Below are 115,343 nucleotides of genomic sequence, written 5' to 3'. Positions count from 1 at the left end.
CCGCCCGGCAGCTTCCAGAGCTTCGGCGTGCTGCCCCAGGCGCAGCCTGGTTTGTACCTCCCCGGAGGGGCAGCCTGCGGTGCCGATGAGGCCCTCGTGCAGCTCCTCGAGGAGTTCGAGATCCATGCGGGGCCATTTGCCCATCTGGCCCTCCAGCGAGGCACGCGAATCAAGCCGGAAAAGGTTATGCATCCCGGTGTTATTGGTGGCAAGCAAAGTCATATGGGTATAGGCCCCGCGCGCGGACACGTCATCGCTGCGCTGCGATTCATCCCCCCATAGCACCCGGTTGCTGGAGTACCGCGAGGTACCCGGGGTCATATAGGCTTCCACCCCGATAATCGGCTTAATACCCGCGTCTTTACAGGCTCGGTAAAACTCGTAGGCGCCGAAGCAGTAGCCGTGGTCAGTAATGGCCAACGCACTTTGATTTTGGGCAACGGCCTGCGCCACCAAGGGCTTGATTTTAGCGGCCCCGTCCAGCAGGGAGTATTCGGTATGGGTGTGGAGGTGAACGAAATCTGAGGGAGCGGCCATGGGGCCTAGTCTATCCAGCGCTCACTATCCGCGCCATTTCCCGGTGCCAGATGCGCGCGTCTAGGAAGGGTCCACGAGTGGTGAGTTCGTAGCCGAGGGCCCGGTAGAAGCCGATTTTGTCCTCTTGGGCGTCGAGGACAATTCGCACCTGCCCGGCGTGTCCGAATTCGCGCAGCGCAATCTGGGCCGCGGCCTCGCACAGGAAGCGCCCTATGCCCAGGCCGCGGGCGGAAGGGCGCACGCAGACCCGCCCCAGGTGTACGATGCCCTCCGTGGTTGCGTAAACCCGTGCCGCACCTAATGCTTCACCCGCATTATTTTCGACGACGACGTGGTGGGCACGTTCGTCTATGTCGTCAAGTTCTTCTTCCAGCAGCACGCCCTGCTCCCCGCAGAAGACCTCGATGCGGATAGCGCGGGCCCGTTCCAGGTCTCCCTCGAGCCAGCGCAGCTGAGTGGCTCCGCGTTGCGGCACGGCGGTATGTGGCGCGGCGGACGGCGGGACGGTGGGCTGCGGCGCACCGTCCCGCGGCGCGCCGTCGTGCGCCGTCGTCATGAAAAAACTCCCGCGCGCATGCGCTCGAGAGCGGTGGCGAGGTCTTCCGGGTAGGGTGCCTCGAATTCGCGCCAGGTGCCGTCCGGATGTTCGAAGCCGAGGTGAGTGGCGTGCAGCCACTGGCGGGTCAGGCCGAGCGTTTCACTCAGCCCCGGATCGGCCCCGTAGGTAGCATCGCCTACGCAGGGGTGGCCGAGGGCGGACATATGCACCCGAATCTGGTGGGTACGCCCGGTTTCCAGGTGAACCTGGAGGAGGCTGCCTCCGGCCATCGCTTCCAGGGTGTCGTAGTGCGTAATGGAGTGGCGCCCATCTGAGCGCACTCCCATTTTCCACTGGTGGCGCGGATCACGCCCGATGGGTGCGTCCACGGTGCCGGAAAGCGGGTCGGGATGCCCCTGAACGAGGGCATGATAGATCTTTTCAGGAACACGATTGCGGAACTCGTCCTTGAGCAGCACGTAGGCACGTTCCGATTTAGCCACCACCATGCACCCGGAGGTTCCCACATCTAGGCGATGCACAATCCCCTTGCGTTCGGCCGGGCCGTAGGCGGAGAGCTGCACCCCGGCGTTCATGAGGGCGCCCAGCACGTCCGGGCCGGTGAAGTTGAGCGAAGGGTGGGCCGCCAGGCCGGCCGGTTTATCCACCACCACCAGATCGGCATCTTCGTAGAGGATGGGGATGGGGATATCTCCCCCGCGCGGGGCAACGGTGCGCGGGGTAGGAATATTGATTTCCAGGATGCTCTGCGCGCGTAGCCGCACTGATTTCGGCACTGGGTTGCCGTCCAAGAGCACATCTCCGGCATCGATCAGGCGCTGCACTTCGGCTCGGGACAGGCCGGTCAGGCGCGCTATGGCTGCATCGATACGTACGTCGGTGAATTCTTCCGTGACCGGATAGGTCCGCCACATGCTAGTCGCCTCGCTCGGGGCCGCCCGGCGCGGGCACAGAATCTGATGGATGCACCGTATCTGCCAACTGGGAGAGCGGAAGCGCGGCGGTATCCGGAGTCGCGCCTGAGTCCGCGGATCCCGCAGCTGCGCCGTCGTTCATAAAGAACGCGACGACGATCATGATCACAGCCCCGGCCACCAGCGCAATATCGGCCACGTTTCCCACGAACCAGTCGAAGTAGGCGATGAAATCGACCACGTGCCCGGCGAAACCGCCCGGCTCGAAGAAGATCCGATCGATGAGGTTGCCGGCCGCGCCACCCCACATGAGGGCCAGGCCCACGCCGATCCACCGGTGGCGTACCCGCGCCGCGAGAGCTGGGAAGACCGCAAGCACCACAACAAGCGCGATGACGGTAATAACGCGAGTGGAATTTGCCCCCAGTGAGAATGCTGCACCCGGGTTAAAGACCAGGTGCAGCCCGAGGGCATCCCCCACAATGGCGATGCGCTCCGTTTGGCTGAGGTTAGCGATGGCCCACTGCTTCGTGAGTTGGTCGATGGCCACCACGGCCAGCGCCCCCACGAGGATGAGGAACCATGAGGTGCTTCGCCTCACCATACGCACTAGTTACGAGCTTCGGGTTCCTGCGCGCCAGAATCGACGTTGGCGAGCAGCGTCTCCAGGTAGCTGTGCAGGCGCGTGCGGTAATCACGCTCGAAGTCACGCAGCTCGGAGATCTTGCGTTCCACCAGGCCACGTTCCTGCTCCAGCTGGGCAAGGGTACGGTTGGACTGGGCTTCGGCATCCTCGATGATCTTGGCACTGCGGGTTTCCGCATCCTGGATCTTCTGAGCCTTCTCGGTTTCACCGCGGGCCACGAGTTCTTCGTAGGTTTGCTGTGCCATCTGAAGCACGGCGGCGGCCTGTTCCCCAACGGTGCCGGTGGGCTGAGCGAAGGACGCGGTGGTTGTGGCCTGGTCCGGCGCTGCGGGTTCTTCACCCGAACCGTTCTGGAGTTCGGTCACGCGCGCTTCGGCGACGGTGGCGCGATTCTCCGCTTCCTGGAGCTGCTTCGACAAATCGACGATGGTTTCGTAGATCGCGTCAAGGAATTCGTCGACCTGTACCTCGTCGTAACCGGTCTCCGCGGTTTCCGGGCGCTTAAAGCGGACATCCATGACATCCTGTGCCGTGAGCATTGCCATTTCTCACCTCAAGTAGTGTAACGAAACTGTGTTAAGAGCACGTAGCTGTGTTATGAGCACACGGCTCTCGGATAAAGCCTACCTCATCTGGGCGAACTACGAGACAAAGATACGTAAAATTATCCCATTGAGGATTTGAAGCACGATAAAAACAACGATGAAACCGATGTCAATCGCAATGCCTCCCAGCCGCAAGGGCGGGATGATTTTGCGCACCAGATTGAGAATCGGGTCCGTGAGTGCGTAGACGATATTAACGATAACGAGAAGGGCGCCACTGGGGCGCCAATCACGCGCCGCAATAGTCACCAGATCAATAATCACCCGCGCGAGCAGCACCAAAAGATAGATGCTGATGAGGGTGGAAAGAATAATTCCAAGTACTGCCATTAGAACGAATCGCGCGACTCCGGGCGCTGGTTTTCCATGCGAACGGTACGCGGGGTCATGAGCAGGACGTCCGCGGAAATCTTATTGAGATCCCCGTGTAGCCCGAAACAGATTCCGGTGGCGAAATCGACAATGCGATTGCGTGCAACGTCGTCGGCTTCCGCCAGGTTGATAATGACGGGCAGGCCGTCGCGGAATTGTTCGGCGAAGCCCCGCACCTCGGTGAAGGAACGCGGCTTAGCGGTGATGATGCGGGCGATATCCACGGGCTGCTCCACAGCGTGAATTTCGCTGACGGGGCTTTCCGCTTCGGCCTCGTAATCATCTTCGTAGTAATCGGCGTCGTCCTGGTAATCCAGGTACTCGTCGTCGTTAAGCGTTGCCTTGGAGACAAAACGCTGGAACATTCCCATAGCAGCCAACCCTTCTCGCTGTTCTCGTTTTACGTTAGGCGACGCGCCCGGCCTTGTCAGCACGGCGCGCCGCTGGGGCGTTGCAGTCCACCGCGAGCACGCCGGCGAAGCGGCCGGTGCGCGATGCACGTCGGTAAGAATAAAAATCTGGATCTTCGCGGGTGCACCGAGGACTGACATGGATCTCAGACACACCGACGGCGCGCAGCTGGGCAGTGAGCCCGGCCGCAATATCAAGGGAAGGTGTGCCCCAGGCGGTGCGCCCGGCAGCTTCCGGAACGCGTGCGGCAACGCTGGCCCGGAGTTCCTCAGGTACCTCGTAGCAGCGTCCGCAAATGGACGGGCCCAGGTAGGCGATAAGGCGCTCCGGCCCGAGAGAGCGCGCGGCGGCCGGCCCGATACCAGCCTCCAGCCCGCGTCGACCCACGTGCACCGCAGCTCCGGCGGGGCGATCACGTGCCACCAGGAGCAATGGGAGGCAATCGGCCACCATGACCACCGCTGCAGCACCCATCGGTACCGGTGCGGTACCCGGGCTAAGCGGGATGTCAATGAGGAGGCCATCGGTGCCGGGGGCCACGAAGGTGCCGGCGGAAGTCAGAACGCCAGCATCTTCAAGGTGGTCCCCGTGCACCTGGTCCATATAGACGGGGCGCTGCCCGATCTGCTCGGCGAGCAGAGCTCGGTTACGCTCCACGGCGGCGGGGTCATCCCCGACGTGGTGGGCCACATTGAGGCCCGCAAAAGGAGCACGGGATACCCCACCGGCACGGGATGTGAATCCCGCCCGGATGCGGCCACCGGGCACGGAGATATCCGCTACCCACTCCACCAGAGCGCTACGAGTCATTGCTGCTTGAGTTTCCTATGCCCTATGTTTCCCTAGTTCTCGAGCTTTTTCACGGTTTTTCCTAGTTTCCCGCGGTTTCCCTTAGTTTTCCTCGAAGAGGAAGGAGGGAATATCCAGATCGGAACGTTGAGGTTCCTCCACCCGCGGCGGAATGGCGCGGTGGGTTCCCGGGCGTTGTGCAGCCGGCTGCGCTTCGGGCTGGGCCGCCGGATAAGCCGGGCTGGCCACCGGATGGGCCGGGCTCGCCACGGCTTCGACTTCCGGTTCGGGTTCCACCGGGGCCAGATCTTCGATGGGTTCTACGGCCTCGTGCCCGGCGGGCACGCCATCCGACTGCAGCAAGTGGTCTTTGGATTCATCGAAGCCGGCAGCGATAACAGTCACGCGCACCTCGTCGCCAAGGGACTCATCGATAATCTGGCCAACGATAATATTCGCGTTCGGATCCACCGATTCTTTGACCATCTTGGAAGCGGAGGCGAGCTCCTTCATGCCGAAGTCCGCGCCGGCCAGGAAGGAAATAAGCACCCCGTGTGCCCCCTCAATAGAAGCCTCCAAGAGCGGGGAGGAAATGGCGCTTTCGGTGGCGCGCCGGGCGCGATCTTCCCCGGAGGCCGAACCGATACCCATGAGCGCGGTACCCGCGTCCTTCATAATGGCCTTGACGTCCGCGAAGTCGAGATTAACCAGGCCCGGAATGGTAATAAGATCCGAAATTCCCTTAACGCCCGAGCGCAGCACCTCATCGGCGAGGTGGTAGGCCTCAATAATAGTGAGATCTTCTTCGGCGATCTCCAGGAGGCGATCATTGGGGATAACAATGAGGGTATCCACCGCTTGGCGCAGTTCCGCGATACCCATGGAGGCGTTATTGGCGCGCTGGGCGCCTTCAAATTCAAAGGGGCGGGTAACGACGCCGACAGTCAGCGCTCCCAGATCCCGAGCCACCTTGGCAACCACGGGGGCGGCACCGGTGCCGGTCCCTCCGCCTTCACCGGCAGTGACGAACACCATATCCGCGCCTTCGAGGGCGCTTTGGATAACTTCCACGTTTTCTTCCGCGGCGCGCTTACCCACCGAGGGATCAGCGCCCGCACCCAGGCCCTTGGAAACCTCGCGGCCAATATCGAGTTTTGTTTCCGCTTCGGATTTCACCAGGGACTGCCCGTCGGTGTTAACGGCAATAAATTCCACACCGGCAAGTCCGTCTTGAATCATGCGGTCAACAGCGTTGACACCGCCCCCGCCGACCCCGATGACTTTGATATTGGCGGCGTTATTGACTACGGCCATGAGTTTTCCTCCCGAACCTCAAGTAAAACTTGAGGTTTTTCGTTCCTGACTTCGCGGAAAAGATAGTAGGTGAATGACAACGGTGCAATTCCCCGCGCTGGTGTGTTGCGAAGTGATCTGCGCTACGGTGTGGAAATCCGGTCGAACGGTCCGGTAATCGCTCAGAACGGTGCGGAAATTACGTAGAGCGGTGCGGCGGTGGTCTGCATCGGTGCGATAACCGGTTCAGGATTAATGAACGACGACGGCGGTGGGCTCTGACACGTCGTACACCTGGCCAGGAACGCTAATCACGGTGGCCAGTGCTGCCGCTTTCAGATCGGAGCGTTGAGCATCGCCCCAGATCACCTTCTGCCCGGAGTTGAGATCGAGTCCGACCCGCCCGCTATCGCTTACCGATACCCCGGCTACCTGGGCGCGCACATCCTCCTTCAGGCTTGCGAGTACATCGAGGGCGATGCGAATACCCGGACCGTCGTTCCCGTCCTCGGAGCGGGTGGCAGGCCCGGGTGTGAGGCTTACTCGCGGGAGACTTGCTTCCACCTCGGGGAGAACCGGGAAACTCACGCCGTCCCGGTCCATGGCGGAGCATCTTCCTTTGTCCACCAGGCAGGCTACCGGCTCGCGCACGGTGAGGGTGACCTCCAGTCCGTGGAGGTAGCTGCGGCGTAGCTGCGCTTCCTTGATAGGTGGAAATTGCTCGCTTAGATCGGTGGCAAGAGCTTCGGTATCCAGGCGTGGGAGCGGGATTCCCGAGCGTTCGGCGAGGGCGGCGGTGACGTCTTCCGCGGTCACCGCCGCGTTCGCGGGGATACCCGAGACGGTAATATCGCTGACCCGCAAGGCCAGGAGCGGGCTAAAGAAAATCACCCAAGCCAGGGCGGCAAGCGCGGCGAGTACCGCACCAACCACCCCGAGGCGCCGCCAGCGCACCCGGCGTTTCTCAGAAGCTTTTTCTTCGAGGCGCTCGTCCAGGGATACCGTTGTGGTGCTCGCTAGGTCGGCTAGCGGGGCGTCGCCGTCGTCGTATACCACCGGGGCGGTGGCTGCGGTGGGAACGTAGGTGATCTCCGCCCGCGGATTAATATCGCGTGCGGAGCGGCGCCTGGATGGTTCTTTCACCGCGCTGTCCCCTCCCCCAGCGCCGCCAGTATTTCGGGCCCCAGTGCGGTCACGTCGCCGGCCCCCATGGTGAGCAGCAGATCCCCCGGCTTCGCGCTTTTCGCGAGCGACCGGGCAGCCTCGTGTTTATCGGCAATAAAATGCCCAGCGCTTCCCATGCGGGAAGTGATCATATCGCCCTCGATGCCGTCGAAAGGCGTTTCGCGGGCTCCGTATACGGCGGTAACAATGGCGGTATCCGCCAGTTCAAGAGCGGTGGCGAAACGGTCCGCGAAATTGCGGGTGCGCGAATACAGGTGCGGTTGGAAGAGGACTCGCACGCTACCCTCACCGGCCTCGACGCGGGCGGCGCGCAAGGTAGCTTCCACTTCGGTGGGATGGTGGGCGTAATCGTCGAAGAGTCGCACTCCCCCGACCTCGCCGCGCAGCTCAAAACGCCGCCCCGTCCCCGTAAAAGTCTCCAGACCGCGGGCCAGATCCGCCAGGCTCACGCCCAGTTCTAGACCTGCGGCGGCCGCTCCGGCCGCGTTGAGTTCGTTATGGGATCCGGGGACCTGGAGGGAAAGCGGCGCGCGGCTTTCCCCGCACCGTAGTGCCCCGTCCTCGAGAGCCACGTGGGACTCCGCGCCAGGGAGCGGGGCGCCACGCCCGTAGCTCACCACCCGAATACCTTCGTTTACCGCTTGAGCGCCCAGGCGGGCCGCACCGGCGTCGTCGCCGCAAACAATGAGGAGCCCGCCGGGGACGATGCAGCGCGCGAATTCCGCGAAGGCCTCTTCAAAAGCTTCCCGGCTACCGTAATGGTCGAGATGATCGGGTTCGACGTTGGTGACCAAGGCGATACGGGGCCGGTAGTTGAGGAAGGAAGCATCTGATTCATCAGCTTCGGCAACGAGGACCTTCCCGGTGCCCAGATGCCCTCCGGAGCCGTGCCCGCGTACGCTCCCGCCAATCGCCCAGGACGGTGCCTGGCCAGCTTCCTCCAGTGCCACCGCCAGCATCGCCGACGTGGTGGTTTTTCCGTGCGCGCCGGCCACAGCCACAAAATCGCGATCCCCGCTCGCGAGGGAGAGAGCTTGGGAGCGGTGGATGACGCGGGCACCGAGCTGGCGGGCCCGCGCGAGCTCGGGGTTATCTTCCCGGATGGCGGAGGATACCGCCACGAGGGTGTCGGCGCTCAGGCGCTCCGGTTCCGTTCCGATCCACAGGGTGATGCCGGAATCTGCCAGGCGCTCCGTGGTGGCCGAGGCGCGGGCGTCGGAGCCGGTCACGGTCCAGCCTTCGGCGTGGAGCAGATCTGCGATCACACTCATGCCTGCCCCGCCGATGCCGATGAGATGGATATGTGTCACCTGAGAACCTCCTCGATAAAATCGGCGAGCCGGGCTGCGCCGTCGGCCGGGCAGATGGCGCGCGAGGCCTGGGCCATGCGGGTGCGGGTGGATGCGTCGGTGACGATGTCCAATACGGCACCCACCGAGTCCGCAGTGAACTGGGCATTGGGGATGAGCAGCGCCCCGCCGGCAGCCACAACGTCCGCGGCGTTGCGCGCCTGTTCCCCGTTGCCGATAGGGAGCGGAACGAAAACGGCGGGGATACCCAAAGCGGAAACTTCCGCCACGGTGCCGGCTCCGGCGCGGCACACCACGGTATCGGCCACCGCGTAGGCGAGTTCCATTTCTTCCAGATATTCGAGCACGTGGTAGCTGGGGATGGTAGCGGCGGTGCGCTGGGCTGCGGCGGCTTTGCCCCGCCCGGTGAGGTGAAGTACCTGCACGCCGGCGGCGGCGCAGCGGGAGGCGGCGGCGGTCATCACGTCATTGAGGTGAGCAGCGCCCAGGGAGCCCCCGGTAACCACGAGGGTGGGTAACAGCGGGTCTAATCCGAGGCGCGCCGCTGCGGCGGTGCGTGCTGCTGCCCTATCAGCGCTGGCCAGGGCCGCGATGGCGGGGCGTAGCGGCAGCCCGACGGTGCGGGTGATGCCGCGCGCGGCGCGCAGCGGCGTGGAGGGGAAGGTGAGGGCGACGGCGGCCGCGCCCCGTGCCCCAAGTTTATTGGCGAGGCCCGGTAGCGCGTTTTGTTCGTGCACCACCACCGGGATGCCGGCGCGGCGCGCAGCCGCGTAGACGGGGGTGGAGGCAAAACCACCGAAGCCGACCGCAAGCTTGGCATCGACACCGGTGAGAATACGGCGTGCTTGACGTATCGCCCGCGGGAAAGCCACGGGAAAACGTAGCGCGTCCTTATCGGGACGGCGCGGGAACGGTGCGCGTTCCACGGTGGCGAAATCGAAGCCGCTGGCGGGAACGAGGTCTTTTTCCATGCCGGTGGCGGTGCCGACCACGAGGATACGGTGCCCGCGCCCGGCGAGTTCGTGGGCGGTGGCCAGTAGCGGATTGACGTGCCCGGCGGTTCCCCCGCCGGCGAGCACTAGTGTCACGAAGTCCTCCTGATAACTGCGCGCACCCGGCCCGCGAGTGAGCTGGAGCGCCGGAACGATTCTTTCACGCCCGGGACCGCCAGGGCTGCCGCCACGCAAACTCCCACCGCCATGAGGCAGGAGATCACGGAGGAGCCGCCCTGACTCATGAAGGGAAGCGGCACTCCGAAAACGGGCAGCAGGCCGGTAACAACGAACATATTTGCCACGGCCTGTCCGCATAGCCATAGGGTGGCTCCCCCGGCTACGAAACGGCCGAAACGGTGCGGGTGGTACATGCAAATGGTGAGAAGGGCGTAGCCGATGGTTCCGAGCAGCACGATGACGACGGCGCACCCGAAGAAGCCGAGTTCTTCTCCCACCACCGCGAAGATGAAGTCGGTATGTGCTTCGGCGAGGTTCCCGGGCCATTTTTCAATTCCGGTGCCCAGGCCGGATCCGCCCGGCCCCCCGGAGCCGAAGGCCCAGAGCGCGTAATCAGCCTGGGAGGGTGTTTGCCCGGTGGGAAGCGTGAAGAGATTTTGGAAGAAGTCTTGGATGCGGGTGATGCGCGACCGGCTGGAAAAAATAAGCACGACGACGAGGAAGAAACCCAGCGCCCCGCTAATAAGGAAATAACGGCCCGGGAAACCGGCCATCCAGAACATTCCCACGCCGATGAGGAGGAAGATGAGGGCGGTTCCCATATCGCCACCCACGAGCACCGCGCCGATGGACGCGCCGGTGATGGCAATGGGGCCGCTCCAATCGGAGAGCTGGAAGTGGGCGCCTTGCACCATGCGCCCGAGCACCGCGGCCAGGGCCACCACCATGGCGAGTTTGAGGAATTCGGAGGGCTGGAGCCGGATGGGGCCGAAGGCAATCCAGTTGCGGTTACCGGCAACGGAGGCACCCAACGGGGTGAGCACGAGCCCCTGCAAAAGGATCCCGAAGCCGAGGGCCAGGCCCCACAGGCGCTGGAAAACAGCGAGGGGAATACGCGCGCAGATCACCGCCAGGACGGTGCCGATGGCGGCGTAGGCCATCTGGAGGTAGGCGGAGCGGAACAGGTTGGGGCCGTCTTCGTATTCGGCCCGCACCGCCCCGGGGGTGATGGCGGAAAACACCATGAGGAGCCCGAGGAGAGTGAGAATCGCGGTGGCCACCACGAGGAGGAGGATGGAACGGTGCATGACGTTGCGCACGCGTTCCTCCGGGATACTCGGTGCCTGCGACTTCTCAGTTCGCTCACGCATGAGGCGCCTCCGTGGAGCTATCCGACGCACCGTTATCCTGCACCGTCTCCGCTGCCGGGGCACCGTCCCCCGTTACAGCGCTACCTTCCGACGGGGCGGGCAGGGCGCGCACAGCCGCGGCGAAGCGGTCGCCGCGATCCGCGTAGGAGGTGAATTGGTCCATGGAGGCACTGGCGGGAGCCAGCATGACGGTATCCCCCGCCTGTGCGTAGCGCGAGGCAGCCAGCACCGCGCGCGCCATGGGTTCGGAGGCCGCAGGATCGATATAGGTGACGGGGAGGTTCGATCCGTCCAGGGCCGCGTGCCAGGGTTCTTGGTTCACGCCAATAACGACGACGGCGCGCAGCCTGTCCCGCACCTGTGCCACGAGGGACTCAAAGCGGGCGCCCTTGGGTTGCCCGCCCACGATCCACACGCAGGTGCCTTCGGCCAGCGCTGAGACGGAGGCGAGTGCGGCGTGGGCATTGGTGGCTTTGGAATCGTCCACGTAGCGCACCCCGGCGCGTTCGCTCACGGTCTCGATGCGGTGGTGGCCCGGGCGCATGTGCTGGAGGCCGGCGCGCACCACCTCCGCGGGAATATCAATGGCCCGAGTGAGGGCCACGGCGGCCAGGGCGTCCCAGATGAGGTGGCGCGGCAGCGCCGCGGTGCTGGGAGCCAGCTGGGCGACGTCGTTCAACGAAGCGATCTCCACGGCGCTAGTCCACCGTTGCTTCCCGTAAGCACGGTCCACGATAAGGCCGTCCACGATGCCGATCTGGCCGACGGCGGGAATTCCGGTGGTGATGCCAATGGCGCGCGCGCCTTCGCGCACGTCCGCGCTATCGACCATGCTTTGGACGGTGTTATCGCCCACCGGGTAGACCGCGGCGGTGCGCACATGTTCGTAAATGCGGGCTTTCGCGGCGGCGTAGGCGGCGCGACTGCCGTGCCATTCGAGGTGGTCGTCGGCAATATTGAGGCAGATGCTGGCAGCCGGTTCCATGGTGTGGGTGGTGCGCAACTGGAAGGATGAGAGCTCCAGGGCGAAGGCACGCGGGGCATCCGGGCCGGTGGCGCTCACGGCGGTGACTGCGGGATTGCCGACGTTCCCGATGGGTTCGGCCCCTAGGTGTGCGGCACGCAAAATATGCGCCGCCATGGTCACCGTGGTGGTTTTGCCATTGGTGCCGGTGACGGCGAGCCACGGGGCGGCGTGCCCCGCACCGTCATGGGCGCGCAGGCGCCAGGCCAGTTCAATTTCGGACCACAATTCGATACCGTGGTCGGCGGCCGTAGTAAAAAGCGGGCCGATTTCGGGTATGGCGGGTGCGGGGATAATGACGTCGGGCCGCCACGCCAGCACTTTGCGCGCCAGTTCGGCCGGGGTCGGGTCGCTGCCGCCGGTGTCCACGGGGAGCGCGGTGACCGCCCCGAGTTTAGTAATATCGGCGTCCCAGACGCTCACGCGCGCCTCGGTGAGCTCGGTCAGCGCCCGCGCGCAGGCCCGCCCTGATTTCCCTAAACCGACGACGGCGATACGGCGCCCTGCCAGTTCCGCCGCACCCGGATGTTGCCACTCACTCATCTTTGCATCAACCACTCAGCGTAAAAAATACCCAGGGCGATAAAACCGCACAGGGCTTGGATTACCCAGAAGCGCACCACAACCGTGACTTCGTTCCACCCTTTGAGTTCGAAATGGTGGTGGATAGGTGCCATGCGGAATACCCGTTTTCGTGTCATTTTGAAAACGCCCACCTGGACTACGTCGGAGATGACTTCCAGGAGGTAAAGCCCGCCGATGAGCACGGCGAGGAATTCGGTGTGGGTGTAGATGGACATTCCCGCGAAAACGCCGCCCAGGGCAAGGGAGCCGGTATCCCCCATGAAGATCTGGGCCGGCGAAGTGTTCCACCAGAGGAATCCGATAAGTGCTCCGACGAGGGCCACCGCAATGATATTGAGATCACGCGGGTCGCGGATGGGGTAGCAACCGGGGGCGGCGTCCACGAGCCCGTAGCAGGGGTGGTTGCTTTGCCACATGGTGATGAGGGTGTAGACGCCGAAAGCGATGATGGAGGCACCGGTGGATAGGCCGTCGAGGCCGTCGGTGAGGTTGACGGCATTGGACCAGGCGGTGATGAGGAAATTCGCCCAGATAATGAAGAGGATAATGCCGACGGCGGTGCCGGCGAAGGCGAGACTCAGGCCGGTATCGCGCACGTGGGAAATGCGCATGGATGCCGGGGTTCGGTTGTTTTCATCCGCGAACATGAGGGAAAGCACCGCGAAGGCGACACCAACAATCCCCAGGCCGGCGATTTTCGCCCAGGGGGTGAGCCCCAGGCTTTGTTTGCGGGAAATCTTGGTGAAATCATCGGCGAAGCCCACGCCCGCCATGCCGATCATGAGTCCGAGGAGGAGGATTCCGGACATTCCCGGGCTGCGCCCAGCCCCGATATTTCCCACCAGGTAACCGATAACAACCGCCGCCACGATAGCCAGGCCTCCCATGGTGGGGGTGCCACGCTTGACGAGGTGCGAGGTGGGGCCGTCCTGGCGGATAAATTGGCCGAATTGCTTGCGCACGAGGAAGCGGATGAGAAGAGGGGTCCCGAATAGGGTGACGAGAAGCGAGACCGCAAAAGCGATAATGAGCGCGAGCACTATTCCCCCTTGAGGTGGGTGGCGATGTGCCACACACCCGAGCCGTGCGAACCTTTGATGAGGAGTGCCCCATCCGCATTGAGCATATCGGAGAGCGCCGCCTCGGCTTCTTCCCACGCGCCGACGGCGCGGGCGGTGATACCGGCGTCACGGGCTACCTCCGCGAGCGCCGCCATCTGGGGACCCACCGCGATGAGGAGACTCACTCCGGCGGCTTCGAGGGCCGGGAGGAGGGCAAGGTGTTCTTCCCGAGATGTCGCGCCGAGTTCAAGCATATCGCCAAGAATCGCGGCTTTGCGCCCGTTCCCGAGCTGTCCGAGCGCGGCGATGCCGGCGCGCATAGAATCCGGGTTGGCATTGTAGGAGTCGTCGATGATGAGGGTGGAGCCGCGGCGGAATACATCCATACGGTGGGCGCTGGCAGGCCCGCTGGATAGCCCCGCCACGATGGCGGGCAGGCCGACCCCTGCGGCGGACGCGGCAGCTGCCGCCGCGAGTGCATTCATGACTTGGTGTTCCCCCACGAGCCCGAGGCTGACCCTTGGAGCGGACGGCGCCGACGGTGCCGACGGTGCATACGAGGCGGACGGCGCGGGGCTGGCTGCGCCGTCGTTCATATGAAGAGTGAAGCTTGCCCGACCGTCACTTCCGAGGGTGATGTCGGTTGCCGTCACGTCCGCTGGATGTACGCGCCCGAAAGTGTGTACCCTGCCGCTCGCGACCTTCCCGGCCATGGCAGCAACTCGCGGATCATCGGCGTTGAGGATGGCAATGCCGTCCTCCCGCAGACCTTCCACAAGTTCCGCTTTAGCGCGCGCCACGTTCTCGATGCCGCCAAATTCACCCAGGTGCGCGCGGGCCACCACCAGCACCACGGCAATATCCGGGGGTGCGATAGAGGTGAGGTAGGCGAGGTTGCCGATATGGTCGGCACCCATTTCCGCAACTAGAGTGGCAGTGCTAGCGTCAACACGAAGCACCGTAAGGGGCAAGCCGATTTCGTTATTGAGTGATCCCGGTGGGGCAACCACGTTCCCGCGTTCCCGGCATATCGCGGCAAGAAGATCCTTCGTGGTTGTTTTCCCTACGCTCCCGGTCACCGCGATAACCCGCAAGTCGGGGTTGAGTTGGCGGGCCAGTTCAAGATTGTGCCGGGCCAGGCGTCCGAGCGCCGCGGGGATATCATCGACCACGATAATACGCTCGGCTTCGGCGCCACCGGCCAGGGCCGCTGGGCCGTCCTCGGTGAGGATGAGGCTGGCTCCTGCCGCGCGTGCCTGGCCGCTCAGGGTATTCGCGTCCACGCGCGCGCCTTTCACGGCGGCGAATAGCACACCGGGGGTGATGGCGCGAGTGTCGATAACCGCCCCGGTGACCTCACTATCGCACAGCGGTGCAAGCGCGGTCCCGGCGACAGCGGCGACAACCTCCGCGGAGGACATGGGAATCATTGCGTGTCTTTCTGTTCTTGCGTGTCTTTGTCGAGTACGCCGCGGTGAGCTCGGGCAGCTAGCGCCGCCCGCGCTACCTCGCGGTCGTCCAGCGGAATGCTACGCCCCCCGGCCACCGGTTGATAAGTTTCGTGCCCGCGCCCGGCCAGCAGCACGGTATCCTCCGCTGCCGCATCACGGATGGCGGTGCGCATGGCGGTGGCGCGATCAGCGATCTCCACGATGCGTGCGGGGCTGTGGGCACTGCGGGCCCCGTCCAGGAGCGCGGCGCGAATCGGTGCGGGATCTTCTTCGTGCGGATCGTCGTCCGTGATGTAAACGACGTCGGCCAGTTCGGCCACTGCCCGCCCCATCTCGGGGCGTTTGTCCACATCACGCTCCCCGGCGCTTCCGGTCACCACGATGAGCTGACCGCTGGTGGTGGGGCGCAGAGCATTGATCGCCAGGCGCAGCGCCGCGGTATTATGCGCAAAATCAACGAGGACGCGCGGCGCCTTGCCCACCACTTCCATGCGGCCGGGAACTTGCGGGGTGAGCCCGGCACCCACCACCGCGCCAACGGCGCCTCGGTCCGCTCCACTTTCCAGCACCATGGCCACGGCGAGCGCGGTATTGGCGATATTGAAATCTCCGGGCAGGCCGGTGCGCACCGTCATCTCCCAGCCCTCGCTATGGGCCAGCGTGAAAGATGTAACGGGGCCGCGCTCGATATCGCGCACCTGGTATCCGTTCCGGCCATCAAGCTCGGAGAACACCGCGAGGGCCACGGTGGGAACCTCGGTTTCCCCGGCCAGGCGCTTGCCCCAGTCATCATCGACGGTGATAACTGCCCTACGTGAACAGCCCGGCGTAAAGAGGCTGCGTTTGGCTTGATAATAGTTTTCCATGGTGCGGTGGTAGTCGAGATGGTCCCGAGTGAGATTGGTAAATCCTGCCACGCTGAATACCACGGGGCTGGTACGGTGCTGGGCCAGAGCGTGGGAGGAAACCTCCATGGATACGTCCGTCCCGCCCCGTTCCACCAGGAGGGCGAGCAATGCTTGCAGATCCGCGGGCATGGGCGTGGTCAGATGCGCCGGGGCGCACAGGTCCGCAATTTTTGTTTCCACGGTTCCTACCAGCCCGGTGCTGCGATCCAGCGCGGTAAGCAAGCCGTCCAGGAGGTACGTCGTCGTCGTTTTTCCGTTGGTGCCGGTCACCGCGAAACTACGCAAGCGCTCGGCCGGTTCCCCGTAGATGCGGGCCGCAATGGCACCCAAGTGTGCTGCCGGGTCCTCCACCACGAGGAGCGGAAGCTCCACCCCGGCCTGCGCGATGAGAGCTGCCCCGGCGGCGTCGGTGAGGATGGCGCGTGCGCCCCGTTGCGCCGCCTGGGGGGCAAAGCGTGCCCCGTGGGCGTGAGCGCCGGGCAGCGCGGCGAAAAGCGCCCCCTCATGCACCGCGCGCGAATCTGCGGTCACAGAAGTCACGGTGGTCTGCGGAGCCTCGCAACCGGCACCATCCACCTCGGGAAGCTCGGAAAGCTCGCGCAGCGCCACCGGACGCACCTGCGGAAGGGGGAATTCGTCACTCACTAGTTGCCTACCTCGGATGAAAACCACGGATATTTGAAAAGCGGAACGGTGCTGGGTGGCACGCCCAGGTGCCGCATCGCGAAAGGTGCGAAGTTCGCGAAAACAGGCACCGCGGTGTCACCACCGTATCCGGCCCCGGCCCCGCCGTAGACCGCTATCGCTACCGCGATCTGCGGGTCTTCGGCAGGGATAGCCGCAATAAAGGTACCCACACGGCGGGTGAGGTTTCCGTTGGCGTCCGGAACCTGGGCGGTGCCGGTTTTACCGGCCACGTTGTAGCCTGGAACTTTGCCGCGCCACCCGGTGGATTGGTTATTGGTAACCGCCTGCATCATATTCATCATGGTGCGCGAGGATTCCTCGCTCATAACACGATGGCTTTCCCCGGGAACGGTGGGGGTGGTGCGCCCGCTGGCATCGGTAGTGGAGTCCACCACGTGGAGCGGGATATAGACTCCCCCGTTGGCGATAGTGGCCCCGATTTGCGCGAGTTGCACGGTGGTAGCCGCCCACCCCTGCCCGAACATGGTGGTGTAGCGATCACGCTGGCCCCACTGCTCCGGCGGGCGCACAATGCCGCCAGATTCGGCCGGTAATTCGATCCCGGTGGGGCTTCCCAACCCGTAGCTGCGCATATAGTCATAGCGCACGTTATCGTCCACCGTGTCGCCAATCTGGACGAGTCCGGTGTTATAGGACTGCGCAAGAATCCCAGCCACCGTCATCCCCTGGGTGGGATGCGGGTCATTATCGGAGATACTTTCACCATTGGGCATGGTGATGGTGTCCGGCACCGTGAACTGGGTGAGCGGGGTGACGGTGCCGGTATCGATAGCCGCGGTGAAGGTGGGGAGCTTACCTGAAGATCCCGGCTCGACCGGTGCCTGCACGGCACGCGAACCCCATGAATCCGGACTCGCTTCCTGGAGACGCGAAGGATCGGGGGCGTGGGAATCGGCGAGGGCGAGCACCCGCCCCGTCCCCACTTCAATAACAACGGCGGCGCCCCAATCCGCGGCATTGGCGTCCACCGAAGCGTCGAGGGATTCCATGAGGGCGTTTTGCAGGTCGCGGTCGATGGTGAGTTTCACGCTCGCACCGTTGACCGGATCCACGCGTTCGGTTTTCCCATTCGGTACGACGGCGCCGCCTCCGGCGGTTTGCACCGTCAAGCGCCCATCGGTGCCAGAAAGCGCATCATTGAAGGTGCGCTCAATCCCAGCTTGCCCGGTAGGAACCGGGTTATCTGCGGTTTCCCCGACGTAACCGAGCACGTTTCCGGCCACCGAACCGTTGGGGTATTCGCGTTTCATGAACTGTTCGGGTTCGATTCCCGGAATTCCCAGCGCGTTGATTTCCCGCCATTTTTCGGGGGAAATATCCCGGGCGATATATACAAAGGTGGATTTTTTCTCACCGCCCAGGAGGGTGCCTCCCAGTTCCGCCCGATCTACGCCGAGCAGCGGTGCGAGTACTTTCGCAGCTTCTGCCGCCCCGGTGCCTTCCACGATGAGCTGGTCATTGGCATCCAGAACGTAGTCCCCGTTGGCATCGGTTTGGTAGTGCCGATAGGAGCCGATGAGATTCTGGTTGACGCCCACGTTATAGCGTTCCACTGAGGTAGCGAGAACCGCCCCGTTGGCGTCCACAATATCGCCCCGTTTGGCCTGCAGGGTATAGGTACGGGTGCGGAAAGCATCCGCCGAGGCAGCCAGGGCATCGGCGCGAATAAATTGCAGGTCGATGAGCCGTACCCCGAGGATCCCCAGCGCGAAGAAGAAGATAATCGCCATGGTGCGCACGCGCCGTACGTGCGGCTGCGCGGACTTCCAGCGGCGGGCTAGTTCCTTCATGCGGCTCTTCCTTCGTGTCACTCCCCCGGAATCGGAGCAAGAATTGTAGCGGACCCCAGGTCCATGTGCTGAACGTCCGTGGCGGGGACGAGGCCGAGGGCCTGCGCGCGTTCCTTCAGGCCTTGCGGAGTGGAGGCCCCCACCACTTCATCCGTGAGGGTGGACTCCACCGATTGCGCGACCGCCAGCTCCTGCTTGACGGAGCGGATTTCGTACGCCGTGCCTACCATACGCGTATTAAGCGCGAAAACTGTGGCAAACGCGCCGAAGAAGAGCGCCAGGCAGATGATCACGGTGCCGAGGAAGCCACGGTGCGCCGCCGGGGTGGGGATAAGCGTGAGTTCGGGACGCCCCGAGATCACGGGGCGGGTACGCGGCGCTGCAACAGCGTGGGGCTGTGCGCTCATAGCTGACCTCCGGGACGGATTTTCTCGGCAGCGCGTAAGCGAACGGACGCGGACCGGGAGTTGCGGGTGATTTCTTCTTCGCTGGCTCGGATCGCTCCTCGGGTGAGGAGCTCCAACCAAGGTTTATGTTCTTCAAGTTCAACGGGCAGTCCCTTGGGTGCCCGAGAGGTGGCCCCGGCGGCAAAAGCCCGTTTCACCAGGCGGTCTTCCAGGGACTGGTACGCTTCGACGACGATGCGCCCACCCACCCGCAAAGCGGCGAGGGCTGCCGGCAAGGCCCGCTCAAGTGTTCCGAGTTCGTCATTCACCGCGATGCGCAAGGCCTGGAAAGTGCGTTTGGCGGGATTTCCCCCGGTGCGCCGCGCCGGGGCGGGGATGGCCGAACGCACGATATCCACCAGTTCGCCAGTGCGGAGCAACGGGGCACTGGCGCGCCGTTGCACAACGGTGGTAGCGATACGATGGGCGAATTTTTCTTCCCCGTACTCGCGCAAAATCCGAGTGAGCTCACCTACCGATTCTTCCGCGAGGATATCTGCGGCGGTGCGCCCGACCTGGGCGTTCATACGCATATCAAGCGGAGCATCGTGGGAGTAGGAGAACCCGCGCTCGGTTTCATCCAATTGCAGGGAGGACACTCCCAAGTCCATGAGGATTCCATCCACGGGGCGATTGCCCGCTGCCGCGGCCACGTCGTCGTACGTGGTTTGGACGGGGCGGAACCGCTTCCCGAAACGGGCCAGGCGCTCCCCCGCCAAAGTAATGGCTGCGGGATCGCGGTCAATTCCGATAACGGTGAGGTTCTCGAAACGCTCGAGGAAGGCTTCGGTGTGCCCGCCCATCCCGAGGGTGCAGTCAATGAGGACGGGGGCGGGAACCTGGAAAGCGGGAGCGAGGAGCTCGATGCAGGTGTCCACAAGCACCGGGGCATGCAGCGCGTTCCCGGCGGCGCGCGGCGCGCCCGAGGTACGTGCTGTCTCCATCCTGTGCCCTTCTTATTGCGGCGCCCGCGATAGTGATCCCCCGCGAGCGATCTGAAGCTGGGGAAGTGCCTCAGAGCTCTCGCGAAAGACCGCCACCGCGATCACGCGATTCCTAGAAGAGGCCGGGGATGACCTCTTCTTCCCTATCGGCGAAAGCCGATTCTTGATCCTCTAGGTAGGCAGCCCACGCGGCGCTATCCCAGATTTCGACCCGGTTGCCCGTGCCGATAACCGCGAGGTTGCGATCCAGGCCCGCGTACGTGCGCAACATCGCCGGAATGGTGATTCGCCCCTGTTTATCAGGGATGTCATCCACGGCGCCGGAGAGCAGCACGCGGGTATATGACCGCGCCTCTTTGGACGTCAAGGGGGCTTTAGCCAGGGTTTGCTGCAATTCCACAAAATCCGCGAGCGGAAAGACGTAGATGCAATGTTCCTGACCGCGCGTCATCACCAGCCCGCCCTGGAGCTGATCACGAAATTTGGCGGGCAGAATGATTCGGCCTTTGTCGTCCAATTTGGGCTCATACGTGCCGAGGAACATCTACCGCACCCCCTCTCGTGGCGCTTGCCTCCACTTTACTCCACTTTGCCCCACCAGTTTGCCATGACAAGGGTATGTCGCGCTAGTGATTCTTAGAAAAGCCCGCCATAACAGGGAAAACCGAGTGGAGTGCCGGTGGAGTGCGATGGGGTGTTCAGGGGTGAGGAATGCCCGATTTGTCATGCGAGACGCTCAGCGAAGCAGAACGTTCGGTAGCGCGGGGCGCTCGCACCCAGCTGCGTCGTCGTATCTATAAAAAGAAAACGGTGAGAGGATCGATATCCTCTCACCGTTATGGGTGCCGAGTTTGAGCTACCGGACGAACCGGGCCAGCGCTACCGTAGTTTCTAATGCTCGCCGCGGCGGCGCTTTTCCCAAATTTCTTGTTGGCGTTGCATAAAGGACGCTACCCCGCGCGGCCCCGATGCACTCGGGGATCCCACACCTCCGGCAGGAACCGCAACTTTCTCAGTATGTACACCCGAGAGCGCATACCATACCGAGGCAAACATAATGATGACGCCGAGCAAACCAAGCCACCACATCTTCGGTGCAGAAATTCCACCGATCAGAATGGCGATACCCGCGACCAGCCCGAGAATCCCGAGTACGAGATTGCGCACGGACAGTTGCCGACTGATGGCTTCTACTTCCGGCGCAGCGGGCTTCATATTACGTGCGAAGCTGGGATCCTCGTTGGTGAGCTGCGCTTCCAGCTCAGCGAGCATCTTCTTCTCGTAGTCCGATAGGGCCACTGTGCCTCCTTGTTACTGTACTGCCGCCAGTCTACCGTGCCCGGCGCACCAGCGTCACGATATGTTGTGTCACGATACACCGTTTCCGAGCCCTGCGCGCCCACCGGGTACGGCGTCGCCGCGCCCCGTCCCACCGTGCCCCGTTCCGGTGCCTCCCGCCCCATCGTCGTGGCCCGTACCACGTGTCTGCAAGAGGCTTGCTGGCCCGAGTGCCCCGGCTCCGAAACGCGAACGCACCGCATCCATGGCACTCTCGGCCTCCCCGCGGCGCGGATCATCATCGAAAGCAAGCTGTTGGAAACCGCCCTGCTCACTCAGGTTCTCCACCCGCAAACCCAGAAGCCGCAAGCCCGCGGCGGTGACCTCCACCCCGTCCAGCAGCTCGCGGGCACGTTCGTAAATCTCTGCGGCAACCTGGGTGGCTTGCGGCAAAGTTGCCGACCGGGTAATGGTGGTGAAATCTGGGAACCGTACCTTAATCACCACGGTGCGCCCAACCAGGTCTTTTGCACGCAACCGGGTGGCGGTGTCATGGGCCTGGGCAAGCAGAATGCGCTGAAGCTCGCCCCGGTCAGCCAGAGGGTCGAAAAAAGTTTCTTCGCGCCCGATGGATTTTTCCTCACGGCTCGGGGTAACGGGGCGCGGGTCGACACCGCTGGCCAGCTGGAAGAGGTGATCTCCGGCCGCGGTGCCGACGAGGCGGCGGAGTTGATCAGGACCGGCTGCGGCGACGTCCCCCACCGTTTCGATCCCGTGTAAACGCAAACGTTCTCCGGTACGCCCGCCCACTCCCCAGAGCGCTCCGGCAGGTAAGTCGTGCAAAAACTCGAGGGTGGCCGCGGCGGGAATAAGGAGCAGCCCGTCTGGTTTGGCGTGTGCGGAGGCAATTTTGGCCACGTGTTTGGTGGCGGCGATCCCCACGGAGGCAGGCACCCCAACCTCGGTGCGGATACTTGCGCGCAGCTGCTGGCCAATATGTACCGGGGAGCCGAAAAGCCGGCGTGCTCCCCCGACATCCAGAAAAGCTTCATCCACGGAGAGCTGCTCCACCAGCGGGGTGACCTCCCGCAAAATCGCCATAATTTTTTCCGATACCGCGCGGTAAAGCTCCAGGCGGGGGGTGAGCATAACGAGATGCGGGCAGCGCCGCCGCGCCTGCCCCACCGGCATCGCGGAATTCACCCCGAAGGCACGAGCCTCGTAGGACGCTGCCGCCACGACGCCCCGTTCCTGGCCACCCACCGCGACGGGGCGCCCGCGCAGCTCCGGGTGGTCGAGGAGCTCCACGGATACGAAAAAGGCATCCATATCAATATGAAGGATGGGAGTGCGGGAATCGTCATCGCCCCAGGAATGGCGGGCGGCGCGTGATCGCGGTGCGCGTGACATAAGCCCTCCGTTTCCTCTCACTCCATTTTCTCGCCCGGTTTCCGTTCGCCAGGTTACGCTCGCGTATCCTCACGCGCGGTTTCGTTTTCCGAGTTCCCCTCGTTACGGTGCGCTCTCCATTAGGCTGGAGCTGTGAGTGTGCCTACCGAACCCGTGCGAACTGATTACGCCCTCGCCGAACTGGATCGGCGCTCGGATCGCCCTTCCCTCGTGACCCTCTATCTGGATGGGGTGGAATCCTCCGCCTTGGATCTTGACGATCCCACGTATCTAGAATTCGAGTATATGCAACAGTTTAGGTGCATTCTCGAAGCCATGTATCCCAAGCTCCAGCCGCTGCGAGTTCTCCACCTGGGGGCAGCCGGATGCGCTTTTCCACGTGCCCTGGATGCCGCTCGGCCCGGCTCACGCCAACTCGCAGCGGAAATTGACGGTAAACTCGCCACCTACGCACGCGAATGGTTCGATCTGCCCCCGTCCCCGCGTTTGCGTATCCGGGTACAGGATGCGCGCGTCACCCTGGACACCACGGCGGCGCGCTGGGACGTGGTGGTGCGCGATGCTTTTGCTGACCGTGATGTTCCGTCCCATTTACGTACCGGCGACGCCGCTGCGCGAGTCGCCGAAGTTCTGCAACCCGACGGTGTGTATCTCCTCAACTCGGTGGCCTCCACCGGCCTGACCCGCTTCGCGAATGAATCACGGGCTCTCCTCGAGCATTTCGAGTATGTGCTAGCGATTATGGATCCGGCGGTGCTGCGCGGGCGTCGCTTCGGCAATATCGTATTGGCTGCCTCCCAGCGAGAATTCGCTTTCGCGCAGATCGAGCGACTGGTTCGCCGCCTCCCACTGCCCGCGCGCATGGTGGGACGGGCGGATTTACGCCGGCGGGCTCGCGGCGCCATCCTCGAGCGGGATGCCGACATCGGCTACTTACCCGCAGGCGCTCCCCTGCCCGAAGACTAGTCCGCGGCGTGCCGACCGCGCGGGCGCTGAGGCGCCGGGCCCCCGTCTTCCTGGCCGTGGGCATCCGGCTCGCCTGCCGTACGCGGCTCGGCCTCAGTATGTGCTTCGGCGCCGGACCGGTGCCCACTACTGGCATGCTGCCACGCAGCCCGCATATTTTTCAGGCGTTCCGTCAGTTGCGCCTGCTCGTTATCGGCGTGCTCCTTGCGCTTGACCATTGAGGCATCCACTCGGGCGAGGAAACTTTCCGCCGCACGCCCAATTTCATCGGCACTGGGAACGGTGAGACTGTGCTGCGGGGCCTGGATAAGACCCGGATGCCCTTCCGCGCGATCATATTCGGCTTCCAGGGCAGCTACGATTTCCGCGAGCTGCTCATTATGTTCGGTGAGTTGGGCAAGTTGCTCGGATTCTTCGGCGGCACTGGCTTCCAAGTCTCCCAGCGGCAGGCTCAGCCCGGCCGTTTTCGCGAGCATGGAGAGCGCGCTGGCTGCCCCGGCCGCGTAATGGTGCCCGGCAATATACATGGGCACCCGCACCGTCACAGAGAAGGTCGCCACTCCCATCTGCCCGAGACTGTATTCCAAAAAATCTGAGAAGGACGCCGGATACCACACGTCAGCTTCCAGGGCGGGAGCCACCGGATCGGCATTGCGGGTGCGGATGAGCATATCCGGCTGGCGGGTATGGGGTAGTGCCCCGGCCACCGATCCGGCCCGGTAGAGCCGCTTCACTCCCAGCTGTGCGAAAACCGCCATGAGCTCAGAGTTGAGCCCCTGCCAGCAAAAATCTGGTTCGGTACCGAGCAGAAGTAAGAAAGAGGTGCCCTCGATATCTTTGGCGTGGAACAGCCCGAGCGCCGGGATGGCAATGTCTTCCAGCGCACCGTTGAGATAGTGCACCCGCGGGCGCTGCGCCCGATAATCAACCAGCCCGTCCACATTTATATCAGCCACCGGGCTGAGCTCTAGGGTGTAGAGCTGCGAGGCAATGAGTTCTGAAACCGAACCAATGTCATTGATGGGATCGGTGAGATGAACGACGACGCTTTCACAACGCTCCCCGCTCGCCCAGGAATCTTCCTGTTCCCCCTCACAGGGGTAAACGAAATAATTCACCGTGATCCTCCTCCCTCTCCAGCTCGCTAGCTTCCCCTCCAGCCTAGACTACCGGCCCGGCCGAGCGCGCCGGGCGCCGTCGTACTTCAATAACGGCAATCTCTACAACGAGACGTAACCGAACACGGTTCCGGTATTCGCCACCGGCTGATCACTGTCGTTCCCGTCACCGCACTATAGCGCGCCCCGGCGTTTTCCGTCATAATTGATTGTTACTTTTTTCCAGGACACCACCCGATTATGTTCGGTCATCAGGAGGAGCCGCTCGTGGTCAACGATCCTCATAGCGCGCGCGAGGACGCAATACGGGAAGAACAGCTTTTCGTGGATACTGCGTACCGTGCCCTTGATCGCCAGCGTGAAGCCTATGCCCAGCGCTTGGCTGCGGTTCGCAGCCAGAGCGGTCAGGAAAGCGCCGGTGAGATGACCGAGCGAGACTCTTTCGCCACCCATTACGAAGATAATCTCACCCGCTTGCGGCGAGTCGAAAACCGGCTGGTTCTCGGCCGGCTCGATACCCGCGAGGGTGAAACGGATCATATCGGGCGGATCGGTTTAAAGGACGAAAGCGGAGAGATCTTGCTCCTGGATTGGCGTGCCCCGCAATCCGAACCGTTTTATCGGGCGACCGCCGCACATCCGGGAAAGGTGCGGCGCCGCCGCCATATTCAGACCCGCCTGCGCACGGTCACCGGAGTGGAAGATGAGCTTCTTGACTCTTCGCGTGCCTCCTCAGATCTCAATCTGACGGGCGAGGGCGCCCTCATGGCGGCGATGAATGCGGCGCGCGACGGGAAAATGAACGATATCGTCGCGACGATTCAGGCCGAACAAGACAGTATTATTCGCGCCGATTCTAATAATGTGCTGGTGGTCCAGGGCGGGCCGGGGACCGGGAAAACAGCGGTGGCCCTCCATCGCGCTGCTTACCTTCTGTATACCCATCGCGAGCGCCTGGCGCGTTCTGGCGTGCTCATTGTGGGCCCCTCGCCAGTCTTTTTGCGCTATATCGATCAGGTGTTACCGTCACTGGGAGAATCTGATGTCGTATCGACGACGATTGCCGGGCTGGTGCCCGGGGTGACGGTAAGCGCCGTCGATACTGCCCCCGCCGCGGAGATTAAGGGCCGCCTAGTGTGGCGTACTATCGCCCCGCGGGCGGTGCGCACCCTCCTCGAGCGTCCGTTGCGCAAGGCCGTGCGGATGCGCATCAGCGGGGTTGATGTGCGTTTGACACCGCAGGATGTGGAGAATGCGCAGCGCCGGGCCCGCCGGACAGGTAAGCGTCATAACGAAGCCCGCGATACTTACGCGAAATACCTCGTCGATGTGTTGGCCCGCCAGGTGGCCGAGGGTCAGGACGTTGAGCTTTCGGAAAACCCGTGGATTATTGCGGATGTAGCGGAGAGTATTGACGCGCGCCGTGAGATTAATTTGCGCTGGATGCCGTCCTCCGCGGTGGCACTGCTGGAGCGCTTGCTCACCAAACCATATCTTCTTGCCGAGGTGGCGCCCGAGCTCAATGCTACGGAACGAGCCGCGTTGCAGCGTCCGGTCGGGCATGGCATGACCATCGCCGATATTGCCCTCATCGATGAATTCGCTGAAGTTCTCGGATCTTTTGCCACCGATGCGGAACGCCACGCCCGGGCGGCACGCGATGCGGCCGAACACAATCGACTCAGCTATGCCGGAGAAACAATGGAGGCGCTGGGCGTGGGCGGGGGGATCGTGAGTGCAGAGCTGCTAGCCGAACGGATGGGTGGACGCGGGGACGGTACCTCACTAGCCGAGCGTGCCGCCGCGGATCGGACCTGGACCTACGGTCACGTAGTGGTCGATGAAGCCCAAGAGCTCTCCCCCATGCAGTGGGAAATGCTCATCCGGCGTAATCCTTCCCGTTCCATGACGGTGGTCGGTGACCTTGACCAACGCCCGGATGGTTCACCACGAACCGGCTGGGAGGGGTTGCTGGGCCGCCTAGCTGATCGAGTGCGCGTAGAAGAACTCACGGTGTCCTACCGAACACCGGCCGTTATTTTGGATACCGCCGGGGCGGTGCAGCGCGCGGCCGGGGTCATGGTGCGCCCCGTGCGTGCGGCCCGTACCGAGGGTGGCGCCGTGGAGATCGCCGAGCGCTGCGCACCCGGAACTCTTACCACGGGCATTATTAGGGCGACGGCGCAGGTGTGCGAACGCTTGGATGCACGTTACGGGCAGGCCGGTACCCTCGGCGTGATCGTGCCGGAGACTCGAGTAGCTCGGGTAGCGGCCGCTATCGCGACAGCTCCGGAACTGGCCGGATGGACTGTAGACGTCACCGGTCGTGATGTCACGGCCCGGATACAAGTTCTCACGGCAGTGCAGTCCAAGGGCTTGGAATTTGACGCTGTCGTGCTCGTGGAGCCAAGTGAGATTTTGGCCGAAGGACCGGGCAATATTTACGTGGCGATGACGCGCCCCACCCAGCTTCTCCACGTGGTTTCTGAAGGCGCGCTCCCGGCCGGGCTCACCGCGAGCGCCGCGGGTGTTGGTTCCTAAGACCGCGCGCCCCTTGCGCTGCGGTTCAGAGTGCGTGGGCTTCGGGCCGTCACGTCGCGGCTTCGCGTGCCGTGGTTACGCGTACGCGAAGCTACGCGTACCGTAGCTACGCGTACCGCAGTTCGCAATTATTACCACTATGATTGATTAGTCAATGCCATGAGGCCGCTGTTCGGGTGGGTGAAGGAGTACGAATGACCGTGAAACCTTGGCTGGATATTTATCCGGAGTGGGTGCCTTCCGATATCACGGTGGACGAGGAAACTTTAGAAGAGTCGCTCCTGCGCGCGGCCGCACGCTATCCCAATCGGGTAGCCTTAGATTTCCTCGGGGCAACAACGAGTTACCGTGAACTTGTTGAGCGGTCCTGCCGTGTTGCCACTCTCCTGCGCAGTTTGGGGGTGCAGCGCGGGGATACCGTTGCCGTGGCCTTGCCAAATTGCCCCCAACATATGTATGCCCTGTGGGGTGCGATCCTGACGGGCGCAACCGTCGCGGAGATGAATCCGCTAGCTCCGCAACCAGAATTGCGCCGCCAAATTGCGATGGTTGATGCGCGAGTTGTTATCGCATGGGAGAAGACCATTGCCACGTTGGCACCAGATCCCCACGACCCGCGCCACTATTTCGCAGTGGACCTCTCCCGAGATTTACCGCTGACCTCTCGGATGCTTCTCAAGCTTCCGGTGGCGCAGGCTCGCACCCAGCGTGCTCGCTTGCGCGGGAGTGTTCCGGCTCACGTGGCGTCTTTTGATCGGGAGTGGCGGAAAGCGGTTCCTATGGATCTCGCTACCTTCCGTAAACCGCAGGCGCACGACGTGGCGCTGTATATGTTCACCGGGGGTACTACCGGCAAGCCGAAAGCTGTGATGCTCACGCACCGGAATTTGGTGTCCAACCGCAAGCAGATCATTGCTTGGGTGCCTTTTGAAGCTGATCATCACGAGGTGATTGCTGGGGTACTGCCCCTCTTCCATGCATTCGGCTTTACCCTCATGATGATGTGCGGCCTTGATCTGGCTGCGACCGCTATTTTCTTGCCGAATTTCGATATTCAGTCCTTGCTGGCTGCCCAGAAGCGGCGCCCCATCACCGTGCTACCCGGGGTAACACCCATGTTCTCCCGTATTCTTGCCGAGGTGGAAAAGCGGGAATCCGCCGGGGAAACTATTGATCTGTCCTCGATTCGTTTCGGGGTGTCCGGCGCGATGGCGCTGCCGGAGGAGGTGGCGCGCCGCTGGGAAGAGCGCACCGGAGGTTTCCTTATCGAGGGGTACGGGATGACGGAATCGTCTCCGGTGGTTTCTGGATCTCCGATGAGCCAGGATCGGCGCCCCTCCACCCTAGGCGTTCCTTTCCCCGGTACCGAGGTACGCATCGCCAATCCCGATAATTTGGCGGAAGATGCCGAGGATGTGGGGGAAATCTTGGTGCGCGGCCCGCAAGTTTTTGCTGGGTACCTGGGTGAAGCAGAGGAAACCGCGCAGGCGTTGTTCGGAGACTGGCTGCGCACCGGTGACTTGGGGCGCTGGGATGGGCCTTTCATCGTTATGGCAGATCGCGCGAAGGAGATGATTAATTCCTCCGGTTTCAATATTTATCCTTCCGAGGTGGAGGATGTCCTGCGAGAAATGCCAGAGATCCGCGACGTGGCAGTTGTGGGGATCCCCGCCGCGGAACGTGGCGAATCCGTGGTAGCAGCTCTCGTTTTAGAGCCGGGGTCCACGGTTGATCTGGCGGCGGTGCGCCGCTGGGCCGAAGGCAAGCTTGCGCATTACGCTATGCCCTCGTCCATTGCTCTTTTTGATGCCCTTCCCACCTCCCAGTTAGGGAAGGTAATGCGCCGCTCGGTGCGCGAACAGCTGGATAATTTCGAACTGACGGCCGGGGTGTGGGTGAAAAAAGCCGGCGCAGTTGCCGGAAGCGCCACTGCCGCGGTAGGTGATATGACCCGTGAAACTTTCGAGCGTGTATTGGCCGGGTTGGAGGCCACCTATAATCTGACTGTCGATCAAATTCAAAGCTGGGCCTCCAGCGTCACGAAGTCTGCTACGGAAAGTGGCGGTGCGGTACGCCAGTGGGTGGATAAGACTGCCCCCAGCCAGGAAACGATTGCCACTTTCGTGCGTTCTGCCGGGGCTACTTTAGAATCTTTTGCCACCTGGGTAGTACGGTCCAGCCACGATCTAGTTGCAGGTGCCACGCGATCCATGACACCTGCCGTAGGAGATAACGGAACCGGCCGCAATGACCAGACCAATCCTGAGGGAAGCACCGATGGTGCTACTCGCCCAGACATGGAGAACACCGCCGTATCACGAAATAGGGAAAACCCGGAGAACGCTGAGAGTTAGGCCCCTAGCATTGTGTCTCCGCGTGCGGCATCGTTTTCATAACGACGCCGCATAGCACGCTGACCTCCGGCGGTGCACAGCATTCACGCAGTTTTCCGCGTGTTGCTCCCTCAGGACTGAGGTTTCGAGAAATCCGGTGATTCTGATGCAACCGGAACATCCGGATCCTGGCGGAGATCTGCGATGGCCCGCTCGAAATCGTCAATGGAATCGTAATTTGAGTAGACCGATGCGAAGCGAAGGTACGCAACTAGGTCAAGAGCCTTGAGCGGTTCGAGAATAGCGAGGCCTATATCATGCGCATCAATCTGCGAGCTGCCCGAGGAGCGGACTTTTTCTTCCACCTGGGCTCCGAGCAATGCCAGTTGGTCTTCGGTAACCGGACGCCCCTGGCACGCCTTCCCCACCCCGTTAATAATTTTTTGACGTGAGAAAGGTTCGGTAGCACCCGAACGCTTGACGACCACAAGGCTAGCTGTTTCCAGCGTGGAAAAGCGCCGATGGCAGTTCGGGCATTCACGACGACGGCGAATGGACAGGCCATCATCAGCGGTACGAGAATCAATCACCCGTGAATCAGGGTTGCGACAAAATGGGCAATGCACATTAATCATTCTAAATGGCTCAGCTATAATGCGCCAACCGCATAACTATGGTAGTCCCATAGGTATCACCCGTACCATCCGGGCGGTCTATGCCCAACCGGTACCTCATGACTAATAACCCGGAATCTCAAGCACCTGGCCGGGAACCAGATCATGAGAAACGAGCCCATTGAGATTGACAATATCCGCCACCCCGGTGGAAATATCCGGAACACCCGGGATGCTGGCGGCAATACTCGCCAAGGTATCCCCGCCTTGCACTGTTACGGTTGCCATTCCTGTTTCCAGGAAAGTGGTCCCTACGATCATGGCAAAACTGGCCAGGAGAAGAGTGACAGCAATGGTCAGCGCTACCCGTACACCCATCCGCACGATTCCATCCAACGAAGCTGAAGCGGCGCGCGAAGGTACCGACGCCTGAGCCGCTACCCGAGTAGCAGATGAGGCTTCCCCTCGAGTAGCTATATGACTAGCGGATCGGGCTGCCGCACCCGCCGCCGATCGCACAACCGACCGTGGCGCAACGACCACCGGGCGGCGCACCGCACCCAGAGCCGGAGTGTTCCAGCGCCGGCGTGCGCCAGCTACCCGTAGCGCGGTGACCGAAGCTCCCCCGCGAACATCCCCGTGGCGAACTTCTTCCCCGCACGGCTTACTGTGCACGGCCGCGGACTGCTCACCCACTACCCGCAGTTTCGGGTGCCGCCGGCTGGTGTGAGCACGGCTAGTTTCCCGCGTTATCTCCTGGTATGCGACACTCATTTTTCACTCCTCGAACATTCGTTCGCCGAACATCTGTATGTTAGACTAGTACGACAGCAAGGGTTTGTCTAGAACGTTCGTTCGATTCCGTGTGGTTCGGTTACGCTCCGAACCCCGCCGTCGTAGAACTATTCAAACCCGCCCTTACGACAAAAAATTCGGCACGAACGCTCGGGAGTGCATATGGATCATCCTCAGCTCACGGCTCGCCAGGCAGAGATACTGGACGTTGTGATTGACGGAATCGTCACCCACCGTGTCCCGCCAACGGTGCGGGAAATTGGTGAAGAAGTGGGTATGTCCTCCCCTTCTTCAGTGAAATACCAACTCGATGCACTTGAGGAAAAGGGCTATATCTCCCGCAATCCGCGCCGGCCGCGCATGATTGAGCTCACAGATGCCGGGCTCGCCCACGCACGCCGCTCCCGCGGTGATTCCGAGTGGGGAAGCGGGCTACTTCCGGTGGGCGAACCGGACCGAACCAGCTTAGAATCTGACCTCCCGGTAGATATTAGTGAAGCAATTAATGTGCCAGTTGTCGGGAAGATCGCGGCTGGCGCTCCGATTCTGGCTGAAGAGCTCATCGAAGATGTCTTCCCGTTACCGCGCCAATTGACGGGAACTGGTGAGCTTTTCACCCTGAAAGTCCAGGGCGAATCGATGATTGATGCCGCGATTTGCGATGGGGATTGGGTGGTGGTGCGCCGCCAACCCACCGCTGAAAACGGGGAAATCGTTGCCGCCATGATCGATGGCGAGGCCACGGTAAAAGTTCTCCAACGCCGCGATGGCCACGTTACGCTACTTCCTTGTAACCCCGCCTACTCCCCCATTCCCGCTGATGATAGCGAAGTACTCGGGCGCGTTGTTATGGTACTGCGCACCCTCTAGCCAACCCCGGTTTCGGGGAGCCACCGGAGCACCACGATTGGCAAACCCCGTACCGAGCGAGGGCGCGTCGTCGTACCATAAGCCCGCTGCCCACTGCCCACGCTGGGTTACCATCCAGCTAGGAACGCTACTTGACTTGAGCCGCGAGCCGCCCCAGGGCCGCACGCACCACGGCACCGTCGTCCGTTCCCCACATATGTGGAAGGGAGGCACGCAAGAACCCACCGTAACGCGCGGTAACAAGCCGCGGATCTAGAATCGCCACCACACCCCGGTCACCCTCACTGCGGATGAGGCGCCCGGCCCCCTGCGCGAGTAATAGAGCAGCATGCGCCGCGGACACTTCCATGAAGCCGTTATATCCGCGCTCGTGAGCCCGGCGTGAACGCGCTTGCACCAGCGCATCATTGGGGCGCGGGAACGGAATCCGGTCAATGGTCACCAAGCGGCACGTCAAACCGGGAACATCCACACCCTGCCACAGCGAAAGCGTCCCAAAAAGCGAAGCGTGGGGATCCGCGGCGAAATCTTTGACGAGGGTGGGCAGCTGGTCTTCGCCCTGCGCCAAAATAGGTACATCGAGGTGATCGCGAGCGAAAGCCGCAGCCTCGTTTGCGGCCTTCCGGGAAGTGAAAAGGCACAGCGCCCCGCCCTCCGAAGCCTCGATCAATTCGACGAGTTCACGCAGAGTTTCCTCCCCGTACCCCTCCTTCCCCGGGACGGGCAGGTGGCGCGCAATATAGAGAATGCCCTGCTGATGGTAGGTGAATGGCGATCCGACGTCGATTCCCCGCCACGGTCCCTGGCTCGGATAAGAAAAACCGATCTGACGCGCGGCCAGGTCAAAACGCCCACCGATGGCGAGCGTTGCGGAAGTAAGGATCGCGGGGCGGGCCTCGAAAAGCGTATCCGCCAACGGCGCGGACACATCGAGAGGCGCCGCGCACAGACTCGAACGCCCCTCCAGATCGTGGGAAAGCCACACGACCAAAGCGCCGGCTGCCACCTCCTCACTCACCATGGCGCTTACCATATCGACGCAGGTAGAGAGCCGATGACGTACCACGGCTTTCGTCGCGGCATCTGATTCGGTACTGCCGGGCAAAGCTGCGACGTCGTTCTCCACCAGCTGCAATTCACGCAACAGCAGCATGAGAGCGTCCTGCAGGGGCGCGGGAAGGCACGTGAGGCGCCCTTCCTCCAGTTCATCCATAATGGCGACGACGCCGTCACGGGCCCGTTCGATCCCCTCGGGCAAGATTTTTTCGCGGCGCAGCAAGCGCGCCAATCCCGAGATTTCGCCATGCGAGAGCGCAAACGTGAGTTGGCTCGTGACACGGTCGGCGAGATCATGAGCCTCGTCTACAACGAAAGCATCCACGTCCGGGAGTACCGGGGTGCCAGAACTATGCACGCCCAGCATGGCGTGGTTCGTGATAACAATATCCGCCTCGGCGGCTTCGGTGCGCGCCCGCACCGGAAAACACACGTCACGCAGCGGGCACTTCACCCCCACACATTCGGGTTTACTCAAGGACACCTGGCGCCAGGCCCGCTCGGATACCCCGGGGACAAGGTCATCACGGTCCCCGGTCTCGGTTTCCGCGGCCCATTCACGCAAGCGCTTGACTTCTTCACCGGTTGCGCTCGCGCCATATTCACCTTCGGCGCGGCTGACAAGCGCATCATCTTCGGGATAACCGCCGTGGACCTTGCGCAAACACACGTAGTTATTCCAGCCTTTGAGCAGGGCAATATGCGGTTCATGACCGGTTACCGCGCTGACGGCCCGCGCCACACGCGGCGCGTCCTGCCCCACGATTTGGCGCTGCAAAGCAAGGGTCGCGGTGGAGACGGCAGCACGCTGACCGGTCCGCACCGACCATTCCATGAGCGGCACCAGGTAACCAATAGATTTCCCAGTGCCTGTCCCGGCTTGAATCAGCACGTGGGAGGAGTCCTCCAGAGCGGTAGCGGTCTCCTCGACCATACGATTCTGCCCCTCGCGGACCGCTCCCCCGAGATCCGCGACCACCAGCTCGAGGATCTCGGTCAGTTCTTTCCTCATGCCCGCATCCTGCTGGACACCTCTGTTTGGACACCCCAGCGGGTGTCGATCTGCCCAGCAATATTGGCGCGCACCCGGGCGTGGATACGAGTGCCGGTTGGCAGATACTCGAGCTCGTCCAAAAGTTCGCCCTCTTCCAGAATCCGCGAGACGAGATCTCCACGCTCGAAAGGAATAATGGCATCAATTTCAATATTGGGGTGGGGCAGTTCTTCTTCGATGCGCGCAAGCAACTCATCGATACCCACCCCGCTATGGGAAGAAACCGCAATAGCGGACGGGTAGCGTGAACGCAGTGCGGTCAGATCTACCGGATCAGCAATATCGGCTTTGGAGAGCACAATAATCTCCGGGATATCACGGGCACCGGGCACATCCGCGAGCACGTCATGTACGGCGGTGACCTGGGCGACCGGATCCGCATTGGAGGCATCGACCACGTGGAGGAGGACATCCGCCCCGTCCACTTCCTCAAGGGTGGAGCGGAAAGCTTCGACCAACTGGGTGGGAAGATTACGCACAAATCCCACCGTATCTGAAAGCGTAAATTCGCGCCCTTCCGGGGTAATAGCTTTACGTACAGTCGGGTCAAGAGTGGCGAAGAGGGCATTTTCCACCAGAACATTCGCCCCGGTAAGCCGGTTGAGCAGCGAGGATTTCCCGGCGTTCGTGTAACCAACCACCACCACGGAGGGGATACCGGTACGGCGCCGTTCGGCACGCCGAGTGGAGCGGGCCGGTGCCATCTTTTTGATATCACGCCGGAGTTTTGCCATGCGTTGCCGGATGCGGCGTCGATCTAATTCCAGCTGAGTTTCACCTGGGCCGCGCGATCCGATTCCTGCACCGCCGGCCACCTGCCCACCGGCCTGGCGTGACATCGATTCACCCCAACCGCGCAACCGCGGGAGGAGATATTCCAGCTGTGCGAGCTCGACCTGAGCTTTACCTTCCTTCGATTGGGCATGCCGCGCAAAAATGTCAAGGATGAGCGCGGTACGATCAATAACCTTAACGTTGACGATATCTTCGAGGGCACGCCGCTGAGAAGGCGCCAGCTCAGTATCAACAATGACGGTATCAGCTTCTTGAGCCTCCACCATCGCGGCGAGTTCTCGGGCTTTTCCCGCCCCGAGGTAGGTAGCACGGTCGGGAAGCGCACGGCGCTGGATAACCCCGGCGAGTACCGTTGAGCCGGCCGTATCAGCTAGTGCCGCGAGTTCACGGAGGGATTCTTCGGCCCGGGGACGGTCATCAGCGAAAACTCCCACAAGGATGACTCGTTCCAGGCGAACCTGACGATATTCGACATCGATACCTTGTTCGCGTTCGATACCGCGGGCTAGGCCTTCCACTTCCTGAAAGCCGATGTGGTCGCGGTGGATACTGTCCGTACTCGCTTGCCATACGGTATCGGCTTGGAGCACCGTGCCGCGGCGGGTAGAGATATCAACATCACCGACGTGGTGCTCGTGTTCATGTACTTCGTTGCTAATGGCCACGTTCTCCTTCGTATGGACTCTCATTTTCTCACGTTGTGCCGAAGTTTCCTACCGGTAACCTGGCGCATATGCGTGTTCTGCGGCGCTTCTTGCGATTTTCTTCCTCTCCGCGGCTCGTTTAAGCTGGTGTTATGACTTCGCACTACTTTTCAGAGCACCCGGATACCGCGAGCAATACCCGCACCATGGAGGTAACGATCCGCGGGCGGGACTATTCCGTTACGGTCGACGACGGCGTCTTTTCCGGCAACGGCCTCGATAAAGGAACCGCGGTACTCTTACGAAAAGTGCCCGAACCGGAGTTGGAGCCAGGTGAAATCGCAGTGGACCTCGGATGCGGCTGGGGGCCGATCACCTTGGCTTTGGCCACTGAAACTCCTCACGTTATCGGGGTGGATGTGAATGAGCGGGCTCGTGAATTGACGCGTATCAACCTTGAAACCAATGGCTTGCGTGGCGACGTGCTTAGCCCCGGCGAGGCCCTGGAGTGTTTGGGAGAGAAATCAATTCGGTTGCTCTGGTCGAATCCTCCTATTCGGATCGGGAAAGCTGCTTTGCATGAGTTGCTTGCTACCTGGCTGGGTCGCCTGGCTTCAGATGGCGAAGCCTACCTGGTTGTGCAGAAGAATTTGGGTGCGGATTCCCTTGCTACCTGGATAGCGGGCGAGGGCTATCTGTGCGAGAAGATTGGATCCTCCAAGGGATTCCGGGTTCTGTATGTCCGCCGGTAGCTATGCGCATTGGCCACTAGGTGCGAAGAAGGTACCCCGGTAGTGACACGGGCACTCCTCGCCCTCCTCAGTCAAGATCCTCGAGGATTCGGGAGGCAAGCTGGACCGGGGTATCCGCATCAGCTTCCAGCCACGTTAGACGCGGATCGGCCCGGAACCACGAGCGTTGCCGACGCGCAAGTTTCCGGGTAGCGATACGGATTTCTTCCGTTCCTTCAGCGAGGCTGAGGCTACCGTCCAGGATCGCCATGGCCTGAGGGTATCCGGTGGCCCGCGATGCGGTAGGGGCTTCTCGCAAGCCGCGGCGCAACAAGTCCGCGGTTTCTTCGAGGAGGCCTTCCCTCATCATCTCATCCACACGTGCGTTAATCGCGGCATGAAGATCAGTTATGTCGCGGTGGATCGCGAAGATATGTACATCCTCATAGTGCGAGGTGTGGCGCGGAAAACGTGGGGTATAGGGTTTACCCGTTAGCCGAATAACTTCCAGAGCTCGAATGACCCGGCGTTCATTACGAGTATCGATGGTGGCATACGCCTCCGGATCGCGTTCCTCCAGCTCCCGCAAGAGCCGAGGGTAATTACTGCGGGCTTCTTCCGTAATCACAGCACGTAGCGCGGGATCGGTCCCGGGGAACTGCAATTCATCAAGAAGCGCAGATACGTAAAGCCCAGAGCCTCCCACCACCACGGGGATTTTCCCCGCCGCGATGATAGCAGCTAGATCCTGCCGAGCATGCTTTTGATAGGCCGCAACCGAAGCTTCTTCCGCGATATCCAGCTCATCAATTTGATGATGGTGAATTCCGCGCCGCTGCGCGAGCGGAAGCTTAGCGGTACCGATATCTAAGCCGCGATACAGCTGCATAGCATCGGCGGAGATGATCTCCACCTTGGCCGGCCCGCCCAAAAATTCTGCGAGTTCCAGCGATACGGATGTTTTCCCGCTTGCGGTGGGCCCCACGACTGCAATAATCACTCTGCCACCGTACCTTCGGCCGCGTAACCGTACCCGTCATCACCCGTTTCTTCCGCGGTGCCTTCGTCTAGGAGAAGCGCCCGGGCTTGACGCAGCGCCTGTGCGCATTGCTCGGCTGTGAAGCCACGCCGAGCGAGCATGGCGTACGTACGCTGGGCTAGCGTTTCCGGTTTCCCGGAGGCGCTACGCAACTTCTTCACGGCTAGCTGCACCGCGGAATCAAGTTCAGCATCGGGACTAATTTCCGCGAGCGTTTCTTCGACGAGATCCGCGGCTACGCCTTTGCGGCGCAACTCAGCTGCAATAGCACGCCGGGAAGCATTTTTATCACGCCGGCGAACCGCAGTGAGGACACGTGCAAACTTGGCATCGTCAATATAGCCGGCAACTTCAAATTCGTGGAGTACCCGTTCAGCTACTACCTCCGGTACCTGGCGGGTGTGGAGCGCCTGGCTGAGCTGATAACGGGAACGGTCCATCATGCCGAGCTGGCGATAGACAATATCCCGGGCCCGGTGTAATTGTTCTTCTTCACTCAAGGACTCGAGATCACGCCCCTTCCGAACGCCACGCTGTGAGCGGGCGCCGCGACGCGCGTAGCTAGCAGCGCGTGATCGACCATCGCCTGTATCGGTATCCGAGTAGTGTGCCATCGCGATCACCTACTTAGAAACCAACCGTTTCCGCGGCTTTCTCGGTACTTTTCGCCGATGCGCCTTGCTTAGCGCCGCCAGATCCCGGAGTAGTGCCATCAGCTCCGGTTTTAGCTTCGGCTTCGCGAGTATTAGCTTCTTCCGGGTCCTCGCGCAGGCCGGCCTTGCGGAGAATTTTATCCTCAATTTCATCACGCAAATCCGGATTATCCATAAGGAATTGGCGGGCTTTTTCTTTGCCTTGACCCAATTGATCACTCTCATACGTGAACCAGGCGCCGGCTTTGCGAATAATATTCAACTCCACACCGACATCGAGAAGGCTTCCCTCCCGGGAAATTCCCTCACCGTAGATGAGGTCAAATTCTGCCTGCTTGAAAGGAGGAGCCATCTTGTTCTTGACGATCTTGACGCGGCAACGATTCCCCACCGGCTCGCTACCGTTTTTAAGAGTTTCAATGCGCCGCACATCCATGCGAACGGAAGCATAGAACTTGAGCGCTTTTCCGCCGGTGGTGGTTTCCGGGTTACCGAACATCACGCCGATTTTTTCACGCAGCTGGTTAATGAAGATGGCGGTGGTTCCCGAGGCAGAGAGTGCACCGGTCATTTTCCGCAGCGCTTGGCTCATGAGGCGTGCCTGCAAGCCGACGTGGGAATCACCCATATCGCCTTCGATTTCCGCCTTGGGAACAAGGGCTGCCACGGAATCGATGACGATGATGTCAATCGCGCCGGAGCGGATGAGCATGTCGGCAATTTCCAAGCCCTGTTCTCCGGTATCCGGCTGGGAGACAATCAGCGAATCCGTATCAACGCCCAGAGCCCGCGCATAGATCGGATCAAGTGCGTGTTCTGCGTCGATAAACGCAGCGATGCCACCATTGCGCTGCGCACTGGCAACAGCATGGAGAGCAACCGTGGTTTTACCCGAAGATTCCGGGCCGTAAATTTCTACCACGCGCCCGCGCGGCAATCCGCCAATACCGAGGGCGATATCCAGAGCGATAGATCCGGTAGGAATGACTTCCACCCGGGGACGGACATGGTCCCCCAGCCGCATAACGGATCCCTTACCGAATTGCTTATCAATTTGCGCCAGAGCGGTATCAATTGCCTGTTTGCGATCATCCGCCATGGGGCGCCCAACCGTTTTGGTGCGGGCACTAGCTTTAGCTGCGGCCATATCCCATCCTTACTCACGTTTCCTACAGATCAGGCCTAGACGAGACACTCCCTCTCCGAGAGGCTCGAGATCACTGTATATCCGGCCTGCGACATACTTAGACGCTGCGAAAATCTTGTGGATAACGCTGACGCCTGAGGATCTGTGGATCATTCTAGTACGAACGGTTGTTCGGTACCGCATTGAACAGGTGTGTCACCCACTGCATTCACACCCAGCTCGCGAATGCTTCACGCACATGCTTCTCTAGAAGGGGACGTGTGGGAGTAATCCCCGGCGTTCTTCACCCGCGTTACTCGCACCGCTACTCGTGGGCCGCGAAATCTTCCGGGCTGAGCCGATGGAGGTAGTGGTAGTAATCGGGGAATCCCATCGTGTCGCACACGGCATCCCAGATACGTTGCGGATCTTCCCCAGCTTCAAGGGCTTGGGCCGGGCTCCGATCTCCCAGGGCGGAAAGAACGAGATCTTGGGCTGCACTTCTCCCACGCCCATGCGGGAAAGCACGATCAATATTGAGCCAGAATTCAGATTCACGCACCGGTGGATTATATTCCTTCATGTGTTGTGGGGTCGCGGGTAAGGCGCGCCTGGCGAGAAGCGCTCAACACAGCATAACGGCGCGTATCAAGGGAAAACCAAAGCTATGAAACTAGCTCCGAGGGCCCCCGCTTCGCGAGCGGTGCGCCACCTTGACCGCGCCGTTTGCGACGTGGTGTACAGGGATTACTTTGTAGTGGAAAATTCCCCACGCATGAGTTCCGCCGGGCTTTCCGGCACGCGCAGGTGAGCCGGGATGCGACCTTCAACCAGGTCAATCCGATCGGCAACCAAGCGCAGCACGTGACTCATGGGTACGTTGAGCGCCCGGCAAATCGAAGCGAGGAGTTCCGAAGAAGCTTCCTTCTGGCCACGTTCAACTTCGGAGAGATATCCGAGAGATACACGTGCATCGGAGGAAACTTCCCGCAGGGTACGCCCTTGCCGTTGCCGGTAAGCCCGCAAAACCTCGCCAATCTCTTCGCGAAGGAGAGCGGGTTGGCGCTGTTCAGGACGCACTACGAAATCATTCTTCCGGGTTACGCCGGTACGGGTATCAATTGTCATCACTAACCTCAACGCCTACTTCCTGTTTTTATTCCCCACAGAGCGAAACATCTTCATCGCCTCCGGTGCCAGGCTCGTGGCACGAGGCCATCAAAAGGTTCCACAAATATTAAGCCAGGTGAATCTGAAGATTTACTGGGAGCGAACAGGAGTTAGTCAGGACACAGCTGACTCGGCGCCCTGATCGGTTGCGCCGTCGTGCAAAAACGCGTCAAGAAGTTCGACGGCGCCGCGCACCGCCCCGCTCCGTACGTCGCTACGCCCCCCGGCAATATGAAGTTCGCGCGCCACCTGCGCGCCTCCACGTGCACTCACCGCGATCCACACAGTTCCCGCAGGGTGTCCATCATGCGGACCGGGCCCGGCCACCCCGGTGGTGGCCATGCCGATATCAGCTCCGGTGACGGCGCATACGCCCTGCGCCATCTGGAGCGCCACGTCCCGATCCACCGGCCCGTGACTGGCCAAACGCTCGCTGGATACTCCGAGAATGCTGGCTTTGAGGTCGGTCGCGTAGCTGACCACTCCCCCACGCAGCACCGCGGACACCCCGGGAACGGTGACGAATTGCGCGGTGAGAAGCCCGCCGGTTAAAGATTCCGCGCAGGCGAGGCTGAGGCCACGCTTGCGTAAATCTGCCACGCAAGATTCGGTGAGTGTGGCCAAGCACGAGGCGTCATCTTGCTGCGCCGTCATCATGAGCGCGCACCCTGGCCACCGCCGCGCGCGATACGCACCGCATCACCGACATATCCGATCGCGGACCACACCGAAAGTACGAGGGCAACCCCGAGGGTTATCCATCCGAGCCACTGGAAAATATCTCCGCCCGGGTGCCCGAGCCACGCGATCCACGGCAGCATGAGGATACCGGCGCCGATGGACTGGGCAAACATCTTGAGTTTGCCGATCCATCCAGCTGCCATAACCTGTTTCGTCACCACGAGCATCCGCACCAAAGTAATGAAAATTTCACGGGCGATCATGAGGATGGTGACCCACCACCACAGCCGGTCATGAAGAGACAGCATAATGAGAGCTGCCGCTATAAGGCCCTTATCAGCGATCGAATCGGCAAGTTTCCCAAAGTTGGTGATAAGCCCACGCGAACGCGCTAGCTGCCCATCGAGGCGGTCAGTGAAAGCCGCAACGGCGAAAACTACCCACGCCCAAAAGCTACGAGTAGCGGTGGGCTCCCAGAATACCCAGATAAAAACTGGGATGAGGATAATACGGGCGACCGTCAAAGCATTAGCGATATTGAGGAGGGGCGGCTCGCTCGCCTCCGGAGCGTTCGTGTGAGACATGTCCCTACTTTACCGCCCCGTGAGCTGCCAGGCGTCCTCCCCGGATTCCCCGGCAGGGTCATCATCGTCGTACCAGGTGGGTGCGGTGTCCTCCGGGTCGTGTGCCAGTGGATCTTCGGCGTAGCGGTTCGTGGGCACGGTGCCGACTCCGGCGCCGTTCGCCCCGTTTGCGCCGTACGCGTCATGAGCGACATTCCCGCCGTCCGCACCGAGCCCCGTTGCTGCGCCACTCGCTCCGGCAGGTGCGCCCGTTCCCGGCACACCGGCGCCAGCTCCGGACCCGCCATCACCTGTTTCGTCCTCGTAAATAGAGTCGCGTTCTCCGCGCAGCATGGCGAGAGCATCTTCCACCAGTTCCGGTGCCACCAGCACGTCGCGGGCCTTGGAGCCTTCGGAAGGCCCCACGATCTCGTATTGTTCGAGCAGGTCCATCATCCGCCCCGCCTTGGCGAAGCCAATGCGCAATTTGCGTTGCAGCATAGACGTAGATCCGAATTGGGTGGTGATCACGATTTCCGCGGCCTGGAGCAGAATATCAAGGTCTTCACCTATTTCTTCGCGCTGTTTCTTCTCGCGCCCGGCGGCCTCCACCGTTTCTTGGAAGTCTTCGCGATACTGGGGGCGCAGCTGCGTTTTCACATGCTCGACAACGCGCTCAATTTCCGCCTCGTCCACCCAGGCACCCTGGAGACGAATCGGCTGGGCACCTCCCGGCATGAAGAGAGCATCACCTTGCCCGATAAGCTTCTCCGCCCCACCTTGATCGAGGATGGTACGCGAATCAGCTAGCGACGAAGTCATAAAGGCTAGGCGGGAAGGAATATTCGCTTTAATAAGACCGGTGACCACATCCACGGAGGGACGCTGGGTGGCGAGCACCAGGTGAATACCGGCGGCCCGCGCCAGCTGCGTGATGCGCTGGATGGAGGATTCCACGTCGCGCGGGGCCACCATCATCATGTCAGCCAATTCGTCCACCACGACCAGCAGGTAGGGGTAGGGCTGGAGGGTACGGTGCGGATCATGCGCCTTAACGGTACCCGCCCGTATCGCCTCGTTGAAATCGGTGATGTTCTTGAAGCGGTAGGACTGCATATCGTCGTAGCGCGCATCCATCTCCTTGACCACCCATTCCAGCGCCTCGGCGGCCTTCTTCGGATTGGTGATAATCGGGGTGATGAGATGGGGAATGCCCGCGTAAATCGTCAGCTCCACACGCTTGGGATCCACGAGGATCATCCGCACTTCGTCCGGGGTGCAGCGCATCAGCACCGAGGTAATCATCGAGTTGATGAACGACGACTTACCCGCACCGGTAGCGCCCGCCACCAGCAGGTGCGGCATTTTCGCCAGGTTGGTGACCACGAACTGGCCGCGCACGTTCTTCCCCACCGCCACGGTGAGGGGATGGTGGTCACGGCGCGCCACGTCGGATGCCAAAACGTCGCCTAGCTGCACCACTTCACGGTCCGCATTGGGGATTTCGATACCGATCGCGGATTTGCCGGGAATGGGGGAAAGAATACGCACATCGGCGCTCGCCACTGCGTAGGCGATATTTTTCGAGAGCTGCGTGATGCGCTCTACCTTGACACCCGGCCCCAGCTCCACTTCGTACTGGGTGACCGTCGGTCCACGCGAAAAGCCCACCACCTGAGCATCCACCCCGAAATCAGTGAAGACTTGGGTAAGCGCAGCAACAACACGATCATTGGCTTCGGTGCGTTCGGGATGCACCGCCCCGCGTTTGAGCAGATCCGGGGAGGGCAGCTCATACAAAATACTCGGGTCGAGGGCTAGTTGCTGGGTGCGGGTGAACGGTGCGCCGGTATCGGGTGCGGGAAGATCAGGCACCGTGGCCGCCGCATCCTGAACCTCTGCCGCGCTGCCGCTTTTCTTGGTGCGCACCGTTTTTTTCGGCGACGGCGCCGCACGGCCCGCCGCCCCGCTACCCGCCGTAGCCTGCGGCAGCACCGTGGTGGCGCCCTGGGCCTGCGCACCATTGGCACCATTGGCTCCGTCTGCCCAGTCGGCCTCCGCCGCCCCGTCCGCGCCATTCGCACCGTTGTTGGTAGCGGGAGCGGTAGCTGCGCCGTCGTTCTCAGAAGGAGCCCCGGAAAGTGCCGCATCCAGATAGCTGCGCGCGGGCTTCTTACCGCGCCGGGACGTGCGTCCGGCGCTCGGGAGCCGGGTGGTGTTTTCCGCCGCGTCAATATCGTGAGGCGAATCGTAAGGCACCGATGCGGAGTGCCCGCGGTTAGCGATCTCATCCCCCGCTTCAGCATCGCGCTGCGCGCGCCGATCCCGAATAGTGGCGGCAATATCCGCCATCGAGACGTCGGCGATGTAGAGCCCGGCCCACAGGATAATAATCACGAGGATAGGAACGGCACCCCACGGGGAGAAAAGCATCTCGAGAACGCCCCCGCTGAGCCACCCAAGTAGGCCGCCGGCGTTTTCTACGTCTGCGAAGTGGTCGGCCGGGCTTCGCGGCTGTTTCACCACGTGAATAATGCCGGCCAGACACACCACGATAATCAACACACCGAGCAGTACCCGCCGGTGTTCATTCCCGCGTGCCGGAACCACCAGTCTGATGGCGAGGGCCAGGAAGACGGCGGGAAGGAGAACGGAGAGTAACCCAAAAATACCGGCGGTGGCGTGGTGAATAACCCCGCCAAGTACCCCGGAAATATTGAACCATTCGCGCAGTGCCACAATAACCGCGAGACCGAGGAAAGTGGCCACGAGGGCGTTACGAACATTCCCCGTCAGCTGGCGCCCCTCCGCCCGCTCCGTGCCCGCCCCGTTTGCGGGCGTGGCGGAGCGTCGGGACGGGCGGCGCGCGGGCGCAGTCGTCTCTTTCTCGGTTTTTTTGACACGTCGCTGAAACTTCACATCAAAAGCCTAGCCTTTGTGCAAAAAGTTGCCCCTCCCGGCGCGCCGCATGCGAGGGGGACTACACCTCCACGACAGTCGGAATAATCATGGGCGAACGGCGCAGTTTGCGGGAAACCCAACGCCCCACCACGCGCCGCATGGCCTGCTGCATCCCGTAGCTATCTGAGCCCTTCGCCACGGCTTCTTCCAGGGCTCGCGTGACTTCCGGAGTGATGCTGTCAAAGACAGTCTCATCTTCAGCCATGGCGCGTGCCTGGAGGTGCGGACCGGTGACGATGCGCCGCGCATTGGTATCCACCACCGCGAAAATAGCAATAAATCCTTCATTGGAAAGAATTTGGCGGTCCTTGAGTTCGGATTCGGTAATATCCCCAACGGAGGAGCCATCCACATAAATATTCTGGAAAGGCACCGAACCAACGAGACGAACTTCGCCGTCGATCATATCGATAACCGAACCGTTTTCCGCCAGAATCACATTATCGGCGGGCACCCCGGTTTTCACCGCGACGCCGGCGTTCGCGACCTGGTGGCGTACCTCCCCGTGAATAGGCATGGCGTAGGCTGGCTGCAAAATGTTGTAGCAGTAGAGCAATTCGCCCTGGGCAGCATGCCCGGAGACGTGCACCCGCGCATTACCCTGGTGAATCACATTCGCGCCGAGCTTGATAAGCCCGTTGATCACCCGAAACACCGAATTTTCGTTTCCGGGAATGAGCGAGGAGGCCAGCAGCACCGTATCTCCCGGATTAATCGCCACCTTAGGGTGGGAACGATTCGCGATACGAGAGAGCACGGCCATGGGTTCACCCTGGGAGCCGGTGGACATGTAGATGCGGCGGTTTTCGGGCAGGTCCTTCATATTTTTGAGGTCGACGACGGTGCCTTCTGGCACGTCCAAATACCCGAGGTCCTCCGCGATCTTCATATTGCGCACCATAGAGCGACCCACGAATGCGACCTTACGGCCGTTATGTGCCGCGGCATTGAGAACTTGCTGGACCCGGTGCACGTGCGAAGCAAAGGAAGCAACAACGATCTGCCCGGTAGCCCCGCCGATCACCGAATCAATCACCGGCTGAATTTCCGACTCGGAATGCACAAAACCGGGGATTTCGGCGTTGGTGGAATCACACATGAAGAGATCCACGCCTTCGTCTCCGGCCGCCGCGAAAGCACGCAGGTCGGTGAGACGTCCGTCCAGCGGAAGCTGGTCCATCTTGAAATCACCCGTGATGAGAATATTGCCCTCCGGGGTGCGGATGAAGAGGGCCAGTGCATCCGGAATGGAGTGGTTGACGGCAATGAACTCAAATTCCATGCCCGCGATGCGCATGGAATCCCCCTCGGCCACCACGGTGACATTCGGGGCGATGTGGTGCTCCTGGAGCTTCGCCTCCACGAAAGCAATGGTCAATTGGGAGCCGATCACCGGGATATCCGGGCGCATTTTCAGCAGATACGGCACTGCCCCGATATGATCCTCATGCCCGTGGGTGAGGACGATGGCGGCAATATCGTCGAGGCGGTCTTCCAGGTAGTCAAGATTGGGGAGAATAAGATCAACACCGGGTTGGGCTTCTTCGGGGAACAGCACTCCGCAATCGGCAACTACCAATTTGCCCTGGTATTCAAGAACGTTGCAATTGCGACCGACTTCACCGAGTCCGCCCAGGGGAACGATACGAACGGCGTTCCGCAGCGGTGGTACAGATTTCTTCACTTCATCACTCACCCCTGTATTCTCTCACGAAGCGCGGCGCTTCCATAGGTGCTTCCTGCCCGGACCTCGCCCTGGCGGCTCGATACCCGCGCGGGCACGAGCACCGTGCGCGCCGCCGGGGAACACCGAGCGCGCACCAGCGGGGGGAGCTAGCTCGCGAGGAGACCTTCGGCGCGCAGCGCTTCCGCCAATTCCGCGATCTGCGCCGTAGATGCCCCTACCAGGGGTAGGCGCAGGGTAGCCGAGGGGATGATCCCGAGGAGTTTGAGCGCTTCTTTCGCCATAACGGCACCTTGCCCGCTTCCCATAATCGCGGAAATAATATGGCGCTGCGCGGCGGCTTCCCGGCGGGCAGCCGGCAGATCTCCGGCGTCGACCTGCTCCACCAGGGCCCGCAAGCGCGCCGCAATAACGTGCCCGGCCACCGAAATCACCCCGGAAGCCCCGTGCGCGAGCCAGGCGAAATTGAGGGCATCGTCTCCCGAGTAATATTCCAAGCCGGTGCGTGCCATTTTGACGAAACCGGCCGCCACATCACCGGTGGCATCTTTCACGGCGTGGATGCGCGGGTGCTCAGCCAGGCGCAGCAACGTATCCAGTTCGAGCCGCACCCCGGTGCGCCCCGGAATATCGTAAACCATAACGGGCAGGTCCGTGGCTTCCGTCACGTTCACAATATGTTGGTAGACGCCTTCCTGGGAGGGCCGGTTGTAATACGGGGCGACGACGAGCAGCCCCTGCGCCCCACTTTTTTCAGCCCCGCGGGCAATGCGCACCGCGTGGGCGGTGTCATTGGAGCCGGCGCCGGCGATAACCATGGCGCGGTTACCAACCGCCGCGCATACTTCCCGCACCAGGACGTCTTTTTCCGGCTGGTGCGTGGTAGGAGATTCTCCGGTGGTGCCGGAAAGGAGCAGGGAATCACATCCCTGGTCCACAAGGGTGGTGGCCAGCGCCACCGCGGCGTCAACATCCAAGGCGCCGTCGGCGTGGAAAGGGGTCACCATGGCAACGCTAACGGATCCAAAACTGCGTGAAGGCAAAGTGTGCTCGTCCATGGGCTCAGCCTATCGTTCCCAGCTCATGTACTGCTCTAATCCCACCTGCACGCCCGGATGCTGGTCAATGCCGCGGATGGCCAGAAGCACCCCGGGCATAAAAGACTCACGGGTGAAAGAATCTTGGCGCAAGGCGAGCTGTTCCCCCGGATTTCCCAGCAGCACAGTTTCGTGGGCATTCAGGCCCCGGAGGCGGACCGCGTGCACCGGGATGCCGGCAATTTTCTCCCCGCGGGCGGGCGCGGGCCCGGTGGTGGCATCGGGAGCCGGGGCGCATCCGGCTGCAGCCCGGGCCGCCGCGATTTTCTCCGCGGTGGCGCGCGCCGTTCCCGAGGGAGCATCAACTTTATCGGGATGGTGCATTTCCACCACTTCGACGGATTCGAAATACGGGGCGGCCATTTCCGCGAACATCATGGTGAGCACGGCACTCAAACCAAAATTCGGGGCAATAAGCACATGGCGCCCCGTCTCCTTGGCCACCGTCTCAATGCGCGCAATCTTTTCCGGGGTCCATCCCGTGGCCCCGACGACGGCGTGACAGCCATTGGTCAGCAAAGCCCGCACGGTATCTTCCGTCGCATCGGGAACGGTGAAATCAACTCCCACGGTGGCACCCGCCAGGGTTTGGGCGTTGATGGGATCGTCCTTGGTGATTCGGGCGGTCAGGTTCATATCGGGGGCATCGGTAACGGCGGTGCACACGGTGCTGCCCATCCGTCCCGCCGCGCCGATCACAGCTACGTTGATAGTCATACCGTCCATGCTACGTGGCCTGGATAGACTAGGTGCTATGAGTTTTGGATATGAGCACAGCTCGGAACGTTACGATGCCCACGGTGGGCGCGACTACCGGGGAGGCCGGGGCCCGCGCGGAGGCCGGGATCGCCAATTTGACCGTCGGGATAGGCGAGGCGGGGGGCCGCGGGAACGGCGTGAATTTGTGCGGGTCGAGGGAGACGACGTCGATCTTATCGATCGCCTCCACGAACTGGACGGACGTAACTACCCGGCCTACAAGTCCGTTATCGGTGATTATGACTACGGCATGTACACGGTCCATATTGATCGGGTGCAATCCGATCCCTACGCCCCGCCCTCCTCGTTGCGGGTGACGGCAGATCCGGCGAAGGTGGGGATTCCCGCTGACCTTCTCACCACCCCGGAACAGCGCCTGGCTGTTGCTGATTTCCTGGCCCGTACTTTTGCGGAGCGCGCCCGTCATTCTCGCGATATTTCCATCGCGAAAGTGGGGCAAGAGATTTTGGAGCGTTCGAGCGCGACTGTTTTCGCCAACCACGTGGAACTACGTTTCCAATGTCATTTCCCGGCTCAGGGGCGCACCATCCTCGGGCACGCCATGGCGCAAACCGCAGATGAGTACCTTCCCGAGATTATCGAAGCCACGCTCAATTTCTCCTCCGAAGGGGAAGAATTCGCTGCTCACCGGGCCGCATTACGCAGGCACGTGGAAGCCTACGAGGATTATCTCGCTCTCCAGGCAGTGGTTCGGGAGCGCGGCTGGATTGGTTTTATTAACGACGGCGCGGTGCTGGTGCGCCGCTCAGGCATTTCCGATCTGCCGTTGACAGATGCCATCGCCTTCACCAGCCCCGAGAGCTTACGTGAAAGCGTGCACCTCCCCCATGCCGGTGAGGTGACCGGCATGCCGATTATCCCGGGTATTACGGTGATCGTCGGCGGGGGCTACCACGGCAAATCCACGCTGCTCTCCGCTCTCGAGCGCAGCGTCTATCCACATATCCCCGGGGACGGCCGCGAACTGGTGGCTCTGGATCCCAGCGCGATGAAGGTGCGTGCTGCCGATGGGCGCTGGGTGACCGGCGTGGATGTCTCCGCTTTCATTAATTCCCTGCCCGATGGCACCGACACCACCGATTTTTCTACCGAAAATGCCTCAGGTTCCACGTCGCAGGCCGCCGCTATTTCCGAGTCCATCGAAGCAGGTTCGCGGGTCTTGCTTATTGATGAGGACACCTCGGCTACTAATCTCATGATTCGTGATGAGCGGATGCGCGAGCTAGTTCCTGCCACTCAGGAACCCATTACACCTTTTGTGGATCGGGTAGCTGGTATGGCGCGCGCCGGTATCTCCACCATCATGGTTATGGGTGGCTCGGGCGATTATTTGGATGCCGCGGATCGGGTGCTCCTCATGGATCACTATGTGTGCCACGATGTCACGGAGCAGGCCCGCGCGGTGGCGGCAGCGCACCCGCGGGAACGCAATGATATTGCTGAGTTTACGCACCCGGCACCGCGCTATCCGCTCCCGCTCAAAGCCCACGGGGTGAAGGCGAAAACGAAATCGCGCGGGGTGGATCTTATTTCGCTAGACCGCGCGGATATTGATGTCAGTGATGTGCCCCAGATTGTGGATCCGGGCCAGACCGCCGCGATTGCCTGGGCAATTCGCTCCCTGACCGACCCCACCCGTGCCCTGTGCCTGCGCGGCAGATACACCGTTCCGGAAGGTATTGCTCGCCTGGAGGAGACCATTGCCACGCACGGTCTGGATGCCCTGGGGGCCGGCGAAAAACCGGCCTTCCTGACCCGGCCACGCGCGGTGGATATCGCCGCGGCGCTTAACCGTTACCGCACCCTCAAGGTGGTGCACGCACCAGTAGACGATCCCACCGCGGATGGAGCGGAGAATGCAGAGAACGCTCAAGGTCCCGTTGCCGCGGAGGCCGCGCCGTCGGTGGAAAGCGCCCCGTCCGCGCCGTCGGTGGAAAGCGCCCCGTCCGCGCCGTCGGTGGAAAGCGCCCCGTCCACGCCTAGCCCGGAGGACGCCGAATAGCGAAAAACCGGCTAGCGAACCAGCGGAGCGTCCGCTAGTTCTCCGGTCCGACCGTTACACACGAACGCTGGCCTGCCGCAATGCGGCGGGCCAGCTCGTTTATATCGGCGGCGCGCACGGCGCGGGCCCGGCGCAGGTGTTCCTCATGCGAAATGAGGCTGCCGCGCACCAGCTCGGAGGTACCGAGCCGGGTCATAGCGGTGCCCACCCGTTCGGCGTCGAAAACAATATCGGCGCGAAGGCGTCGGAAAGCAGATTCCGTTTCTTCTTCGCTCACACCGTCGCGGGCGAGGCGATCCAATTCGGTCATCATGAGCTCGCGCACGGTACCCACATTATGCGGGGCACACCCGGCCGCCAGGCAGAACATGCCGCCTTCGCGGTAGCTAATCGGGAAGGAATAGGTCGAGTAGGCCAGAGCGCGCCGTTCCCGAATTTCCTGGAAGAGCCGCGAGGATGTTCCTCCACCCAGAATCGCGTTGAGGGCGAGCAAGGTGGGCAGGTCCTCACTGGTCAAGCTCAACCCCGGCATTCCTACAATGACCGCCGCCTGCTCCACTTCTTTCGGAATATGCAGGTCGTGTGCCGCCTGGTAGGTAATGGGTGGGGCGATACGGCGCGGGTGCGCATCGCGCTCCGTGCTCAGGTCCCAACCTCCGGCACTCAGTGCCCCCACCGCCAGCTCGCATAGTTTGTCATGGTCGACGGCGCCCGCGGCAACCACCACCACTTCATCAGGATGGTAGACCCCGTGGTAGTGCTCGAGAAGCGCCTCGTGCTGCAAAGCCCGCACCGTCTGCGCCGTTCCCCCGACGGGGCGCGCCAGCGGGTGATCCCCAAAGACAAGCTGCGGGATTTTTTCCATGGCGGTATCGGTGGGATCGTCGGCGTACATGGCGAGTTCTTCGAGGATAACGCCGCGTTCCACCGCAAAATCTTCGGCGCTGAGGGTCGCGCCGGTGAGCATATCGGCGAGGATATCGATGGCCTGGGGCAGGTCCTCGTCAAAGATATGGCCGTGGTAGTGGGTGTATTGCTTCGAGGTGGCCGCATTGAATCCCCCGCCCAGGTAATCCGTTTCTCGTGAAATATCGAGGGAGCTGCGCCGCTTCGTACCCTTGAAAAGCAGATGCTCGAGGAAATGGGTGGATCCTTGAGTCTCCGTCACTTCGTCGCGAGACCCGGCGCCCACCCACATGCTGATGTAGGTGGAGTGAATATGGGGCAGGCGGTAGCTGAGGACACGGAGCCCGCCGGGGAGGACGGTGCGGCGTAGGAGTGCGCCGTCGTCGTCAATATTAAGACTGGCGCCCGCGTTAAGCGGAAGGGGCAGTTCGCTATACAACATGGGAATACTTTCCTGGATAGTTACGCAAACTCCCCGAACGTCCGGAAACATTCGGGGAGTTCACTCTACCTAGCGCCCGTAGGCGCGGGTTTTAGTCTTCGTCCGTGTGAACGGTGCGACGACGCCGCCGCGAGCCGCGACTTCCACGCGAACCGCGGCTCGAGCTGGAATCAGCATCGGAGTCATCTGCCGAAGGCGCGCTGGGCGCCGAGGACTCGGTGCGCCGGCGCGAACGGGAACGTGCCCGGTTCTGCCGCGGGGCGCTCTCCTCCGCTTCGCCGTGATCACCGTTATCGCCCTGATCGGAGCTTTCCGCTTCGGCGTTCGCTTCGCCTTCCGGAACCACCGCTTCCAGGGAGATCTTGCCGCGGTCATCGATTTCACCGATTTCGACCTCAACCTTGTCGCCCACGTTGAGGACATCTTCCACGTTCTCCACGCGCTTGCCACCCACGAGGCGACGAATCTGGGAGATGTGGAGGAGGCCGTCGCGGCCCGGGGTGAGGGAGATGAACGCACCGAAGGTGGTGGTCTTAACCACGGTACCCACGTAGCGTTCGCCCACTTCGGGAAGCTGCGGGTTGGCAATGGAATTGACGGTGTCACGGGCAGCTTCCGCGGAAACACCGTCGGAGGCGCCGATGAAGACGGTGCCGTCGTCTTCGATGGTGATTTCCGCGCCGGTATCTTCCTGGATCTGGTTGATCATCTTGCCCTTGGGGCCGATGACTTCGCCGATCTTATCTACCGGGATCTTCACGGTGAGGATACGGGGCGCGGTGGGAGCCATCTCATCGGGGCCATCAATGGCCTGGTTCATGAGATCGAGGATGGCCAGGCGGGCGTCACGGGCCTGGGACAGCGCCGCGGAAAGAACTTCCGCCGGGATGCCATCCAGCTTGGTGTCCAGTTGCAGCGCGGTCACGTAGTCACGAGTACCGGCCACCTTGAAGTCCATATCGCCCAGGGCGTCTTCCGCACCGAGAATATCGGTCAGGGTCACGTACTTGGTTTCCCCGTCGATCTGGGCGGAGATGAGACCCATGGCAATGCCGGCAACCGGGGCCTTGAGCGGCACACCCGCGTTGAGCAGGGACATGGTCGAGGCACACACCGAACCCATGGAGGAGGAGCCATTCGAGCCCATCGTCTCAGAAACTTGGCGGATGGCGTAGGGGAATTCTTCCCGGCTGGGCAGCTGGGATTCCAGTGCCATTTCTGCCAGGTGTCCGTGCCCGATTTCGCGGCGCTTGGGGCTGCCCACGCGCCCGGTTTCCCCGGTGCAATAAGGAGGGAAGTTGTAGTGGTGGATGTAACGCTTGTGGGTAATCGGGGAAAGATTATCCAGCGGCTGTTCCATCTTGAGCATATTGAGGGTGGTCACCCCGAGGATCTGCGTTTCACCACGCTGGAAGATCGCCGAGCCGTGCACGCGCGGCAGCACGCCGGCCTGCGCGGAAATCGAACGAATATCGGTGGGGCGGCGCCCGTCCATACGCACGTTTTCGGTGAGGACGTGGCGGCGCATGACTTCCTTGAAGTGGTCATTGACCGCGGCGGCGAGCCCGGGGCCGTCTTCTTCCAGATTGAACTGGGCATCGGCGGGCACCGTCAGTTCGGAAACGATCTGATCGGTGAGGTCATTGAGAGCGGTATCGCGCTCCACCTTGTCCACAATTCCGAGGATGGTGTTGAAACGATCCCCGAGGGCATTCCCGACAGCCTCGAACTGGGCATCGGTGTAATTCGGGAAGAAGGGGTAGTCCGCGGTGGGCTTCCCGCATTCGTTGATGAGGGTGAGCTGCGCTTCGCAGAGGGTGCGAATAACGCCCTTGGCGGCTTCCAGACCCTGGGTAATAACTTCTTCGGTGGGGGCGATGCCACCGGCGGCCACATTAGCTTCCGTTTGTTCGGGAGCTTGGGCCTCCACCATGGTGATGGCGACGTCGTCCCCAACAATGCGCCCGGCAATATCCATGGAGAAGGTGGCGCGCGCCATTTCCGACCAGCGCGGGAAGGCGATCCACTGCCCGTCCACGAGGGACACGCGAGTGCCGCCGACCGGCCCGGCGAAAGGCAGATCCGTCAGCGAGGTGGACAGGGAGGCGGCGTTGATCGCGAGAACGTCGTAGGCATCATCCGGGTGGATGGAGAGGACGGTTTCCACGATCTGCACTTCGTTACGCATGCCCTTGGTGAAGAGCGGGCGCAGCGGGCGGTCAATGAGCCGGGCGGCCAGAATGGCGTCCGTACCGGGCCGGCCTTCACGGCGGAAGAACGAGCCGGGAATTTTACCGGCCGCGTAGGAGCGTTCTTCCACGTCCACCGTCAGCGGGAAGAAATCGAAGTGTTCCTTCGGGCTTTTCGAGGCGGTGGTGGCGGAGAAAACGGTGGTTTCCCCGTCCAGGTAGGCCAGGGCAGCGCCGTTGGCCTGTTGGGCCAGCAGCCCGGTTTCAAAACGAATGGTACGTGTTCCAAAGGAACCGTTATCAACAACGGCTTCCACACTATGAATATTGGGACCCTCCACGGGACCTCCTTTTATTTCGGCCGCGAGGCGGCCATCAGTGGTAATTCACGAAAACGGGCCCTAGCGTTCCCGCCTTCGTCAACCATCACCGAAGACCACGTTCGCGGTACTCCACATATTGGGGTGCGCAGGCGCGCCACACCCTGTCTATCGTAGTGCCCGAGCAAGCAGCTGAGCTTCGCGCGCGGTTCACTTGCGGCGATGCTGAGCAGCTTCTCACGCCTGCGGGCATACGGAAAGCGGCCCGGGATGAAACCCGAGCCGCTTTAAGTACTTATCGACGCAAGCCGAGACGTGCGATCAGCGACCGGTACCGCTCGATATCTTCCTCAGCGAGGTAGCTGAGAAGGCGGCGGCGCTGGCCGATAAGAAGCATAAGACCACGACGCGAATGGTGGTCGTGGATGTGCGAGCGGAAGTGCTCCGTCAGCTGCGAAATACGAGCCGAGAGCAGAGCCACCTGCACTTCGGGGGAACCGGTATCGCCCTCGTGCGTGGCGTATTCGGCAATGATCTTCTGCTTTTCTTCAGGCTTGAGGGCCATGCGATTCTCCTTAGTTTCCGTTGCACGGAGCTCCGGGGCATGTTCTCCCAGGCATGACGCTACCGTGGCCGATGTAAACGGCCTGAAAATTCTAGCACACGGCGACGACGCCCCGCACTGGCGTATCCGCCAGTGCGGGTGTGGCCTTCCCCGCTTTCTCTTGGCCGGTAGATGGCAGGTAGCTAGGAGCGATCAACGAAACCGCTGAGCACCATATTGACGAGGGAGACCACAATCCCGCCGAAGAGCGCGGCCCAGAAGCTGCCCACAACCAGGTGCACCGCCAAGCCCTGGGAGGCCCAGGCGGTGAGCGAGATCATCGCCGCGTTGACCACGAGGGAGAAGAGCCCGAGGGTGAGGATATAGAGCGGGAAGGAAAGGAATTTCAGGATCGGGCGGATAACCGCGTTAAGGATGGCAAGAATGAGGCCGGCCACCACGAACCATCCAATGAGACGGAGGGTATCGGGGGCCTCCCCCACCATTGCCAGACCGGGGATCAAGAGCGTGGCCACCCACAGCGCAAGAGCATTGATGGCGACGCGAAGAGCGAATGTACTCATGCACCTACCCTAGCGAATGCTGCACGCCGTTTCCCGACCGTGCTGATGATGCGGCCGGTCATGAGGCCTGCACTGACCCGGGTGGGACACGTCCGGCGGGCGGAACACCCAGTCGGTCTGCGGTTTCCAAAACGTCCAGGTCGATCCGTGCCAACAATTCATCAACCGAACCGAATGTGAGCATGGGGCGGATACGGGAAACGAAATCGATACTGATGGGTTCTCCGTAGAGGTTGAGATCGCTACGCCCGAGTACGTGGGCTTCCACGGTGCGTTCCTGGCCCTCGAATTGAGGATTGGTTCCCACCGAGATGGCTGCCGGCAGGTATTCTTCGGCGGTACCACCTGGAATATGGCGCACCAGCCACCCGGCGTACACGCCATCTGCGGGAACTTCACCCAAATCATCCCCGCTGAGATTGGCGGTGGGAAACCCCAATTCGCGCCCGCGCCGTGCCCCGTGTACCACGGTGCCGTGAATACGGTGCGGGCGCCCCAGGATCTGCGCTGCGCTAGCGACATCACCGGTAGCAAGCGCGGCGCGCACCCGGGTAGAGGACCACCGTTCCCCCGCGGCGTCACAGCGGTCTCCTACGATTTCCACACCGAAGCCAAGCTCGGTACCGAGGCGGCGCAGCACCGCCTCATCCCCGGTATTTCCCGCCCCGAAACGGGCATCGTGCCCGACCACCACGAAGCCGGCCCGGAGTTGGCCAACAAGTTGATCCCGCACAAATTCCGCGGCGGTAGCGCGGGCGTAGGCCGCATCGTAATGCTGGAGATAGAGCGCATCCACACCCAGCGTCTCAATGCGATTAATGCGATCTTGCAGGCTCATAACGAGGCGAATATGTGCCTCGGGGCGGTGGACGGTGGCCGGATGGGGATCAAACGTGAGAACAATAACGGGCCAACCGAGTTCCCGGCCAATATCAACGGCGCGGGTAAGAACGGCACGGTGCCCACGGTGGACGCCGTCGTATACCCCGAAGGTCACCACGCTCCGGTCAAAATCCGGCGAAATATCTAAGGGAGATGTCCAAATCTGCACGTTCTCCAGGGTAGCTTATCCCCACCGTTATCCCACGTGCGCAAAAACCAAAATTTTTTGCGCGCGCGGGCTTGACATTTTTCCGTCATGGCGCAGGGCCGTTCTTGCCCCGTATACCCCAAAATCCCGGTGATTTTCCAGATAAACTGGTACGCGAAGAAAGCGTGCGCAGCGTCGGGCAGCCAGGTTACGGTGCCCCGGGCCTGCGCGCAGAACAGCTGTGGCGATGGGAGGCACCAATGGCACGATTTGTGAGCGCCGGTGAAGCGCTTGTGGACATTATTATCCGTGAGGGAGAGACCGGACCGGGCACTGAGGTCGTGGGCGGTTCACTTCTCAATGTGGCATCCGGTGTCTCCCGACTCGGCCAACACGTGGAGCTCGCTACCTGGTTCGGACGTGATGAGCGCGGGGAACGAATCGCTTCCCAGGCAGCCGCCATGGGTGTGGAGATTGTCCCCGGGTCCGACGGCGCCAGTCGGACCACCACCGCGAGCGCTTTCCTCGACGCGGAGGGCCGGGCACGTTATGAGTTCGACGTCGAATCGGACCTCCCCGAGATTCCGGACCCGGATACGGTGGGGCACCTGCACTGTGGTTCGTACTCTGCGGTGGTGGGTGCCTCGAGCAAGAAGATTTTGCGCGCCGTCAAGCGCCAGGCCCTCACCGGCACCGTTTCTTATGATCCGAATGCCCGCCCGGATCTGATGGGTTCTCCCGAAAAGGTGCGGGAGAGCATTGAGGAACTGGTGGCACTGTGCGATGTGGTCAAGGCGTCTGATGAGGACCTCGAATGGCTCTACCCCGGTGAGCCGGTGGAGCGGATTATGCGCCGGTGGGTTACCTCCGGGCCTGGCATGGTGGTGGTCACCCGCGGGCCGTGGGGTGCTTATGTCAAGCTAGCCGGGGAGCGCGATATGCTCGTCGTCGATCCGCTTAATGTGGAGCTGGGAGACACCGTGGGTGCCGGCGATTCTTTTATGGCCGGGATGCTGGCCGGGCTTATGGAGGCTGGGCTTCTCGGGTCGGTGGAAGCCAAGCAGCGGCTGCGCGCCGCCCATTTCTCCGACGTGCGCCCCGCACTGCACCAGGCGGTTATTACGGCGGGGCTGACCGTCAGCCACGACGGTGCGTACTCCCCCACTCCCGCGGAGGTGGACACCGTCCGTACCGGCGATCCGGCGCTGCGTTAAAAATATGCGTTAAAAATGCACCCCTACTCAGTAGATACGAGTACGGATAGCAACCGAAAACGGTGGCGCCTACCGCAGGAAAATGTCCTGAACGGCAGGCGCCACCGTTATCCGCACGACTGTTAAATCACAGTCGTTTAATAGTTATTTGGCGGTTATTCTACGGTCACTTTGCAGCGTTGATCCACCTGAGAGGCAACTTCGTAAAGTACAAGCCCTGCATCTCACGTTCCCAAAGCAGACCAAGATCGCCATCGGGCATAATCGCCATGCACTGGTAAACATAATGCGCCGGATTGAAGGTACGCGAGGCGATCCAGCTTCGGCCCCCGTCTTCCGACAGGCGCAGCACGCCCCGCCCTCGGTAGGGGCGCAGCTGGGCAGCGTTCGCAAAGATCACCCGTTCGGGGCAATCTGCGGTCGGCCACATCACCGCATTGGGCTGGCAGAAGATCTCGGGGATGGCATCAATGAAGTAGACGTCGCCCCATGTTTCCCCGCCGTCCTCACTGATGCTTGCCGCGATCTTCCCACTCGGATGCTGGTTGCGCATGAGCATGAGCACAGATCCATCAGCTCTTTCAATGAGAGTGGACTCGTGCGTTGCGGCTTTTTCGGTATCCAGCGTACGGCCCTCGATCTGGCGACCTTCGAAGATACGGCCATCATTGGGGGATGCGCCACGCTTCCAGGTTTCCCCGCCGTCGTCCGAATAGACAACCGCGGCGGAGAAGTACGTGGTGTGCACACCGTTGAAGTAAATCGGCATCACGAGCCGCCCGCGGTGTTTCTTACCTTCTAACTGGATTCCATTTCCCGGGGAGGTACCGCAGAAGGACATCCACTCTTCTTTCACCTCGTGGCTGAGGTTACGGGGCGCCGACCACGTGGCGCCGTCGTCGTCGGAATAAATCATCTGGAGGTAGCAGGTGCGCTTCGTCAGCAAGGTCTGGTGCGGGTCTTCGCCGTCGGCAAGGAAAACGTTTCCTCCCGGCGTCTCCGCACCGTCACGTAGCACCGTCACGTCGCCGCGGCTGGAAATACGGTAGGGCGCCGCCTGACCTTCGGCGTCGATAACGCTGCCGTCGGGGAGCCAGGTAAAGCTCGCCCCGTTTCCATCGTGGAGGATGAAATTCCCGTCCTTATCTAGGCCGATTCCGGCTTCCGCGTTTGGCTGCCCCATCCCGCCGGGAAAATGATCGATGAGCACAATGAGGCGTCCGGTATTTTTATCCTGAACCACGCAGGAATCAATCACGGAAGCACCGCTCGCCCCGTGTCCCGGATAGGTCAGCACCGTCTGGAGGTCTTCCCAGGTTTCTCCGCTATCGAAGGAACGCCGGATCGTGAAGTTAATAGAATTCGGCGAATCATTAGCAATCGTTTCGCGTTGATCAGCACCCGCGACGACGACGCCCGATTGCAAGGTGATAAGCGAGGGGATCCGGTAACTTACCGAGTTGTGAAATCCGGCATCGAAAAGACACTGAGTTTCCAGCGGCGGAACAGAAGAAAGCTTCTTAATCTGCGCATCATTGAGGATCGTGGAATACACGGCGGCATTACGCACCTCGCCGAAGAGGCGCGAGCCAGCTGTGTCCTGCCCGATGACTATCTCATCGCAAGCCGAAACCGCATCAAAGAAGGCTTGACCTGGCAGGTGGGCCTCCATGAAGCCATCCACGTAAATCTGAACGGCGCCGTGCCCCACGCGCAGCACAACATCGTGCCACCTGCCCTCATCCCAGTGGCCTTCTGCGAGGAAGGTGCGCCATTCGCCCCGCTGACCGAGCACCCGATATTCGATACCGCGTTCGGTCACCGATACATTCAGTTGCTCAACACCGTTACCGGCCGCCGCGAGCATCGTTCCGTGCTGCCCCGGCCCGCGCACCCGGTAGCGCAAAAACACGCTGCCCGAGCGTAGCTCCGCCACATCTGCCACGTCATAGTCGGACAGGTGGGAGGCAGCGAACTCAATCAGGGGTTCGGGGGCCGCACTGAGGGCCAGAATATCGCCACTGCTCAGAACATGGTCATAGCTTTCTAGTCCGCGAATATCGGTTCCCGCGGCGCACACGCTCTCGAGGGAGCTTGATCCCGGCACCGCTGCCGGAGAAAGATCCGCGGTTGTGGAGAAGCACTGGTATCCATCCAGGTAGATTTTCGAACCGGCGGAGCTGGAGGTAATTGCCACGGTATGCCAGGTGCGGTCACTCACCGTTGCGGTATCCTCCATATCCAGGGCAAATTCCATCGTCTCATTTGATCCGGCCAGGAATAAGCTCCCCGCCTTGATTGAGAGCACCCAACCCTTTTCTGCTCCGCGAACAGCGACGAGATCGCCATCCATCCCGGCGCGGAACTGGAACATCCAGCTCACACCAACCGTCGCCTTATCCATGTTGTTTCCTTCCTTTCGCATCATTGCGGCACTGCCGTGTACATGGTGCGCATTGATTATTTTCATTTCGTTATGTGGCGTTATTTGATGAGTTGGGCAGGGTAATCGAGCAGCCACGCCCGCGGAACTTCCGTGTAGTAGAGGCCCTGCCATTCACGTTCCCACAGCAACCCGATATTCCCGTTGGGTAGCTCCACCATGGCCTGGTAGACGTACCGCCCCGCCTGGAAGGTTCGCGAATTCTTCCAAGTCCGGCCACCATCATTGGAGTAGCGCAGCACGCCTTGGCCGCGGAAGGGCAAGCGGGCCGAAGCATTAGCGAAGAGCACCTCGTTTGTATGCCCAGCCAGGTTCTTCGCTGCCGGCAAGCTGAAAATATCGGGGGTGTTCTTATCAAATTCGGGAGCGCTCCATGTTGCCCCGCCGTCCGTGGAACGCGCCACCGCGATACGCCCGCCCGGATTGGAATTTCGCATATACATAGTCAGTTCGTTCTCACCGGTTTGCACCACGGCGGATTCATGGAGGGAGGCCCTCCCCTGCCGCACCGTCTGGGAGTTGATCGCCTCGCCGTTGAAGACCCGCGCATCATTCGGGGAAGTGGAGCGCTGCCAGGTGGCGCCGTCGTCGTCAGAATAAACAACCGCACTGGAATACACCGTTGCTACCGCGTTCGAATAGTAGATCGGAACAACTAAGCGCCCATCGTGTTCGCCGCCGTGGATCTGCATAGCCGATCCGGGGCTGGTGCCAATGAATTTCATCCAGTCTTCTTTGACCTGGTTGTTGAGGTGCCGCGGTGCGCTCCAGGTGACGCCGTCATCTTCCGAGTGCATTTCCACCAGGTACGCGGTGGGCTGCATGTATAAACCGTTAGGGACCTTGTGCGAAAGCGGATCGTACACATTATTGATGCGTTCACCCTTGAGGGTGACGGTGCCATCCTCCGCCACCGCGTAATCAGTGGGTCCGCCCTGAGCATCCGTGACTGCGCCGTTCTTGAGGGCAAAAGTGATACCGGCGGCGCTGTTCAACGCGAGGGAACCATCCGGGTTCATTCCGGTTCCCACATGATTATTCGGTTGGCCCACCCCGCCCGGATAAAGATCGACAAGCAGCGTGATCCTTCCGGTTTTTTCGTTTTGCACCATCGAGGAATCAATAACCGAGGCCGCTTGCTTCCCGCTTCCGGGAAGATTCACCAGCGTGCGCAGCGGCGACCAGGTTTTCCCGTTATCCGTTGAGCGGCGCAGCACGAGGTTAATATCATTCGGGCTGTCATAAGCATTGGGCACGCGCTGATCGGCGGTAGCGAGCAACGTTCCCTGGCGCGTGCGCAATAACGCGGGAATCCGGTAGCTTGCCGCACCCTCATACCCGCTATCGAAAAGGGCGAATTCCCCGGGATTGCTATACCCGCTCAGAGTCTTGACTTCAGCATCGTTGAGAGCTCCGTCAAAGACGCGCAGGCGGGCATGTTCCAGCACCACCTTGTTGATCGTATTTAAAGAATGTGCGGGGAGATTCTTGCGTCCGATGAGTGTTCCGTTGGCGTAAACCTTACTTGCGTCACCATCAACGACGACGGCGACACTTGTCTGCGAGGACTGGGTCCACGTACCCGGAATCGAAATCCGCCCTCCCCCTTGGGCCAGGCTGAGAGCATCATCGTGCACCGAAAGTTCCTGAACGGAGGTGTCGCCACGGCGCAGGGCTGCGCTTGCGCTCGTCTGCGGGTCAATATCGTAAAAGTAGGTGATTTTTCCTTTACCCGCGGCAGTTCGCACCGCTTCCGGCACCTCCGCGCGGGAATCGGCCACCGTCAGGATCGGTTCAGGTGCGGGGGAAAGCTGCGCCACATCGGAGGGCGTCACGGGAGTGTCGAAGACCCGAACCCGGCTCACCGTTCCCGCGAATCCCCACTGTTTCCCGTGGGAGTCATAGTTCGCCCCGAGACGCAGCGAATCCAGGCCGTCCACATCATCGAAGAAACTCGCTGACGTGGTGGAGAACACCTGCTGTCCGTCCAGGTAGATGGCGGTATTCTCCCCCGTCACGTTCACAACTGCCGTATGTTCACGCCCATCATTGACCGGGCCGGCATCTTCAGCATCGGCTTTAGCCAACCACCCTTTCCCAGATTCAGGCTCATTGCGGACTTCCCAGTATAGATGCCCGTGCCTCAGAGCGAGGGTGAGATTCGTGGAATCCTCCGCAGAATTCGATGCACTGAGGAGAGCCGCCGAACCAGAATCCTGGGTTGTGGAGAACGTTACCACCACCGCACCCTCAGTGAGATTTTTCACTTTTCTAATATTTGCGCCGAGATCCTGGCCGGGACCGCCCTCAGCTTGTTCATAACGATTGTCAATATCAATAACGGCGCCAGAAACCGCCCCCTCAGTGTCAGCCAAGGCATCCGGAACTATGGCGGCGAGCCCACCCGCAACAACAAGGGCGCAGGCAACACCGAGGCTCTGAATTTTTTCTCGTATACGGACCATAAGGTCTCCTTCTCCCTCCACCACGTCATGGCGGGAATCCCGCAATATAGCGGGTTTATCGTATTTATTTTCCCCTTGGCAAAGAGAACGCAAACGCGGGGACGTTGTGACTGATTCACCAATTGTCAGACAGGTTAGCAATGTCATTTCACTTTGCACAAGCATGGCAGTGAGTCATTTCTTAACCATCGCTTGCGCAGCTCAAAGCATGAGCGTAGTTTATTCCCGTTGTCAGACAATTGAAGTTCAGCAACTATTTTTCAATGAGGAAATACCTAGGAAGGGCATCGATATGAGTGAGCCTCATTCCCAAACAACATCCCGACCAAAGCGCTGGTATCAGTATCTTTCGCGTGAGGATTGGAAAGCTTTTTTCGCCGCTTGGCTGGGCGTACTTCTGGATGGCTACGATTTCGTGCTCATCGCTTTTGCTCTTCCCGCCATCAAAGAAACATTTGACCTTACCCTGGTCCAAAGCGCTTCGCTCATTTCCGCGGCCTTTATTAGCCGGTGGCTCGGCGGCTTGGTTCTCGGCGCTATTGGCGACCGTTACGGCCGCAAGCCCGCAATGATCCTCTCTATCTTCATGTTTGCTTTCGGATCCATTGCGTGTGCGCTCGCCCCGAATTTCTGGATTCTCTTTGTTTTGCGCCTCATTATCGGCTTTGCCATGGCCGGTGAATACTCAGCATCAGCTGCCTACGTCATCGAATCCTGGCCGCGCCATATGCGTAATAAAGCTTCCGGATTCCTCCTGTCCGGCTATGCGTTCGGGGTTATTGCTGCGGCTCAGGTCGATAAATACTTCGTCACCTGGGTGGATTCTATCCATCCCGGCTGGGGCTGGCGCGCCCTCTTCCTCACGGGCGTGGTGCCCATCGCCATCGCGATTTACATGCGCAAAACCCTCCCCGAAGCGAACGACTGGGAAGAAGCAAAGAACAAGGGACACGTTGAAAAGAACGATATGCTCTCCGTTCTCTTCGGTGGCAAGCTCAAGTTCGTCAATTACGCCGCGGTGATTATTGCCTCCGTTGCGCTGCTTCTTATCTTCACCCAAAGCGTTTCCGGCGGTGTCGTCATCACCGCGCTGGGACTCGTCTGCGCGGTAATTTTCATTTACTTCATTATCCAGTTCGACCCGAACCGCTGGGTTATTGGCATCGCCATTATGGTGACGATTTTTGCTTCCTTCATGTACACCTGGCCGATTCAGGGTCTGCTGCCGACCTACCTCCAGGGTGTGGGTATGGATCAGCAACTGGTTGCGAATGTGGTGTCCTTCGCTGGGCTCGGTAATGCATGCGGCTACATCATCGCGGGCTTCGCCGGTGACCGCTTCGGAATGCGACGCTGGTACGTTATTTCACTGCTACTTTCCCAAGCAATTGTCTTCCCGCTCTTCATGCAGGGTGGCGAATACGTGGTGCTGGTCGCAGCCTTGCTCTTCTTCCAGCAGATGTTCGGACAGGGTATTTCCGGTCTGCTCCCCAAGTGGGTATCCAGCTACTTCCCGGTGGACAAGCGCGCTGCCGGCCTTGGTTTTAGCTACAACGTCGGTGCTCTAGGCGGCGCGGTTGGCCCGGTTCTCGGCGCCGCGGTTGCGGCCAAGGTGTCCCTCGGTATGGCGCTCGCTATTCTTTCCGTCGGTTTCGCCGCCATCGTCATGATCTCTATTGGCGCCAATATTCCGCGCCGCCTGCAAGAATTGGTTAATGCCGATGCCGTTCGTCCCGAGGACGGCGACGACGAAATTATTTTGGAAGGAAAATAAATGACACTCCCCTTCGTTGTTGGGGCATATGCTTCGCTCCCCGAACCTGCCTCGCAGCCCGACTACTATCACCTGCTGGCGGAGCAGGAATGGATCTCCGGAATCGAGATTCCTTTCCCCGGAGTCCTGGCCAGCGATGCCAAGGCTATTGCGGATGTGATCGCCCCGCACTGGACACTTAACACAATTACCGCGATTCCCGGCACCATGCAGAACGTCGGCAAAAACCCGGCTTTCGGACTGGCCTCCCCCGACGAGGAGGGCCGCGCGGCCGCTCTCACTTTCACCCGCGAGATTCGCGACGCCGTTGCTTCCCTCTCTCAACTCAGCGGCCGCACCGTCATCACGAAGGTGCAGCTCCATTCGGCCCCCACAAAGCAGGCCGACGGCGCAGCTTTCCGCGCCTCCCTTGCCGAGCTATCGAAGTGGGATTGGTCCGGGGCAGTTCCGGTGATTGAGCATTGTGACCGCTATATTGAAGGTCAAGCTCCGGAAAAGGGCTTCCTTGCTCTCGAGGAAGAAATCGCCATCTGCCAAGAGCTGGGCCTGGGTATCCACATTAACTGGGGCCGCTCCGCACTCGAGGAACGTAGCGCGGATACTGCTTTCGCGCATATCGAGGCGTGCGGACAGGCTGGGGTACTTGCCGGTCTTATGTTCTCCGGAGCGGGCCCGGCAGAAACCCAGTACGGCTACTCCTGGATTGATGGGCATCTCCCCTCGCAGACCGATGAACCGACATCGATTATGACAGCGGGAGAAATCACCCGCTGTGCCAATGCCGCTCGCGAGGGCGGGGCGCAGTATCTGGGTGCCAAGATCTGCGTGCCGGCCAATGCTTCCTTACCCGAGCGCGTGGCCATGCTCGAGCATATCCACCGTGCCGCGGTAGCGAACTAACCGCACATTATCGCTAACGCGTGCATCACCCCGCGCCGTCACCCAAGAGGTGCCGGCGCGGGGATTTTTATGCACCCGTGTGTCTACGTATCTCTGTATTTATGCGCCGGGCGGGAAGACGGTGGCCGGCCGGAAGGTATCCCCGTGCCGGCGTGCCACCGCAACAAGCTCATCGTCGTGCAGCAGGGCGACGGTGCCAGCTTCACTTCCCACACCGGGTGCTTGTCCCGGTACCGTTCCTGCGGCGGGATCCACTGCTCTCCCCCGGGACTCAAGGAACTGGCCGTGGCGCACGGATTCGGCTTCGGCTGCCGCGATCTGCACCGTCGGGAGTGCGCGAGCCGCCACCTGCGCCAGTGGGATAACGGGGGGCTGCACCCCGCCCTGCACCAGTTGCGCCACTTCCGCTACGCTCACCGCCTCGGCTTGCCGGAAGCCACCCACGCGGGTGCGCCGCAGCGCGCTCATGAGGGCTGCGCTTCCCAACGCTATCCCGGTATCGCGGGCAAGGGCGCGCACGTAGGTACCCGAGGAGCAACTCACTTCCACATCAACATCCGCAACCGGCACAATTCCCGCTTGAGTCTCTACCGGCGCCTGGTGCCAGCGAAGCTCCCCGCTACGCTCCAGCCGAGCAATATGAACCGGCACCGCATCGAGCACCACCTCCAGGCCAGCTCGAGCCAGGTCATAGGCCCGCTTGCCGGCGATCTTCTTGGCCGAATACGCCGAGGGCACCTGCGAAATATCACCCTGGAGGGAGGAGAGGGCAGCGTCGAGCTGCGCCGTCGTACCGGAAAAACCTGGAGCGAACGTGACGGTACCGGTGCAATCCTCGGTATCAGAGCCGATACCGAGCGTGAACGTAGCCCGGTAATCCTTATCGGCCCCGCTCAGGTAGGTGAGGAGGCGGGTACCGGCGCCGATACCCACCACGAGCACCCCCGTGGCCATCGGGTCGAGCGTACCGGCGTGCCCCACTTTACGGGTGCCACATAGACGGCGCAGCGCGGCAACCACGTCGTGCGAGGTAACCCCAGCGGGTTTATCAATAACCAGGACGCCGCTCGGCGCCGGATGCTGCGCGCGGGGCAGATCAGGCCAGGGATTCTGGCGCATCGGTTTCATGGGATGCCTCAGGGGCTAACGGTGCCGCGGGACCCGAGGGTGCGGCGGGAGTGGACGGTGCGACGGGGCCTGACGGTGCCTCGTAGCCTGACGGTGCGGCGGCGCCGTCGCCTTCCGTGACCTCACGGGGCTTGCGGTAAGGATCTGCCTCCCCCGCGTATTCCTTCCCCTCCGCGTTGCGCGCCAGTTCGGCGTCACGGTGCAGGGCCGCGGCCAGCACGTCCTCAAAAGTGCGGGCTCCTTCAGGTAGTTCGTCGGCCACGAATTCCAGGGTCGGGGTAAGCCGCAAGCCGAGCTGACGCCCCACTTCCGAGCGCAACGCGCCCTTGGCCGCTTCCAGTCCGCGGGCGGCATCTTTCACCTGGTGCTCGTGCCCGATCGCGGTGAAGAATACGGTGGCATGCTGGAGATCACCGGTCACCCGGGTATCGGTAATGGTCACCATATTCAGGCGCGGGTCTTTCATGCGGGTGTTAATGGTTTGCGCCACGATCTGCTGGATACGTTTCGCCACCCGTTCCGCACGGGGATTAGCCATCTTCATCTCCTTTATTGCTGGTGGATATGCTGCGGCCCGCCAGCGCCAGTGGCGAGCCGGCGGGCCGCAACGTTCCTCAGGACAGTCCCCTAGCTGCGGGCCTTCTCCTGCATCTCAAAGGTTTCAATAATGTCGCCTTCGTGAATATCGCGGTAGCCGAGCGTAATGCCGCATTCGTAGCCTTCGCGTACTTCGGTAACATCGTCCTTTTCGCGGCGCAGCGAGACAATTTCGAGCTCGGGTTGTACCACGACGCCGTCGCGTACCAACCGTGCCTTCGCCCCGCGCTTGATCGCGCCAGTGCGGACAATGGAGCCGGCAATGGTGCCGGCCTTGCCCGAGCGGAAGAGCTGGCGCACTTCGGCGCTGCCCAGCTGAACTTCCTCGAGAACGGGCTTGAGCATGCCCTTGAGGGCCGCTTCCACTTCCTCGATGGCCTGGTAGATGACCGAGTAGAACTTCATCTCCACGCCTTCGCGTTCGGCCAGATCCGCTACGCGTTCCGCCGGGCGCACATTGAAGCCGATAATGACGGCGTTATCAACGGTTGCGAGATTGACGTCGTTCTGGGTGATGGCACCCACGCCACGGTGGATGATCTGCAGCGCCACTTCGTCATCGACCTCAATATCGAGGAGCGAGGATTCCAGCGCTTCCACCGCGCCGGAGGAATCGCCCTTGATAATAAGGTTGAGCGTTTCGACGCTGCCTTCCTTGAGGACATCCCCGAGGTTCTCCAGCGAGACACGCTTGCGACGCCGTGCCAGAGAAGCCGCCCGCTGGGCAGATTCGCGCTGTTCGGCAATTTGGCGTGCGGTTCGTTCGTCGTCCGCCACGAGGAAGGCATCCCCGGCGGAGGGCACCGCGTCCAAGCCGAGCACCTGGACCGGCATGGAAGGCCCGGCTTCCTTGACCGGATTGCCGCTGGCATCGAACATGGCACGCACGCGCCCGTGGGCAATACCCACCACGATGGGATCGGAGATCCGCAGCGTACCGGTTTGCACCAGTGCGGTAATCACCGAACCGCGGCCCTGATCGAGCTTCGCTTCGATGGCAACACCGCGCGCGGTGCGATCCGGATTGGCCTTGAGTTCCAGTTCGGCATCGGCCACGTAAAGGATGGCTTCGAGGAGATCGTCGATGCCGATACGCTGCTTGGCCGACACGTCGAGGAACATGGTGTCCCCGCCGTATTCTTCGGCGATGAGGCCGTATTCGGTTAGCTGGCTGCGCACCTTCTGCGGGTTGGCGCCTTCCACGTCGATCTTGTTGACCGCGACGATGATCTTCACACCCGCGGATTGCGCGTGGTTGATAGCTTCCACCGTCTGGGGCATCACACCGTCGTCCGCGGCGACCACGAGGATCGCGATGTCGGTAATATCCGCACCGCGGGCGCGCATCTGGGTGAAGGCTTCGTGACCGGGGGTATCAATGAACGTGATCGCCCGGGTTTCGCCTTCGTATTCGATATCGGTCTGGAAAGCACCGATGGCCTGGGTAATACCGCCCGATTCGGTACCTTCCACCCGCGAGTGGCGGAACGCATCGAGGAGCTTGGTTTTACCGTGGTCCACGTGGCCCATAACGGTAACAACCGGGGGACGCGGCTTGAGGTTCTCTTCGTCTTCCAGGAGCTCTTCTTCTTCGAGGTTAATATCGAAGCTCTCCAGGATTTCACGATCCTCATCCTCAGCGGAGAGAACTTCCACCTCGTAGCCGAGTTCGGCTCCCAGCAGCTTGAAGGTATCTTCGTCCAGCGACTGGTTCATCGTGGCCATCTCACCCATACGGAAGAGCACGGTGATGAGGGCCGCCGAGGACGCACCGATACGTTCGGCGAAGTCCGCCAGCGAAGCACCCTGGCGCAGGCGCACCACGGTGGAGCCATCCCCGCGGGGAACCTGGACGCCGGAAAGCATTGGCGAGGACTGTGCCTCGTATTCTTCGCGCCGGGTCCGCTTGGACTTGCGGCCTCCGCCACCTCCGCGGCGCCCGAAAGCACCGGCGGTGGAACCGCCGCGCGAACGCCCGCCACTGCGGGTGAAACCGCCCGTGGGCCGGCCTTGCCCGCCACGATTCTGACCGCCGCCAGCCGGGCCACGCCCGCGGCCACCGCCGCGACCGCCCCGCCCGGAGGAGGGAGCGCCGGCCATCTGGTTAGGCATCATCGCCGGCGAGGGGCGCGAACCTCCGTGCCCGCGCCCGCCACCGGAACGCTGCCCGCCACCACCGTGGTTGTTCTGATGCGCGCCCTGATGCGCACCGGGGCGGGGAGTGCCCGCATTCTTGCGCCCGCCACCGGGACGGGGCATACCCTGCGAAGTGGCATACGGATTATTGCCGGGCCGCGGGCCGCGCCCGCCACCGGGACGGGGCATACCCTGCGAGGTGGCGTAGGGGTTGTTCCCGGGGCGCGGGGTGCGCTGATCAGCTTCGGCACGCGCCGCCTTGGCGGATTTCACCGCGCCGCGCGGGGTAGGAATATTGGAGCGGCCGGAGTGCCCAGTTTCCTGGGGCTTTGCGCCGCCGTGCGAGGCATCGGCACCGTGGGCAGAACCCGCTTCCCCGGACTTTCCGGACGGTGCAGACGCACCGGGCTTGGGAGCCGGTTTCGGCGCGGCTTGCTGCGGGCCGGGCTTACCGGGCTTCGGGGCCGCACTGCCATGAGCACCAGCTGCGGAGCCGGGCTTAGGCACACCGGCGCTAGCGCCGGTTCCGGTAACGGCTCCGGCAGTGCCCGCCACCGCGGCAGGGGTGGGCGCCGCGGCGTTATCCGCATGCTGCTTGGCCGGGGCCGGCTTCGGGCCGGGCTTGGGTGCGCCGGTGCCAGTACCGGCAGCACCGGAGTTCGCGGCAGCCTTCGCCTGTGCCGTCACATCGACAATCGAGGCCGAACCGGCGGGCATATCCACCGCATCGGGCGCCACGGGATGCTTACGGACGGGCTTGCGCGGTGCCGGCTTAGCGCTCCCCTTGGATTCAACCAATTCGGGGTGCGCTTCAAAGTATTCACGTGCTTTACGCACAACAGGTGCCTCAATGGTGGACGAGGCAGATTTGACGAATTCGCCATTCTCCTTGAGTGTGGCCAGCAGCTTCTTGCTGGTCACCCCCAGTTCTTTGGCGAGTTCATGGACGCGGACTTTTGCCACAGTTCTCCTTCGTTGGGCCCGGCAAAAGTGCGCACGGACCCGCTAAATCCGGTTGTTCATCGTTGGGTACTCATCGGGTGCCCATCAGCTTCCAACCCGCTTTCTTGGTCTCGGGTTTTCGCTCCGCTCACGCGAGCGAACTGATTACTTCTGTTACGGCATGCGGAGGAAGAACGACGGCGCAGCGAAAGGCATGCGCAAGTTGTCCCGTCCGCATTCCCCTGGCTAGACAGTCAGGGCGGGCGTGCACCCACGCTCCCCGGCCGGGCAGCCGCTGTTCTTTATCCACAACAACTCCCGCATCGGTTAGCGCTAAGCGCACCAGTTCCTCCCGGGCGGCACGCTGACGGCACCCCACGCACATGCGCGGATTTTTCGTCATCATCCCACCGCCTCGAAATTCACACCCTATCTATTTTAGCGGCAAGATGCTACTAACGCACGTCATCATGCGACTGTGCCGCGTGATCTTCCCCGTGTTCAGCTCCGCCGAGGGCTTCGCCACCGGAAATTTCCACAGCGGGAGTTTCTTGCACATCGGATTCTTTACGAATATCGATGGACCACCCGGTGAGCTTGGCGGCCAGGCGCACATTCTGCGCTTCTTTACCGATAGCGAGGGATGCCTGCCCATCGGGAACAATGGCGCGGGCCTGGCGCTTCTCCACGGAGATGATATCCACCCGGGTTACCTTCGCGGGGGACAGTGACGCGGCGATAAATACCGCCGGATCATCGTTGTAATCAACGATGTCAATTTTCTCCCCACCCAGCTCCGTGGTGACCGCACGCACGCGCTGACCGTTATGGCCAATACACGCCCCCTTGGCATTCACCTCCGGATCCTCGGCGTATACGGCGAGCTTGGAACGGTGCCCCGCCTCGCGCGCGAGCGCCACGAGTTCCACGGTGCCACTAGCAATTTCAGGCACTTCCAATTCGAAGAGACGGCGCACAAAATCCGGGTGGGTACGCGAGAGCCGAATGGAGGCACCTCGGCTGGTGACCACTACATCCAAGACCAGGGCGCGGATGCGATCCCCCCTGTTGAGATGCTCGGTAGGAACCTGTTCCTCCGCTCGCAAAATAGCTTCGTGGTCCCCCACTTCCACGAGGAGATCGCGGGAGAAGCTATCGCGCCCGGCCCGGCCTTGCACAACGCCGGAAATAATGTCACCCTGCTTATTTTTGAAGGAGCCGAGCACGCGATTCGCTTCGGCTTCCTTGAGGCGCTGGGCAATCACGGATTTCGCCGTCGCCGTCGCAATGCGCCCAAAATCGTGCGGGGTGTCATCGAATTCACCGACGACATTACCTTCTTCGTCAATTTCCGGGGCCCACACCACGATTTTGCCGGTGCGCCGATCCATATCGACCCGGGCCCCGCGAATCGCACCGGGCACCCGCGCATAGGCGTGCAACAGGGCATCTTCAATTGCTTCGACGAGTACATCGGAGCTCAGGCCAAGTTCACTTTCCAGGGCCCGCAGCTCGTTCATGTGAATTTGAATATCCACGATTTCTCCTACTCTTCCTCGCCGTCGCGATGGAATTCAATATCAACGCGGGCCCGTTCCACCCGACCAATGGGTAGGCGCCGTTCCACTCCCCCGTTATCCGATGCGAGGACCAGAGTATCGCCCTCGACGGCGCGCAACCGGCTCACGATCTCATCTTCACCGGAGGGTGTCAGACGCAGCAGGCGCCCCACTGCGCGGGAAAAGTGGCGCGGTTCCACGAGCGGGCGGGTGGCACCGGGGGTGGACACTTCAAGGTTATAGGCACCCTGAACGAGGTCGACGTCGTCCAAACGCGCGGAAATAAGACGCGAAACGTCGGTAAGCTGATCCGAGCCAACACCACCGGGGCCGCTGGGGAGATCGACCGTGACGTGAACGACGGCGCGCCCACCGGCACGGCCCACCGTTACGCCTTCCAGGTAGAGCCCGCATTGGGAAACAAGAGGTTCAATCGCGGCGATGATTTCGCCGGTCCGCTGTGCCTGACTGGATTTACGGGGCCCGGTAGAGCGGCGGTCCCGCCGCGCGGGAGGACGCGAACTCTTGGAATGACTCATGGGCTAATCCTACAGTTTCCGCGCCGCGCCGTGGTACACGGGCGTGCCAGACCGTGCCCACGGTGCAGGTATCACCGCCGTTGCCCACGGTGCAAATAGCCCTGCCGGCGCCGACGGTGGCACGGTGGCACGGTGGCACGGTGCACAGCGTGCCGTCATCAGCGCGCGCACCGTCTCCCAGGCCGATCGAGGTGGCACAATATAAGCGGTTTTATTCTCGTCAGGAAAGCGGAGAAGCATGGCAGCTGCACCCCGGAGCGGAGCGCTCGCTCATCGGCGCACCTCTCAGCCGATTCGAACCACGGTGCAGCTGGTGGGCACCGCCGCGCTTACGATCCTCATCATTGGCGCCATTCTTATTGCGATGGGAGCACGGTGGGAACACGGCGACCCCTCCCCCGCACCTATGACGACAACGCAAGAACTGCGCCAAAGTCTTGCCGTGGCATCCCAGCGGTGCTCGGCGGCCGCAACCGACCTGGCCGCTGAAACGGGCGGCTACGCCGCGCAGGTATACCAGGATGTTGCCGAGCACGCTAGCATATGGGAGAACCAGCTTGGTGGGGTATGGCAGGCGTGGCCGAGCGGAGCCCCGGCCGGGCATACAAATTCTCCCGAGCCTTCTCCCCTGGCTCCCGATGCTGCTGAATTACTCGCGGAATTATCCAAGATTAGCTCCGCTGCGGTAACGGCCGCGGATGCGCTACTGCCCGCAGCGGAAACTCCGGCGAAAGGCGCGACCGCGAGTACGGCGGATGGCGCAACAGGCGGCGCAGCGAAAGGCGTCGTCGCTCGCGAGGAGATATCTGAGGAAGTAGCCGGCGAGCGCGCACTCTATTTCGCTATTGCGCTGCGGGCAACGTGGGATGCTCAGGTAGTGGCCGAGGCTACCGGGTTACCCGCCCCGGATCCCTTTGGTGCCGCGGCTGCGGGTGGCCCTAGGTACGACGTCGCCCAGCTGGCATCGGCGGGCGGCGACGCGAAGCTTCTCGCTGCCGCGAATACGGCCCGCCAGTGGTACGAAGTTGATGCGGCACGCCGGGGTATGGAGGGACATGCCGAGCGCATGGAACGCATCGCGCGCATTGCTGATCTGGAAGAAGCCCTACTTCGCGCTGGCACCCCGGATACCCGCGCCGCCAGCATTCCCCTCCCGGCTGTTGCAGAGGACGAGCTCGCATCCGCCGCGTACGCCACTTTGATCGGTGCACTATGGCAAAGCGGAGCGCCGGCTACGGAGGCTCTCAATTTTGCGCTTGCTTTGGATGGTGGTGGCGGCGGGACCGCTGCGGGCGGTGTTACAGGCGCCAGCGGTGCCACGGGCCAGAGTCTCGGTAGTGCCGCACTCCCCGGGCTTTCACCGCACACGGCAGGCTAATTACGTTATCCCCGTAATAATCAATAACTAATACGGTACATTATTTGTATGTGGACAAACAGCGATTCTCCCAGAGATGAGTCAAAGCCGTCCGGCTTCAATGACCCGTTGCCGCGTTCAGATGAAGACTCTGCCATTGAGCGGCGTATGCGGCGCATTTTAGACCTGCTTGCCGATTATGTTCTGTGGATTTTCTTGTTGCTCGCTTTCCACGTCAATAATTCACGGGCATTACTCGAGAAAAAAGTGGGCTACGGCGAGGCGCTCGCCTACCAATGGCCGCGTTTGTTAGGCGCCTGCGCCGTTTTCACGATTTTATTCGTTATCGTCAAGAAATACCGCAAGCCCGGCAGTAAACCGCCACGTTTCGGGTTCAACCTTGAGACCGTCGCGGATATGGGAACTCTCCTGGCTTTCTGCTTCGCGGTGGGGGTCCTAGGTGCCTTTTAGCTAAACATAGCCCGGATACCTGCCAGTTCCGGCCCGCCCCCGGGCACACAAAATGCGCTTCCAGAACATACATATTTATGCAGCTGGAAGCGCATTTTGTAGTTACGAGTTACAAGATCCGAGCACACTGTCAGCCAGCGTGGGAGCGACTACTCACTAGCCCGGGCAGCAGCCAGAATCTCCTGGACCCGAGCGGCGGCATCCGCCACCGCCACGTCCTCAGATTCCCCAGTGGCGCGGGTGCGTACTTCCACCGTTCCATTGGCCAGACCCCGGCCAACCACCACCGCGTAGGGCATGCCCAGGAGCTCGTAATCAGCGAATTTCACCCCGGCGCTCACCTTACGGCGGTCATCGAAGAGGACTTCGATACCCGCGGCAGTCAGTTGCGTAGCTAAGTCCTCCGCGGCGGAGAAGACGGCGTCGTCCTTACCGGCGGCAAGGATATGTACCTGCGCGGGCGCGACGCCCACCGGCCAGACCAGGCCCTTCTCATCGTGGTACTGCTCGGCGATAGCGGCGAGGACGCGGGAAACACCCACGCCGTAGGAACCCATGGTGACCACGCGGGTTTTGCCGTTTTCGTCGAGCACCGTCAGGCCGAGGGCCTCGGCGTATTTGCGCCCTAGCTGGAAAATATGGCCAATTTCGATACCGCGCGCGATATCGAGCGGGCCCGAACCGTCCGGGGCCTCGTCGCCGGCGCGTACTTCCGCGGCTTCGATGGTGCCATCGGCCTCGAAATCACGCCCGTACACCAGGTTGAATACGTGCTTATCCACCGCGTTGCCACCTGCGATCCAGCGCGAGCCACGGGCTACGTGGGGGTCAAGGAGGAGGCGCGCCACCGACACCGTTGCGCCGTCGCCGGTCGCTGCACCGTCATCGGCACCGTCAGCAACGGCGCCACCACGCGCTTGCGGGCCAACCGCACCGGGGCCGGTATAACCCGGCACGATTCCCGGGTACTTCTCCATATCCTCAGGAGAAGCAAGCTCCACTTCGGCCGGAGCCAAGCTAGCTTCCACGCGCTTCATATCGACTTCGCGGTCCCCGGGAAGGGCGATGACCACCACTTCTTTCTCCCCGTCGGGATGGGTGAGGGTCACGATAACCGACTTGAGGGTATCTGCGGCGTTCCAGGGGCGGTCCGAGCGGGGATGCACCCGGTTTGCCATCTCAACCAGGTCAGCGATGGTTTTCGCCCCGGGGGTGTCCACCAGCTCAGGTGCCGGAACGTCAGAGAAGTCCTGTTCGGGGAGCTGCGGCGTCGTAACCGCTTCGGTATTCGCGGCGTAACCACCCGCGGACCGGACAAAAGTATCCTCCCCAATAGCGGTGGGGAACAGGAACTCTTCCGAACGCGAGCCACCCATCGCACCGGACATGGCGGAGACGATCGCGTAAGGCAGGCCCAGGCGCTCAAAAATGCGCTGGTAGGCGGCGCGCATCGTATTGTAGGAGGCGTCCAGCCCCGCCTCATCCATATCAAAGGAATACGCATCTTTCATGACGAATTCGCGCCCGCGAATCACGCCGGCGCGCGGGCGGGCCTCATCGCGGTACTTCGTTTGGATCTGGTAGAGCGTGAGGGGCAGGTCCTTGTAGGAAGAATAAAGATCCTTAACGAGGAGCGTGAACATTTCCTCGTGCGTGGGGGCAAGCAACATGTCGTTACCCTTGCGATCCACCAGCTTGAAGAGGGTGGGGCCGTATTCACTCCAGCGGTTTGTCGCTTCGTAAGGTTCGCGCGGGAGCAGGGCCGGGAAAAGTACTTCCTGAGCCCCGGATGCATCCATTTCTTCGCGGACAACCCGCTCCACTTTCCGCAGTACCCGCAAGCCGAGCGGCAGCAAGGTGTAAATACCTGGGGCCACGCGCCGCACGTACCCGCCGCGGACTAGGAGCTTATGACTGGCGACCTCGGCGTCGGCCGGGTCTTCGCGCAAGGTGCGCACAAAAAGACTAGACATTCTCAGCACGCCCGCCATTCTACCCGCTCATGATGCAGGACGGCGCGACACCGGTGGTGGATGGGGCAACGGCGCAAACGGGGCACGGCCCACTCGGCACCGGAGCGGATGGTGGGAACGGTACCCGAACGGAGCAACAGCGCCAAACGGAGAGGCAACGTGATGCCAGATGGTACATGCGGCGCCCTGAAGCTAGAGGAGGACCGTTGCCCATTCCCCCGCGCGGCTAAAACCTACGTGCTGGTAGAGCCTAACCGCGGAGGTATTGTAGTCATTGACGTAAAGGGAGACGGTGGATGCATAGCGGGCGCGCACCTGGTCGATGACGCTGGCCATCGCCCGGGTCGCTATCCCACGTCCCCGTAGGTCAGGAGCAGTCCACACACCTTGGATCTGCGCCACTCCCCCGGCCAATGCACCGATATCAGCCTTGAATTCCACCCGCGGGGCGCCGGTGGCGGGATCGATGCCCATGCGCACGAAAGTGTAACCGGAGCGGATCAGCTCACGGACCCGCCGCCCGTAGCTCGGCCCATAAACAGTCGGGTCGTATCCGACTTCCTCGGTGAACATGGCGACTGCCGCAGGGAAAACAGCGCCGAATTCCCATGGCTCGGCCGGACGCACCTGCGGATCTGGTGCTACCGCGGAGGCGTGAGTCATAGAGAGGGAATACTGGCGCGCACGAATTTCGCGAGCGGGGCTCCAGGAGCGCTCCAGATGCTCCCACAGTCCAAGAACCTGATCGGCTGGCCCGAGGATGGAGCAGGCTACCCGATGACGGGAAAGAATATCGTCGCCCAGTTCGCGCAGACCCGCCGGGGAAAATCCCAGGGGAATAATATTGCCGCCGTCCCAGGCTAGTGCTTCAATATCGCGGCGGTGCATCGCCGCCAGCGCCGAGGATGTCCCCACGCCCATGCGTTCTACATTGACGCGGGCGAGCACGGAGTTGATCGGGTCGCGGGCTAAAAATTCCAGAGCGCGGGATTTATCCGCGCCCGTGAGACGGCGCAGCGATGATGCAGCTCGATGCGGCCAAATGGAGCGTTTCATCGCAGTGCGTTTACTCCACCGCAAGCAAGACGCTGACAGCCCGCTCGAGGAACACGTCAACGACGGCTTCGTCATAAGCGTTTTTCCCGCGTGATTCCGGGAAAATAGCGTCGCGTACCACTTCTGAGGTGATGGTTTCTTCACCGTCAAAATACCGGGCGAGGCGATCGAGCAGTTCGTCAACATCCGATTTGCGGTATCCCCAGCCTTCAGCGTCAGCAAAACGCTGCCCAGCCGGGCGCAGGAGGCGCGGATAAAGGCTTTTAGCATCCTGGTAAGCGAGGTTGAGCCAGGCTTGTTCCCCACGCGCCCCGATAGTATTAGCCCGCTTAAGATGAATAAAGGCAGCTTCGAGACGGTCGAGAGCAGCATCTACCCGGGCCGGATCATATCCGCCACGCTGGCGGGAAAAACCGGCACGCCGCACATCCGTTTCGTCCATATCACCAGTGCCCCGCGAATATGCGTCTTTTGCGCGGGCGAGGAAATCATCGACCTGCTCGGTATTGTATCCGCGCGTGAGCGGACCCACTCGTTTAAACGTGCTCACAACTCACCTCACTTGTCTACGCCGGCACCACAGTGCCGACCTGCCGACCTTCCCTCTTAATGTGCCGCACTCATTTTGCCATATGCGCCCACCACACGCCGCTCTCGCTCACAGCGCAGTCGCACCGTACACCGGGCGCGCCTCAGAACACCCCTTGCGCCGCCGCGAAGAAAAGGTAGCAGAACGGCGCCCACAGCAGGATGGAATCAATACGATCAAGCATGCCACCGTGCCCGGGGAAAATTGCACCCATATCTTTAACACCGAGCCAGCGTTTGATGCGTGATTCAAGCAGATCACCGGCAGTGCAGCACACCACCGCTGCCATCCCGATACCGAAGGCCCACCACACGCTGTGCCCGAGAGCCACTGTGGCAAGCAACAATGCCACCACCAGGCAGGCCAGGATTGATCCCGCCAACCCCTCCCAGGTTTTCTTCGGCGAAATTCGCGGGGCGAGCGGATGGCGCCCAAAAAGCACCCCCGCAGCCCAACCCCCGGTGTCATTGGCAACGGGCAGAAGGATAAGTGCTGCCACCATCCACGCCGGGGAATCCAGCTGGCACAGTGCCACCGCGAAACTCCCCAGCACGCTAACCCATAGAGAGACGAAAACCGCGCAGGCGGCGTCGCTCACTTGCGCGCGTGCCCGGTCGCGTACCCCCAGCCACAGGGCGCAGGCCACCACCGTTGCCCCGAAAGCCAGCATGGCTGCACCGAGTCCGCGCCACCAGGCCAGCGCCAGTATCGCGATATTCCCGGCCAGTAGCGTCGTGAGCGGCAGCCGGATACGGCGCGCGAGAAACGCGCCCGCGGCCTCCCATACGGCAAAGCTAAGCGCCACCACCACGAGCACCACAAAGAGCTCGATACGCCAGAGAACGCTGAGAGCCACCAGTGCTAGCAGGATGAGCGCGGTGGGGACGGCGGCTTTGAGGTTACGTCCGGCCCGCGAGGAGGTGGGGCGCGGCGGTTGCGGGGGACGCGGAGCGAGCAGGCTCCGCAACGAGGTGCGCGACATTAGATTTCGAGCAGGTCCTTTTCCTTGCCTTCGAGGAGCTTATCGATCTGCTCCACGAAGCTCTTCGTCAGCTTTTCCAGTTCGTCTTCGGCGCGCTTGACTTCGTCTTCCCCGGCCTCGCCATCTTTTTGGATAGCTTCGAGGGTGTCCTTAGCCTTGCGACGCACCGCGCGGATGGACACGCGCCCGTCTTCAGCGCGGTTGCGCGCCAGCTTGACGTAGTCCTTGCGGCGTTCCTCGGTCAGAGCCGGGAGGTTCACGCGCAGCACATTGCCGTCATCGGAGGGATTGACGCCCAGGTCCGATTCGCGCAGCGCCTTATCAATACCCTGCTTGGCACCCGGGTCGAAAGGCGTGATCATAACGGTGCGCGGTTCGGGAATGGTAATGGTGGCTAGCTGCTGGAGCGGCGTGAGGGTGCCGTAGTAGTCCACCAGAATCGGGTTAAACATTCCGGCACTGGCCCGCCCGGAGCGGATATGCGAAAATTCTTCGCTGGTTGCTTCAATAGTTTTGCCCATCTTTTCGCGGGCTTCGCGCAAAGCTTCTTCAATCATCTTTTTTCCTTCGCAGTTTCGTTCACGGCGCGTAGCTACGTGGTACGACGACGCAGCTACCATGCGCCCGATGTGACATATCTTACCGGCTTAGCGGGGCTACGCGCCCTGGGCGGAGACCACCGTTCCAATATTCTCGCCACGCAGCGCAGCGGTGACGTTACCCGGCTCGGTCATACCGAAAACCCGCATCGGCAGAGAGTTATTCCGTGCCAGAGCAAAGGCGGCACCGTCGGCCACCTGGAGGTTGTGGGAAAGCACCGTATCGTAGCTAATGGCGCTGAGCTTTTCCGCTTCCGGATGGGTACGCGGATCGGCGGTATAGACTCCGTCTACCCCGTTCTTGCCCATGAGGAGCTCATCGCAGCGCAGCTCAAGGGCGCGCTGGGCGGACACGGTATCGGTGGAGAAGTAGGGCATGCCGGCCCCGGCGCCGAAAATAACCACCCGTCCCTTCTGGAGGTGACGGATGGCGCGCAAGGGAATATAGGGTTCGGCAATCTGCGTCATCTGAATTGCGGTTTGCACGCGACACTGGGTTCCGGCCTGCTCGATAAAATCCTGGAGCGCGATCGCGTTCATAACGGTACCGAGCATCCCCATATAGTCCGCCCGGGCACGATCCATTCCAGATTGCTGCAATTCAGCTCCGCGGAAGAAGTTTCCTCCACCAACAACAATGGCTACTTCGATTCCAGAAGCCGCCGCTTCGGCAATTTCCCCGGCGACACGCTGGAGTACCGCGGCATCGACGCCAACACTACCCGCCCCGAAAGTTTCCCCCGATAATTTAAGAAGAACTCGGCGGACCCCATCCGAGCTCGCGTCATGTTCCAGTAGCGTCACCATTGCCTCCCGTCGCTCAGTTCATCGGGCTTAACCATACCAGCGTGCACTGGGGCATAATATCCGGGTGTCTAATGAAAATACTTCTTCTGATGCCGCCACATGGGCGGCGTCACTGCGCGCCCTCACGCCGGGCGTGCTGCTTGCCGCTCTCATCGCGGTAGCGTCCTGGGGCCTGAGTAAACTGATGCCCCTGCTTTCCGCCATGCTCTTCGCTATCGTATTGGGCATGCTGGTGCGCAACCTGGGACTTATTCCTCGTTCAGCAAACCGCGGTCTCACTTTCACCTCCAAACGGGTACTGCGCACCGGGGTGGTACTCCTGGGGCTGCGCCTGTCCATCCCCGCAATTTTGGGCTTGGGCTGGGGTACCCTCATCACGATCGTCACCTGCGTGACCGCAACGATGCTCATTTCTGTGCCCCTGAGCAAACTCCTGCGGGTGCCCCACGCTTCGGCTATTCTCACCGCCGTGGGCACCTCCATCTGCGGGGCCTCCGCGGTGGCGGGAACTTCCGCCGTGGTGCGGGTGCGTAACGAAGATGAACGCGATACCGCCGCGGCAACCGCTATTGCCTGCGTGACGCTTTTCGGTACCCTCACCCTGGTGGCACTCCCCTGGCTCGCCCACCTGCTGGACTTGAGTGCCAACCAGGCGGCTGTATGGATGGGCGCCACCATTCACGAAGTTGGCCAGGTGGTGGCCGCCGCCAATATTTACGGTGGGGTGGCCGATACCGCTACTGCCGCCAAGCTTGGGCGCGTGGTGTGCCTGGCCGCGGTGATCGCCGTGGTGGGGCTACTGGAGCGCGCCGCTAAGCAACGCGAGGCCCGAGCCGCGGGGCTGGACGGTGCGGCACTCGATACTCACGGCCATACGCGGAGCTCCGCACCTCTCATCCCGTTATTCGTACTCGGCTTCCTGATCGCGGTGGGGATCGCCTCCGTGCTGGAAAACCAGGCTTGGGCGGCCAGCGCCTTGCAGATTCTTGGTAACGACGTCGCCAACTGGCTCCTCATCGCCGCTATGGGCGCCATGGGCGCCGGCGTTCATCTCAAAACGATTATGCATACGGGGGCACGCACCGTCCTCTTCGGTTTCCTTCTCACTCTGGTGATTGTGGGGATCGGACTGGCGTGCGTGGCCGTTTTTGTGGTGTAGCAACGGCGTAAGATGCACGAAGCGGGGGCTTTCCTACGTAGATGGAAGCCCCCGCTTCGTGTATGTCCATATGCGGGCACGTTAGCCGGTATCGGCGTGGATTACTTCAACGGCGCGTCGTAAACGTCGGCTGCGTCGTCGTCACGTAGATACGCAACCCAGAAGTAGGTGGCGAGGATGAAACCGCCGCCCACAATATTGCCAAGAATCACCACACCGATATTGAGGGCAACGGCGCCCGGCGTGAATGCGGCGTAGTCAGCGAGCCCGTGACCGGAAGCGAGGACCGCTTCGGAATTCCAGAAAGCATCCCCGCCCCAGTACTTGCACATAAGGCCGAGCGGAAGCAGGAACATATTAGCCACCGAGTGCTCGAATCCGGCGGCAACGAAAAGCGGGATGGGGCATAGACAGGCGAGAATCTTATCCGCCGTAGAACGCCCCGATTGCGCAATCCATACACCGGCACACACCGCGATATTCGCGAGCACGCCCAGGAGGAAGGCCTCCGGGATAGAATGCGCGGCCTTGCCCGCCGCGGTATGGAGGGCAACCTCCCCCCACGCCCCGCCGTTGGAGAGCGCCTGGCCCGCGCCAAAGACGAGCAACGCCAAAAACAGCGCACCAACCAAATTGCCGGCCAAAGAAGTGCCCCAGTGAGCGAAGAACCGCCGGGGACGCACCCTCTTGTGGTAGAGCGGCATAACCGTCATCGTGGTTGAGGTGAAGAGATCCGAGCCGGTCAGCACCACTAGGATGAGGCCAACCGAGAAGCACAGGCCTCCCAGGACTTTCGCCGGGCCGAGCGGACCGTCGGCCAGGCCCTGTTGCGACGTAATGTAGAAAATGTAGCCCATGCCAATGAAGGCACCGCCCGAGAGTGCCATCACGAAGGATCGCGTCAGCGGTTTCTTAGTTTTCTTGTATGCCGCTCGGGCGTTCTCAACCGCGAGGGTGTGCGGATCGGGAATGGTTATGCTCACCTCTTACTCCTTTGTCAGTTCAGCGTCCCTCATCTTATGTGAAAGTGCCCGGTGGGAGCTATAGACATTTATGAGCAGATAGGGACAGGGCACGGTGCGTGAGGGTACGACGACGGAGCTGTGCGCCCCGTCCTTGCCGGACGGAGCGCACAGCTCAACTATCTCACGCTACCTATTTAGCGACGCTCACCGCGCCGATAAACCATGGCGCCTGCGCCCAGGAGCATCGAGAGGAGGGCTGCGCCAATGGCGCCGCCAGTCCCGCTACCCGTATGCACGAGGCGCTGCGAGCGCCCAGCTGGTGGCGTAGGTGTTTGATCCGGCGTGGGCGCCGGCTGGGCTGGCTGCCCGGACGTCGGCACCGGTGTCGGAATCAGACTCGGCTCCCGTGTAGGTTCGGGGCTCGGCCTTCCGGGTGCCGACGGCGTGACACTCGGGTGCGGGTCAGGACGCGGAGCAGGCTGCTTGCTCGGTTCCGGTTGCGGATCTGGTTGAGGATCCGGCTCCGGGCCGGGCCCTGGATCAGGCTGCGGTGCGGGACCAGGTTCCGGTTGCGGTGCCGGTGCAGGCGGCTGCGGCCCAGGCTCCGGTGCCGGATCTGGCTCCACCGAGCATTCCTTGAGCTCCACAGCGGTCATTGGCCGTGATTGCGTCTCGGTGCTCGGTGTCGCTGTTTCATCCCAACTCAGGGTTTCCACATTCCAGGTATACGTGTACGTGGTCTTCGTGCGGGATTGCACTACCTGGTGGGTCTCGCAGGATTTCTCCCCATCAATCCACTCGGTGAGCATCGGGGCCTTGGTGGGTTCCGGAGTGCAGGCCTTCACTTCCTCCGGAGTCTTCTCCCGCTCCTGGTTTTCGGTCTCAGTCGTGGGGACCGTATCCCACTCCAAAGTAGTGGCATTCCAGGTGACCGTATACGTGGTCTTCATACGGGTCTGCGTCACCGTATTCTTCTCACAGGTCACCTCCTCGTCCTGCCATTCCCCGTAGGCTCCCATCACAGCTGGCTGCGGATACCGTGTCAGGCTCCAGTAGCCGAGGAAGTGAACGTCGGCATCGGTAATGGTGTCGCTCGCGCGGTCCCACCCCGTGAAAGACCAGACTTCCCCGGGAGCATCCGAGTATCTCGCCTTATCGAAGGTGTCTGTGGGGGTGACAAGCGTTCCCTTCGGGAAACCCTGACCCTTCTCACCGAGGTTATCGGCGGGAGTGCGCGCCGCTAGTGCCTCTGGCAGGGCTTTTTTAGCACCGTCCGCAGCACGGAATTCATGGGTTACCTTGAAAAGCTGCTGTTGCCACACCCACGTACCGATAAATTCCTGATCGGCCCCCGTGACCTTTTTGGTGGTCGCATCCCAGCCCTGGAAAGTCCACTGGCCGTTGCCATCGGGAACCGCCGTGAAATCTGGTGCGGCCGAAGCGACAGTATCGCCCTCCGTGTAGCCAGCACCGTTTTTGGTGTCGATGGCGGGGGTCTGTTTCTTTACGCCCTCGGGCAGTTCCTTGCCGGCAGTACCGCTCACGAATGTGGAGGTCACGCCGTAAGCAGGAGCGTAGCCCGCATAGGCAGTGAGCTCATTCGGGTCCACAATCTGCGTGATAGGGGCGGCCGGCTGTGACGGTGCGGGCTCAGCGCGCGCCGTCTCGCCGCCAATTACTCGACTAGCGGCCGTGCACGGGTTCTTGTTCCCCTTAGCATCGGCCACGGAGTCAGCTGATACACCGTCGGTAAAGGCGTGCGCGAAATCGTATCCCTTATTATTCGCTTGCCCGCCCGCAATCTCGGCGGGAGTGACGGCAGAGCAATACCAACCCACGAATGTGTAGGTGCCAAGCTCAGCGGTGCGGCCCAGGCTGTCGGTAATGGTGCGCGTCTCCTCGCGAACCGGGTTCGTACCCTGGTACGGGGTCATTTGGGCGGGGCGAGCCGCCGGGTGCTCCTGAAGGAGCTTTGTCGAGGAGTAGATCGTATAGGGCTGTTCTGCCTCAACGTTCTGCGCTTGGGCATCGAAGTGCCCTTCATTGGGGTGGTACCACATCGTGGCGCGCTGCCCGAGAACCACGGTGCCCTCATCGGAAAGCACGTAATCCCAGGCACCCGCACCTGTATGGTCACCGAATTCCGCGGCAGCCTGGCGGTTATCGCGAGTGACATAGTGGATCGTATTCGCGTCATCTGCGCCAGGTGCGTAGCCATCAGTGCCTTTCGCAACCGTGTAACCAATGTAGCGCTGCGCCGGCTCATTTTGCCCGGCGTAAGGCGCTTCACTGACATTTTTGACATTCTCGCTCAGGGAAATATTGAGCTGGTTAGTGAGCTTGCCCGTTAGGAGCACCGCGGATTGTCCGTCGATCACCCGCACGTCACCGGTATCAAGGCGCGCCTTGGGCGTGATGATCACATCCTTGTTGGCATACACATTCAAACCCGGGTACTCCCCAATCCGGGCACCATCCACCTCGATGCTCGACGGATGATCCTGATGTACTGACCAGTCGCCCTTCTTGTTGCCGCCCAAACTCATGTCGTCGAGTTTCAGGTAGCCGTCATTGAAAATGCCCGCACCAACCGCCGAATAGACAAAACCTCCCGAGAGCTTCGAGGAGTCCGTCCCACCGGTGATGGTGGTAGAGCCTTCGTTGTAAATAAGACCACCGCGCCCCGAGCGCCCGGAGCTCAGCGTCACGCCTTCCAGAGCTACCGTGTTTCCCGGGCCCACGAAGAGCGCACCGCCTACTTGTGTGGCAGGCCCCCAAACCAGGGCTCCGGCATTAGAAATCGTGGAATCGACAACGCGAAGATTAACCGCGGATTCTTCACCGATCCGGGTAGAAAGGGAAATCGCACCGCCGTTGGAGTCTGCGTGCACATCGCGAACGGTGGAATTCTGGATCACTGCGGTGGCGCTCGATCCTGTTTCAAAGGCAATAGCACCGCCGAAGGTGGCCAGCCCCTTTCCGTTGCCGCTGCCGCGCCCCGTTAGTTGCGAATTGGTCAGTTCAAAACTTCCGGTGCCGACGATATCGATGAAACCGCCGGCGAAGGTCACCTTGGAACTATCGCTGGCCACGAAGCGCGAATTATTAATTTTGAGCGCCGAGTTCTGGCTCGCAAAAGCACCACCGGAAATTCCGTAGGCGTTCCCACGCCCCGTGAAGGTGAAATCGCTGTTATCTACAGTGACATTCGCGTTGAAAGCACGGAGGAAGCCACCGGTATTGAAGGGAGCGCCAACGTTGACGGTGCTGCCGGTGATGCGCGCCGTCGTCCTGTCACCCGCATAGATCGCACCGCCTTGGTACCCGCCCGTGGAAACCCGGGCGACGTGGTTATCAATGAAGGAAGTCCGTTCCGCCACCAATGTGGCCGCACCGTCCATGTAGACGGCGCCGCCGTTACCTTCGTTACCGCGTACCCCTGCACCGTCCTGCGAATGATCCTTCGCCTGGTTAGTACGGAGCGTGGAATCGCTAATGTTCACCGTAGAGCGCGCCCCGGTGGCGTAAATCGCCCCACCGTTAGGCATCTGGCTGATCTGAGCACTCTGAGTTTCGGCGGGAAGGTTCCCAAAGGCAGGATTCCTCTTCGTCTCATCTGCGACCCACATATCGTAGGTGGCCTGTGACCAGATACTCGAATTGTTTTCGATTACCGAATCGTTGGTGACGTTCAGGGCGGCGTCAAGAACGTACACGGCCCCACCTTCGAAATTGCGGGTTCCGGCGGTTGTTCCGTTCTTGATCGCCACCTTGTCGAGGGTGGCGGTAGAGCCCGCACCGAGCCACAGTCCCCGGCGCTTACCTGCGCCATCAAGGGTGACATCAGAGAAGGTCACCTGCCCGCCAGCGGTGCGGAACATATTGTAATGGTCGTTCCCGCCCGGGGCGGCGCTCGGTGCCCCGGCCGTAATGGTATGCCCTTGGCCCTCAACACTCACATCCGCGTTGCTCGGGATCTCAATTTCTCCGGTTAGCGTGATATCTGCGCTCAGACTCACGCTCTGGCCGGCAGTGATGGCGCTACGGAGCTCCGGCTCCGTCCCCACCGTTGTCGCCGCAAAAGCCGGGGATATTAGAGCGTTCGTTGAAAAACCAAGGAGGGCTGCGGCTACTACCGCAACAGTTTTCTTGCCCACGTTGTTATTCCTATCTTTAAGCTTGCGTTTCTTGCGTCGTTCGGGTGTTTTAGTGAGAGCGACGGCGCAAGCCGAGAATCACGACTCCGGCAAGCATAAGAACTCCGGCAGCGAGCGCAAACGGGGTCGCGGACTGCCCGGTCTTTGACAGTTCTTGTGCTACTGGCGCGGGCTTAGCCGTTGGTGCGACCGTTGGGGAGATCGTGGGAGCAGCCGTGGGCGCCACGGGCGCTGGCACCGTGGGCTGCGGCGCGGAGGTGGGTGCCGGCTCCGGTGTTGGAGCGACCGTCGGCGTGTGTGAGGGCTCCGTCGATGGACGGGGCGAGGGATCCGTGCTGGGAGTATCCGTCGGATCAACCGTTGGCTCAACTGTTGGATCACACGTCGGATCGGGTTCCGGCTCCGTTGTGGGCTCCGGTTCCGGTTCGGGCTCCGGATTGGGCGGTAGCGGTGTTTCCACAACCGTCTTCGTCCAGGTGCCCGTGAAGCTCAGGTCCGCGCCATCAACAACCGCGCTCGTGGGTTCCCACCCATCAAACTTCCACGTTGTGGCCACATCCGCACTCTCAGTACGAGTGGCACTTGTGAACTCTGTTTGCGCCGGAGTTGGCGGTGTGACTGTCGAGCCCTGAGTAACCTGCTCCGAATTCGGCAAGGTGGCCATCACTTCGTCGGGGAGCGCAGAGCCATCAACCGCCACATATTTGTACGTTGCGGTGAAGACCGCGTCGGGGTTCACCGCGTACTTCCAGTAACCAACGAAGTTGAGGTCACTTCCGGCCACAGTTGCCTCAGCGGGTTCCCATGCGTCAAAGGTCCAGGTACCTTGGCCATCGATAACGCTTGTCTGCGCGAGGGCGGGCGGGGTCACCTGTGCACCGTCACGCAACTTAGTCACACGCTCCGGCACAAGTTTGGTGACGCTCTCAGGGAGCTGACGTTCAGGATCCCGACTGGCGAAAGTGAAGGTGGCATCGTTGGTAGCAACCATCGTCAAGGTCACCGGATCCGAAGTGTCGTTGAAACGCAGTGGCATGCCAAAGTAGAAGTAGTCCATCGTCATGTTGCCACGGACGGTGGGCTCCACCATCTTGAAGGTCTTGCCGGCCTCAAACTTGGACTGTGGAACGTAGAAGGCGTGCGCCGGGGTGGTGAGAACAAGTTTAGCGGGCTGGTATTCCGGCTTATCGAGATCTGCGCCCGTCACCTTGTTGCCATCCGCGTGATGCAGTCCAAAGTGAGCGGTGAACTTGCCGGTGGTGGCATCGTATGCCGCAGTTTCGCAGCGCATGATCTCGCCAAACTTGGAGGGAGCATTCTGCCTATCCATTTCGGACTGCACAGCCTCGCAGCTCACGAAGTCCGGATTTGAGGAGACCACCGTGGGATCAACGGTGAAGGAAATATCCCACTCCCCGCTGAAGGTTTTGGCGGCGTAGCGTGCCTGGTCATCGTCGTTTCTCCACAGCCACATCTTCTTGAAGAAACTATAGAGTTGCCAAACCTTCGTCATATCGAGGGTGCCGCGGTAGGCGATTTGATAGGCATCGGCGGCGGTATCGCCCTTGGAGGAGTCGTAAAGAAACTCGCTCTCGCTGGTAATCTGCCCCGCATTATCAATTGCGTAGGCGTCACTGCCCACGTTAATCGGAACATCGGTCGGATCTGCGGAGGCAGGAGCGGCGCTAAATCCGATGAACCCCACAGCAAGGAGAATAGTTAGAACAACACGGATATGCTTGGACAAAATGAGCTCCCCCGAGACGCGTGCAACCATGACGAATATTTCCTTCAGTTTACAACTGCTGAAATACATTCCGATTGCATATTATTCTCAAAGAATATTCATGTCTACACCTTATATTCCAAATATTAAGCACCCCGGCTCTGGACTGGTACAGTATACATTTCAACCATATCGCAAGATTATTTGGATTCGGAACCCACTGAAGTCCTCGTATCCTAAAGTTCGGTACGGAGCGTACGTCGGGTAGCCCCGCCCCGCGGCACGCGGGGCTCCGTCGTCGTACTAACGGCGCGCATCACTGCGCACACATCGCCCCGCACCGGCGCCCATCAATCGCGCCGCACCTGCACTCAAAGCGCCGGCGCTACATACAACGGAGGGCGGGACGTACTCTCGTACATCCCGCCCTCCGGCGTTTAGTGTTCTCGCAACCGAAAGCTAAGCTCCCGGCAACCGGAAACTACGTCCCGGCACGCGCATGAACTTACTCAGCGTGCGAACCGACGCGCAGGCGCTTGAAACCGGTCACCTTGCCACCGGTCTGGGACACGATGGTCTTGACCGGGGTCTTCGGCTCGCGGGCGTAGCCCTGCTCCTCGAGAACGACCTGCTTGTAGAAGCCGTGCATGCGGCCTTCCACGATCTTCGGCACGGCCTTTTCCGGCTTGCCTTCAGCGATGGTCGTCTCGGTGGCGATGCGCTTCTCAGTTTCCACCACGTCGGCCGGAACATCCTCAATGGAGAGGTACTTCGGATCGAGCGCGGCGATGTGCACGGCGATGTCATGCGCAACTTCGGCAGCCTTGGCATCGGTGGCCACCAGCACGCCCACCTGCGGGGGCAGGTCGGGGTTGGTGCGGTGCATATAAGCTTCCACGTGCTCGCCCTCGAGGACCTCAACGTGGGAGACTTCCATCTTTTCGCCGATAACCGCGGTCATGGCGGTGATGCGATCCGCAACGGTGCCATCGCCCAGCTTGGCGGCGAGCAGCGCTTCCACGCTATCGGCACCGGAATCCACAGCGGCGGTGAGAATCTCATCGGCCATACCGATGAACTTCTCATTCTTGGCCACGAAATCGGTTTCGGCGTTGATCTCCACGAGAATGCCACGCTGGCCGGCAGCAGTATCGGATACATGCGAGGCCACCAGGCCGTTCGCAGCGGTGCGGTCCGAACGCTTGGCGGCGGACTTCATGCCCTTGACGCGCAGGATCTCTTCGGCCTTGGCGGAATCCCCCTGGGCTTCGTCGAGAGCCTTCTTGGCGTCCATCATGCCGGCGCCGGTCTTGTCACGCAGCGCCTTCACATCGGCGGCTGTGTAATTAGCCATGCTTCACTCCTCACTTGTAGCGCTCAGGCTTAGGCCTGGGCGTCAGCTTCTTCGGACTTGTTTTCTTCAGATTCGGTCACTTCGGCCGGAGCAGCTTCAGCTTCCGCGGCGGGAGTGGCTTCTTCAGTAGCTTCCCCGGCTGCGAGAACTTCACGTTCCCACTCGGGCATCGCATCTTCGGTGGCGTTCTTGCCGGCGCCGCGAGCCAGGAGGCCTTCGGCTACCGCATCACCGATGACGCGGGTGAGCAGCCCAACGGCGCCGATGGCGTCGTCGTTACCCGGAATCGGGTAGGCAACTTCATCCGGATCGCAGTTGGTGTCCAGGATGGCAACCACCGGAATGTTGAGCTTATTAGCTTCGGAGACCGCGAGGTGTTCCTTGTTGGTGTCCACAACCCACACGGCAGAGGGAAGACGGTGCATATCACGCAGACCGCCGAGGGTCTTCTCCAGCTTGTCCTTTTCACGGGACAGCATGAGGAGTTCCTTCTTGGTCAGGCCCGAGCCGGCGACGTCTTCGAAGTCCATCTGCTCGAGTTCCTTGAGGCGCTCAATGCGCTTGGCAACGGTCTGGAAGTTGGTGAGCATGCCGCCCAGCCAACGCTCGTTCACGTAGGGCATCCCGGTGCGTTCGGCCTGTTCCTTCACAGCTTCCTGCGCCTGCTTCTTGGTGCCCACAAAGAGGATATTTCCGCCGTGCGCCACGGTTTCCTTAACGAAATCGTAGGTGCGGTCGATATCGGCGACCGTCTTGCGCAGGTCAATAATGTAAATCGAGTTACGATCCGTGAGGATGTAACGCTTCATCTTCGGGTTCCAACGGCGGGTCTGATGCCCGAAGTGCACACCAGCTTCCAGCAGCTGGCTCATGGTGACGACAGCCATGCGGCGTCCTTTCTCAGGCGCCATCATTACGATGGCGCGGTATCGGTTCTTGCACGACGGCGGAATTGCCGCCGCGCCCTGGTGCCCACGAACCGCGGTTCCCATATGCGCCACCCACTGGGTAGCCCGTGCCGGGACCGATCCGCGACCCTCTTATGCGGGCACGCGTATTACGACCGGAGATAACCGGCCGCCTGTACATATTACCCCACCCGGAAAAACGGGGAACGGCGCGCGGATGTGATTTTCGCGGGAGTACTGCGCAGGTGCCCTTACCTTGAGTCAAAGTACACAGCGTTAGTCACGAACAACTCCGCGAATAGCTACACATCTCTACGATTATTTAACATCGACCAATCCAAAACTCGACCGGTTGTAGGTTAGTAACCTTGCACGCGAAAACGCCCCGGTTTCGCGTAGACGGCACCCTTAACGGACGTGTTCTCCCGCAACTTTACCGAGTAGACACTCTCGGATTCGACGATCACCCACACACGGCCATTACAGGTCCTCAACCGGGCAATTCACAATACCCGCTCGACACGCAAGCCGGTTCTTCATAGCGATCATGACACCCACGATATTTCCCCGGCTCACGATAAGTACCGAATATAAGGCTGACATCGTTGATGCCCACAGCGGGCATGAGGACTTTACGATAGTACACCGATAAAGAATGTGAATGGCCCGTAGAAGAACTGGTTACCTCACGAGAATCCGAACTCTTACACACCGGGGAAGGTCAGGGAAGCGCATTGGTTCTCTTACCGGATCAAGCGAAGATAATTTACACAAATGCTGCCAAGAATGAAAGCCGCAGCGGTCCGTAAAGACTTTTGATGCAAGTATCAACCTCTATACACACTAATGACAATCTGTGGTGGATCACATCACACAAATTCGATTTAAATTCATCTTGCGTCACCGACTTTCAATCAATACAGTAAAGAAATCGCAAAGCGATACTGACGACGTTGTTCCAGACACAAAGGAAGGTGGTGAGCACATTGGATAAAGCACTTGAAATCACAACTCGCTTGGAGAAGTCACAAGGGCGCGTTTTTGCAGACCTGATGATGAGTTGGCGGCACGGTCCACAGCCACTCTAAAGCTGCATCTGTAACACAACAATTGGCGGGTGAAACTAGGAGTACCCATGAGTAATAAATATTACGCTTCGTTTTTGTCGAAGCTAATCAGTGCACTGGAGGGAGCTCCGGTTTCACCCGCTTTTTGGGAGCGAGTAAACCTTACACAAGCGGTTTTACTCGGGCATCCTAAACCTGCTAGTCGATCCGTTGCTGCGCCATATTTCGTTACAGATCTGGGTGTGCGGAAATTTGCTGACCCGGCGATTTTCTATCGGGAGCATCTAAAAGAGGCCGCGTTTGAAGATCCCTTCACCGATGAAGCCATCAGTCAGATACTTACTAATACAACCATAGAGCTTCTCGCTGATTTCATTGATGTACTGATCCTCTTCACGGGGAGCTACTCAGCAGTTGCCCAATGGGTAGACGTAAACATAGAAAAACTGATATCTAATGCACCCTACCCGTGCCTTATTAATGCGGGAACAGTTGCTGCGGCAATGGAAAATCCGATCTCTCTCCAACTTTTCGAGCGGGCGAGTGAACTATCCACCAACATTAACGACAAATACGGAGCTGAACACCGTGCCGCAGCTTTCGAAATCAAGCGGATGCACTCGCCTGAAAAAGCAATGCAGCGGCTTAACGCATGTGCCAATAAACTAAATGAAGCTGAACCCAGCGCGAAAACACAGCTTGACCTTGCGCTGCTCGCCAACCTTAAGGCTCTGGCTGATATCGATTTGGATACAGGGAACGAAAGCGTTTCCTTATCCCAAGCCGAAGAAAAGCTAACACTCCTCAATAATGAATTCCGGATAAGCGACACGGACACGTACTCGAGAGGTGTTCGTTACCGCAGTCAAATTGCAATTAATCGAGCACAGATTGAAGTTTCCTCTGGAAACTATGCGGGAGCGTGCCAAATTCTCTCTCGCAACGTCGACGATGCACGTAACGGAGCTTATGACTATCTTTCCGAGGCTTTGGGTGAATATGCCTACTCGCTGTTCCTTAACGGTGAGTACGAAAAAGCTCTGGAGACAGCACGTGAAGCGTTCTGGCACAACTATTGCATTGGTGGAGTTTCGGGCATACGAATGGTTCGCGAAATAGGAATTGCTTCCCTAGTCAAAATGGGTAGCGCAGAAAAAGCTGAAGAATTATGTTCAGTTTCAGAGACCGATTTAATTGGCTCGAAAGGGTACGGATTTTGATAGATCCTCATATTCCCGTCCTCGACGTTGCCCATGTGCGGCGCGTTTTCGGGAAAGAAAAATTTGTTGCAGTTGAAGATGTGTCTCTCCAGGTGCAGGCAGGCCAGGTGCATGCCTTGCTCGGTCCGAACGGGGCCGGGAAAACCACAACGGTGCGGATGTGCGCCACCTTGCTGGCTCCCACGTCGGGGCAGGTCCGGATCGCGGGGATTGACGCGGTGCGCCATCCGGAGAAGGCGCGCTCGCGCCTGGGTCTGGTGCTAGGCGGCGACCTTGGGTTTTATCCCCGGGCTACGGCGCGCGATAATCTCCTTTATTTCGCCGACTTGCAAGGGGTGGCGAACGGGCAGCGGCGCGGCGCCGTCAATGATGTTCTTGAGCGTGTCAAGCTCACCGATTCTGCCGGGGCCAAGGTGGGGCAGTTTTCGCGCGGTATGCGCCAGCGTCTCCACCTGGCGCGCGCCTTATTGGGTGCCCCGCCACTCCTCCTTCTTGACGAACCGACCACGGGGCTGGACCCTGACGTCGCGCTAACGGTGCGCGATATTATCCGCGACGTTGCCGCCGGCGGCACCGCCGTGCTCCTCACCTCGCATTCCATGCCGGAGGTGGAAGAACTGGCGGATATCATCACCGTCATCGGCGCAGGAAAAATCGCGGTTCGCGGCAGTGTGCGCGATATTGCGGACTATGCCGGGGTGGGTGCAACCACAACCTTCACGCTGGGGGCGCGCAAGGCAGATATTTTCGCGAGCCTCGAAGCCGAATTCCCCGAAGCAGTGATTATTCGCCGTCCGCGCGCGGGAAACTGGGCGGTCACGATCTACTGGGATGCGCGCTCCGGTGCGCAAGCCGAACGCCTGGTGGCACTTCTCGGGCACGAGCCGGAGGACCTGGTTACCCGCCCGGCATCGCTGGAGGAAACGTATCTGGCGCTGGCAGATGGGTTGGCGCGGTGATCCGGCAGTTACGTATGAGCGCTTTTCACGTGCGCCAATTTGTGTCTGTCCCCTATTTCATCCAGCTCATGGTGACGACGACGCTCGCCACCGCGCTGGTGCAATTCCTGAGTTTCCGAGCTTTCGGTGCTATGAGCGCGACGCAGGGGTGGGTGCGTGCCGGGATTATCGGCATGTGGACCACGGCCACCTGCGCGGCCGGAATTATTGGTTTCGAGCGTTACAAAGGCACCCTCGTCTACCTGGTGAGTGCTCCGATCGGAGCGCTACGGAGCGTGGCGGCAGTCGTTGCTTCGGCCGGTTCCTTCGGGCTGGCGGCATTCCCGGTGGCCTGGGTGACGTGGGCTCTGTGCTCCGCTTCGGTCACCTTCACCGCACCGTCCTGGGGATTTGCGTGCGGCGTTCTTCTGTTGTGGCTGGGTTGCCTGAGCGTTTCCTTCGTCATCGCCGCGCTTTTCGTGCTCACCCCGAACGCGATTAGTTACGAAGGTCTGCTTCTAGTTCCGATGTTTTTAGCTTCCGGGATTCTTTTTACGACGACGGCGCCACCTGCGTGGTTGGCTTATCTCTCCCTTTTCGTACCCCTCTCGATGCCCACTTCCCTGCTCTTCGGGGAGGTAATTACCTGGAGTGACGTGGTGATCTGGGCGGTCGTGCTGGGTACGTGGCTCGCGGTGGCGGGTGTGGCGGGGCGCGCGGCGCTGCGCCGTGCTACCCGCTCCGGGACCTTGGAGGTGATGTGATGCTGACGCGCTATCGCTCGATTATCAGGGTCTCCTGGGCATCCTCGGTGACTTTTGCGACGGTGGGGACGGCGGTGACCACCCTCCTGGTGCTTCCGCTCCTCGACGTGCTTTTTGATGTGGTGCTCGGCAATGACGTGGGAACCCCGGACCTGGTGCGCACCGGCTATGCCGCGGCGCTGGTTGCCTTGGCCACCTCGGTGGCCTCCGGAGTGGTCAGCGCGGTGGCAACCGACCGGGCACTGGGGATCTTCCAGGAAGTTCACCTGCGCCGTCGCTTCGACGTGGTGTACTGGGTGGCGGTGGCTACCGTTCCATGTATCTTGGCGGTCTCCACCGGTATTGCCGCCATCGGCGCCGTCTTCCTGCTCTCCCCGGACAAAGATGCCGCGCTGCTGGGGCGAGTGACGCTCCTGGCGTGCGCGGCCTTGGTCTGCGGGATGTTGCTCGGAGTAGCGGCGGCCGGGATCGGGGTGGATCTGCCCGATCCGTATCTGGGGGCGACACTGCTCGCGACGTTCCTGCCGGTGTTCACCGGGGTGATTGTGCCCCTCGATTACTATCCGCCCGTGCTGGTAGTACTGGCGAATGCGGTCCCCCTCTCGGGAACCATTGCCGGTATCGCTGAGCCGGCCGGGTGGCTGATAGTCCGTGATATTGCGGTTGCGGCGCTCTGGGCCGGTATTGGTGTGATAGCGACCCGCCATGCGGTGGCTCGGCTGCGTTCGGGTATGCGAAGGGATGTTGTATGAGTTTTCTGGGCTTTGATGAACGCTGGGCAGCCTACCTGAAAGTCGCGGAAATGAACCTTGGCGGCGGCACCTGCGTACATGGAGGGCGGATTGCCGCGGTACATCGCGGCGCCGTTGAGGTGCTCCTCGTTGATGGTGGCGGTGCGCCGGACGGGGCGCCGTCGCGCATTGACCTCGACATTCCGGGACACTGCCGGGATAGTGCATCCTGGCCGCCGGTGGTGGGTGACTGGGTAGGCGTGGATGATGCCGGGCATATTCTCGACATTTTGCCGCGCCGTACCTACCTCACCCGCCCGTCGGTGGGCCGTACCGCTCTCGAGCAACCTATCTGCGCGAATATTGATGTGGTTCTCATTGTGGAACCCGTGGTGCCAGCAGCCAGTCGCGGGCGTATCGAACGTTTCGTGGCCCTGGCCCACGCGAGCGGGGCACGTCCCTGGGTGGTGCTCACGAAGGCGGACCTGGCAAACCCGGCAGATCTTCAGGAACTGGGTGAGGGATGCGAGGAAGTGCTTGCGCTTGACGCACGCTCAGCTGCGGACGTGGCGCGGCTCGTTGAGCGCCTCTCCGGCACGGTCGTGGTGGTGGGGCGCTCCGGCGCGGGGAAATCCACCCTCACCAATACTTTGCTAGGAGCTACCCAGACTGTGGGAGCGGTGCGCGAAAGTGACCATAAGGGTCGGCACACCACCACTGGGCGTCAGCTGGTCTGCGGAGAAAACTTCGCGGTCATCGATACCCCCGGAGTACGCGCTTTGGGAGCCACGATGGACACGGAGGCTATTGCGGATACCTTCGCGGATATTCACAACTTGGCTGCATCGTGCCATTTCGCGAATTGTAGCCACGGGCGTGAGCCGGGGTGTGCGGTGCGTGAGGCCTGTGCGAGCGGGTCTTTGGATGCGGACCGGCTAGACCGCTATCTGCGGATGATGGCGGAGGCGGAGCGGTTACGTTGCCGCAGCGATGCGCGAACGGCGCGGAGCCAGGATCGGTACGCTTCGAAAGAGAATACCCGCGGGCGTCGGGAAACGATGCGCCTGAAAGGCAAAAACCGCGGATAACAGCGCAAAACCCGAGCGAGCGCCCAGATAAAGGCCAGAGCCATCCACAGGCTGCGGATACGTATGAACTATCCACAGCATGAAGAAGCCCGCTGGCGGGTGAGCTCTAGTCAGGGAATGCTCAGCCCTATGAAGACTCTCAGGATTTTTGCGACTCGATTCCCCGGTATGCGCTGTGGCCCGGGCACCAGTACCCGTGCTCGGGCCACCGTGCGCTCCTCCTCCCGTGCGAGGCGCATGATCGTGGCACGCTGCTTGGCCGCGGCAGGCGCGGCTCTCACCCTGGTAGCGAGCCTCATTTCGCAATCAGCATCTGGCACAGTAGCGCCGTCGTCGGAAAACACTCCCACGCAGGCCGCAGCTTCGGCAACGGAAAGTAAGCCAAAGGCACCGCTGGCATCCGCGCGCATGACGAGTGCCAGGAATACAACCTATACAACGTCCTCGCTTCCCCGCACTACTGGCTTCCGCTCCCCCACCGGTAGCGAACCTGTGGTCACTCGCCCCTTTGATCCACCGAAGCACAATTGGCTACCCGGGCATCGCGGAGTGGATGTGGAGCTCCCAGCAGGCAGCCCCGTCCTTGCCGCTGGCACGGGCACCGTGGTCTATGCCGGGATGCTCGCGGACCGCCCCGTTATTTCTATTGAACACGCCAATGGCCTGCGCACCACTTACGAACCGGTCGAACCACAGGTACGGCGCGGGGATACCGTGAGCACCGGAATGGTGATTGGGACATTACTGGCCGGCCATGAGGATGGCGGACGCTTCCCCGGCGATGTTTTGCACTGGGGTGCACGGCGCGGGAAAACCTATATTGACCCGCTTTCGCTCCTCTACCGGCGTGAGATCCGTCTTTATCCCTGATACCAGTGACGCTTCAGTAATACTCCTGCGATACTTCTTTAGGCCCGAGGGTGGGCTTGGGCGAAAGCAGCCCGGAGCCTGTCGGCGCTGACGTGAGTGTAGCGCTGCGTGGTTTGCAGGGATGAGTGACCGAGGATCTCTTGAACGCTGCGCAAGTCTGAGCCACCGTTAAGAAGATGCGTGGCTGCGGAATGGCGTAAATCGTGAGGGGTAATATCGGGTACTCCCGCACGGCTGGCAGCCCGGTGCACGACGTCACGCAGCGAACGCGGGTTGAGACGCCTGCCTTGTGCCCCCAAAAAGAGAGCCCTGGTCGGTTCTTTCATAAGAGCGGCACGCGCGGGCAGGTATTCCTGCACGGCCCGCATAGCCGGCACCCCGTACGGGACCACACGTTCCTTATTTCCTTTTCCGACGACGCGCACCGTCAAATCAGGGCGAACCTGGTCAATATCCAGAGAACAGACTTCGCTCACACGCAAACCAGCCGCGTACATGAGCTCGAGGGCCGCCCAGTCCCGGTAGGCGAGAGCTTCTCCGCTCTCGACCGCATGGCTTTTCGCGTTGTTAAGCAACTGTTGGGCCTGGTGCTCATTGAGAACATGCGGGAGCTCGTTGGTGACCCGAGGTGATTTCAACCGTGCTGCCGCATCCGAAGCGGTATAGCCGCATCGGTATGCCCAGGAACTAAAAGTACGTATTGCAGCAGATTGCCGAGCCATTGAGGCTAGGGCACTCCCGTGTTCGCGTGAATGGGCTAGCCAGGCCCGCAAATCAGCGAGATCCAGGTGTTCGAGATCAATATCAAGATCGGATGAGTCCTGATCCGCCGGCTTGTTTCCGGTAGATAGCTCGTGAAGGAAAGCGAGGAGAGACACCACCTCGTGTAGATAGGCGCGGATCGTATGTTCGGAGTATCCGCGGCGCAGCCGCAGTTCTCGCTCATAACGGTCCAAAATATCTGCTACTCGCATACTCCCCAGTTTATGCGAGCCTTAGGTGGCCCGCTGTCGGCTCGACTCCCGAGCCTGGGGCGTCAGGCGCCACTTCCCTCCCCGGCTCTCCGCAATTCCTGCTATCTCAAGTTTCCCGAGGGCCGCCATCACTTCGGTAAATCCCATTCCCGCGGTCTGCGCTATTTTATCCAGGGGCTGGTAGTTGCGAGCCGGTAGCGCGTCGCGCACCCGCACCGCCCGGGGATCCCCGGCAAGCGGATCGGTAACAGTTAGCCCGAGCCCTAATTGCACCCCGCCGGCAAGCGCGTGAGTAACCGTTCGGCTGGCCGATGCGCCGCGGTGAGCAGCCGTGGTGTTCCCCTCCGCCACCCGCGCGCGATCTTGGACAAATTGCTGGCCGGCGCTAAAGCCGAGCAATTCCACAATATCTTCCACCCCGGTAATACACACCGCTCCTTCTCGCAGCAGCCGATGGCAGCCCGTTGAACACATCGCGTAAATGGATCCGGGCACTGCCCCGACCGGGATGCCGTAAGTATGTGCGTGCCCCGCGGTATTAATGGCGCCCGACCTATAGGGAGCTTCAATAACAACAACGGCACGTGATAGGCCGGCAATGATCCGGTTCCGGGCCAGAAAACGGTGCCGGTGAGGGGCATTGCCCGGAGCAGTTTCGGAAAGGGCAAGCCCGCCAGTATCAAGAATCCGCGCGAAGAGTTCCTGGTGGACTTTAGGATAGGGCCGGTTGATCCCGCTGGCAAAGACCACCGCGGTCGGAGCGTTCGCGAGTATAGCGCCACGGTGAGCAGCCGCATCAATACCAATGGCTCCCCCGGAAACAATAAGAGCACCGCGTTCAGCAAGTTCGTAACTGAAATCGGTGGCGATCTTTTCGCCATAGTCGGTAGCGGCGCGGGAGCCCACCATCGCGAGCGTGGGGCGATCCAGCGCCGCAATATTTCCTTTCCACCATAGTCCCAGCGGACGTTGTTCCCCGAGCTGTGCTAAGGATCGCGGCCAGGTGGGGCTACCCGGGTAGGTGAAGCCGTAACCTCGGTTAAGTAGTTCACGGTCGCGCGCAAAGCCCTGTGCATCGTAGCGGGCACTCCAGCGAGCAGTGGCTGCGCGCAGCGATTCAGGAATCGGGGCACCCGCGCGTATTTCTTCCAACCAATCCAGAGCTCCGGCGTAACCGAGATGTTCGGTGAGCGCAACGGCATGGTAGTCCTCCCCTTCGGCCAAGCGTGTCCATGCCATTGCTGCGGTTTCTTCTTGCGTGCTCGTGTTTTTCGTGCTGGTAATTCCCGGGTGAGCCGCTACTGTGTCGGACGTTTCCGTGGCGGTTTGTGTTACGCCGGCAGCTCCGGTTATTTCGCTGCCGGTCCATGGTGTTTTATCCTCTGTCATAACTAGAATTTCCTTTTCCGCGCAGGGCAAATGCCCCGGCAACGTCGTCGGTGGTGGGCTGTGTATGGCCTGCTAGATCTGCAAGGGTCCAGGCAACTCGCAGGATTTTATCCGCGGCCCGCATGCTGATGAGACCGCGGGTGAGAGCCTCACCCAGGCTCGCGCTTGAACTGGGTGCTAACTGGGTATGCGCACGGAGCCAGGTACCTGGTATCGCCGCGTTGATATCCCAGGTTTCGCCCCGGAAGCGGTGGTGTTGGCGTTCACGTGCTTCACGCACTCGCGCGGCGACCGTTTCGCTACTATCCCCGCTGTTGCCCGCGGCTAATTCAGCCCGACTAGGCCTGGGCAGATTAACCATAAGATCGATGCGATCCCGGAGCGGGCCTCCGATGCGGTGCTGGTAGTGGGCGCGGTCTGCCCCCGAACAGGTGCAGGAGGTTGGGGAATCAAGTAGCCTGCCGCACCTGCACGGGTTTCCTGCTCCTACCAGTTGGAAACGGGCCGGGAAGCATACCGAGCCTTGGGCGCGGTGAATATGTACTTCTCCCGATTCCATGGGTTCGCGGAGGGACTGGATGGCTCTGGTGGTGAATTCGGGAAGTTCATCGAGGAAAAGTACACCGTGGTGCGCGAGGGAGATCGCTCCGGGGCGGGGCCGGCTGCCTCCTCCCACCAGCGCGGTGGCGCTTGAAGTGTGGTGAGGCGCCACGTAGGGAGGCCGGGTGGTGATCTCCTCAAATTGCCCGACGATGGAGCGAATGCTGGCGCTTTCAACCGCCTGTGCGCGGGTGAGGGGAGGCATAATTCCCGGTAGCCGGGTGGCCAGCATGGATTTACCCACGCCGGGTGCCCCGATCATGAGAAGGTGGTGGCCGCCCGCGGCTGCTATTTCCAAGGCGTGGCGGGCCAGGTATTGGCCCCGTACCTCAGCGAGGTCGCCACTATCGCTGCCGGTGCGGGGTGGGGATACCGGCACGGGTGGCGGTGGCGGCACGGGATCACTAGCAACCCCCAGGCGCTGCGCTATTTGGGTGATATGCCAGATTTCTCCCACTTGGATCTGGGCCAGCGCAGCTTCGGCTCCGCAACCGTGCGGAACAATGGCGTGCTGGAAGCCATGGTGAGCGGCGCCCAGCACGCACGGTAATACTCCCCGCACCGGGCGCACCGATCCGTCCAGCCCTAATTCGCCTAGGAAGACGCTTCCGGGCGGCACGTGGGAATGGGCCTGCGCAGCGAGGATGGCGGCAGCGATCGCCACATCGAAAGCGGTACCGACTTTCGGGGTATCTGCCGGAGACAAGTTCACAGTGACGCGCCCGGCCGGGAATGGGATCCGAGCCGCGGCGAAAGCGGCTCGGATGCGTTCGCGTGATTCGCTCACCGCAGCATCGGGCAGGCCAACGATAGTGAAATTGGGCAGTCCCGAAAGGAGCGCTACTTCCACCCGGATAGGCATGCCCCGAACACCGAGGATAGAGACGGTATGGGAGGTGCCAATCATGAGGCGTTCCGCAGATGGTCGATAGTGACGGGACCGGAGGTAGGCACATTCACGGCCACGATATCCACCGCGAGTGCGGGGTAGGTTCCACCTTCTACGTGGAGCCACTGCGCCAGAAGATGGCGAAGCCTGCGATATTTTTCGGTACTAACGGCCAGAGGAGCGGGAACCGTATTCCGCCCGCGGCGGGTTTTCACCTCAACCGCAACCAGTGCGCCGCTGGGCTCTTCGCGGCATACCAGGTCAATTTCCCCGCATCGGCATCTCCAATTCTGGGCCAGCACGTGGTAGCCGTGCTCCCGCACATATGCGGCGGCCACGTTTTCTCCCCACTCGCCTACCTCCCGGGTGGTGGCGGAAGGAGGAAGTGGGGCGAGCTCGTTGCGAGCAATGGTGGCATGCAAAGTTTCACACTGGTACATGCCCCTAGTGTGACGCGGATATTACCAATGGTGGCTCGTGCGGTGCGCGGCTGGGGATAGCGTCGTCGTTTCAGATACCTGTGGATAAACGTAAGCTTCGCTAGAGCTCACGACGCAACATTCTCCCGATTAAAGCGAGGAACCAGGAAGATCAAGTTCCCGAGTAATATCGGTTTGGTTGAGCTCTTCGATATTGACGTCTTTAAAAGTCACCACCCGTACCGAACGAATGAAACGGGATGTGCGGTAGATATCCCACACCCACGCATCGCTCAGGTTCACCTCGAAAAACACGTCACCTGCAGTCGAGGATCGTACTTTCACGTCTACGTCATTGGCCAAGTAAAAACGCCGTTCGGTTTCCACCACGTAGCGGAAAATCTTCACAACATCGCGGTACTCGCGATATAACGCGAGTTCCAATTCGGCTTCGTAGCCGTCAATCTCGCTCATTATTCACTCCTTACCGCGGGCAAATGCCACGACGTTCGATGATACGGGCTCGGCCCCACCTGCGCGATAGCATCGAGGTGAGCACGCGTACCGTACCCTTTATTATGTTCCCAATCGTAATCGGGGAATTCTTTTGCGAGTGCCTCCATATAGCGGTCTCGCTCAACTTTCGCGACGACGGATGCTGCGGCGATCCCCGCGCAGGAAGCATCCCCTTTAATCACGGTGGTGACCGGAAGCTGCGGGACCGTCGGTTCGGCATCGAAGAGGGAATCCTGGGCCCACCAATTGTGTTTTCCGTCTAAGAGAACAGCATCGGGGCGTAATCCGGATTTCTCCAGCTGAGCGAGAGCATCCGCAGCCGCACATCGCAAGGCTTCAATAATTCCCACCGTGTCGACCACACTGGCGGCTGCGCTTCCCACCGCCACCGCGAGCGGCCAGTCGCGGGCCGCCTGGTAGATCATTTCCCGCCGGTGCGCGCTCAGCATTTTCGAATCGCCTAATCCGAGCGGGAAGTCATCCGGGGTGCTCCTATCCAGGAGGGCTATACCGACACAGACCGGTCCGGCGATGGCGCCGCGACCCACTTCATCCACGGCAGCGAGAATACCCCCGCCGTGTGCCTCGAGCCGAGCCAACAGTTCTTTTTCAACGGTGCGATCAGGTTCCTGCACGGGTGCTACCCACCCTGCCCGGAGAGCACAGCAGGAGGGTTCCCGGTTTGGGTCGCCGTAGCCGCGTATAAGGAGCGTGGATCAACCGGGTTGTCCGGCAGTGCCACCCGCGCACCCGCGGGCGCGGCAGGTTCGGGGACACCGGCGAAAACATGGCTCATATCAGGTAGGCGCCCGTGGCGGCTCCACGGTGAGAAAACGTACCAGGCCCGGCCCACCACGTTTTCTACCGGCACGAATCCGTTTCCGGATTCACGCTGATGCCACCGCGAATCTTTGGAATTGGCGCGGTTATCCCCCATCATCCACAGGTACCCTTCCGGAACCTTCACCTCAAATTTCTGTAAGGAGGGCGACACCCCGTAATTGAGATATTCCTCCGTGATCGGTACGCCATTGACCTGCACGCGGCCGTCTTCCCCGCAGCAACTGACAGTATCTCCACCTTTCGCGATAATTCGTTTCACCAGGTAGTGACCAGAGTCTGCCGGAAGCAGCCCGATACCTTGCAGGATTCGAGTGCCGGTTTGAGCAATCCAGGAGCGGTTTTCTTCCACATCATCAAGCCACCCGCCCGGATCCACAAAGACCACGATATCGCCGCGGCGTAGCTCCTCGTTATCGGTCACCATCCGGTTGACGAAAAACTTATCCCCGGTACTCAACGTGGTTTCCATAGAACCGGAGGGCACATTAAAAGCTTGGATAAAGAAAGTTTTGATAATGACGGAGACGAGAAGAACGACGGCGACGGTGAGCGCCATCTCCACTACGCTACGCAGGCGCGAGTTACGCACGGGGGCTTCCCGGGTGTCCGCCTCCGGGCGCACCGGGGCCACTTCGGGAGGGTAGGAGGGAGGCTGCTCCGTATTGGCAGCGGAGGAGTGACCGTCCGTTGTATTCATGGTTGTTCCTCCGTGGTTCACATGTGCTTCCGCTCGGGCCAGTTCATCTCGCAAAGCATCGGCATAGAGACCTTCATCCGCGTTCGAGAGCTGTTCCGTGAGCGTTAGCCGCAAGCGGGCTTCAGCTGCACTTATCTTAGCCGGCCCCTCCGACACGTTTTTTGTCTCGTTGGACTCCGGTGGTTCAGGCGGGCACGGCACCGGCTGCGGCTCTGGCTCTGGAGCCGGTTGCTCCGCTGCGCTCACCACAGTTTGCGGTGCCTGCGATTCCTCCCCATCAAAGAGGTCGTCAAGCTCGGGTAACTCATCCACGCCCGGTGCCGCGTGCAGGTTTTGTACCTCAGGTGCGGGAGCTGCCCGGCGGCCTCGGGCCTGGCTCCGGTGGGTCCGCCCTGCTGGCCACCGCGAGGCATCCTCCGACGCCCGTGACCCGCCTGACGTGCCCTCGCCCATACGCCCCTCCGCCCCTGCATTCGATAAAAGATACGCGTATTCCATGCTACCAGCGCACGTGAACGTACCTAAGGTTATCCGCGCCGTCACGCCACGTTATTTTGGCGGGGCTCCAGGAATACTCCAGCTCTTGCCCACGGTTATGGGCGGTTATCTTCGGTTAGTGGCTGCCGTCGGCTATTGGTCAAGATCCGCGCGGATAAAAAATGGACCCGCACCGGGGCGCGGGTCCATATGTGAACGAGAACTTCGTACCGTTCCTTACTTGGAATCGGTGCGACGTTCGCGAATCTTCGCTGCCTTACCGTGGCGATCACGCAGGTAGTACAGCTTGGCGCGACGCACCCGACCGCGGGTAATCACTTCGATGGATTCGATGGAAGGCGAATGCACCGGGAACTTACGCTCCACGCCCACCCCGAAGGAAATCTTGCGGACATCGAAGGTGGCGCGCAGGCCATCACCCTGGCGGGCAATAACAACACCCTGGAACGCCTGGGTACGGGTGCGGTTACCTTCCACGACGCGCACGTTCACACGCACGGTGTCACCGGCGCGGAAATCGGGGATATCGTCGCGCAAACGCGAAGCATCAACTACATCAAGAGTCTGCATTATTCATTCACTTTCCGCCTCTGCACGCAGGCCAGGGGCGCTGTTATCGGTTAAGATCTCGCCGATGCGCGACCCCCTGCGGCAGGCACAGCGCATTATGAAAGCGAGGAAACTCCACTATTATGCCACAGTCAGCGGACAGGCAAAAATGAGATCCGAGTTGATTACCTCACCCACCCGGAATTCTCGGGTTGCTACCTTTCGGAAACCGCACCGTTTGTAGAATCGTTGCGCGCGTCGGTTGTCTTTATTTGTTCCGAGCCACAGGTACGGTGCGGACGCCACCTCGGCATCAAGTATTCTGTCTCGGCACGCCTCCACCGTTGCCCGCCAGAGCAGATCCGCTACCCCGCTCCCGTGCCAGCTGCGCTCCACGTAGAACTTTGAGAGCTCAAGCAACGGGCCTTTCCGCTCCGGGAGGTGCATGAATGGCGCACCGTCCTCGCGCCCGGCGACGTCGTCGCCGCCCATTCCCACCGCGCTATCGGGAAGCAACGTGAGACTGTACCCCAGCAATTCCCCGCGCGACTCTCCGCTCGCGGCACGCACTACCACCGTCATCCAGCGTGGGTCGGCAAGATATTTTTCGAAAGCCTCCACGGAAAGATTCGCCGCCGCGAACGCGGCAATATCCGCTTCCCTAAGATAACGCGGGCACGCGTCCGGGAAGGTGCGGGTGGCCAGCTGCGCCAGCTCGGTTGCGGTGCGCCGCCGTGCTCCGTTGAGAACATCGCGGCCCGGTAGTACCCCGTTCTCGAGCGTCCCGCCCGAAAGCACTTCACCCGAGGACACCCCGTCCCCGGAACCAGCAGCGCCCGCCACCCCCAGGACCTCAGTATCCACCGCCACCGGGTGGGCGTCACTGGTGCGCCATACATAGCCCGCCGCCGCGAGCGCCGGCCGGTCGTATTTGTCCAGCTGCGAGGTATCTAGCTCCGCGATCATATCGGGACGGCGCGCAGCGGTGCGCGTAAGAGCTTCGTCTCTACGGTAGCGCGCCACCGCCCCGTGATTGCCGCTGAGCAGTACTGCGGGCACCTCGAGCTCGCGCCAGCGCACCGGGCGGGTGTAGACACGGTATTCGAGCAGACCGGCCGCACCGTGCGATTCTTCCACCAGAGACTCCGGGTTCCCCACCATCCCGGGAATAAGACGGGTAACCGCCTCCACGAGGGCCACTGCCGCCACTTCCCCACCGTTGAGAACATAATCTCCTAGAGAAAACTCCTCTACGCGCACACCCCGCCCACGATAGTGCTCAGCTACCCGCGCATCAATTCCCTCATAGCGCCCGCAGGCGATAATGATGCGCTCCCGGGTGGCCAGGTCTTCCACGAGGCGCTGAGTGAGGGGCCGACCGGACGGGGTGGGCATCGCGAGAGTAATTGTTTCCGGAGAGCTCGGGCCGATGAGGTCATCGAGAGCACGACCCCAAACATCCGGTTTCATGACCATGCCAGCCCCGCCTCCGATGGGGGTATCGTCCACGGTGCGGTGGATGTCGCTGGTCCAGTCGCGCAGATTGTGGGTGCGAATATCGACGACGCCGCGACGGCGCGCCTTGCCCACCAGCGATAAATCGAGCACGTCGAAGAATTCTGGAAAAACGGAAACGAGGTCAATGCGCAAGCTCGCCATTACTTCACTTCCTCAGCGCTGTTTTCCTCCGTCATACTTTCTTCGACAGCGCTAAGGGCGCCTTCGGCCGCGCTGGGTGCATCTTCGGCGGAGGTGAGTTCGTCTTCGGCTGCGCTGAGGGCGCCGGCCAGGTCATCACCTTCCACCACGATCATATCATCTTCGGAGAAAAGCCCGGCCGGGGCATCAACCACGATGCAGTGGTCATCCAGATCCACCGCCGTCACGATCTCACGCACGAAGGGCACGCGGGTAATCCGGCCATCCGGCTCACGCACCACCAGGATATCCTGGGCGGGGCCGTTTTCTAAGCCGGTAATAATACCGAGCTCGTAGCCTTCTGGATCGAGGACTTCCAGACCGCGTAGCTCATGGGCATAATAGGCGTCTTCTTCGGGCTCATCCTCATCAGTTTCCACGACGAGACGCACCCCTCGCAGCGCTTCGGCGGTGTCACGAGTGGTGGATTCAGCGAAGAGCGCGTAGGTAATTCCCCGATATTCTCGAGTGCGGGTGATGGTGAGCGGCCCGAAATCCGCCGGTTCTGTTTCCAGCTGGGCCCCCACAGCGAGGCGGCGGGCGGGCGAATCTGTGCGAACGTCCAAACGGACTTCCCCTTTAAGCCCGTGCGGCGCCCCGATAATAGCTACCGTCAGTTGCATCGTGTCCTTCTCTCAGTTCCCGCACACGGTGGGGAACGGTGGTGGCTCATACAAAACCGGCCCGCAACCCCGAAAGGTTGAGGGCCGGTATGCCGCTACGTTAGTTACGGTCCGTTTCGATAACGTCCACGCGCACGGAGCCTTCGTCCGAAAGCGCGTTGACGACGGTCCGCAGCGCCTTGGCGGTACGCCCGCCACGGCCGATCACCCGACCGAGATCGTCAGGGTTCACCCGAACTTCCAGAAGTTCGCCACGACGATTACGCGATGCCGAGACGTTGACATCATCCGGGTAATCAACAATTCCCTTGACCAGGTGTTCCAGAGCGTCCGTCAGCATTAGGCTTCCTCGGTTTCCGCTTCGGTAGCTTCACCGGTTTCGGCTTCCCCAGCTTCAGCGGCGGCAGCAGCTGCGGCTTCCGCTTCGGCCTTCGCCTTTGCTTCAGCGGCGGCAGCGCGGCGCTTTTCAGCGTCGTCCTGGACCTTCTTGACCGCTGCGGCGCGCGCTTCTTCAGCGTTCACCGTTTCCGGAACACGCAGGCGACCCTCCTGGCCATCCTTGTATCCCTTGAACTTCTGCCAGTCACCGGTCACCTTAAGCTGCGCGAGCACGGCTTCGGTGGGCTGAGCACCCACGCCGAGCCAGTACTGAGCCCGATCAGAATCGATGCGGATGGTAGAGGGCTGCGTATTGGGATCGTAGTAACCGATTTCCTCAATAACCTTGCCGTCACGCTTGACGCGAGAATCCGCCACGACAATACGGTACTGGGCCGCACGGATCTTACCCATGCGCTTCAAACGAATTTTGACTGCCACTTTTGTGGTCAATCCTTTCTCATTGGGGTGGATTACCCGGCCGGTTGGGGGACGCGCACCGTGCAATCCGTGAACACGGACAATACCGGGTTGAGAGGGACCCGGCATCCTCCAAGTACATCTAGCTATTCTGCCAGAATTTTCCGGAGGAGGAAACAGGCATCGCACCGTTGCGCGGTGAGATCACTTACGCCGTCGCTCCGCTGCGGTGCCGATGCGGACGGGGGGGGACAGCTACGGCGCGCACCCCTATCCCGCCGTTTCAACCTGACAAGCCCCGCCGCGCCTGGCAAGATGGGAGGCGTGAATAATCCCGCTCCCGCCACCGCAGCCTGCACCGTTGGCACCGTTAGCGCCGTGGGTTCGCCCGCGGTTGTGCCCGCACCTACCTCCAAGCTCGTGCGCTACGCCTGGCTCTCCGTTGCGGCCGCCCTCGTCACCATTGCGCTCAAAGCGGCTGGATACTGGCTCACCGATTCGGTGGGCCTTCTCTCCGACGCCACAGAATCCTTAGTTAATCTGGCAGCGGCGGTGGTCGCGGTGCTGGCCCTCTCCGCGGCCGCGAAACCCGCAAATGCACGCTATACCTACGGACGCTCGAAAGCCGAGTACTTTTCTTCCGCCGTGGAAGGGGCCATGATTTTTGCGGCAGCCGGTTTTATTATTTTTTCCGCCATTGACCGCATTATTCACCCCCAGCCGCTGGCGGCGCTGGGATGGGGCTTGGGCATTGTGGCGCTCGCATCCTTAGTCAATGGAATTGTCGGTGTCGTGTTGCTGCGCGCCGGGGCGAAGCACCGTTCGCCCACCTTGCGTGCCGATGGTAAACACCTCCTCACGGATGTCATCACTTCCGTCGGGGTGATCGCGGGTGTGGGATTGGTGGCGCTCACCGATGAACCGCTGCTCGATCCCATCGTCGCTATCCTCGTTGCGGTCAATATTCTGGCCACCGGGGTTAAGCTGCTGCGCGAGTCACTCGCGGGACTCATGGACGCAGCCCTGTCTGAGCCGGATACCGAAAAAATCGTGGCTATTCTACGTTCGCACACCCGCCGTGAGGTACGTTTCCACGGGCTGCAGACCCGAGTGGCCGGGCGCGAGTCGTTTTGTAATTTTGATTTGTTGGTCCCCTCCACGTGGACGGTGCGCGAGGGCCACGAGCTCGCCGAAGATATCGCGGAGGAATTACGCGCCGCGGTGCCTCACCTCCGCGCCCTCATCCACGTGGAGCCACTGGAGGACCCGCGATCCTATGAGGATATTCCGGAAGGTTACGTGCCGCTGGGCGGTATTTCCGATGCGGTTCCGGATATTGTGGTGGAGGCTTTAACCACAGGGAAGAACGGCGACGCCGCTACCTCATAAAAATAACCACTCTGCCAAAACATCGCAGCGGGCAAGATTCCTCCTGCCCGCTGCGCCGTCGTCGTTACTTAAGGAAGCGCTTGAGCTCTTCCATGCTTGCCATATCGGGCGCCGCTGGAGCGGAGCCGGGAAGCTGGGCCCCCGTACCGAAAGCCGAGCCTCGTTCGGCACGCTGCCGTGCCGCCGCTGCTTCGGCTTCCTGGCGGGCGCGTTTCGCCGGATTACCCGAACGTCCCTTCTTACCGCCCGAAACATTCTTCTTCGCGCGTTTCTGCTTGCGTGATCCCCCGCCAACGCCGGGCATACCTGGCATACCCGGAATTCCGCCACCGCGACTCATCTGCGTCATCATTTTCGCGGCACCCTCAAAGCGCTGCACCAGCTGATTGACTTCCTGGACGGTGGTTCCTGAGCCCCGGGCGATGCGCTGGCGGCGCGAACCGTTGAGAATTTTCGGGGTGCGGCGTTCGGTGGGCGTCATGGATTGGATAATGGCTTCCACGCGCCCCATCGAGGACTCATCCCACTGTTCGAGGGCTTCGCGGTACTGCCCCATGCCGGGCAGCATCCCCATGAGTTTCTTGAGCGAACCCATCCGTTTAATTTGGTTCATTTGCACGAGGAAGTCATTGAGGTCGAAAGCCCCCTCGCTCATTTTCTCGGAAAGTTCGCGCTGCTGTTCTTGCGTCCAGGTGGCTTCGGCGCGTTCGATGAGGGAGAGAATATCGCCCATATCGAGGATGCGGGAGGCCATGCGGTCGGCGTGGAAGCGTTCGAAATCTTCCAGTTTTTCACCGGTGGAGGCGAAAAGGATTGGTTTGCCGGTCACGCCACGCACCGAGAGCGCCGCGCCGCCGCGGGTATCGCCGTCGAGCTTGGTGATAACGACGCCGGTGAAGCCCACTCCGTCTTGGAAGGCCTTCGCGGTGGCGACCGCGTCCTGACCGATCATGGCATCGATAACGAAGAGAACTTCGTCGGGGTTAACGGCAGCCCGAATATCAGCGGCCTGCTGCATGAGGACCTCGTCGATACCCAAGCGTCCGGCGGTATCCACCACGACGGCACCGTAGCCGTTCGCGGCCGCGTAATCTACACCGCTAGCCGCCACCTGGATCGGGTCTCCCACCCCGTTACCGGGTTCGGGAGCCCATACGTCTACCCCGGCACGCTCACCCACCACCTGAAGCTGCTGCACGGCATTAGGCCGCTGCAAATCGGAGGCGACGAGGAGCGCTTTGCGGCCCCCGCGCGCGAACCAACGCCCGAGCTTACCGGCCAGCGTGGTTTTACCCGCGCCCTGGAGACCGGCGAGCATGACCACGGTGGGGCGCCCCTGCGCGAAATTAAGTTCCCGAGTTTCCCCGCCGAGAATCTCAATGAGTTCGTCATTAACAATTTTGACGATCTGCTGCGAGGGATTGAGAGCCTGGGAGCGTACCGCACCGGTGGCACGTTCGCGCACCGCGGCGGTGAACTCGCGCACCACGGGAAGCGCGACGTCGGCGTCCAAAAGGGCACGCCGAATCTCGCTAATGGTGGTTTCTACATCCGCTTGGGTGAGCACACCCTTGGAGCGCAGATTCTTGAATGCACCGGAAATCCGGTCGGAAAGATTATTAAACACTGGCCAGCCTTCGCGTCAACAAACTCGTTCCATTGTAAAGCAGGGGGCGCGAACGCGCATATTCACCCGCTACCGCACGTCAAACTCGAATCTAGCGGCGGTGGACCTATTCCGCAGCACCGTCGCGCTATAGCTCAGCTATGCATGTCCTTGGCTCGGCTATGCATACCTTTAGCTGAGCAGCGAATCGACGAAAGCTTCCGGATCGAAGGGTGCCAGATCGTCCGGTCCCTCCCCCAGGCCCACCAGCTTGACGGGCACGCCGAGTTCGCGCTGCACCGAAATAACAATGCCGCCCTTGGCGGTGCCGTCCAGTTTGGTCAGCACGATCCCGGTTAGTCCTGTCACCTCCGCGAAAACACGGGCCTGCTGCATCCCGTTTTGTCCCGTCGTGGCGTCCAGAACAAGGAGAACTTCATTGACCGGCGTGGTGCGTTCCATGACACGCTTGATTTTTCCGAGCTCATCCATGAGTCCGGCCTTATTTTGGAGGCGACCGGCGGTGTCCACGATAATCACGTCCACACCGGTTGCATCGGCCTGCGCTACCGCATCAAAAGCGACGGAGGCCGGATCTGCCCCTTCGCGATCCGAACGCACAACATCAACGCCCACTCGATCGCCCCAGGTGACCAACTGATCGGCTGCGGCCGCGCGGAAAGTATCTGCTGCACCGAGCAGCACCGTGGTTCCCTGCGCGCGCAGCAAACGCGCGAGCTTACCGACCGTGGTGGTTTTCCCGGTGCCATTCACACCCACCATAAGAACCGCCGCGGGATGCACCGCCCCGGAATCCGTTTCACTGCGAGTGAGATTGAGGGAGCGATCCATATCTGGACCAACGTGGCGTAGCAGCTCCTCGCGCAAAATCTCACGGACCCGTTGCGGATCGTTGGTGCTTTCAATTTTCACCCGCGAGCGCAGGCCCTCCATAATCTCGGTGGTGGCATCCAGCCCCACATCGGCCATGATGAGGGTATCTTCCAGTTCTTCCCAGTCTGCCGCGGAGAGATCCCCGCGGGAAAGAATCGCCAAAAGAGCCTGCCCGAAGCCACCCGAGTGAGCCAGCCGGGCGCGTAGACGCTGCATCCGGGAGGGAACTGATTCGGGCTGTTCAACCGCCGGAACCGTAACAATATCCGGGGTGGTTTCACCGGAGATTTCTCCGGCGCTTTCTTCATCGGCACCTTCCGAGGTTTCCGCGGTGGAATCCCCTTCGAGAACCGGGATGTTCCGACGTTCCAATTCCTCGCGCCGCTGGTTCTTCTTCACCAGGGAAATAACGAGGGGAACAAGGAGGAGGGCAACAACGCCCGCGATGACAAGTGCAAGAACTACAGGATTATCCACTCCTCCAGTCTTGCAGAGGGTGCCGGGTTTTTCCAGCTGGTCACCTATCAGGCGCTGCGCCGTTCGCGCGTTTCAGCGTCTTCACCCTCGACGCTTTCCTCAATATCAACGGTGCAGCTTTGGCCGCCAGCACCGTCAATGACCACGTCCGCTACCAGAGCACCATCCGGCTCCCCGGCGACATCCGCCACATGGATTCCTTCCGGTACACCCGTGGAAACATAAGCAACGTCCGCCTCCGTGCGAGTATCTTCTACAGCACTCTCAGCACGACGGCGCAACGGCGGGGCAGGAATACGCGCCCGCAGTTTCTCACTATTGCGGCGCACCGTTTCCGAGAGTTCACGCTCCGTTTCCCGAGCTCGATCAAAGTGCTCATCGAGGGTTTCGGAGGTGATATAGGCTTCGGATTCGTGCGCGAAAGCTTCGAACATATCGTCCACCGCCGTATCGTGGTGGACGATGTCATAAGTGTCCATATCCAGTTCATCAGAGCGCCATGCGTCAAATGATTCCGCGACGGATGCTCCGGTACTTTTCCCGGAATTCCGCGCGAATGACAGGGCATACACCAGCGCCGCGGCAGCAATAATGATGGCGATAACAACGATGATAAGGGGCACGGTCTTATTATGAGAATTTTCGCGGCGGCCGGCTACCTCCGACCCGCGCACTTGCGCAATTGTTACCGAACTGCAACGTAACTCTCGCTATTCGCGCAGTTCAGACATGCGTTGGGATACCACGGTGGAAACCCCGTCCTCGCGCATCGCTACCCCGTACAGAGCATCGGCGATTTCCATTGTCCGCTTCTGGTGGGTGATGACCAGGAGCTGGGAAGAGCGCTGCAATTCCCGGAAAATCTCGAGAAGGCGCCCCAGATTGACATCATCGAGGGCTGCTTCTACTTCGTCCATGACGTAGAACGGGGAGGGACGCGCCATAAAGATTGCCACGAGGAAAGCAATGGCGGTGAGCGAGCGTTCCCCACCCGACAGCAAGGACAGCCGCTTGACGCGCTTGCCGGGTGGCCGCGCTTCGATTTCCACCCCGGTGGTCAGCACGTTCTCCGGGTCGGTGATGATGAGATGCCCTTCCCCACCCGGGAAGAGGCGAGCAAAGACCTGCTCGAAACGGGCGCTAATATCGCTGAGCGCGGCTTTCATGACGAGGGTGACTTGTTCATCAAGCTCCGCCACAATATCGAGAAGATCGGCTCGGGTCTTCTTCAGGTCATCAAGTTGCTGCGCGAGGTACTTTTGACGTTCTTCCAGCGCGGCGTGCTCCTCCAGGGCGAGCGGGTTAATGGTGCCCAGCCGCGCGAGGGCTCGCTGCGCCGTCGCCAGGCGCCGTTCCTGTTCAGCCCGCACGTAGGGCACCGCACCGTCCTCGGTGGGAACCTGGATATGCGGTCCGAATTCCTCTACGAGGGTGGCACTATCGATGCCCAAATCTTCGAGGGAACGTGTGGCCAGCTGTTCGTATTCCATGCGGGCACGGGCAGTCGCCAATTCACGGGCGTGGGTGGAATCTGCGAGGTCGCGTTCGCGGGTACGCAGCTGATCGACGCGTTCGCGTAGGTGCGTGAGCTGCCCCTCGGCGCCGTGTTGTTCTTCTTCTACCCGACGACGCTGCTCGGCCACCTCGGCACGTAGGCTGCGTACGTGCGCTAAGGCTCGCACCGCCGCGGCCGCGACCTGTCCTGCCAGCACCGCATGTTCGGCGCGAACCTGGCGGGCTCGTTCTTCCCGTTCAAGACGTTCGCGGGCCAATCGAGCCCGGTTATCCAGGGCATCAGCGCGTCCGCTCAACGCTCGGAAACGTTCTTCTGCGGTGCGCAGCGCCAATCGAGCCTCCGTTTCTTGTTTACGGGCGGCCACAGCGGCTTCGTGCGCGGTATCGCGCTTCCGGGAGAGACGCGTCAGTTCACCATCATCGGGAATCTCAGTAGCATTTTCTTCGGGCTCCGCGAAACTTTCTAGCTCTGCCTGCCGGGCGGCAATATCTTCCCGCAAGGAGGCGGCGCGTGTGACGGCGCGTTCTTCATCGGCACGGGCCGCAGCGAGGGCTTGGCGTAAAGCTCCTAATTGGGCAGTTGCGGCAGCCAGATTAGAGTCCCGCGCCGTCAGTTCGCTCCCGGAAGCCTCGGCGCGGGCCCGAGCCTCTTCCTCGGCACTCTCAGCTTTCCGCAGCGCCACGGCTGCTTCATCAGCTGCGGTGGAGGCGGCATCAAGCTGCTCGGAAGCGTCCTGATAGGCAGCTTGGCGGGTGAGGGTGGCAGCGGCGGTGGCTTCTCCCCCGGTAGCGGTGCACTCCGTGATAACGTCCCCGCTCGTTGTTACCGCACGGGGCGCCCCGGCTGCCACGAGCAGGCGGGCTGTAACAAGGTCAACGGTGAGTGCGGTGCCAGCTAGGAGCTGCTTGAGGAGGCCAGCCAGGTCACTGCCCGTCCCGGACCAACTCACCACCGCTAATGCATGCACGGCGGCGTCCGGATCCGGGCGCACCGTCTCGAAAGCGGCGCTGAGTGCAGCTTCGCGCGCGGCAGCTGCGGCGTCGTCGTTCTTCCCTTCCGTAATCGTGAGCGTGAGGCGCCCGGCCTGCGCCTGCGCGGCGCCACGCAAAATATCCACGGCGCTGTCGAGGTCATCCACCACCGCACCCGCGGCGGTTCCCGCCAGTGCATTTTCCGCCGCACTTTCCCAACCGCGTTCCACGTGGAGGTGGTCACGCAACAACGCTGCGCCGTGCTCGATAGCCCACGCGGTGGCATCTTCCGGTTCCAAAGAGAGCGCGAGGGTATCAACAATTGCTTGTAAACGCGCCATCTCCTCGCGAGCACGTGCCTCGTTCGCGCGCGCCTCTTCCACGGCAGTGCGGGCCGCCAGATGAGCCCGGGTATGTTCCTCATGGGTGGAAGCAAGGGTATCGTCCCCTGCGGAGGTTGCAACAAGCTCCTCTTCGAGATCCGTGACCTGCACGCTGGTGGTCTGCACGCGCTGGCGCGCGGCCGCCACATCCTTGTCCACACGCTCAACTTCAGCCGCGAGCGCCTCAAGCCGCGAACGCACGGCGGAAACCTTCCCGGCACGGCGTGCGGCGTTCTCGCGAGCGTCGGCGCGCACTCGGCTCGCCTCGTTATAGGCGCGCTCGGCCACGGCTTCCGCAGTTTCAGTTTCCTCCCGCTGGGTGAGGACGGCGCGCAGAGCATCCTGAGCATCGCGAACGCGCCCCTCAAGTTCTTCTTCTTCGGCCCGGGCCCGTACAGCGCGCGCATGGAGCTCCTCCGGGTCGTCTTGGCCGCCCCGTGCCGGCATGGTGCTCAGGGTGCGTTCACGTTCGCGCGCCAGTTCGTCCATGGCGCGAAATCGTTCCTCAAGGGAGGCCAGACGCTCGGAGCTATCCCGAAGAGCTGAGAGCTGCGGATTGAGGCGCGCGTGATGGTCTTCTGCCGTAGCGAGAGCGGCTCGGGCCTGAGTGAGGGCCACTTGGTTTTCTTCACGCAGCTGTGCGGTACGGTGGTCTTCGGCAGCCCCGGCTTCCAGCCTGGCCTGCGCTTGGGCTAGATCGTCCGCGAGGAGACGAGCCCGCGCGTCGCGTTCGGTTGCTTGAATGATCTGGGCACGGCGGGCTGCCTCAGCCTGTTTGGCGAGCGGTCCGAGCTGACGGCGCAGCTCCGCAGTGAGGTCCTCCACCCGCGTGAACGAACCCTTCATTGCTTCGAGCTTGCGCAGAGTTTTTTCTTTACGGCGACGGTGCTTGAGCACTCCGGCAGCTTCTTCCACAATATTGCGGCGCTCGTCGGGACTCGAAGTGAGGACTTCATCGAGGCGGCCCTGCCCGATAATGACATGCATTTCCCGCCCCATGCCGGTATCTGAGAGCAGTTCTTGGACGTCAAGGAGGCGTGCCGGCGTACCATTAATGGCATATTCGGAACCGCCGGCACGGAAGAGGGTTCGGGTGATCGTCACTTCCGAATACTCAATGGGGAGCACACCATCAGAATTATCGATAGTGAGGGAGACTTCCGCGCGTCCGAGCGCGGGACGGCGCGACGTGCCAGCGAAAATAACATCCGCCATGGAGCCACCGCGCAAAGTTTTCGCACCCTGTTCGCCCATCACCCAGGCGAGAGCATCCACCACATTGGATTTCCCTGAGCCGTT

99 protein-coding genes (2 of these 99 only partly in view) are annotated in these 115,343 nt (G+C 61.3%); 19 read left to right on the top strand and 80 right to left on the bottom strand.

Translation table 11 applies throughout. From position 1 onward, the window contains the following. The 23 genes from dnaE to HMPREF9237_RS04430 all read right to left on the bottom strand — a co-directional run. A protein-coding gene (dnaE, locus tag HMPREF9237_RS04540; RefSeq protein ID WP_016442558.1) for a DNA polymerase III subunit alpha crosses the window boundary here: on the bottom strand, positions 1-537 show its start. The gene continues 2,997 nt to the left of window position 1, outside the view; the window shows 537 of its 3,534 coding nt (coding positions 1-537); the start codon lies at positions 535-537; its stop codon lies beyond the left edge, outside the window. Between the two features lie 10 nt (positions 538-547). After that, positions 548-1,093 (bottom strand): GNAT family N-acetyltransferase, encoded by a 546-nt coding sequence (locus tag HMPREF9237_RS04535; RefSeq protein WP_016442557.1) that lies wholly within the window; start codon positions 1,091-1,093, stop codon positions 548-550. Next, on the bottom strand, positions 1,090-2,010 hold the full coding sequence (locus tag HMPREF9237_RS04530) for an RluA family pseudouridine synthase (protein ID WP_016442556.1): 921 nt from the start codon (positions 2,008-2,010) through the stop codon (positions 1,090-1,092). The genes HMPREF9237_RS04535 and HMPREF9237_RS04530 overlap by 4 nt, the downstream gene beginning before the upstream one ends. Position 2,011: 1 nt before the next feature. Further along, entirely contained in the window at positions 2,012-2,614 is a 603-nt protein-coding gene (gene lspA, locus HMPREF9237_RS04525) for a signal peptidase II (protein WP_016442555.1), read from the bottom strand. Between the two features lie 5 nt (positions 2,615-2,619). Further along, positions 2,620-3,201, bottom strand: a complete 582-nt coding sequence (locus HMPREF9237_RS04520) for a DivIVA domain-containing protein (RefSeq protein WP_016442554.1) — start codon at positions 3,199-3,201, stop codon at positions 2,620-2,622. A 96-nt stretch (positions 3,202-3,297) separates the two neighbouring features. Then, positions 3,298-3,591, bottom strand: a complete 294-nt coding sequence (locus HMPREF9237_RS04515) for a YggT family protein (protein WP_016442553.1) — start codon at positions 3,589-3,591, stop codon at positions 3,298-3,300. Next, positions 3,591-4,004, bottom strand: a complete 414-nt coding sequence (locus tag HMPREF9237_RS04510; RefSeq protein ID WP_016442552.1) for a cell division protein SepF — start codon at positions 4,002-4,004, stop codon at positions 3,591-3,593. Before HMPREF9237_RS04510 ends, HMPREF9237_RS04515 begins: the two co-directional genes overlap by 1 nt. A 34-nt stretch (positions 4,005-4,038) precedes the next feature. Beyond that, complete coding sequence (locus tag HMPREF9237_RS04505; RefSeq protein WP_016442551.1) at positions 4,039-4,854, bottom strand: polyphenol oxidase family protein; 816 nt, start codon at positions 4,852-4,854, stop codon at positions 4,039-4,041. 81 nt (positions 4,855-4,935) lie between these two features. Next, positions 4,936-6,147 carry a cell division protein FtsZ gene (gene ftsZ, locus HMPREF9237_RS04500; RefSeq protein ID WP_016442550.1) on the bottom strand — a complete coding sequence of 404 codons (1,212 nt, stop codon included), beginning with the start codon at positions 6,145-6,147 and terminating at the stop codon, positions 4,936-4,938. 231 nt (positions 6,148-6,378) lie between these two features. Beyond that, positions 6,379-7,269, bottom strand: coding sequence for a cell division protein FtsQ/DivIB (locus tag HMPREF9237_RS04495; RefSeq protein WP_016442549.1), 891 nt, complete (start codon positions 7,267-7,269; stop codon positions 6,379-6,381). Continuing rightward, positions 7,266-8,621: a UDP-N-acetylmuramate--L-alanine ligase gene (gene murC / locus HMPREF9237_RS04490; protein ID WP_016442548.1), complete on the bottom strand. Its 1,356-nt coding sequence runs from the start codon at positions 8,619-8,621 to the stop codon at positions 7,266-7,268. Before murC ends, HMPREF9237_RS04495 begins: the two co-directional genes overlap by 4 nt. After that, positions 8,618-9,709 (bottom strand): undecaprenyldiphospho-muramoylpentapeptide beta-N-acetylglucosaminyltransferase, encoded by a 1,092-nt coding sequence (murG, locus tag HMPREF9237_RS04485; RefSeq protein WP_016442547.1) that lies wholly within the window; start codon positions 9,707-9,709, stop codon positions 8,618-8,620. Before murG ends, murC begins: the two co-directional genes overlap by 4 nt. Next, positions 9,706-10,944 carry an FtsW/RodA/SpoVE family cell cycle protein gene (locus HMPREF9237_RS09735; protein ID WP_016442546.1) on the bottom strand — a complete coding sequence of 413 codons (1,239 nt, stop codon included), beginning with the start codon at positions 10,942-10,944 and terminating at the stop codon, positions 9,706-9,708. Before HMPREF9237_RS09735 ends, murG begins: the two co-directional genes overlap by 4 nt. Further along, a complete protein-coding gene (gene murD / locus HMPREF9237_RS04475) occupies positions 10,937-12,511 on the bottom strand; it encodes a UDP-N-acetylmuramoyl-L-alanine--D-glutamate ligase (RefSeq protein ID WP_016442545.1) in 1,575 nt (524 codons plus the stop codon). The genes HMPREF9237_RS09735 and murD overlap by 8 nt, the downstream gene beginning before the upstream one ends. Beyond that, positions 12,508-13,593 carry a phospho-N-acetylmuramoyl-pentapeptide-transferase gene (gene mraY / locus HMPREF9237_RS04470; RefSeq protein ID WP_016442544.1) on the bottom strand — a complete coding sequence of 362 codons (1,086 nt, stop codon included), beginning with the start codon at positions 13,591-13,593 and terminating at the stop codon, positions 12,508-12,510. The genes murD and mraY overlap by 4 nt, the downstream gene beginning before the upstream one ends. Continuing rightward, the gene (locus HMPREF9237_RS04465; RefSeq protein ID WP_016442543.1) at positions 13,593-15,044 is read right to left on the bottom strand and encodes a UDP-N-acetylmuramoyl-tripeptide--D-alanyl-D-alanine ligase; all 1,452 of its coding nucleotides are present in this window, start codon (positions 15,042-15,044) and stop codon (positions 13,593-13,595) included. Before HMPREF9237_RS04465 ends, mraY begins: the two co-directional genes overlap by 1 nt. Then, a complete protein-coding gene (locus HMPREF9237_RS04460) occupies positions 15,041-16,618 on the bottom strand; it encodes a UDP-N-acetylmuramoyl-L-alanyl-D-glutamate--2,6-diaminopimelate ligase (RefSeq protein WP_016442542.1) in 1,578 nt (525 codons plus the stop codon). The genes HMPREF9237_RS04465 and HMPREF9237_RS04460 overlap by 4 nt, the downstream gene beginning before the upstream one ends. Next, positions 16,618-18,471, bottom strand: coding sequence for a peptidoglycan D,D-transpeptidase FtsI family protein (locus tag HMPREF9237_RS04455; protein WP_016442541.1), 1,854 nt, complete (start codon positions 18,469-18,471; stop codon positions 16,618-16,620). The genes HMPREF9237_RS04460 and HMPREF9237_RS04455 overlap by 1 nt, the downstream gene beginning before the upstream one ends. Positions 18,472-18,488: 17 nt before the next feature. Then, complete coding sequence (locus HMPREF9237_RS04450) at positions 18,489-18,878, bottom strand: hypothetical protein (RefSeq protein WP_016442540.1); 390 nt, start codon at positions 18,876-18,878, stop codon at positions 18,489-18,491. Then, positions 18,875-19,861: a 16S rRNA (cytosine(1402)-N(4))-methyltransferase RsmH gene (rsmH, locus tag HMPREF9237_RS04445; RefSeq protein WP_016442539.1), complete on the bottom strand. Its 987-nt coding sequence runs from the start codon at positions 19,859-19,861 to the stop codon at positions 18,875-18,877. Before rsmH ends, HMPREF9237_RS04450 begins: the two co-directional genes overlap by 4 nt. A gap of 112 nt (positions 19,862-19,973) precedes the next feature. Then, entirely contained in the window at positions 19,974-20,405 is a 432-nt protein-coding gene (gene mraZ / locus HMPREF9237_RS04440) for a division/cell wall cluster transcriptional repressor MraZ (RefSeq protein ID WP_016442538.1), read from the bottom strand. Between the two features lie 347 nt (positions 20,406-20,752). Then, complete coding sequence (locus HMPREF9237_RS04435) at positions 20,753-21,160, bottom strand: DUF3040 domain-containing protein (protein ID WP_016442537.1); 408 nt, start codon at positions 21,158-21,160, stop codon at positions 20,753-20,755. A 69-nt stretch (positions 21,161-21,229) separates the two neighbouring features. Continuing rightward, positions 21,230-22,549 (bottom strand): DNA polymerase IV, encoded by a 1,320-nt coding sequence (locus HMPREF9237_RS04430; RefSeq protein WP_016442536.1) that lies wholly within the window; start codon positions 22,547-22,549, stop codon positions 21,230-21,232. 132 nt (positions 22,550-22,681) lie between these two features. Here HMPREF9237_RS04430 and HMPREF9237_RS04425 point away from each other — a divergent pair, with 132 nt between their 5' ends. After that, positions 22,682-23,515, top strand: a complete 834-nt coding sequence (locus HMPREF9237_RS04425) for a spermidine synthase (protein ID WP_231366666.1) — start codon at positions 22,682-22,684, stop codon at positions 23,513-23,515. Here the strand turns inward: HMPREF9237_RS04425 and HMPREF9237_RS04420 are convergent. Next, on the bottom strand, positions 23,512-24,633 hold the full coding sequence (locus HMPREF9237_RS04420; RefSeq protein ID WP_016442534.1) for a PAC2 family protein: 1,122 nt from the start codon (positions 24,631-24,633) through the stop codon (positions 23,512-23,514). The two genes, HMPREF9237_RS04425 and HMPREF9237_RS04420, sit on opposite strands and share 4 nt — an antisense overlap. 267 nt (positions 24,634-24,900) lie before the next feature. Between HMPREF9237_RS04420 and HMPREF9237_RS04415 the strand changes: the two genes are divergently transcribed. After that, on the top strand, positions 24,901-27,174 hold the full coding sequence (locus tag HMPREF9237_RS04415; RefSeq protein ID WP_016442533.1) for a HelD family protein: 2,274 nt from the start codon (positions 24,901-24,903) through the stop codon (positions 27,172-27,174). A gap of 194 nt (positions 27,175-27,368) precedes the next feature. Beyond that, on the top strand, positions 27,369-29,528 hold the full coding sequence (locus HMPREF9237_RS04410; RefSeq protein ID WP_016442532.1) for an AMP-binding protein: 2,160 nt from the start codon (positions 27,369-27,371) through the stop codon (positions 29,526-29,528). Between the two features lie 110 nt (positions 29,529-29,638). Here the strand turns inward: HMPREF9237_RS04410 and nrdR are convergent, their stop codons facing one another. Together nrdR and HMPREF9237_RS09275 are read right to left on the bottom strand one after the other, a co-directional pair. Beyond that, positions 29,639-30,142: a transcriptional regulator NrdR gene (gene nrdR, locus HMPREF9237_RS04405; protein ID WP_016442531.1), complete on the bottom strand. Its 504-nt coding sequence runs from the start codon at positions 30,140-30,142 to the stop codon at positions 29,639-29,641. A gap of 102 nt (positions 30,143-30,244) precedes the next feature. Further along, positions 30,245-30,895 carry a LysM peptidoglycan-binding domain-containing protein gene (locus tag HMPREF9237_RS09275; RefSeq protein WP_016442530.1) on the bottom strand — a complete coding sequence of 217 codons (651 nt, stop codon included), beginning with the start codon at positions 30,893-30,895 and terminating at the stop codon, positions 30,245-30,247. A gap of 183 nt (positions 30,896-31,078) precedes the next feature. Here HMPREF9237_RS09275 and lexA point away from each other — a divergent pair, with 183 nt between their 5' ends. Beyond that, positions 31,079-31,786, top strand: coding sequence for a transcriptional repressor LexA (lexA, locus tag HMPREF9237_RS04395; protein ID WP_016442529.1), 708 nt, complete (start codon positions 31,079-31,081; stop codon positions 31,784-31,786). A 127-nt stretch (positions 31,787-31,913) separates the two neighbouring features. Here lexA and HMPREF9237_RS04390 read toward each other — a convergent pair whose 3' ends face one another. Together HMPREF9237_RS04390 and hflX are read right to left on the bottom strand one after the other, a co-directional pair. Then, positions 31,914-33,854, bottom strand: coding sequence for an ATP-dependent DNA helicase (locus HMPREF9237_RS04390; protein ID WP_016442528.1), 1,941 nt, complete (start codon positions 33,852-33,854; stop codon positions 31,914-31,916). Beyond that, positions 33,851-35,380, bottom strand: a complete 1,530-nt coding sequence (gene hflX / locus HMPREF9237_RS04385) for a GTPase HflX (RefSeq protein WP_016442527.1) — start codon at positions 35,378-35,380, stop codon at positions 33,851-33,853. The genes HMPREF9237_RS04390 and hflX overlap by 4 nt, the downstream gene beginning before the upstream one ends. A gap of 107 nt (positions 35,381-35,487) precedes the next feature. Between hflX and HMPREF9237_RS04380 the strand changes: the two genes are divergently transcribed. Continuing rightward, a complete protein-coding gene (locus HMPREF9237_RS04380; protein WP_016442526.1) occupies positions 35,488-36,087 on the top strand; it encodes a class I SAM-dependent methyltransferase in 600 nt (199 codons plus the stop codon). Between the two features lie 67 nt (positions 36,088-36,154). Here the strand turns inward: HMPREF9237_RS04380 and miaA are convergent, their stop codons facing one another. The 11 genes from miaA to dapB all read right to left on the bottom strand — a co-directional run bounded on the left by miaA (position 36,155) and on the right by dapB (position 47,757). Next, positions 36,155-37,066 (bottom strand): tRNA (adenosine(37)-N6)-dimethylallyltransferase MiaA, encoded by a 912-nt coding sequence (gene miaA / locus HMPREF9237_RS04375; RefSeq protein WP_016442525.1) that lies wholly within the window; start codon positions 37,064-37,066, stop codon positions 36,155-36,157. Continuing rightward, a complete protein-coding gene (locus HMPREF9237_RS04370) occupies positions 37,063-37,719 on the bottom strand; it encodes a regulatory protein RecX (RefSeq protein WP_016442524.1) in 657 nt (218 codons plus the stop codon). Before HMPREF9237_RS04370 ends, miaA begins: the two co-directional genes overlap by 4 nt. A 13-nt stretch (positions 37,720-37,732) precedes the next feature. After that, entirely contained in the window at positions 37,733-38,905 is a 1,173-nt protein-coding gene (gene recA / locus HMPREF9237_RS04365; protein ID WP_016442523.1) for a recombinase RecA, read from the bottom strand. A 304-nt stretch (positions 38,906-39,209) separates the two neighbouring features. Further along, positions 39,210-39,446 carry a DUF3046 domain-containing protein gene (locus HMPREF9237_RS04360; protein WP_039898314.1) on the bottom strand — a complete coding sequence of 79 codons (237 nt, stop codon included), beginning with the start codon at positions 39,444-39,446 and terminating at the stop codon, positions 39,210-39,212. A 185-nt stretch (positions 39,447-39,631) separates the two neighbouring features. After that, positions 39,632-40,012: a helix-turn-helix domain-containing protein gene (locus HMPREF9237_RS04355; RefSeq protein WP_016442521.1), complete on the bottom strand. Its 381-nt coding sequence runs from the start codon at positions 40,010-40,012 to the stop codon at positions 39,632-39,634. A gap of 156 nt (positions 40,013-40,168) precedes the next feature. After that, entirely contained in the window at positions 40,169-40,711 is a 543-nt protein-coding gene (locus HMPREF9237_RS04350; protein ID WP_016442520.1) for a CinA family protein, read from the bottom strand. Continuing rightward, a complete protein-coding gene (gene pgsA, locus HMPREF9237_RS04345) occupies positions 40,708-41,319 on the bottom strand; it encodes a CDP-diacylglycerol--glycerol-3-phosphate 3-phosphatidyltransferase (protein WP_016442519.1) in 612 nt (203 codons plus the stop codon). Before pgsA ends, HMPREF9237_RS04350 begins: the two co-directional genes overlap by 4 nt. A 9-nt stretch (positions 41,320-41,328) precedes the next feature. Continuing rightward, positions 41,329-44,217, bottom strand: coding sequence for an FtsK/SpoIIIE family DNA translocase (locus tag HMPREF9237_RS04340; protein ID WP_016442518.1), 2,889 nt, complete (start codon positions 44,215-44,217; stop codon positions 41,329-41,331). A gap of 61 nt (positions 44,218-44,278) precedes the next feature. After that, a complete protein-coding gene (locus HMPREF9237_RS04335; protein ID WP_016442517.1) occupies positions 44,279-45,955 on the bottom strand; it encodes a ribonuclease J in 1,677 nt (558 codons plus the stop codon). A gap of 137 nt (positions 45,956-46,092) precedes the next feature. Continuing rightward, positions 46,093-47,001: a 4-hydroxy-tetrahydrodipicolinate synthase gene (gene dapA / locus HMPREF9237_RS04330; RefSeq protein WP_016442516.1), complete on the bottom strand. Its 909-nt coding sequence runs from the start codon at positions 46,999-47,001 to the stop codon at positions 46,093-46,095. A 9-nt stretch (positions 47,002-47,010) separates the two neighbouring features. Next, on the bottom strand, positions 47,011-47,757 hold the full coding sequence (gene dapB, locus HMPREF9237_RS04325) for a 4-hydroxy-tetrahydrodipicolinate reductase (RefSeq protein WP_039898313.1): 747 nt from the start codon (positions 47,755-47,757) through the stop codon (positions 47,011-47,013). Positions 47,758-47,794: 37 nt separating this feature from the next. Between dapB and HMPREF9237_RS04320 the strand changes: the two genes are divergently transcribed. After that, complete coding sequence (locus HMPREF9237_RS04320) at positions 47,795-49,822, top strand: ABC-ATPase domain-containing protein (RefSeq protein ID WP_016442514.1); 2,028 nt, start codon at positions 47,795-47,797, stop codon at positions 49,820-49,822. Positions 49,823-49,856: 34 nt separating this feature from the next. On the opposite strand, the gene HMPREF9237_RS04315 is transcribed toward HMPREF9237_RS04320, so the two are convergent. From HMPREF9237_RS04315 to HMPREF9237_RS04295, 5 genes are all read right to left on the bottom strand, one after another. Further along, positions 49,857-51,170, bottom strand: coding sequence for a M16 family metallopeptidase (locus HMPREF9237_RS04315; RefSeq protein WP_016442513.1), 1,314 nt, complete (start codon positions 51,168-51,170; stop codon positions 49,857-49,859). Positions 51,171-51,261: 91 nt separating this feature from the next. Continuing rightward, the gene (locus tag HMPREF9237_RS04310; RefSeq protein WP_016442512.1) at positions 51,262-53,700 is read right to left on the bottom strand and encodes a polyribonucleotide nucleotidyltransferase; all 2,439 of its coding nucleotides are present in this window, start codon (positions 53,698-53,700) and stop codon (positions 51,262-51,264) included. Between the two features lie 274 nt (positions 53,701-53,974). Beyond that, positions 53,975-54,244, bottom strand: coding sequence for a 30S ribosomal protein S15 (rpsO, locus tag HMPREF9237_RS04305; protein WP_016442511.1), 270 nt, complete (start codon positions 54,242-54,244; stop codon positions 53,975-53,977). Positions 54,245-54,426: 182 nt separating this feature from the next. Further along, complete coding sequence (locus HMPREF9237_RS04300) at positions 54,427-54,807, bottom strand: phage holin family protein (RefSeq protein WP_016442510.1); 381 nt, start codon at positions 54,805-54,807, stop codon at positions 54,427-54,429. A gap of 58 nt (positions 54,808-54,865) precedes the next feature. Further along, entirely contained in the window at positions 54,866-55,858 is a 993-nt protein-coding gene (locus tag HMPREF9237_RS04295) for a bifunctional riboflavin kinase/FAD synthetase (protein ID WP_016442509.1), read from the bottom strand. 239 nt (positions 55,859-56,097) lie between these two features. On the opposite strand from HMPREF9237_RS04295, the gene HMPREF9237_RS04290 reads away from it, so the two are divergent. Beyond that, positions 56,098-57,051: a carbohydrate kinase family protein gene (locus tag HMPREF9237_RS04290; RefSeq protein ID WP_016442508.1), complete on the top strand. Its 954-nt coding sequence runs from the start codon at positions 56,098-56,100 to the stop codon at positions 57,049-57,051. A gap of 166 nt (positions 57,052-57,217) precedes the next feature. Here HMPREF9237_RS04290 and HMPREF9237_RS04285 read toward each other — a convergent pair whose 3' ends face one another. Together HMPREF9237_RS04285 and HMPREF9237_RS04280 are read right to left on the bottom strand one after the other, a co-directional pair. Further along, the gene (locus tag HMPREF9237_RS04285; RefSeq protein ID WP_016442507.1) at positions 57,218-59,455 is read right to left on the bottom strand and encodes a sialidase family protein; all 2,238 of its coding nucleotides are present in this window, start codon (positions 59,453-59,455) and stop codon (positions 57,218-57,220) included. Between the two features lie 80 nt (positions 59,456-59,535). Beyond that, positions 59,536-61,959, bottom strand: coding sequence for a sialidase family protein (locus tag HMPREF9237_RS04280; protein WP_016442506.1), 2,424 nt, complete (start codon positions 61,957-61,959; stop codon positions 59,536-59,538). 292 nt (positions 61,960-62,251) lie between these two features. Here HMPREF9237_RS04280 and HMPREF9237_RS04275 point away from each other — a divergent pair, with 292 nt between their 5' ends. Further along, complete coding sequence (locus HMPREF9237_RS04275) at positions 62,252-63,733, top strand: MFS transporter (RefSeq protein WP_016442505.1); 1,482 nt, start codon at positions 62,252-62,254, stop codon at positions 63,731-63,733. Next, positions 63,734-64,633, top strand: coding sequence for a DUF4862 family protein (locus HMPREF9237_RS04270; RefSeq protein ID WP_016442504.1), 900 nt, complete (start codon positions 63,734-63,736; stop codon positions 64,631-64,633). Positions 64,634-64,732: 99 nt separating this feature from the next. Here HMPREF9237_RS04270 and truB read toward each other — a convergent pair whose 3' ends face one another. The 6 genes from truB to rimP all read right to left on the bottom strand — a co-directional run bounded on the left by truB (position 64,733) and on the right by rimP (position 71,534). Beyond that, on the bottom strand, positions 64,733-65,761 hold the full coding sequence (gene truB, locus HMPREF9237_RS04265) for a tRNA pseudouridine(55) synthase TruB (protein ID WP_016442503.1): 1,029 nt from the start codon (positions 65,759-65,761) through the stop codon (positions 64,733-64,735). Further along, positions 65,730-66,299, bottom strand: coding sequence for a 30S ribosome-binding factor RbfA (gene rbfA, locus HMPREF9237_RS04260; RefSeq protein WP_016442502.1), 570 nt, complete (start codon positions 66,297-66,299; stop codon positions 65,730-65,732). The genes truB and rbfA overlap by 32 nt, the downstream gene beginning before the upstream one ends. Before the next feature lie 89 nt (positions 66,300-66,388). Beyond that, positions 66,389-69,457, bottom strand: a complete 3,069-nt coding sequence (gene infB / locus HMPREF9237_RS04255) for a translation initiation factor IF-2 (RefSeq protein WP_016442501.1) — start codon at positions 69,455-69,457, stop codon at positions 66,389-66,391. A 127-nt stretch (positions 69,458-69,584) separates the two neighbouring features. Beyond that, a complete protein-coding gene (locus HMPREF9237_RS09900) occupies positions 69,585-69,821 on the bottom strand; it encodes a YlxR family protein (protein WP_419456736.1) in 237 nt (78 codons plus the stop codon). Positions 69,822-69,891: 70 nt separating this feature from the next. Beyond that, positions 69,892-70,968 carry a transcription termination factor NusA gene (nusA, locus tag HMPREF9237_RS04250; protein ID WP_081637310.1) on the bottom strand — a complete coding sequence of 359 codons (1,077 nt, stop codon included), beginning with the start codon at positions 70,966-70,968 and terminating at the stop codon, positions 69,892-69,894. A 14-nt stretch (positions 70,969-70,982) separates the two neighbouring features. Beyond that, positions 70,983-71,534, bottom strand: a complete 552-nt coding sequence (rimP, locus tag HMPREF9237_RS04245; RefSeq protein ID WP_016442498.1) for a ribosome maturation factor RimP — start codon at positions 71,532-71,534, stop codon at positions 70,983-70,985. 238 nt (positions 71,535-71,772) lie between these two features. On the opposite strand from rimP, the gene HMPREF9237_RS04240 reads away from it, so the two are divergent. Further along, entirely contained in the window at positions 71,773-72,912 is a 1,140-nt protein-coding gene (locus HMPREF9237_RS04240; protein ID WP_016442497.1) for a hypothetical protein, read from the top strand. A gap of 48 nt (positions 72,913-72,960) precedes the next feature. Further along, positions 72,961-73,362 (top strand): hypothetical protein, encoded by a 402-nt coding sequence (locus tag HMPREF9237_RS04235; protein WP_016442496.1) that lies wholly within the window; start codon positions 72,961-72,963, stop codon positions 73,360-73,362. A gap of 149 nt (positions 73,363-73,511) precedes the next feature. Here the strand turns inward: HMPREF9237_RS04235 and HMPREF9237_RS04230 are convergent, their stop codons facing one another. The 6 genes from HMPREF9237_RS04230 to pyrH form a co-directional block, all read right to left on the bottom strand. Next, a complete protein-coding gene (locus HMPREF9237_RS04230) occupies positions 73,512-75,335 on the bottom strand; it encodes a proline--tRNA ligase (RefSeq protein ID WP_155875924.1) in 1,824 nt (607 codons plus the stop codon). A 192-nt stretch (positions 75,336-75,527) separates the two neighbouring features. Further along, positions 75,528-76,391: a GNAT family N-acetyltransferase gene (locus HMPREF9237_RS04225; RefSeq protein WP_016442494.1), complete on the bottom strand. Its 864-nt coding sequence runs from the start codon at positions 76,389-76,391 to the stop codon at positions 75,528-75,530. Positions 76,392-76,401: 10 nt separating this feature from the next. Continuing rightward, the gene (locus HMPREF9237_RS04220; RefSeq protein ID WP_016442493.1) at positions 76,402-76,941 is read right to left on the bottom strand and encodes a DivIVA domain-containing protein; all 540 of its coding nucleotides are present in this window, start codon (positions 76,939-76,941) and stop codon (positions 76,402-76,404) included. Positions 76,942-77,083: 142 nt separating this feature from the next. Continuing rightward, complete coding sequence (locus tag HMPREF9237_RS04215; RefSeq protein ID WP_016442492.1) at positions 77,084-77,962, bottom strand: phosphatidate cytidylyltransferase; 879 nt, start codon at positions 77,960-77,962, stop codon at positions 77,084-77,086. Continuing rightward, positions 77,962-78,519, bottom strand: a complete 558-nt coding sequence (gene frr, locus HMPREF9237_RS04210; RefSeq protein WP_016442491.1) for a ribosome recycling factor — start codon at positions 78,517-78,519, stop codon at positions 77,962-77,964. Before frr ends, HMPREF9237_RS04215 begins: the two co-directional genes overlap by 1 nt. 99 nt (positions 78,520-78,618) lie before the next feature. Beyond that, positions 78,619-79,368, bottom strand: coding sequence for a UMP kinase (gene pyrH, locus HMPREF9237_RS04205; protein WP_039898308.1), 750 nt, complete (start codon positions 79,366-79,368; stop codon positions 78,619-78,621). A 64-nt stretch (positions 79,369-79,432) separates the two neighbouring features. On the opposite strand from pyrH, the gene HMPREF9237_RS04200 reads away from it, so the two are divergent. After that, a complete protein-coding gene (locus tag HMPREF9237_RS04200; RefSeq protein WP_016442489.1) occupies positions 79,433-80,527 on the top strand; it encodes a YeiH family protein in 1,095 nt (364 codons plus the stop codon). 101 nt (positions 80,528-80,628) lie between these two features. Here the strand turns inward: HMPREF9237_RS04200 and HMPREF9237_RS04195 are convergent, their stop codons facing one another. From HMPREF9237_RS04195 to HMPREF9237_RS09820, 6 genes are all read right to left on the bottom strand, one after another. Beyond that, the gene (locus HMPREF9237_RS04195) at positions 80,629-81,510 is read right to left on the bottom strand and encodes a formate/nitrite transporter family protein (protein WP_016442488.1); all 882 of its coding nucleotides are present in this window, start codon (positions 81,508-81,510) and stop codon (positions 80,629-80,631) included. A gap of 176 nt (positions 81,511-81,686) precedes the next feature. Further along, positions 81,687-85,649: an SHIRT domain-containing protein gene (locus HMPREF9237_RS04190; RefSeq protein WP_016442487.1), complete on the bottom strand. Its 3,963-nt coding sequence runs from the start codon at positions 85,647-85,649 to the stop codon at positions 81,687-81,689. A gap of 49 nt (positions 85,650-85,698) precedes the next feature. Further along, entirely contained in the window at positions 85,699-87,426 is a 1,728-nt protein-coding gene (locus HMPREF9237_RS04185) for an SHIRT domain-containing protein (protein ID WP_016442486.1), read from the bottom strand. A gap of 454 nt (positions 87,427-87,880) precedes the next feature. Next, the gene (gene tsf, locus HMPREF9237_RS04180; protein ID WP_016442485.1) at positions 87,881-88,729 is read right to left on the bottom strand and encodes a translation elongation factor Ts; all 849 of its coding nucleotides are present in this window, start codon (positions 88,727-88,729) and stop codon (positions 87,881-87,883) included. Positions 88,730-88,758: 29 nt separating this feature from the next. Beyond that, the gene (gene rpsB, locus HMPREF9237_RS04175; RefSeq protein ID WP_016442484.1) at positions 88,759-89,616 is read right to left on the bottom strand and encodes a 30S ribosomal protein S2; all 858 of its coding nucleotides are present in this window, start codon (positions 89,614-89,616) and stop codon (positions 88,759-88,761) included. A 501-nt stretch (positions 89,617-90,117) separates the two neighbouring features. Further along, positions 90,118-90,240 (bottom strand): hypothetical protein, encoded by a 123-nt coding sequence (locus HMPREF9237_RS09820; protein WP_269208113.1) that lies wholly within the window; start codon positions 90,238-90,240, stop codon positions 90,118-90,120. Between the two features lie 532 nt (positions 90,241-90,772). Here HMPREF9237_RS09820 and HMPREF9237_RS04170 point away from each other — a divergent pair. The 6 genes from HMPREF9237_RS04170 to HMPREF9237_RS09730 all read left to right on the top strand — a co-directional run bounded on the left by HMPREF9237_RS04170 (position 90,773) and on the right by HMPREF9237_RS09730 (position 96,315). Beyond that, positions 90,773-91,924 carry a hypothetical protein gene (locus HMPREF9237_RS04170; RefSeq protein WP_016442483.1) on the top strand — a complete coding sequence of 384 codons (1,152 nt, stop codon included), beginning with the start codon at positions 90,773-90,775 and terminating at the stop codon, positions 91,922-91,924. Next, entirely contained in the window at positions 91,873-92,883 is a 1,011-nt protein-coding gene (locus HMPREF9237_RS04165; protein WP_016442482.1) for an ABC transporter ATP-binding protein, read from the top strand. The genes HMPREF9237_RS04170 and HMPREF9237_RS04165 overlap by 52 nt, the downstream gene beginning before the upstream one ends. 14 nt (positions 92,884-92,897) lie before the next feature. Further along, positions 92,898-93,626, top strand: coding sequence for an ABC transporter permease (locus tag HMPREF9237_RS04160; RefSeq protein ID WP_016442481.1), 729 nt, complete (start codon positions 92,898-92,900; stop codon positions 93,624-93,626). After that, complete coding sequence (locus HMPREF9237_RS04155) at positions 93,626-94,378, top strand: ABC transporter permease (protein ID WP_016442480.1); 753 nt, start codon at positions 93,626-93,628, stop codon at positions 94,376-94,378. Before HMPREF9237_RS04160 ends, HMPREF9237_RS04155 begins: the two co-directional genes overlap by 1 nt. Further along, positions 94,375-95,445 carry a ribosome small subunit-dependent GTPase A gene (gene rsgA, locus HMPREF9237_RS04150; protein WP_016442479.1) on the top strand — a complete coding sequence of 357 codons (1,071 nt, stop codon included), beginning with the start codon at positions 94,375-94,377 and terminating at the stop codon, positions 95,443-95,445. Before HMPREF9237_RS04155 ends, rsgA begins: the two co-directional genes overlap by 4 nt. Before the next feature lie 129 nt (positions 95,446-95,574). Beyond that, the gene (locus HMPREF9237_RS09730; RefSeq protein ID WP_231366664.1) at positions 95,575-96,315 is read left to right on the top strand and encodes a M23 family metallopeptidase; all 741 of its coding nucleotides are present in this window, start codon (positions 95,575-95,577) and stop codon (positions 96,313-96,315) included. A gap of 38 nt (positions 96,316-96,353) precedes the next feature. Here the strand turns inward: HMPREF9237_RS09730 and HMPREF9237_RS04135 are convergent, their stop codons facing one another. From HMPREF9237_RS04135 to rpsP, 12 genes are all read right to left on the bottom strand, one after another. Continuing rightward, the gene (locus HMPREF9237_RS04135) at positions 96,354-97,289 is read right to left on the bottom strand and encodes a tyrosine recombinase XerC (RefSeq protein WP_016442477.1); all 936 of its coding nucleotides are present in this window, start codon (positions 97,287-97,289) and stop codon (positions 96,354-96,356) included. A 21-nt stretch (positions 97,290-97,310) separates the two neighbouring features. Continuing rightward, complete coding sequence (dprA, locus tag HMPREF9237_RS04130) at positions 97,311-98,528, bottom strand: DNA-processing protein DprA (RefSeq protein WP_196800239.1); 1,218 nt, start codon at positions 98,526-98,528, stop codon at positions 97,311-97,313. Between the two features lie 136 nt (positions 98,529-98,664). Further along, positions 98,665-100,185, bottom strand: coding sequence for a YifB family Mg chelatase-like AAA ATPase (locus HMPREF9237_RS04125; RefSeq protein ID WP_016442475.1), 1,521 nt, complete (start codon positions 100,183-100,185; stop codon positions 98,665-98,667). Continuing rightward, entirely contained in the window at positions 100,182-100,607 is a 426-nt protein-coding gene (locus HMPREF9237_RS04120) for a YraN family protein (protein WP_051106973.1), read from the bottom strand. The genes HMPREF9237_RS04125 and HMPREF9237_RS04120 overlap by 4 nt, the downstream gene beginning before the upstream one ends. A gap of 129 nt (positions 100,608-100,736) precedes the next feature. Next, positions 100,737-101,060: a DUF2469 domain-containing protein gene (locus tag HMPREF9237_RS04115; protein ID WP_016442473.1), complete on the bottom strand. Its 324-nt coding sequence runs from the start codon at positions 101,058-101,060 to the stop codon at positions 100,737-100,739. After that, positions 101,060-101,737 carry a ribonuclease HII gene (locus tag HMPREF9237_RS04110; RefSeq protein WP_016442472.1) on the bottom strand — a complete coding sequence of 226 codons (678 nt, stop codon included), beginning with the start codon at positions 101,735-101,737 and terminating at the stop codon, positions 101,060-101,062. Before HMPREF9237_RS04110 ends, HMPREF9237_RS04115 begins: the two co-directional genes overlap by 1 nt. Before the next feature lie 5 nt (positions 101,738-101,742). After that, positions 101,743-102,954, bottom strand: coding sequence for a signal peptidase I (gene lepB / locus HMPREF9237_RS08930; RefSeq protein ID WP_196800238.1), 1,212 nt, complete (start codon positions 102,952-102,954; stop codon positions 101,743-101,745). A 402-nt stretch (positions 102,955-103,356) separates the two neighbouring features. Beyond that, positions 103,357-103,710, bottom strand: a complete 354-nt coding sequence (rplS, locus tag HMPREF9237_RS04100) for a 50S ribosomal protein L19 (protein ID WP_016442470.1) — start codon at positions 103,708-103,710, stop codon at positions 103,357-103,359. Between the two features lie 120 nt (positions 103,711-103,830). Then, positions 103,831-105,339: a tRNA (guanosine(37)-N1)-methyltransferase TrmD gene (gene trmD / locus HMPREF9237_RS04095; protein ID WP_039898732.1), complete on the bottom strand. Its 1,509-nt coding sequence runs from the start codon at positions 105,337-105,339 to the stop codon at positions 103,831-103,833. A gap of 8 nt (positions 105,340-105,347) precedes the next feature. After that, the gene (gene rimM / locus HMPREF9237_RS04090; protein WP_016442468.1) at positions 105,348-106,010 is read right to left on the bottom strand and encodes a ribosome maturation factor RimM; all 663 of its coding nucleotides are present in this window, start codon (positions 106,008-106,010) and stop codon (positions 105,348-105,350) included. 100 nt (positions 106,011-106,110) lie between these two features. Then, positions 106,111-106,350: an RNA-binding protein gene (locus HMPREF9237_RS04085; protein ID WP_016442467.1), complete on the bottom strand. Its 240-nt coding sequence runs from the start codon at positions 106,348-106,350 to the stop codon at positions 106,111-106,113. After that, positions 106,350-106,829, bottom strand: coding sequence for a 30S ribosomal protein S16 (gene rpsP, locus HMPREF9237_RS04080; protein ID WP_016442466.1), 480 nt, complete (start codon positions 106,827-106,829; stop codon positions 106,350-106,352). The genes HMPREF9237_RS04085 and rpsP overlap by 1 nt, the downstream gene beginning before the upstream one ends. Positions 106,830-107,123: 294 nt before the next feature. Between rpsP and HMPREF9237_RS04075 the strand changes: the two genes are divergently transcribed. Next, positions 107,124-108,197: a cation diffusion facilitator family transporter gene (locus tag HMPREF9237_RS04075; protein ID WP_016442465.1), complete on the top strand. Its 1,074-nt coding sequence runs from the start codon at positions 107,124-107,126 to the stop codon at positions 108,195-108,197. A gap of 64 nt (positions 108,198-108,261) precedes the next feature. Here the strand turns inward: HMPREF9237_RS04075 and ffh are convergent, their stop codons facing one another. The 4 genes from ffh to smc all read right to left on the bottom strand — a co-directional run. Beyond that, positions 108,262-109,824, bottom strand: coding sequence for a signal recognition particle protein (gene ffh / locus HMPREF9237_RS04070; RefSeq protein WP_016442464.1), 1,563 nt, complete (start codon positions 109,822-109,824; stop codon positions 108,262-108,264). A gap of 171 nt (positions 109,825-109,995) precedes the next feature. Continuing rightward, complete coding sequence (ftsY, locus tag HMPREF9237_RS04065) at positions 109,996-111,174, bottom strand: signal recognition particle-docking protein FtsY (RefSeq protein WP_016442463.1); 1,179 nt, start codon at positions 111,172-111,174, stop codon at positions 109,996-109,998. A gap of 47 nt (positions 111,175-111,221) precedes the next feature. After that, positions 111,222-111,848 (bottom strand): hypothetical protein, encoded by a 627-nt coding sequence (locus HMPREF9237_RS04060; RefSeq protein WP_016442462.1) that lies wholly within the window; start codon positions 111,846-111,848, stop codon positions 111,222-111,224. A gap of 36 nt (positions 111,849-111,884) precedes the next feature. Continuing rightward, positions 111,885-115,343, bottom strand: partial view of a chromosome segregation protein SMC gene (gene smc, locus HMPREF9237_RS04055; protein WP_039898297.1) — the 3' portion only. 96 nt of this gene lie beyond the right edge of the window; only the last 3,459 of its 3,555 coding nucleotides appear in the window; the start codon falls outside the window, past its right edge — the gene reads right to left on this strand; its stop codon occupies positions 111,885-111,887.

The sequence above is a fragment of the Actinotignum schaalii FB123-CNA-2 genome (assembly GCF_000411135.1).
Lineage (GTDB): Bacteria > Actinomycetota > Actinomycetes > Actinomycetales > Actinomycetaceae > Actinotignum > Actinotignum schaalii_A.
This window is presented reverse-complemented; position numbering and strand designations above follow the sequence as displayed.

What these genes read in the sequence shown, in the direction of transcription:
- HMPREF9237_RS04135 (WP_016442477.1), bottom strand. Translation starts at nt 97,289, where the DNA reads ATGCGAGTAGCAGATATTTTGGACCGTTATGAGCGAGAACTGCGGCTG.
- HMPREF9237_RS04085 (WP_016442467.1), bottom strand. Translation starts at nt 106,350, where the DNA reads ATGCTGACGGACGCTCTGGAACACCTGGTCAAGGGAATTGTTGATTAC.
- HMPREF9237_RS04520 (WP_016442554.1), bottom strand. Translation starts at nt 3,201, where the DNA reads ATGGCAATGCTCACGGCACAGGATGTCATGGATGTCCGCTTTAAGCGC.
- HMPREF9237_RS04350 (WP_016442520.1), bottom strand. Translation starts at nt 40,711, where the DNA reads ATGATGACGGCGCAGCAAGATGACGCCTCGTGCTTGGCCACACTCACC.
- HMPREF9237_RS04075 (WP_016442465.1), top strand. Translation starts at nt 107,124, where the DNA reads ATGGGAGGCGTGAATAATCCCGCTCCCGCCACCGCAGCCTGCACCGTT.
- murD (WP_016442545.1), bottom strand. Translation starts at nt 12,511, where the DNA reads ATGAGTGAGTGGCAACATCCGGGTGCGGCGGAACTGGCAGGGCGCCGT.
- HMPREF9237_RS04285 (WP_016442507.1), bottom strand. Translation starts at nt 59,455, where the DNA reads ATGGATAAGGCGACGGTTGGTGTGAGCTGGATGTTCCAGTTCCGCGCC.
- pgsA (WP_016442519.1), bottom strand. Translation starts at nt 41,319, where the DNA reads ATGTCTCACACGAACGCTCCGGAGGCGAGCGAGCCGCCCCTCCTCAAT.
- HMPREF9237_RS09900 (WP_419456736.1), bottom strand. Translation starts at nt 69,821, where the DNA reads ATGTGCGTGGGGTGCCGTCAGCGTGCCGCCCGGGAGGAACTGGTGCGC.
- HMPREF9237_RS04355 (WP_016442521.1), bottom strand. Translation starts at nt 40,012, where the DNA reads ATGACAATTGATACCCGTACCGGCGTAACCCGGAAGAATGATTTCGTA.
- rimP (WP_016442498.1), bottom strand. Translation starts at nt 71,534, where the DNA reads ATGAGTCATTCCAAGAGTTCGCGTCCTCCCGCGCGGCGGGACCGCCGC.
- HMPREF9237_RS04230 (WP_155875924.1), bottom strand. Translation starts at nt 75,335, where the DNA reads ATGTCTAGTCTTTTTGTGCGCACCTTGCGCGAAGACCCGGCCGACGCC.
- HMPREF9237_RS04410 (WP_016442532.1), top strand. Translation starts at nt 27,369, where the DNA reads ATGACCGTGAAACCTTGGCTGGATATTTATCCGGAGTGGGTGCCTTCC.
- HMPREF9237_RS04530 (WP_016442556.1), bottom strand. Translation starts at nt 2,010, where the DNA reads ATGTGGCGGACCTATCCGGTCACGGAAGAATTCACCGACGTACGTATC.
- HMPREF9237_RS09730 (WP_231366664.1), top strand. Translation starts at nt 95,575, where the DNA reads ATGAAGACTCTCAGGATTTTTGCGACTCGATTCCCCGGTATGCGCTGT.
- nrdR (WP_016442531.1), bottom strand. Translation starts at nt 30,142, where the DNA reads ATGATTAATGTGCATTGCCCATTTTGTCGCAACCCTGATTCACGGGTG.
- HMPREF9237_RS04240 (WP_016442497.1), top strand. Translation starts at nt 71,773, where the DNA reads ATGGCAGCTGCACCCCGGAGCGGAGCGCTCGCTCATCGGCGCACCTCT.
- HMPREF9237_RS04315 (WP_016442513.1), bottom strand. Translation starts at nt 51,170, where the DNA reads ATGTTGTATAGCGAACTGCCCCTTCCGCTTAACGCGGGCGCCAGTCTT.
- HMPREF9237_RS04165 (WP_016442482.1), top strand. Translation starts at nt 91,873, where the DNA reads ATGTTCAGTTTCAGAGACCGATTTAATTGGCTCGAAAGGGTACGGATT.
- HMPREF9237_RS04390 (WP_016442528.1), bottom strand. Translation starts at nt 33,854, where the DNA reads ATGAGGAAAGAACTGACCGAGATCCTCGAGCTGGTGGTCGCGGATCTC.
- rsmH (WP_016442539.1), bottom strand. Translation starts at nt 19,861, where the DNA reads ATGGAGACAGCACGTACCTCGGGCGCGCCGCGCGCCGCCGGGAACGCG.
- HMPREF9237_RS04155 (WP_016442480.1), top strand. Translation starts at nt 93,626, where the DNA reads ATGCTGACGCGCTATCGCTCGATTATCAGGGTCTCCTGGGCATCCTCG.
- HMPREF9237_RS04270 (WP_016442504.1), top strand. Translation starts at nt 63,734, where the DNA reads ATGACACTCCCCTTCGTTGTTGGGGCATATGCTTCGCTCCCCGAACCT.
- HMPREF9237_RS04535 (WP_016442557.1), bottom strand. Translation starts at nt 1,093, where the DNA reads ATGACGACGGCGCACGACGGCGCGCCGCGGGACGGTGCGCCGCAGCCC.
- HMPREF9237_RS04235 (WP_016442496.1), top strand. Translation starts at nt 72,961, where the DNA reads ATGTGGACAAACAGCGATTCTCCCAGAGATGAGTCAAAGCCGTCCGGC.
- HMPREF9237_RS04225 (WP_016442494.1), bottom strand. Translation starts at nt 76,391, where the DNA reads ATGAAACGCTCCATTTGGCCGCATCGAGCTGCATCATCGCTGCGCCGT.
- rbfA (WP_016442502.1), bottom strand. Translation starts at nt 66,299, where the DNA reads ATGGCTAATCCCCGTGCGGAACGGGTGGCGAAACGTATCCAGCAGATC.
- HMPREF9237_RS04505 (WP_016442551.1), bottom strand. Translation starts at nt 4,854, where the DNA reads ATGACTCGTAGCGCTCTGGTGGAGTGGGTAGCGGATATCTCCGTGCCC.
- HMPREF9237_RS04215 (WP_016442492.1), bottom strand. Translation starts at nt 77,962, where the DNA reads ATGTCGCGCACCTCGTTGCGGAGCCTGCTCGCTCCGCGTCCCCCGCAA.
- lspA (WP_016442555.1), bottom strand. Translation starts at nt 2,614, where the DNA reads ATGGTGAGGCGAAGCACCTCATGGTTCCTCATCCTCGTGGGGGCGCTG.
- HMPREF9237_RS04515 (WP_016442553.1), bottom strand. Translation starts at nt 3,591, where the DNA reads ATGGCAGTACTTGGAATTATTCTTTCCACCCTCATCAGCATCTATCTT.
- HMPREF9237_RS04170 (WP_016442483.1), top strand. Translation starts at nt 90,773, where the DNA reads ATGAGTAATAAATATTACGCTTCGTTTTTGTCGAAGCTAATCAGTGCA.
- HMPREF9237_RS04380 (WP_016442526.1), top strand. Translation starts at nt 35,488, where the DNA reads ATGACTTCGCACTACTTTTCAGAGCACCCGGATACCGCGAGCAATACC.
- HMPREF9237_RS09275 (WP_016442530.1), bottom strand. Translation starts at nt 30,895, where the DNA reads ATGAGTGTCGCATACCAGGAGATAACGCGGGAAACTAGCCGTGCTCAC.
- HMPREF9237_RS04160 (WP_016442481.1), top strand. Translation starts at nt 92,898, where the DNA reads ATGAGCGCTTTTCACGTGCGCCAATTTGTGTCTGTCCCCTATTTCATC.
- tsf (WP_016442485.1), bottom strand. Translation starts at nt 88,729, where the DNA reads ATGGCTAATTACACAGCCGCCGATGTGAAGGCGCTGCGTGACAAGACC.
- HMPREF9237_RS04290 (WP_016442508.1), top strand. Translation starts at nt 56,098, where the DNA reads ATGGCACGATTTGTGAGCGCCGGTGAAGCGCTTGTGGACATTATTATC.
- HMPREF9237_RS04300 (WP_016442510.1), bottom strand. Translation starts at nt 54,807, where the DNA reads ATGAGTACATTCGCTCTTCGCGTCGCCATCAATGCTCTTGCGCTGTGG.
- rplS (WP_016442470.1), bottom strand. Translation starts at nt 103,710, where the DNA reads ATGCAGACTCTTGATGTAGTTGATGCTTCGCGTTTGCGCGACGATATC.
- dprA (WP_196800239.1), bottom strand. Translation starts at nt 98,528, where the DNA reads ATGGCATGGACACGCTTGGCCGAAGGGGAGGACTACCATGCCGTTGCG.
- HMPREF9237_RS09820 (WP_269208113.1), bottom strand. Translation starts at nt 90,240, where the DNA reads ATGTCAGCCTTATATTCGGTACTTATCGTGAGCCGGGGAAATATCGTG.
- HMPREF9237_RS04280 (WP_016442506.1), bottom strand. Translation starts at nt 61,959, where the DNA reads ATGGTCCGTATACGAGAAAAAATTCAGAGCCTCGGTGTTGCCTGCGCC.
- HMPREF9237_RS04455 (WP_016442541.1), bottom strand. Translation starts at nt 18,471, where the DNA reads ATGAAGGAACTAGCCCGCCGCTGGAAGTCCGCGCAGCCGCACGTACGG.
- dapA (WP_016442516.1), bottom strand. Translation starts at nt 47,001, where the DNA reads ATGGACGAGCACACTTTGCCTTCACGCAGTTTTGGATCCGTTAGCGTT.
- HMPREF9237_RS04465 (WP_016442543.1), bottom strand. Translation starts at nt 15,044, where the DNA reads ATGATTCCCATGTCCTCCGCGGAGGTTGTCGCCGCTGTCGCCGGGACC.
- rsgA (WP_016442479.1), top strand. Translation starts at nt 94,375, where the DNA reads ATGAGTTTTCTGGGCTTTGATGAACGCTGGGCAGCCTACCTGAAAGTC.
- truB (WP_016442503.1), bottom strand. Translation starts at nt 65,761, where the DNA reads ATGAAACCGATGCGCCAGAATCCCTGGCCTGATCTGCCCCGCGCGCAG.
- pyrH (WP_039898308.1), bottom strand. Translation starts at nt 79,368, where the DNA reads ATGGTGACGCTACTGGAACATGACGCGAGCTCGGATGGGGTCCGCCGA.
- HMPREF9237_RS04275 (WP_016442505.1), top strand. Translation starts at nt 62,252, where the DNA reads ATGAGTGAGCCTCATTCCCAAACAACATCCCGACCAAAGCGCTGGTAT.
- ftsZ (WP_016442550.1), bottom strand. Translation starts at nt 6,147, where the DNA reads ATGGCCGTAGTCAATAACGCCGCCAATATCAAAGTCATCGGGGTCGGC.
- HMPREF9237_RS04370 (WP_016442524.1), bottom strand. Translation starts at nt 37,719, where the DNA reads ATGGCACACTACTCGGATACCGATACAGGCGATGGTCGATCACGCGCT.
- HMPREF9237_RS09735 (WP_016442546.1), bottom strand. Translation starts at nt 10,944, where the DNA reads ATGCGTGAGCGAACTGAGAAGTCGCAGGCACCGAGTATCCCGGAGGAA.
- HMPREF9237_RS04125 (WP_016442475.1), bottom strand. Translation starts at nt 100,185, where the DNA reads ATGATTGGCACCTCCCATACCGTCTCTATCCTCGGTGTTCGGGGCATG.
- HMPREF9237_RS04450 (WP_016442540.1), bottom strand. Translation starts at nt 18,878, where the DNA reads ATGAGCGCACAGCCCCACGCTGTTGCAGCGCCGCGTACCCGCCCCGTG.
- HMPREF9237_RS04430 (WP_016442536.1), bottom strand. Translation starts at nt 22,549, where the DNA reads ATGTCACGCGCACCGCGATCACGCGCCGCCCGCCATTCCTGGGGCGAT.
- dapB (WP_039898313.1), bottom strand. Translation starts at nt 47,757, where the DNA reads ATGACTATCAACGTAGCTGTGATCGGCGCGGCGGGACGGATGGGCAGC.
- frr (WP_016442491.1), bottom strand. Translation starts at nt 78,519, where the DNA reads ATGATTGAAGAAGCTTTGCGCGAAGCCCGCGAAAAGATGGGCAAAACT.
- HMPREF9237_RS04120 (WP_051106973.1), bottom strand. Translation starts at nt 100,607, where the DNA reads ATGTACCAGTGTGAAACTTTGCATGCCACCATTGCTCGCAACGAGCTC.
- rpsO (WP_016442511.1), bottom strand. Translation starts at nt 54,244, where the DNA reads ATGGCCCTCAAGCCTGAAGAAAAGCAGAAGATCATTGCCGAATACGCC.
- HMPREF9237_RS04510 (WP_016442552.1), bottom strand. Translation starts at nt 4,004, where the DNA reads ATGGGAATGTTCCAGCGTTTTGTCTCCAAGGCAACGCTTAACGACGAC.
- HMPREF9237_RS04320 (WP_016442514.1), top strand. Translation starts at nt 47,795, where the DNA reads ATGAGTTTTGGATATGAGCACAGCTCGGAACGTTACGATGCCCACGGT.
- lexA (WP_016442529.1), top strand. Translation starts at nt 31,079, where the DNA reads ATGGATCATCCTCAGCTCACGGCTCGCCAGGCAGAGATACTGGACGTT.
- HMPREF9237_RS04115 (WP_016442473.1), bottom strand. Translation starts at nt 101,060, where the DNA reads ATGAGCGAGATTGACGGCTACGAAGCCGAATTGGAACTCGCGTTATAT.
- HMPREF9237_RS04185 (WP_016442486.1), bottom strand. Translation starts at nt 87,426, where the DNA reads ATGGTTGCACGCGTCTCGGGGGAGCTCATTTTGTCCAAGCATATCCGT.
- recA (WP_016442523.1), bottom strand. Translation starts at nt 38,905, where the DNA reads ATGGCCGCAGCTAAAGCTAGTGCCCGCACCAAAACGGTTGGGCGCCCC.
- rimM (WP_016442468.1), bottom strand. Translation starts at nt 106,010, where the DNA reads ATGCAACTGACGGTAGCTATTATCGGGGCGCCGCACGGGCTTAAAGGG.
- mraZ (WP_016442538.1), bottom strand. Translation starts at nt 20,405, where the DNA reads ATGTTCCTCGGCACGTATGAGCCCAAATTGGACGACAAAGGCCGAATC.
- rpsB (WP_016442484.1), bottom strand. Translation starts at nt 89,616, where the DNA reads ATGGCTGTCGTCACCATGAGCCAGCTGCTGGAAGCTGGTGTGCACTTC.
- hflX (WP_016442527.1), bottom strand. Translation starts at nt 35,380, where the DNA reads ATGAGAGTCCATACGAAGGAGAACGTGGCCATTAGCAACGAAGTACAT.